98 protein-coding genes and 4 riboswitches are annotated in these 115,343 nt (G+C 71.4%); of the genes, 40 read left to right on the top strand and 58 right to left on the bottom strand.

Features of this window, described 5'->3' with window-relative positions:
* Positions 1–129: 129 nt before the first annotated feature.
* From JYA75_RS11535 to JYA75_RS11510, 6 genes are all read right to left on the bottom strand, one after another.
* Positions 130–1,932: a helix-turn-helix domain-containing protein gene (locus JYA75_RS11535; RefSeq protein ID WP_006945521.1), complete on the bottom strand. Its 1,803-nt coding sequence runs from the start codon at positions 1,930–1,932 to the stop codon at positions 130–132.
* Positions 1,933–2,040: 108 nt separating this feature from the next.
* A complete protein-coding gene (locus JYA75_RS11530; RefSeq protein ID WP_203330058.1) occupies positions 2,041–2,850 on the bottom strand; it encodes a hypothetical protein in 810 nt (269 codons plus the stop codon).
* Between the two features lie 116 nt (positions 2,851–2,966).
* On the bottom strand, positions 2,967–5,294 hold the full coding sequence (locus JYA75_RS11525) for a hydantoinase B/oxoprolinase family protein (protein WP_006945517.1): 2,328 nt from the start codon (positions 5,292–5,294) through the stop codon (positions 2,967–2,969).
* Positions 5,295–5,318: 24 nt separating this feature from the next.
* Positions 5,319–7,445, bottom strand: coding sequence for a hydantoinase/oxoprolinase family protein (locus JYA75_RS11520; RefSeq protein WP_006945516.1), 2,127 nt, complete (start codon positions 7,443–7,445; stop codon positions 5,319–5,321).
* A gap of 30 nt (positions 7,446–7,475) precedes the next feature.
* Complete coding sequence (locus tag JYA75_RS11515) at positions 7,476–7,898, bottom strand: acetone carboxylase subunit gamma (RefSeq protein WP_006945515.1); 423 nt, start codon at positions 7,896–7,898, stop codon at positions 7,476–7,478.
* 53 nt (positions 7,899–7,951) lie between these two features.
* Positions 7,952–9,871: a hydantoinase/oxoprolinase family protein gene (locus tag JYA75_RS11510; RefSeq protein WP_185712942.1), complete on the bottom strand. Its 1,920-nt coding sequence runs from the start codon at positions 9,869–9,871 to the stop codon at positions 7,952–7,954.
* A 406-nt stretch (positions 9,872–10,277) separates the two neighbouring features.
* On the opposite strand from JYA75_RS11510, the gene JYA75_RS11505 reads away from it, so the two are divergent.
* Entirely contained in the window at positions 10,278–11,048 is a 771-nt protein-coding gene (locus JYA75_RS11505; protein ID WP_006945513.1) for a sulfite exporter TauE/SafE family protein, read from the top strand.
* Between the two features lie 65 nt (positions 11,049–11,113).
* Positions 11,114–11,872, top strand: a complete 759-nt coding sequence (locus tag JYA75_RS11500) for an HAD-IIA family hydrolase (RefSeq protein ID WP_203330182.1) — start codon at positions 11,114–11,116, stop codon at positions 11,870–11,872.
* A gap of 200 nt (positions 11,873–12,072) precedes the next feature.
* Here JYA75_RS11500 and JYA75_RS11495 read toward each other — a convergent pair whose 3' ends face one another.
* From JYA75_RS11495 to JYA75_RS11450, 10 genes are all read right to left on the bottom strand, one after another.
* A complete protein-coding gene (locus JYA75_RS11495; protein WP_050035682.1) occupies positions 12,073–12,771 on the bottom strand; it encodes an MspA family porin in 699 nt (232 codons plus the stop codon).
* A 63-nt stretch (positions 12,772–12,834) separates the two neighbouring features.
* On the bottom strand, positions 12,835–13,563 hold the full coding sequence (locus JYA75_RS11490) for an MspA family porin (protein ID WP_203330057.1): 729 nt from the start codon (positions 13,561–13,563) through the stop codon (positions 12,835–12,837).
* Positions 13,564–13,916: 353 nt separating this feature from the next.
* Positions 13,917–15,263: a bifunctional adenosylcobinamide kinase/adenosylcobinamide-phosphate guanylyltransferase gene (locus JYA75_RS11485; RefSeq protein WP_203330181.1), complete on the bottom strand. Its 1,347-nt coding sequence runs from the start codon at positions 15,261–15,263 to the stop codon at positions 13,917–13,919.
* On the bottom strand, positions 15,263–16,069 hold the full coding sequence (locus tag JYA75_RS11480; RefSeq protein WP_102799912.1) for an ABC transporter ATP-binding protein: 807 nt from the start codon (positions 16,067–16,069) through the stop codon (positions 15,263–15,265). Before JYA75_RS11480 ends, JYA75_RS11485 begins: the two co-directional genes overlap by 1 nt.
* A complete protein-coding gene (locus JYA75_RS11475; RefSeq protein ID WP_006945506.1) occupies positions 16,066–17,094 on the bottom strand; it encodes an iron ABC transporter permease in 1,029 nt (342 codons plus the stop codon). Before JYA75_RS11475 ends, JYA75_RS11480 begins: the two co-directional genes overlap by 4 nt.
* Positions 17,091–18,065 carry an ABC transporter substrate-binding protein gene (locus JYA75_RS11470; RefSeq protein ID WP_168579952.1) on the bottom strand — a complete coding sequence of 325 codons (975 nt, stop codon included), beginning with the start codon at positions 18,063–18,065 and terminating at the stop codon, positions 17,091–17,093. The genes JYA75_RS11475 and JYA75_RS11470 overlap by 4 nt, the downstream gene beginning before the upstream one ends.
* Positions 18,066–18,144: 79 nt before the next feature.
* Positions 18,145–18,288, bottom strand: a riboswitch (cobalamin riboswitch).
* Between the two features lie 89 nt (positions 18,289–18,377).
* Entirely contained in the window at positions 18,378–19,328 is a 951-nt protein-coding gene (locus tag JYA75_RS11465; protein ID WP_029545373.1) for a DUF808 domain-containing protein, read from the bottom strand.
* Positions 19,329–19,540: 212 nt separating this feature from the next.
* Positions 19,541–20,764: an O-succinylhomoserine sulfhydrylase gene (locus JYA75_RS11460; protein ID WP_006945502.1), complete on the bottom strand. Its 1,224-nt coding sequence runs from the start codon at positions 20,762–20,764 to the stop codon at positions 19,541–19,543.
* A complete protein-coding gene (locus tag JYA75_RS11455; protein WP_006945501.1) occupies positions 20,761–21,171 on the bottom strand; it encodes a rhodanese-like domain-containing protein in 411 nt (136 codons plus the stop codon). Before JYA75_RS11455 ends, JYA75_RS11460 begins: the two co-directional genes overlap by 4 nt.
* 62 nt (positions 21,172–21,233) lie before the next feature.
* Entirely contained in the window at positions 21,234–21,662 is a 429-nt protein-coding gene (locus JYA75_RS11450; protein WP_029545375.1) for a membrane protein, read from the bottom strand.
* A 294-nt stretch (positions 21,663–21,956) separates the two neighbouring features.
* Between JYA75_RS11450 and JYA75_RS11445 the strand changes: the two genes are divergently transcribed.
* The gene (locus tag JYA75_RS11445) at positions 21,957–23,342 is read left to right on the top strand and encodes an FAD-dependent oxidoreductase (protein WP_203330056.1); all 1,386 of its coding nucleotides are present in this window, start codon (positions 21,957–21,959) and stop codon (positions 23,340–23,342) included.
* A 98-nt stretch (positions 23,343–23,440) separates the two neighbouring features.
* Here the strand turns inward: JYA75_RS11445 and JYA75_RS11440 are convergent, their stop codons facing one another.
* Positions 23,441–23,923 carry a DUF456 domain-containing protein gene (locus tag JYA75_RS11440; protein ID WP_006945492.1) on the bottom strand — a complete coding sequence of 161 codons (483 nt, stop codon included), beginning with the start codon at positions 23,921–23,923 and terminating at the stop codon, positions 23,441–23,443.
* Positions 23,920–25,125 carry a formate-dependent phosphoribosylglycinamide formyltransferase gene (gene purT, locus JYA75_RS11435; RefSeq protein WP_006945490.1) on the bottom strand — a complete coding sequence of 402 codons (1,206 nt, stop codon included), beginning with the start codon at positions 25,123–25,125 and terminating at the stop codon, positions 23,920–23,922. The genes JYA75_RS11440 and purT overlap by 4 nt, the downstream gene beginning before the upstream one ends.
* A 43-nt stretch (positions 25,126–25,168) precedes the next feature.
* Here purT and JYA75_RS11430 point away from each other — a divergent pair, with 43 nt between their 5' ends.
* On the top strand, positions 25,169–27,808 hold the full coding sequence (locus tag JYA75_RS11430) for a vitamin B12-dependent ribonucleotide reductase (protein WP_203330055.1): 2,640 nt from the start codon (positions 25,169–25,171) through the stop codon (positions 27,806–27,808).
* Between the two features lie 88 nt (positions 27,809–27,896).
* Here the strand turns inward: JYA75_RS11430 and JYA75_RS11425 are convergent, their stop codons facing one another.
* Positions 27,897–28,277, bottom strand: coding sequence for a VOC family protein (locus tag JYA75_RS11425; RefSeq protein ID WP_050035689.1), 381 nt, complete (start codon positions 28,275–28,277; stop codon positions 27,897–27,899).
* An 86-nt stretch (positions 28,278–28,363) separates the two neighbouring features.
* Between JYA75_RS11425 and JYA75_RS11420 the strand changes: the two genes are divergently transcribed.
* Complete coding sequence (locus tag JYA75_RS11420) at positions 28,364–28,744, top strand: nuclear transport factor 2 family protein (protein ID WP_006945477.1); 381 nt, start codon at positions 28,364–28,366, stop codon at positions 28,742–28,744.
* A 92-nt stretch (positions 28,745–28,836) separates the two neighbouring features.
* Complete coding sequence (locus JYA75_RS11415; protein WP_029545380.1) at positions 28,837–29,934, top strand: CaiB/BaiF CoA-transferase family protein; 1,098 nt, start codon at positions 28,837–28,839, stop codon at positions 29,932–29,934.
* 70 nt (positions 29,935–30,004) lie between these two features.
* Here JYA75_RS11415 and JYA75_RS11410 read toward each other — a convergent pair whose 3' ends face one another.
* Positions 30,005–33,484, bottom strand: coding sequence for a serine/threonine-protein kinase (locus tag JYA75_RS11410; protein ID WP_006945466.1), 3,480 nt, complete (start codon positions 33,482–33,484; stop codon positions 30,005–30,007).
* A 124-nt stretch (positions 33,485–33,608) separates the two neighbouring features.
* Positions 33,609–35,072, bottom strand: coding sequence for a PLP-dependent aminotransferase family protein (locus JYA75_RS11405; RefSeq protein WP_006945460.1), 1,464 nt, complete (start codon positions 35,070–35,072; stop codon positions 33,609–33,611).
* A gap of 66 nt (positions 35,073–35,138) precedes the next feature.
* Between JYA75_RS11405 and JYA75_RS11400 the strand changes: the two genes are divergently transcribed.
* Complete coding sequence (locus JYA75_RS11400) at positions 35,139–35,678, top strand: methylated-DNA--[protein]-cysteine S-methyltransferase (protein ID WP_006945458.1); 540 nt, start codon at positions 35,139–35,141, stop codon at positions 35,676–35,678.
* Between the two features lie 19 nt (positions 35,679–35,697).
* On the opposite strand, the gene JYA75_RS11395 is transcribed toward JYA75_RS11400, so the two are convergent.
* Positions 35,698–36,987, bottom strand: coding sequence for an adenylosuccinate synthase (locus tag JYA75_RS11395; RefSeq protein WP_006945457.1), 1,290 nt, complete (start codon positions 36,985–36,987; stop codon positions 35,698–35,700).
* 264 nt (positions 36,988–37,251) lie between these two features.
* Here JYA75_RS11395 and JYA75_RS11390 point away from each other — a divergent pair, with 264 nt between their 5' ends.
* Positions 37,252–37,902 carry a hypothetical protein gene (locus JYA75_RS11390; protein ID WP_029545383.1) on the top strand — a complete coding sequence of 217 codons (651 nt, stop codon included), beginning with the start codon at positions 37,252–37,254 and terminating at the stop codon, positions 37,900–37,902.
* Positions 37,903–37,970: 68 nt separating this feature from the next.
* Here the strand turns inward: JYA75_RS11390 and JYA75_RS11385 are convergent, their stop codons facing one another.
* Positions 37,971–38,921, bottom strand: coding sequence for a YafY family protein (locus JYA75_RS11385; protein ID WP_203330054.1), 951 nt, complete (start codon positions 38,919–38,921; stop codon positions 37,971–37,973).
* Between the two features lie 63 nt (positions 38,922–38,984).
* On the opposite strand from JYA75_RS11385, the gene JYA75_RS11380 reads away from it, so the two are divergent.
* The 6 genes from JYA75_RS11380 (at position 38,985) to JYA75_RS11355 (ending at position 46,092) form a co-directional block, all read left to right on the top strand.
* Entirely contained in the window at positions 38,985–39,452 is a 468-nt protein-coding gene (locus JYA75_RS11380) for a pyridoxamine 5'-phosphate oxidase family protein (RefSeq protein WP_006945450.1), read from the top strand.
* A gap of 316 nt (positions 39,453–39,768) precedes the next feature.
* Complete coding sequence (locus JYA75_RS11375; protein ID WP_203330053.1) at positions 39,769–40,827, top strand: glycosyltransferase; 1,059 nt, start codon at positions 39,769–39,771, stop codon at positions 40,825–40,827.
* Complete coding sequence (locus JYA75_RS11370) at positions 40,824–41,942, top strand: glycosyltransferase (RefSeq protein ID WP_203330052.1); 1,119 nt, start codon at positions 40,824–40,826, stop codon at positions 41,940–41,942. The genes JYA75_RS11375 and JYA75_RS11370 overlap by 4 nt, the downstream gene beginning before the upstream one ends.
* Positions 41,939–42,946 carry a glycosyltransferase gene (locus JYA75_RS11365; protein ID WP_161996373.1) on the top strand — a complete coding sequence of 336 codons (1,008 nt, stop codon included), beginning with the start codon at positions 41,939–41,941 and terminating at the stop codon, positions 42,944–42,946. Before JYA75_RS11370 ends, JYA75_RS11365 begins: the two co-directional genes overlap by 4 nt.
* A complete protein-coding gene (locus tag JYA75_RS11360) occupies positions 42,943–43,914 on the top strand; it encodes a galactosyltransferase-related protein (RefSeq protein ID WP_203330051.1) in 972 nt (323 codons plus the stop codon). The genes JYA75_RS11365 and JYA75_RS11360 overlap by 4 nt, the downstream gene beginning before the upstream one ends.
* Before the next feature lie 33 nt (positions 43,915–43,947).
* The gene (locus JYA75_RS11355; RefSeq protein WP_203330050.1) at positions 43,948–46,092 is read left to right on the top strand and encodes a catalase; all 2,145 of its coding nucleotides are present in this window, start codon (positions 43,948–43,950) and stop codon (positions 46,090–46,092) included.
* Between the two features lie 116 nt (positions 46,093–46,208).
* Here the strand turns inward: JYA75_RS11355 and JYA75_RS11350 are convergent, their stop codons facing one another.
* A complete protein-coding gene (locus JYA75_RS11350) occupies positions 46,209–47,105 on the bottom strand; it encodes a glucose 1-dehydrogenase (protein WP_072635872.1) in 897 nt (298 codons plus the stop codon).
* Between the two features lie 297 nt (positions 47,106–47,402).
* Here JYA75_RS11350 and JYA75_RS11345 point away from each other — a divergent pair, with 297 nt between their 5' ends.
* From JYA75_RS11345 to JYA75_RS11330, 4 genes are all read left to right on the top strand, one after another.
* Positions 47,403–47,651 (top strand): hypothetical protein, encoded by a 249-nt coding sequence (locus JYA75_RS11345; protein ID WP_230304583.1) that lies wholly within the window; start codon positions 47,403–47,405, stop codon positions 47,649–47,651.
* A gap of 88 nt (positions 47,652–47,739) precedes the next feature.
* On the top strand, positions 47,740–48,264 hold the full coding sequence (locus tag JYA75_RS11340; protein WP_203330049.1) for a hypothetical protein: 525 nt from the start codon (positions 47,740–47,742) through the stop codon (positions 48,262–48,264).
* 131 nt (positions 48,265–48,395) lie between these two features.
* Positions 48,396–49,838 (top strand): PepSY-associated TM helix domain-containing protein, encoded by a 1,443-nt coding sequence (locus tag JYA75_RS11335; protein ID WP_203330048.1) that lies wholly within the window; start codon positions 48,396–48,398, stop codon positions 49,836–49,838.
* Between the two features lie 34 nt (positions 49,839–49,872).
* The gene (locus tag JYA75_RS11330; protein WP_050036414.1) at positions 49,873–50,385 is read left to right on the top strand and encodes a hypothetical protein; all 513 of its coding nucleotides are present in this window, start codon (positions 49,873–49,875) and stop codon (positions 50,383–50,385) included.
* 131 nt (positions 50,386–50,516) lie between these two features.
* Here the strand turns inward: JYA75_RS11330 and cobF are convergent, their stop codons facing one another.
* On the bottom strand, positions 50,517–51,290 hold the full coding sequence (cobF, locus tag JYA75_RS11325; RefSeq protein WP_203330047.1) for a precorrin-6A synthase (deacetylating): 774 nt from the start codon (positions 51,288–51,290) through the stop codon (positions 50,517–50,519).
* On the bottom strand, positions 51,287–54,895 hold the full coding sequence (cobN, locus tag JYA75_RS11320) for a cobaltochelatase subunit CobN (RefSeq protein WP_203330046.1): 3,609 nt from the start codon (positions 54,893–54,895) through the stop codon (positions 51,287–51,289). The genes cobF and cobN overlap by 4 nt, the downstream gene beginning before the upstream one ends.
* 72 nt (positions 54,896–54,967) lie before the next feature.
* Positions 54,968–55,162, bottom strand: a riboswitch (cobalamin riboswitch).
* Between the two features lie 37 nt (positions 55,163–55,199).
* Here cobN and JYA75_RS11315 point away from each other — a divergent pair.
* Genes JYA75_RS11315 through JYA75_RS11305 form a run of 3 tightly spaced genes read left to right on the top strand, consistent with a single transcriptional unit; the run spans position 55,200 to position 58,431 of the window.
* Positions 55,200–56,258, top strand: a complete 1,059-nt coding sequence (locus tag JYA75_RS11315) for a cobalamin biosynthesis protein CobG (RefSeq protein ID WP_006945416.1) — start codon at positions 55,200–55,202, stop codon at positions 56,256–56,258.
* A complete protein-coding gene (locus JYA75_RS11310) occupies positions 56,255–56,905 on the top strand; it encodes a precorrin-8X methylmutase (RefSeq protein ID WP_006945411.1) in 651 nt (216 codons plus the stop codon). Before JYA75_RS11315 ends, JYA75_RS11310 begins: the two co-directional genes overlap by 4 nt.
* A complete protein-coding gene (locus JYA75_RS11305) occupies positions 56,902–58,431 on the top strand; it encodes a precorrin-2 C(20)-methyltransferase (RefSeq protein ID WP_203330045.1) in 1,530 nt (509 codons plus the stop codon). Before JYA75_RS11310 ends, JYA75_RS11305 begins: the two co-directional genes overlap by 4 nt.
* Positions 58,432–58,485: 54 nt before the next feature.
* On the opposite strand, the gene JYA75_RS11300 is transcribed toward JYA75_RS11305, so the two are convergent.
* Together JYA75_RS11300 and cbiE are read right to left on the bottom strand one after the other, a co-directional pair.
* Positions 58,486–59,250, bottom strand: a complete 765-nt coding sequence (locus JYA75_RS11300; RefSeq protein WP_203330044.1) for an SAM-dependent methyltransferase — start codon at positions 59,248–59,250, stop codon at positions 58,486–58,488.
* Positions 59,247–60,449, bottom strand: a complete 1,203-nt coding sequence (gene cbiE, locus JYA75_RS11295; protein WP_203330043.1) for a precorrin-6y C5,15-methyltransferase (decarboxylating) subunit CbiE — start codon at positions 60,447–60,449, stop codon at positions 59,247–59,249. The genes JYA75_RS11300 and cbiE overlap by 4 nt, the downstream gene beginning before the upstream one ends.
* A gap of 34 nt (positions 60,450–60,483) precedes the next feature.
* A riboswitch (cobalamin riboswitch) is annotated at positions 60,484–60,681 on the top strand.
* 33 nt (positions 60,682–60,714) lie between these two features.
* Between cbiE and JYA75_RS11290 the strand changes: the two genes are divergently transcribed.
* The 5 genes from JYA75_RS11290 (at position 60,715) to JYA75_RS11270 (ending at position 67,282) form a co-directional block, all read left to right on the top strand.
* Positions 60,715–62,655, top strand: coding sequence for a magnesium chelatase subunit D family protein (locus JYA75_RS11290; RefSeq protein WP_203330042.1), 1,941 nt, complete (start codon positions 60,715–60,717; stop codon positions 62,653–62,655).
* Positions 62,655–63,269, top strand: a complete 615-nt coding sequence (cobO, locus tag JYA75_RS11285; RefSeq protein ID WP_006945402.1) for a cob(I)yrinic acid a,c-diamide adenosyltransferase — start codon at positions 62,655–62,657, stop codon at positions 63,267–63,269. Before JYA75_RS11290 ends, cobO begins: the two co-directional genes overlap by 1 nt.
* A 100-nt stretch (positions 63,270–63,369) precedes the next feature.
* Positions 63,370–65,739, top strand: coding sequence for a cobyrinate a,c-diamide synthase (locus JYA75_RS11280; RefSeq protein ID WP_203330041.1), 2,370 nt, complete (start codon positions 63,370–63,372; stop codon positions 65,737–65,739).
* Positions 65,721–66,671, top strand: a complete 951-nt coding sequence (locus tag JYA75_RS11275) for a cobalamin biosynthesis protein (protein WP_203330040.1) — start codon at positions 65,721–65,723, stop codon at positions 66,669–66,671. Before JYA75_RS11280 ends, JYA75_RS11275 begins: the two co-directional genes overlap by 19 nt.
* A 53-nt stretch (positions 66,672–66,724) precedes the next feature.
* Positions 66,725–67,282, top strand: coding sequence for a hypothetical protein (locus tag JYA75_RS11270; RefSeq protein ID WP_006945398.1), 558 nt, complete (start codon positions 66,725–66,727; stop codon positions 67,280–67,282).
* 57 nt (positions 67,283–67,339) lie between these two features.
* On the opposite strand, the gene JYA75_RS11265 is transcribed toward JYA75_RS11270, so the two are convergent.
* The 4 genes from JYA75_RS11265 to JYA75_RS11250 form a co-directional block, all read right to left on the bottom strand.
* Positions 67,340–68,074: a cobalt-precorrin-6A reductase gene (locus JYA75_RS11265; RefSeq protein ID WP_203330039.1), complete on the bottom strand. Its 735-nt coding sequence runs from the start codon at positions 68,072–68,074 to the stop codon at positions 67,340–67,342.
* Complete coding sequence (locus JYA75_RS11260) at positions 68,071–69,564, bottom strand: cobyric acid synthase (RefSeq protein WP_203330038.1); 1,494 nt, start codon at positions 69,562–69,564, stop codon at positions 68,071–68,073. Before JYA75_RS11260 ends, JYA75_RS11265 begins: the two co-directional genes overlap by 4 nt.
* A gap of 5 nt (positions 69,565–69,569) precedes the next feature.
* Positions 69,570–70,361: a CbtA family protein gene (locus tag JYA75_RS11255; protein ID WP_239010572.1), complete on the bottom strand. Its 792-nt coding sequence runs from the start codon at positions 70,359–70,361 to the stop codon at positions 69,570–69,572.
* A 110-nt stretch (positions 70,362–70,471) separates the two neighbouring features.
* The gene (locus JYA75_RS11250; RefSeq protein WP_006945393.1) at positions 70,472–70,666 is read right to left on the bottom strand and encodes a CbtB domain-containing protein; all 195 of its coding nucleotides are present in this window, start codon (positions 70,664–70,666) and stop codon (positions 70,472–70,474) included.
* A gap of 51 nt (positions 70,667–70,717) precedes the next feature.
* Positions 70,718–70,782, bottom strand: a riboswitch (cobalamin riboswitch).
* Positions 70,783–70,868: 86 nt separating this feature from the next.
* On the opposite strand from JYA75_RS11250, the gene JYA75_RS11245 reads away from it, so the two are divergent.
* Positions 70,869–71,408 (top strand): histidine phosphatase family protein, encoded by a 540-nt coding sequence (locus tag JYA75_RS11245; RefSeq protein WP_203330037.1) that lies wholly within the window; start codon positions 70,869–70,871, stop codon positions 71,406–71,408.
* A 32-nt stretch (positions 71,409–71,440) separates the two neighbouring features.
* Here JYA75_RS11245 and JYA75_RS11240 read toward each other — a convergent pair whose 3' ends face one another.
* The 7 genes from JYA75_RS11240 to JYA75_RS11210 are packed head-to-tail and all read right to left on the bottom strand — an operon-like array spanning position 71,441 to position 80,276.
* Positions 71,441–72,748 carry an NtaA/DmoA family FMN-dependent monooxygenase gene (locus tag JYA75_RS11240; RefSeq protein ID WP_203330036.1) on the bottom strand — a complete coding sequence of 436 codons (1,308 nt, stop codon included), beginning with the start codon at positions 72,746–72,748 and terminating at the stop codon, positions 71,441–71,443.
* A gap of 4 nt (positions 72,749–72,752) precedes the next feature.
* Positions 72,753–74,015 carry an acyl-CoA dehydrogenase family protein gene (locus tag JYA75_RS11235; RefSeq protein ID WP_157127571.1) on the bottom strand — a complete coding sequence of 421 codons (1,263 nt, stop codon included), beginning with the start codon at positions 74,013–74,015 and terminating at the stop codon, positions 72,753–72,755.
* A gap of 28 nt (positions 74,016–74,043) precedes the next feature.
* Positions 74,044–75,090 carry an LLM class flavin-dependent oxidoreductase gene (locus JYA75_RS11230; protein WP_203330035.1) on the bottom strand — a complete coding sequence of 349 codons (1,047 nt, stop codon included), beginning with the start codon at positions 75,088–75,090 and terminating at the stop codon, positions 74,044–74,046.
* Complete coding sequence (locus JYA75_RS11225; protein WP_203330034.1) at positions 75,087–76,847, bottom strand: ABC transporter ATP-binding protein; 1,761 nt, start codon at positions 76,845–76,847, stop codon at positions 75,087–75,089. The genes JYA75_RS11230 and JYA75_RS11225 overlap by 4 nt, the downstream gene beginning before the upstream one ends.
* A complete protein-coding gene (locus tag JYA75_RS11220) occupies positions 76,844–77,737 on the bottom strand; it encodes an ABC transporter permease (protein ID WP_241009814.1) in 894 nt (297 codons plus the stop codon). The genes JYA75_RS11225 and JYA75_RS11220 overlap by 4 nt, the downstream gene beginning before the upstream one ends.
* Positions 77,734–78,687, bottom strand: coding sequence for an ABC transporter permease (locus tag JYA75_RS11215; RefSeq protein ID WP_203330032.1), 954 nt, complete (start codon positions 78,685–78,687; stop codon positions 77,734–77,736). Before JYA75_RS11215 ends, JYA75_RS11220 begins: the two co-directional genes overlap by 4 nt.
* Entirely contained in the window at positions 78,684–80,276 is a 1,593-nt protein-coding gene (locus tag JYA75_RS11210; RefSeq protein WP_203330031.1) for an ABC transporter substrate-binding protein, read from the bottom strand. The genes JYA75_RS11215 and JYA75_RS11210 overlap by 4 nt, the downstream gene beginning before the upstream one ends.
* A 320-nt stretch (positions 80,277–80,596) precedes the next feature.
* Here JYA75_RS11210 and JYA75_RS11205 point away from each other — a divergent pair, with 320 nt between their 5' ends.
* The 5 genes from JYA75_RS11205 to JYA75_RS11185 are packed head-to-tail and all read left to right on the top strand — an operon-like array spanning position 80,597 to position 87,232.
* Positions 80,597–81,856 carry a GNAT family N-acetyltransferase gene (locus JYA75_RS11205; RefSeq protein WP_203330030.1) on the top strand — a complete coding sequence of 420 codons (1,260 nt, stop codon included), beginning with the start codon at positions 80,597–80,599 and terminating at the stop codon, positions 81,854–81,856.
* 41 nt (positions 81,857–81,897) lie between these two features.
* Positions 81,898–83,697 carry an ABC transporter substrate-binding protein gene (locus tag JYA75_RS11200; RefSeq protein ID WP_203330029.1) on the top strand — a complete coding sequence of 600 codons (1,800 nt, stop codon included), beginning with the start codon at positions 81,898–81,900 and terminating at the stop codon, positions 83,695–83,697.
* Position 83,698: 1 nt separating this feature from the next.
* A complete protein-coding gene (locus tag JYA75_RS11195; protein WP_203330028.1) occupies positions 83,699–85,294 on the top strand; it encodes an ABC transporter ATP-binding protein in 1,596 nt (531 codons plus the stop codon).
* On the top strand, positions 85,287–86,237 hold the full coding sequence (locus JYA75_RS11190) for an ABC transporter permease (RefSeq protein WP_006945380.1): 951 nt from the start codon (positions 85,287–85,289) through the stop codon (positions 86,235–86,237). Before JYA75_RS11195 ends, JYA75_RS11190 begins: the two co-directional genes overlap by 8 nt.
* 5 nt (positions 86,238–86,242) lie before the next feature.
* Positions 86,243–87,232 (top strand): ABC transporter permease, encoded by a 990-nt coding sequence (locus JYA75_RS11185; RefSeq protein ID WP_044476452.1) that lies wholly within the window; start codon positions 86,243–86,245, stop codon positions 87,230–87,232.
* A 12-nt stretch (positions 87,233–87,244) separates the two neighbouring features.
* Here the strand turns inward: JYA75_RS11185 and JYA75_RS11180 are convergent, their stop codons facing one another.
* The 3 genes from JYA75_RS11180 to JYA75_RS11170 all read right to left on the bottom strand — a co-directional run bounded on the left by JYA75_RS11180 (position 87,245) and on the right by JYA75_RS11170 (position 89,795).
* Entirely contained in the window at positions 87,245–88,177 is a 933-nt protein-coding gene (locus JYA75_RS11180) for a cation diffusion facilitator family transporter (protein ID WP_006945361.1), read from the bottom strand.
* A gap of 69 nt (positions 88,178–88,246) precedes the next feature.
* Positions 88,247–89,392 (bottom strand): FUSC family protein, encoded by a 1,146-nt coding sequence (locus tag JYA75_RS11175; RefSeq protein ID WP_043802373.1) that lies wholly within the window; start codon positions 89,390–89,392, stop codon positions 88,247–88,249.
* Positions 89,379–89,795: a DUF3151 domain-containing protein gene (locus JYA75_RS11170; protein ID WP_029545418.1), complete on the bottom strand. Its 417-nt coding sequence runs from the start codon at positions 89,793–89,795 to the stop codon at positions 89,379–89,381. Before JYA75_RS11170 ends, JYA75_RS11175 begins: the two co-directional genes overlap by 14 nt.
* Before the next feature lie 80 nt (positions 89,796–89,875).
* Between JYA75_RS11170 and JYA75_RS11165 the strand changes: the two genes are divergently transcribed.
* Positions 89,876–90,847, top strand: coding sequence for a hypothetical protein (locus JYA75_RS11165; RefSeq protein WP_203330027.1), 972 nt, complete (start codon positions 89,876–89,878; stop codon positions 90,845–90,847).
* A gap of 69 nt (positions 90,848–90,916) precedes the next feature.
* On the opposite strand, the gene fbaA is transcribed toward JYA75_RS11165, so the two are convergent.
* Positions 90,917–91,954: a class II fructose-bisphosphate aldolase gene (gene fbaA / locus JYA75_RS11160; RefSeq protein WP_006945356.1), complete on the bottom strand. Its 1,038-nt coding sequence runs from the start codon at positions 91,952–91,954 to the stop codon at positions 90,917–90,919.
* A gap of 150 nt (positions 91,955–92,104) precedes the next feature.
* Between fbaA and JYA75_RS11155 the strand changes: the two genes are divergently transcribed.
* Both JYA75_RS11155 and JYA75_RS11150 read left to right on the top strand, forming a co-directional pair.
* The gene (locus JYA75_RS11155; protein ID WP_203330026.1) at positions 92,105–92,884 is read left to right on the top strand and encodes a VTT domain-containing protein; all 780 of its coding nucleotides are present in this window, start codon (positions 92,105–92,107) and stop codon (positions 92,882–92,884) included.
* A 23-nt stretch (positions 92,885–92,907) separates the two neighbouring features.
* Positions 92,908–93,573, top strand: a complete 666-nt coding sequence (locus JYA75_RS11150) for a DedA family protein (RefSeq protein WP_006945353.1) — start codon at positions 92,908–92,910, stop codon at positions 93,571–93,573.
* Here JYA75_RS11150 and JYA75_RS11145 read toward each other — a convergent pair.
* The 5 genes from JYA75_RS11145 to JYA75_RS11125 all read right to left on the bottom strand — a co-directional run bounded on the left by JYA75_RS11145 (position 93,570) and on the right by JYA75_RS11125 (position 97,992).
* Complete coding sequence (locus JYA75_RS11145) at positions 93,570–94,634, bottom strand: GTP-binding protein (RefSeq protein ID WP_050035710.1); 1,065 nt, start codon at positions 94,632–94,634, stop codon at positions 93,570–93,572. The two genes, JYA75_RS11150 and JYA75_RS11145, sit on opposite strands and share 4 nt — an antisense overlap.
* Before the next feature lie 17 nt (positions 94,635–94,651).
* The gene (locus JYA75_RS11140; RefSeq protein ID WP_203330025.1) at positions 94,652–95,812 is read right to left on the bottom strand and encodes a glycoside hydrolase family 76 protein; all 1,161 of its coding nucleotides are present in this window, start codon (positions 95,810–95,812) and stop codon (positions 94,652–94,654) included.
* Positions 95,813–95,888: 76 nt separating this feature from the next.
* Positions 95,889–96,554: a TrmH family RNA methyltransferase gene (locus tag JYA75_RS11135; RefSeq protein ID WP_006945344.1), complete on the bottom strand. Its 666-nt coding sequence runs from the start codon at positions 96,552–96,554 to the stop codon at positions 95,889–95,891.
* A 2-nt stretch (positions 96,555–96,556) separates the two neighbouring features.
* Entirely contained in the window at positions 96,557–97,177 is a 621-nt protein-coding gene (locus tag JYA75_RS11130) for a hypothetical protein (protein ID WP_203330024.1), read from the bottom strand.
* A gap of 47 nt (positions 97,178–97,224) precedes the next feature.
* Complete coding sequence (locus JYA75_RS11125; protein ID WP_050035713.1) at positions 97,225–97,992, bottom strand: SDR family oxidoreductase; 768 nt, start codon at positions 97,990–97,992, stop codon at positions 97,225–97,227.
* Between the two features lie 63 nt (positions 97,993–98,055).
* Between JYA75_RS11125 and JYA75_RS11120 the strand changes: the two genes are divergently transcribed.
* Complete coding sequence (locus tag JYA75_RS11120) at positions 98,056–98,502, top strand: hypothetical protein (RefSeq protein ID WP_006945336.1); 447 nt, start codon at positions 98,056–98,058, stop codon at positions 98,500–98,502.
* Positions 98,503–98,556: 54 nt separating this feature from the next.
* On the opposite strand, the gene JYA75_RS11115 is transcribed toward JYA75_RS11120, so the two are convergent.
* From JYA75_RS11115 to clpB, 9 genes are all read right to left on the bottom strand, one after another.
* Positions 98,557–99,306 (bottom strand): lysoplasmalogenase, encoded by a 750-nt coding sequence (locus JYA75_RS11115; protein ID WP_043796727.1) that lies wholly within the window; start codon positions 99,304–99,306, stop codon positions 98,557–98,559.
* Between the two features lie 46 nt (positions 99,307–99,352).
* Positions 99,353–100,495 carry a galactokinase gene (gene galK, locus JYA75_RS11110; protein WP_050035714.1) on the bottom strand — a complete coding sequence of 381 codons (1,143 nt, stop codon included), beginning with the start codon at positions 100,493–100,495 and terminating at the stop codon, positions 99,353–99,355.
* Entirely contained in the window at positions 100,492–101,598 is a 1,107-nt protein-coding gene (galT, locus tag JYA75_RS11105) for a galactose-1-phosphate uridylyltransferase (RefSeq protein ID WP_050036416.1), read from the bottom strand. Before galT ends, galK begins: the two co-directional genes overlap by 4 nt.
* Before the next feature lie 19 nt (positions 101,599–101,617).
* Positions 101,618–102,157 (bottom strand): orotate phosphoribosyltransferase, encoded by a 540-nt coding sequence (gene pyrE, locus JYA75_RS11100; RefSeq protein ID WP_006945331.1) that lies wholly within the window; start codon positions 102,155–102,157, stop codon positions 101,618–101,620.
* 78 nt (positions 102,158–102,235) lie between these two features.
* The gene (locus tag JYA75_RS11095) at positions 102,236–102,847 is read right to left on the bottom strand and encodes a LemA family protein (protein WP_082120270.1); all 612 of its coding nucleotides are present in this window, start codon (positions 102,845–102,847) and stop codon (positions 102,236–102,238) included.
* A 108-nt stretch (positions 102,848–102,955) separates the two neighbouring features.
* The gene (locus tag JYA75_RS11090) at positions 102,956–103,744 is read right to left on the bottom strand and encodes an SDR family oxidoreductase (RefSeq protein ID WP_006931242.1); all 789 of its coding nucleotides are present in this window, start codon (positions 103,742–103,744) and stop codon (positions 102,956–102,958) included.
* Between the two features lie 49 nt (positions 103,745–103,793).
* Positions 103,794–104,453, bottom strand: coding sequence for a hypothetical protein (locus JYA75_RS11085; protein WP_006931240.1), 660 nt, complete (start codon positions 104,451–104,453; stop codon positions 103,794–103,796).
* 30 nt (positions 104,454–104,483) lie between these two features.
* On the bottom strand, positions 104,484–105,383 hold the full coding sequence (locus tag JYA75_RS11080; protein WP_050035717.1) for a DUF5666 domain-containing protein: 900 nt from the start codon (positions 105,381–105,383) through the stop codon (positions 104,484–104,486).
* Between the two features lie 77 nt (positions 105,384–105,460).
* Positions 105,461–108,016 carry an ATP-dependent chaperone ClpB gene (clpB, locus tag JYA75_RS11075; RefSeq protein ID WP_050035718.1) on the bottom strand — a complete coding sequence of 852 codons (2,556 nt, stop codon included), beginning with the start codon at positions 108,014–108,016 and terminating at the stop codon, positions 105,461–105,463.
* Positions 108,017–108,258: 242 nt separating this feature from the next.
* On the opposite strand from clpB, the gene JYA75_RS11070 reads away from it, so the two are divergent.
* The 4 genes from JYA75_RS11070 (at position 108,259) to JYA75_RS11055 (ending at position 113,064) form a co-directional block, all read left to right on the top strand.
* The gene (locus tag JYA75_RS11070) at positions 108,259–109,419 is read left to right on the top strand and encodes an FAD-binding oxidoreductase (RefSeq protein WP_050035719.1); all 1,161 of its coding nucleotides are present in this window, start codon (positions 108,259–108,261) and stop codon (positions 109,417–109,419) included.
* Between the two features lie 248 nt (positions 109,420–109,667).
* Entirely contained in the window at positions 109,668–110,291 is a 624-nt protein-coding gene (locus tag JYA75_RS11065) for a response regulator transcription factor (protein WP_050035720.1), read from the top strand.
* Between the two features lie 5 nt (positions 110,292–110,296).
* Entirely contained in the window at positions 110,297–111,043 is a 747-nt protein-coding gene (locus tag JYA75_RS11060; RefSeq protein WP_235431088.1) for a DUF4255 domain-containing protein, read from the top strand.
* Positions 111,040–113,064: an ATP-binding protein gene (locus JYA75_RS11055; RefSeq protein WP_203330023.1), complete on the top strand. Its 2,025-nt coding sequence runs from the start codon at positions 111,040–111,042 to the stop codon at positions 113,062–113,064. The genes JYA75_RS11060 and JYA75_RS11055 overlap by 4 nt, the downstream gene beginning before the upstream one ends.
* Before the next feature lie 8 nt (positions 113,065–113,072).
* Here the strand turns inward: JYA75_RS11055 and JYA75_RS11050 are convergent, their stop codons facing one another.
* The gene (locus JYA75_RS11050; RefSeq protein ID WP_144415038.1) at positions 113,073–115,064 is read right to left on the bottom strand and encodes a hypothetical protein; all 1,992 of its coding nucleotides are present in this window, start codon (positions 115,062–115,064) and stop codon (positions 113,073–113,075) included.
* Between the last annotated feature and the right edge of the window lie 279 nt (positions 115,065–115,343).

The raw sequence follows: 115,343 nt of genomic DNA, 5'->3' as shown, positions 1-115,343 counted from the left end.
CTCCTTCACGCAGTCGACGAGATGTGCTATCTCCATCTTCGGCGGGAGGAGCGGTCGCGAACTGTCCCAGATCCGGACAGGGATCCTCGTCGCGGCAACCGGCGCGGCGCGACGATCGCCCGTAGGTGACTACTCGCCGGTGAATCCGAACAGAGTCAGCTTCCGGTACAGCGACGACCGCGAGATTCCCAGCGCGCGCGCTGCGTGTACACGGTTGCCTCCGGTTTCCCGCAGGATCTTGGCGATGAGATCCCGTTCGGCGGACTCGACCGCGTTGAGTTGCCTGCGCGGACCGTGCCGGCACCATTCGGGCAGGTCCTCGACGGTGATGGCGCCCGCAGGCCGTTGTGCGACGGCGCTCCGCAGGGCCGCCTCGACCTCGTGGATGTTGCGCGGCCACGGATAGCGCGCCAGCACCCGCATGGCGTCGGGAGCGACCGCTCGGCTCTGCGATCCGCTGATCTTGCGGAGCACCTGCGCCACGACCCCGGCGATGTCGTCGGTGCGGTGCCGCAGCGCAGGAACGTGCACGGTCCGGTCGAGCGCCGCCAGCAGCGGTGCCAGGGTCTCGGACGGCGGCTCCTCCGACTCCTCCATGGTGGCCACGACGAAGATGTGCTCGGGGACGGGTTCCGCCAGGGTCTCGGCCAAGGTCGTCGTGAGCGGGGCGGGCATGGCCTGGATGTTGCGCAGCACGTACAGGGTGGGGTTGGTGGAGGACACCGTGAGCCCGGACAGGTCGGTCTCGCTCCCGTCCACGAGGATGCTCCGGCCCCCGGCGTACAGGGAGTGGAAGATCTCCGACGCGAGAGACGCCTTCCCCGTGCCCGGTTCGCCGGTGAGGAGCAACTTCGCCCCGGCGGACAGGGCCTCCTCGATCTCGTTGCAGGCGCGCATCCACAGAGCGGAGGAACCGCTCGAGCGGAGACGATCGGTGCCGGCAGCGGCCAGACCGACCCGCCCGGAGTGCAGCCGGTGCTCGCGGACCCGGTTCGGAACGGACGGAAGCGGTGCTGCGGCCGCGGCCGCCTCGGAGACCTCGACGAGGTATCCGGCGGTGTCCTCGCCCGCCAGGATCCGGGTCGCGCGAACCCGGACGGACAGGCCGGTGCCCAGCTCGACCAGTTCGTCGATGCGCGCGCGGTGCCCGATGACGTAGTCGACGTGTTCACCGACACGGCGTTGGTCCTCCGGCGCGAGGAGGGTGTGGGCGAGCGGATTCGCGAGCGACATCGCGCTCCCGATTGCCATGAGGGCCGTGCCGCCGCGAGCGTCGGCCCGCACGAACGCGTCGAACAGCGCGTGCTGGCGGGCGCTCCGGTCCCGGAACAGATTCTGTTCGATCTCCGCCGCCGCGGTCCGCACGACGGTCGTGAGCAGCGGCGAGGAATGCTCGGTGAGGCAGCTGATGTCGATGACGCCGGCGACGCGTCCGCTGAACGGGTCCCGGATCGGCGCCCCGGAGCAGGCGAACGGCTGGAACCGTTCGTGGAAGTGCTCGGCGCCCTCGATCTGCACCGGGCGCCCGGATTCCAGCACGGTGCCGACGCCGTTGGTGCCGATCTGCCCCTCGCAGTAGTCGAATCCCGGCGCGAGGGAGACATGGTCGAGCAACCGTCCGATGGCGCGGGCCCCGTCGAGGCGCATCAGCACCTGTGCCTTGGCGTCGGTCAGGGCGATGCTCACCGGGACGTCGACGGTCTCCTCCGCGAGGCGGTCCAGGACCGGTAGCGAGCACTGGACCAGCCGAGAGGTCCGGTCCACCTCCCCCGCGAACCGGACCTCCCCACCGGACGGTCGCACGCCCGCCGCGGCGGAGCGCCGCCACGACGCGGACACGACAGAGGAGACCAGCGAATCGTCCGGTTCGCCGGAGTCGAGGAATCCGGCCCGGGCGACCGCCACCCGCAGCCGTCGGTCCGCGCTCTTCATCGGGCGCCTCGCCCCGGCACTCTCGTGATGCACGTCACGCCTCCAGGGTAGCGTCCGCCCCCGGGCCGGTGCCGCTCCCCGCGGCACCGGCGTGCAGGTCGTCCACGTTCAGTCACCGTGGCCGTCGAGCCGGGCCAGCCGGGCGAGCACCGTCTCCGGGACCGCATCCGCCGGCAGGTGCGCGAGCCGGAACGCGCCGCGGGCGTCCGGTACGGCAGCGTCGTCGGCGAGCCAGTAGCCGGAGCCGAGGACGTCACCCTCGTGCGCGCCGACCGAGACGGTGTCCTCGCCGCGCAGTCCGATCTCCCACCGGTAGTGCGCGGCCACGTTCGTCACCGGCACGTACGACTGCGGATCGACCGGCGGTAGCGCGGCGGCGGCGGCGGGCGCGATCCGCTCGTCGAGCAGGACCGCCGAGACCGGCACCTCGGCGAAGCCGCGCAGCCAGTCGGCGACGTACATCGCCGCGGCCTCGACGCGGTCCGCGTCCAGGTCCGCGACGTCTCCGGGGTGGGTCGCCGCCAGCCAGGCCCGCGGCGAGGGGATCTGCAGCACCAGCGGCAGCCGGGTCGTGCCGGCCACGGTGGCGGCGAGCGTCGCCACGGCGCGGGCGGTCGCGGCGTCCGCCAGCAGTGCCCGCAACGCGTACCCGGTCCGGGACCGTGCGGCCATCGCCTCGCGCAGGCGCGGGTCGTCCGCCGCGAGGCGGTAGTACTCGCCGAGATCGAGCAGCGTGACGTCCGGTCGCAGCAGCCCGTGGGCCTGGTTGAGGAAGTTCGACAGCGCGGTGGGATCCTCCCAGGGCACCGGGTTGCCGCGGAGCAGGACCCGGCGGCTGTAGTCGAGATGGTCGACGACGAGCGGGACCCGGCGCCCGGAGACCGGCGCGTCGAGTACGGCGGGAAACGAGATGGTCATGTTTCTGACTCCAGGGAGTGGGTGCCCGCACGGTGAGGGGAGCACACGTGCGGGCACCCGGCTTGGGTGGATCCGGTGGCCGGAGCCGGCCGGAACCGGCTCCGGCCGGACCGGTTTCAGGACTTGCGGTGGACGATCTCGCCGTGCTTGGACTCGAGTTCCTTCACCCGGGCCGTGAGCTCGGCGATCTTCAGCTCCCGCCGGTCGGGCATCATGATGATCGGCATCTTGTCGATCGTCGTGGTGACCCGCTCGGCGCCGTGCACGGTGAAGTGCGTGGCGGTCAGTTCCTCGGTGTCGCCCCAGGATCCGTAGTACAGCAGGTCCTGCGGCGGTTCGGGCGTCACGAACTTCTCGACGAACTCGCCGTAGGGCACACCGCGGGAGAGCCGGTCGCGCCGCATCGACGCGCGTAGCGTCTCCGTGGCGTCGACGTCCACGACGAACGTGTCCGGCGCGTACACGACGCCGTAGATGTCGTGCGCCACCTTCGCGGAGATCCGGTCGATCTCGAGATCCGCGACCACGTCCTCCGGGGCGCGTTCGAGCGGATCTCCGTACCCTCCGCCCGTGCCCTGCGAAATCATGTACAGCTCACCGTCCTTGGCGACGTCGAACTGCAGACCCATGTGGCTGGTGCTGTACTCGGCGCCCTCGAAGGGCTGTTCGTTCATCACCTTCTCGATGGACAGGTCGAACCGTTCCGGGTTGCGGCGCAGCTCGTCGTAGACGTTGACGCCCTTGACCGTCGCGAGCGGGTAGGTGTTGCAGCCGTACCCGCCGAACTGTCCGCTGATGGAGGAGAACTTGGCACCGGAGGTCACCGTCATGAAGCCCCACAGCGGGGTGCCCTCGGCCGCCACGATCATCTCGTAGCCCATGCCGCCGCGGTACTTGCCGAAGCCCTGGTTGTCGCGGACGATCCGCTTGCTCACCAGCTGCATGAAGGGCACCTCCTCCTCCATGACCTCCTGCTCGGCCGTGTCGGCCATCGCGCAGAAGAGCGGGGAGACCGCGTCCTCGCCGTCCCGGAACGCCTTGGCGCCGCCGCCCATGCCGTTCAGGTCGGCGCACAGGTTGCCGACCTGGTCGCCGTGCTGGGTGACCCCGCCCCACAGGAAGGTGTTGATCTGGTTGAACCAGGGCGCGATGACGTTGGAGAACTTCTCCGGGTTGGAGAATTGCAGCTTGGCCCAGGGATTCTGGAGCGCCGAGAAGCCGCGGAAGGAGGCCTGCAGCGACTGGCCCATGGGGGCGTCGTAGCCGGCGTCGGACCACGTGTGCTCGTCGGAGATGATCTCGATCGGGCTCATCGCGGAGGTGCAGCGCGGCAGGTCCGGCCACCAGAACGCGAGGATGGCCTGCATCATCATCGACTTGACCGAGCACAGCGGCGAGTTGATGGCCCGGTTCAGGATCTCCGGTCCGCTGCCCCGCAGGTCGATGGTCATCTTGTCGCCCCGGACCGTGATGGAGCAGGCGAGCTTGATGAGGATGTTCTCCTTGAGGGTGGAGTCCATGAACTGGTTGAACCGGACCGTGCCGTCGGGCAGTTCCCGGATGCGCCGGCGCACCTCGGCCTCGACGTCCTCGACGGTGATCCGCAGCGCCGCGACGAACGTCTCCACGCCGACCTCGTCGATGATCTTGTCGACGCGTTCCTGGATGCGCTGGACCGCACCGATCTTCACCTTCAGGTCGGCCAGCTGGAGCTTCGGGTCGCGGACCGAGTGCTGCAGGAAGGTGAGCAGGTCGCGGCGCAGCTCGCCGCGCTCGACGATCTTGAACGGGCTCATCCGCAGGCCGTCGTCGAACGGGGTCTCCGAGCCGGAGGGCATGCCGCCCGGTTCGCAGGCGCCGTTCTCGCCCTCGTGGATCGTGGCGGCCACCCAGGCGATGATGCGGTCGTCCCGGATGATCGGCATGATCATCGACTGGTCGGTGTTGTGGACGTTGCCGAAGCGGGCGTCGTTGTGGATGAACCCGTCGCCGGGGTGGATTCCGACGGTCGGCTCGTCCTTCCAGTACTTCATGATGTACCGGATGGGGTGGTGCAGGATCGCGGAGAAGGCGATCACGCCGTGGCAGGACAGGTAAGTGACGTCCCCGGCCGCCGTGTAGATGGCCGTGGTGAGGTCGCCCCACTTGGCGCCCGGTGCCGCGCCCATCGCCTCGCACATCTCGAAGCCCTCGTCGAGGGCGCCCGCGAGGCGCTTGCGGATGCGGTCCACCTGGAGGGGGTCGACCCCGTCGGCGAGGCATTCCTGCTCGAACTCGCTGCGGGAGGTGATGTGGTGCGAACGCATGATCTCCCGGTCCGGCCCGAGGAACAGCGTCGTCTCGTCCATGAAGTCGTCGACCCACTGCTGCTCCTGCTCGTTCAGCGAAGCGGTTGCAAGGCGCTGCTCCGCAGCGGCTGTGAGGTCGTCGTGAAGTGCGGTCATGGCTGTGTCTCCTGTGTTTCTGCGCTAGTCCTTGAGGAACCAGACGGCGCCCTGCGGTGAGGGTTCGAGGCGCCAGCCCGGCTCGACGAGGTAGGTCGTGTTCTCGGTGGTGACGATCGCCGGACCGGGAATCACGTGGTGGTGACTCAGCGCGTCGGCGTCGTAGATCGCGGTGGTGATCGCCCGGGGATGCGCGACGAAATGGACGTCGCGGTGCCCGACCGGCGTCGGCAGCGTCCGCTCCCCGTCGTGGTGCAGGGAATCGAACTCGACGGTCTCACCGTTGACGTAGGACGCGACCCTGATGGTCTGGACGCGGATGCCGGCCTCGGGTGCGGCCGACCCCTCGCCGTAGCGCTTGGAGTAGATGTCGGAGAACGTACGGATCAGGTGGAGCACGTCACCGACGCCGTGAATCCGGTTGATGTCGAAGGCCACTGCCGTCGTCACGAGCTGGTTGCCGTAGCGCAGGTCCATCTCGAGGCGGTGCTCGATCGCCCCGTCGCCGACACCCTGGCGTCGCAGATCCTCCGCGCCCCGGGCCTCGAGCGCGGCGACGATGTCGTTGAATTCGTCGTAGCTGTCGTAGAGCCCGCGGGTGGTGGCGTTGTAGAGCACCACGTGGACGCCGCGCTCGTGGATGTGCAGCTGCTTCATGTTGCCGGCGCCGCAGGCGGAGAACACCGAGGAGAACGGCGGGGCGAGGATCTTGCGGATGCCGGCCTGGTCGGCGATCCCGCACGCGTGCAGCGGGCCGTTGCCGCCGTACGCGAGCATGGTGAAGTCCTCCGGCAGATAGCCGCGCACCCGCAACTCCTTGGCGATGCCGATCGCCATCTGCTCGTCGACGGACCGCTTGATGACCTTGGCGACGTCGATGACGTCGAGGTCGAGCTCGTCGCACAGCTGTTCCTCGACGGCGAACACCGCCCGCTTGCGGTTGAGCTTGATGAAGCCGTTGGCGTAGTTGTCCGGATCGAGGTAGCCGAGCAGCAGGTCGGCGTCGGTCACCGTGGGGCGCAGCCCGCCGCGGTCGTAGCAGGCCGGACCGGGGTCCGAGCCGGCGGACTCGGGCCCGAGCCGGACCGAGTGGTGGATCCGGTCGTAGCTTGCGATGGAACCACCACCGGCGCCGAGGGTTTCGAGGTGGATCATCGGGACCGAGACCAGCCAGCGGTCGATCGTGGGCTGGAAGTCGTAGTGCTTCACGCCGCCCGCGGGTACCAGTCCGATGTCGAAGGACGTGCCGCCCATGTCGGTGGTGATGATGTTGCCGATCCCCGAGGACTCCGACAGATGCTCGGCGGCACTGACACCCGCGACGGGACCCGAGTGGATGGTCTGCAGGGCATCGGTCGAGTTCATCTGGGCCATGCCGCCGGAGTTGTGGATGATGAGCATCGGCTTGTCGTAGCCCGAGTCGCGCAGGTTGTTCGCGAGCTGGCTCATGGCATGGAACATGATGCCGTGCAGGAAGCCGTCGACGATGGTGGACGTCGCGCGGACGTACTCGCCCTTGCGCCCGGAGACCTGGTGGCCGAGCAGTACCGGGATCGCGCCGAGCTGATGCTCCGGGTACTCCTCCTGGATGATCTCCATGATCCGCAGCTCGTGGGTGGGATTCTCGGTGGCGTTCACCAGCGACACCACGAGCGCCTGCGCACCGGCGTCGACGAGTTCGCGCACCATCGTGCGCACGTTCTGCTCGACGAGCGGGACGACGATCTCGCCGGCGGAGTTGACCCGCTCCTGGACCGACCGGATCAGGCTCCGGTGGACCAGCGGTTCGGGCCGCTCCGCGGCCGGCAGGTTCTGCTGCATCGACGGATCGAGTCCCTCGCCGTATCCGCGGCCGCGGGAGAGCGGGATGGTGTCCTCGAAGCCGTGGGTGACGATGGCACCGACGCGCGGGCCCTTGCGTTCGATGAGGGCGTTGGTGCCGAGCGTGGTCGCGTAGCGGACCGAATCCACCTGGGACAGGACGTCGTCCCGGTCCAGCTCGGCTCGGCGGCAGGCGAGGTCGAGTGCCTCGTTGAATCCCTGCGCCAGGTTGTGGTGGGTGGTGAGGGCCTTGGCCTCGACGTACTTGTCGTCCCAGGCGAAGAAGCAGTCGGTGAAGGTGCCGCCGATGTCGACGGAGATTCGTTTCATGGTGACGAGGTTCCTTGCGGGTCGCGGTGACTAGTGGTGGTTGTGGCGCCGGCCTTCGAACTCGCCCTCGGCGTCCTGGCCGGGGCCGTACGTGACGACCTGTCCGGGATCGGTGCCGCGTTCGAGCCACTGGGCGCGCAAGGCGTCGACGTCCCATTCCATGTCGACGGTCGGGGGGTGTCCCGGCGGGATGTACTCGGTCTCGATCTGGGTGCCGCAGCCGGGGCAGTAGTACTCGAGGATGCGGCAGTACGCCGGGTCCGGCGAGAAGGTGAACTCGTAGCGGTCGGGATCGATGATCGGCTGGTGGATCTCGCGCGGGTCGCGGTCGTAGACCAGGGTGCCTTCCTTGTAATTGCCGCGGGCGCTGCCGAGTTCGTGCCGGCACACCCGGCACACCCACAGTTCGCTGTCGAGGTCGATGACCAGGTATTCGGTCATGGGGATCTGCATGTCGTGCATCCTTCGAACGAGCCTGCGGTCGAACAGGCTTCGGGCTCTGTCGGTCAGTGGGTGTCGGTGAGCAGCAGGTCGCCGCCGGCGGTGACGTCGAACTTCCAGCCCTCCTGCACACGGGCGGTGAAGAAGGGGCCTTCGACGATGGCCGGGCCCTCGGCGGTGGCGCCGGGCTCCTGGTCGGCCAGCGCGAACACCGGCACCGCCCGTCGGCCGCCGGCTCCGAGCACGGTGCGCTCCCCGGCCGCCCGGGGATCGCGGGCCTCGGCGAAGGAGCCGTGCGGGAGCTCGATCCGGTTCATCCGGCGGGTGGCCACCAGGGTCAGCGCGGTGGACGCGCCGGGCAGGAGCTCGACGCACTCGCCGGGTTCGTACGACGCCTCGTCGACCGTGGCCCCGTGCGCATCCTCGGTGGTCAGGGTCCAGGACAGTTCGCAGTCGGTGAGGGCGTGCCCCTCCTGGAACATGTCCCGTTCTGCCTTGGCCAGCAGGTCGGCCACGGCCGCGGCGAGCGTCGCCTCCGCCGTGTCCGCGACGTCGGCCTCGTAGCTCTGCCCGATGTCGGAGAACCCGATCCCGAAGGCGGAGAACACCGCCGCGAGCTTGGGGACGAGCACGCTGCGCACGCCCGCGACCCGCGCCGCGCCACACGCACTCATCGGGCCGGCGCCGCCGAACGCGGCGATGGTGGTCTCGTCGGCCTCCGACACCGCGGGCGCGACGGCGTTGCCCATCGCGGTGAAGTACGCCTGCTCCATCGCGAGCAGCGCCTCGTCGAGGGTGAGGCCGAGAGGTTCGGCCACCGTGGCGGTGACGACGGCGCGGGCCCGGTCCGCGTCGAGGGTGAAGTCGCCGTCGAGGTAGGTGGTGGGGTCGAGGACGCCGAGGAGGAGGTTGACGTCGGTGATGGTGGCGGACGTGCCGCCGAAGCCGAAGCAGGCCGGTCCGGGTGCCGCACCGACGCTTTCCGGTCCGACGGTGATCGCCCCGTCGGTGACGGTGATGATGGAGCTGCCGCCGATGCCGGCCGACTCGACGTTCGACATCGGGAAGGAGGTCGGGATGCCGGCGATCGAGCCGCGGCGGTCGGTGAGGATCTCCCGCCCGGCCACCGTGCCGATGTCGGTCGTGGTGCCGCCGACGTCGATCATGAGAACGTGCTTGAGGCCGTAGATCTCGGCGAGCGCCCGGGTGCCTTCGAGGCCGCCGCGCGGGCCGGACGAGTACGTCTTGAGGGCCACGGACTTCGCGACGCGCGAGGAGGCGCCGTCGTTGCGGTAGATCAGCAGCGGGTTCTTGACGCGGTGGTCACGCAGCCGGTGCTCGGCGTTGTAGAGGAACCGTTCCATCGTCGGGTGCAGGAACGTGTTGATCACGGCCGACCAGACCCGCCGGGCCGGCGTGCGGTCGGTGGTGAAGTCCCACGAGTACAGGAACGGAACCGAGCCGAGCAGGTGGCGCGGGAACTTGCGCAGCAGGATGCCGCGCAGCTTCCGCTCGCGTCCGTCGTCGGTGTCCCCGACGGCGACGACGATGCGGGCGGCACCGTCGGTGGTGAGACGGTTGACCCGGGCGACCAGCTCCCCCTCGAGGTCCGCGGCCTCGGCGTCGACGACGGCCACCCGGGCCCCGACGAGGTCGTCGAACAGCGCCTGCTGCTCGGGGGTGCGGCGCAGCTCGTCGACGAGGTCGGCCGAGTCGGTGATGATGCCGATGCGGGGGCCCTTGCGCTCGACGAGCGCGTTCGTCCCCTGCGTGGTCGAGTAACGGATGTGCGCCGTCGAGTGCAGCAGTGCAGGCAGGTCCTCGGCTCCGTAGATCTCCTTCGACACCTTCGTCAATCCGTCGAACAGGCACTGCGACAGATCGAACGGTGTGGTGAGGGTCTTGGTGAAGCTGAATTCGTGGCCGTCCCAGGCGCAGATGTCGGTGAGCGTGCCACCGTTGTCGATGTTGATGAGTCTGTCCATCGGGTGTCCCCCGTTTCGGGTTGCGGTGATGCGGTTCGAATGAGGAAGAGCATGCGGCCGGACCCGAGGATGTGAAGTGTGCCACTTTCGGACACCCGCTATGACGTGGCTCATCTCCCGCCCTCGGACGCCCCTCGACCTGCGGATTCGAGCGCGCGTCGCCGGAACGGGACCGTTCGGCCCCCGAACCGGCGGGAGGGGTGGGCGGCTCCCGCGGACGGGGAGTGTCCGGAATTGGGACGGTGCACCGGCGGGCCACGACGGCGGGACACCGGCACCCGCGGCGGCCGGTGCCGTCCGCCGGCGATCCACGCGAAAGCCTTGTCGAGACAGCGTATTCGGTGGTACCCGACGCTCCGGGGTGGCGACGACAGGCCACGGCGGCGCCTACCGTAAGGTCGGCTCGGTGACACCGCTCGAACTGTTCCTCGTCGCCCTGGCCGGGCTGGGCGCCGGCGCGATCAACGCGCTGGTCGGCTCCGGGACCCTCATCACCTTCCCGACCCTCGTCGCCTTCGGTCTGCCGCCGGTGACCGCCACGATGTCCAACGCGGTCGGGCTCGTCGCGGGTGGGGTGTCGAGCACGTGGGGGTACCGGCGGGAGCTGCGCGGACAGTGGCCCCGGCTACGGTGGCAGATCCCCGCGTCGGTCTCCGGCGCGGTCCTCGGATCGTGGCTGTTGCTGAACCTGCCCGAGTCGGCCTTCGAGACGATCGTGCCCGTCCTGCTCGTGCTGGCGTTGCTCCTCGTCGTGTTCCAGCCGAAGCTGCAGCAGTGGGTGCTGCGCCGCTCCGGCGGCCCGGAGGAGCAGATCGGCCCCGCCCGGATGACGGCGCTGATCGTCGGCACCTTCGCAGTGGGCGTGTACGGCGGCTACTTCACGGCCGCGCAGGGCATCCTGCTGATGGGCCTGTTCGGCGCGCTGCTGCACGACCACATCCAGCGGCAGAACGCCGCGAAGAATCTGCTCTCGCTGCTGGTGAACGTCGTGGCCGCCACCGCCTACACGCTGGTCGCGTTCGACCGGATCGACTGGACGGTGGCGGCGCTGATCGCCGTGGGCTCACTGATCGGCGGGGCCCTCGGCTCCCGGTACGGCCGCCGGCTCTCGCCCACGGCGCTGCGTGCCGTCATCGTCGTGGTCGGGTTGATCGGCTTGTACCGGCTGCTGGCCTGAGCGGTCGGTGACACACTCGAACGGTGAGCGACGAACCCACACCCGCGCCGGTCTGGAACTACCTGATGGACATGGACGGCGTCCTGGTCCACGAGGAACACCTGATTCCCGGTGCCGACGCGTTCCTGACCGAGCTGCGCGAGAACGACACGCCGTTCATGGTGCTCACCAACAACTCGATCCGCACTCCGCGGGATCTGCGGGCCCGGCTGCTGCGCACCGGCCTCGACGTCCCGGAGAAGTCGATCTGGACGTCGGCGCTGGCGACGGCGACGTTCCTGGCGAATCAGCGCCCCGGTGGCAGCGCATACGTGGTGGGCGAGTCGGGGCTGACCACGGCCCTGCACGACATCGGCTACGTCCTCACCGACAGCGATCCGGACTACGTCGTCCTGGGGGAAACCCGCACGTACTCGTTCGAGGCGATCACCACGGCGATCCGGCTCGTCGAGCGGGGTGCCCGGTTCATCGCGACCAATCCGGATCCGACCGGGCCGTCGCGGGAGGGCTCGCTCCCCGCCACCGGGGCCGTCGCGGCCCTGATCACCCGCGCGACGGGCCGCGAACCGTACTTCGTGGGCAAGCCGAATGCCTTGATGATGCGGTCCGCCCTGCGCGCGATCGGCGCGCACTCGGAGCACACGCTCATGATCGGCGACCGCATGGACACCGATATCGTCTGCGGCCTCGAGGCGGGCCTGCAGACACTGCTGGTCCTCACCGGCATCTCCACCCGCGAGTCCGTGGAGATGTTCCCCTACCGGCCCACCCGCGTCATCGAATCGATCGCGGAACTGGTGGGGCGCACCGCGAATCCGTTCTGAGCGGCATCGAGCGGGCGGTTTCGACGCCGAAGGGGAGGTTGTCGCGCATGCCACTCGGGCGATGCCGCAACAACCTCCCCGTCACCGTTCATCCATGACGCCACTGCCCGGCCCCCACCGGACCGGGCAGCGACGACGCCCCGCCGACGAGAGGATGAGGTTCTCGTCGGCGGGGCTGCTCACCTCTGAAGGCGCCTCGCTCAGCCGATGCTGAAGGGCTGGCCCCAGAGGGTGACCTGCTGGGTCGTGGTCGCGGTGTCGACCGTGACCTTGACGTAGCTGCGGGCCTGTGCGTAGCCGGCGCAGCCGGTCACGCCGAGCGTCGAGTCGCCCCAGGTGACGCTGCCGGTCGCACCCTTGAAGGTGTTGTAGTTGCGGTGCACCTCGGCGCCCCAGGGGTCGGACTGGGTCAGGTCCAGGACCTTGTAGTCGTAGGCCTGGTTCGGCGTCAGGGTGATTCCCGCGTTGCCCGTCACCGAGGCGCCCGCGGTCGGCGTCGAGCTGGTCGAGCTGGCACCACCGGTCAGGCCGGCCCCCGCGCCGAGGTTGGCCGTCATACCGAGCTGGCAGCCGACGATGTAGCCGGGCTGGATCCGACCGCCGAGCTTGTCGGCACCCGGACCACTGATATCCACCTTGGCGGTGCCCGAAACCCACACGTTGCGGTGCAGCGGCGTCGCACCCATCGAGGGCGAGATGTTGGCCTTCTCATCGGTCCGGGTGACGGTGACGGTGATGCCGCCGGGCAGCGTTTGGCTGATCGAGCCGTCCTCCAGCGGAACGAAGGTGTCGGCATTGGCCGCACCGACGGAGGCGAATCCGATCGCGACGGCGACGGTTGCGCCGACACCGGCGGACTTGAGCGCGCGGCGCAGGCCGGTCTTGAAGCTGGTCTTCATGGTCTCTCTCTCGAGGTTCTACGCTCGTGCGAGCGAGGGTAAGGAGGGGTGGCCTGGAGATGCTCAGCCGATGCTGAACGGCTGGCCGTACAGGGTGGTCTTTTCGTAGTTGTTACCCGTGACCTCGAGGACCGTGTACGAACGAGCCTGCGCGTAGCCGCCGCAGCCCTGAGCGTCGATCTGCGCGTCCTGGTACTGGATCGTGTACGTGCCGTCCTTCTTGATGGCCTTGCTCTCGACACGCACGAACTTGACCTGGCCGGCACTCATCGGCACCGAGATGTTGGCGGAACCGCCGGCAGTACCGCTGGCGCTCTCGGAGACCAGGTTGGCGGACAGACCCGCGTTGAGGCCCAGGGTGCCCGAGAGCTTGCTGATGTCCACCTGGCAGCCGACGATGTAGCCGGCGGTCAGGCGCGGCACCCCGTCGGTGGAGGTGCCCTGGGTGCCGTTCTGGTTGACCGAACCGTCGGGGTTCTCGGCGATACCACCGTTGGACGGACCGGCCTCCGCATTGGCGGGAACACCCTTGACGTCGGCGGTGACCGTGCCGGACACCCACGCCACCCGGCCTGCACCGTTCGCCGCGAGCGACGGCGAGATCAGGGCGCTCTCGGCAAAGCGCTTGATGACGTTCCCGCTCGGAGCGACGATCTCGCCGTCGGGCAGCGGAACGAAGGTGTCGGCGCTGGCCACACCCGCGGACAGGAACCCCAGGGTGATCGCGGCGGCAGCTGCGACACCACCGATGCGTGCGCCGCGGCGGAGGCCGGACGTGTGCTTGATACTCAATTCATTCCCCTACTCAGGTGTGCGGTTACCCGGGCGCCCCCGGGCACGGCTGATCACGGCCGCGGGCGGCCGCCGCGGTCGATTCGGATGTGCCTTCTGGTCAGGTCGGGCGAGATACCGGTCGGTTTCTCGCACAGGCGGATTCAGGTGTCGTTGGCGTGCTGCCCCGAAGGGCACTGTGGACCGACACCCCCGCTCGGACCCCAGTTCGTTTCGGAACGATAACACGCCCGATGCGAAGGGTCACTAAACAGTTACGGCTGTGTTCCAGATCACATCTGCACACAATCGTGTGCGATCGGAGGTTTATGTGTGACCGGGAATCCGACTTGCACAGAACGAAGTTCGATGCTCTAGCGCAACCGCATCGGAATGCCCGCCACGACCAACGTCACCGCCTCCGACTCGGCGGCCACCCGCGCGTTGAGCCGCCCGAGCAGGTCGCGGAACAGCCGGCCCGACGCCGTCGGCGGCACCACGCCGCTGCCGACCTCGTTGCTGACCGCCACCACCGGCACGGCACACGAACGCCACGCCTCGAGCAACTGCTCGACGTCCGCCTCGACCGCGGCGACGTCGCCGCCCGACCACACGTCGTGACGGTCCAGGCGGGCGGTGAGCCAGGTTCCCAGGCAGTCGATCAGCAACGGCTCGCGCGACCCGCGCAGTACGGATGCCACGTCGTCGGTCTCCACCGTCGTCCACGACCGCGGCCGACGGGCGCGGTGCAGCGCCACCCGCTCGGCCCACTCCGCGTCGCCGTCGCGCGTGCCGCCGGTCGCCACGTACGTCACCGCCGGGAACGATTCGAGCAACTCCTCGGCGTGCCGCGACTTGCCGGAGCGGACACCGCCGAGTACCAGGGTGCGCTGCGGCGCAGCGGCTTTGCCGGTCGTTTGTCCCACCGTCGTCACCTCACCGTCGTCGCCCGGTCGCGCCCCGCAGGCCGCCAGGCGGATCCGCAACTGCGCGACCGGCGGGTTGTGGTGCCCCAGATGCACGGCCACCACATCGGTCCGCTCGGTCACCGCCCCGCACGCACGCAGCGCCCCCACCGTCTCGCCGAACGCGGGCAGCGTGTGGTGCGCGTCCCCCAGATCGATGCGGTCACCGAACGTCTCCTCCAGGAAGACCGCGTCGTACCGCGCGCCGGCGACCCGCTCGAACCAGTCCGCGGGCAGCGGGCCGGTGTCGCACGCCCACAGCAACCGGTCGCCGCCCGGGCCCTGCACGTCGTAGAGCACCGAGTCTCCCTCGCTCAGGACCCGGTGGGCGGCGGGCAGGACCCGCACCCGGTACTCGCCCACCGTCAGCACGTCCCCCGCCGCGACGGGCACGAACCGCACCGCGTCGGTGGGACCCACCCAGTCCCGGCACTGGTCCAGCGTGTCGGGGGGTCCGATCACCTCGATCTCGAAATCCACTGTCGCCCAGGCACGGAACAGCAGCGCCTGCGGGCCGAGATGGTCGGGATGCGAATGGGTGAGCAGGATGTGCCGCACCCCGGCGAGGGTGCGGCCGTGGCGCAGGGCCGCGCGCGGCGCCTCGGGCCCGCAGTCGAGCATGAGGACGTCGTCCACCAGCGCCGCCGTCTGCCCGCGTATCTCGCCGCGGGCGGCCGCGTCCGAGCACGATGCGCACGTGCAGAACGGATTCGGCCAGCCGTCGGCCGCACCCGTGCCCAGCAGCAGGACCTCCATCACGAACCCTCCGATTCGGTTCGGCCGGAACAGCTCCCGCGAACCGGCACGATGGCCGGTCCGGAACCGGGTCGGTCCAGCACCTCGACGCGCGCGCCGTACACGTCGGCGATCCGCCGGGCCGTCAGCACCTGCCGGGGCGTGCCGTCGGCGACGACGCGGCCGTCGGCGAGCAGCACCAGCCGTCCGCCGTACAGCGCCGCCGAGGTCAGGTCGTGCATGGCCGCGAGGACGGTGAGCCCGTTCTCCGCGCGCATCGACTCCACCAGGTCCAGCACGTGCTGCTGGTGGCCGATGTCGAGGGCGCTGGTGGGCTCGTCCAGCAGCAGCACCTTCGGCTCCTGCGCGAGTGCGCGCCCGAGCACCACCCGTTGCAGCTCACCGCCGGAGAGCTCGGTCGCCGGCCGCGCGGCCAGCCCGCGCAGGTCGAGGCGGTCGAGCACCGACTCGACCACCTCGCGGTCGTGCGCCGACTCGGTCGCGAACCGCGGCATGTGCGGGGTGCGGCCGAGCCGGATCAGGTCGGCGACGGTCATGCCCTCGGGCACGACCGGCCGCTGCGGCATGAGCGCCACCGTCCGGGCCATCGCCCGGCGTCCGGCGTGGGCGGGGTCCAGGCCGCCGACGCGGATCCGGCCGGTCGCGGGCACCAGGCCCGCGAGCGCGTGCAGCAGCGTAGTCTTCCCACCGCCGTTGGGTCCGACGAGGGCGACCCACTCCCCCTGTCCGACAAGCAGGTCCACCCCGTGCAGGACGGTCTTGCCGCCGCGGGCGACGCTCAGGCCGTGGCAGTCGACGGCGTTCACGACACCCCCCGATGCCGGCGCAGCACGACGAGGAAGAACGGGGCGCCGACGGCCGCGGTCACCACGCCGATGGGCAGTTCGGCCGGGGACATCACGGTCCGGGCCAGCACGTCCGCCAGGACGAGGAAGGCGGCCCCGATCATCAGCGACAGCGGCAGCAGCAGCCGGTGCCCCGGGCCGACGATCAGCCGGATCGCGTGCGGCACCACGATTCCGACGAAGCCGATGAGCCCGCTGGCGCCGACCACGGCGGCGGTGCCGAGGGTGGCCACGCACACCAGGACCAGCCGGACCCGGGCCGGGCTCACGCCGAGGCTCGCGGCCTCCACGTCGCCGACCGCCATCACGTCGAGCATCCGGCGGTGCAGCAGGATGACCGCGGCGGACACCACGACGTACGGCAGCACGACGACCACGTCGGACCAGCCGTCGGTGCTGAGGCGGCCGAGCAGCCACGTGTACACCTGCCGCAGGGTGTCGTCGTAGAGCTGCTGGACGAACGTCTGCGCCGCATTGGCGAACGCCGCGACCGCGACGCCGGCCAGGATGATGACGACCTCCGAACGCATCCCGCCGACGCTGCGCCCGAGCGCGTACGTGGCGGCGACGGCCACCAGGCCGCCGGCGAACGCGGCGACCGGCACCCCGGCGGCACCGAGCGCCCCGCCGAGCGCGATCGCGAGGGTGGCGCCCAGGCCCGCCCCGCTCGACACACCGAGCAGGTATGGATCGGCCAGCGGGTTGCGGAACACCCCCTGGTAGGTGGCACCCGCGATGGCGAGCATCGCGCCGACCAGCGCGCCGAGCGCCACCCGCGGCATCCGGATGTTCCACAGGATGGCCTGCTGCCGCGTCGTCAGTCCGGAGTCGACGTCGACGAACGGCAGGGCGTCGATCAGCTCGAGGAACACGCCGCGCACGGTGAGCCCGGCGGGGCCGACGAGCACCCCGACGTGCAGCGCGACCACCAGGACGAGGGCTGCCGCGCCGAGCACCAGGGCCGGGTGGCGCGCGGCGCGGGTCACCGGGTGGGCTGCGCGGCGGGTTCGGACGCGGGCGCGGCGGCCACGATCGTCCCGAGGTGCCGCACGAGGTCCACGACCCGGGGTCCCCAGCGGCTGGCGACGTCCTCGTCGAGCACGTGGACCTGGCCGGACCGGACGGCCGTCAGCTCGCCCCAGCCGGCGCGGGCGGCCACGGCGTCCGGGGTGACACCGCAGCACTGCCCGTCGGCGAGGAAGATCAGGTCGGGGTCGGCGTCGAGGACGTACTCGGCGGACAGCTGCGGGTAGGCGTCGGCTCCGGCGGCGTCGCCGATCGAACGCAGGCCGAGCATCGAGTAGATGCCGCCGATGAAGGTGCCGCCGGTGACGCTGTAGTAGGTGTCGTCGAGCTCGTGGTAGTAGGTCAGCGGGGCCGGGCGCGGGGGCAGCCCGGCGACGACCTCGTCGATGTCGCTGCGCATCGAGGCGACGAGTTCGGCCGCGTCGCCGACGTGCCCGGTGGCGGCGCCGAGCTGCTCCATCTGCGTGTACGCCTCGTCGAGGGTGGTGGCGGCGGGCAGCAGCAGCGTGGGGACGCCGGCCGCCTCGAGGCCGGAGACGAGGTCGCCGACGTCGTCCATGGCGACCACGAGGTCCGGTTCGTAGCCGAGCACGGCCTCGACGTTCGGCGAGTATCCGGACAGGGCGGTGACGGGCGCCTCCGCGGGGAAATCGGACTGGTCGTCGACCGCGACGACCTGGTCGCCGGCGCCGACGGCGTAGAGCATCTCGGTGGCGGTGGGGCTGAGGGAGACGATCGATCCGGGGACCGCGTCGAGGGTGATCGCGCCGTCGCCGGAGCCCACGGTGACCGGGAAGGTGCCGTCGCCGGACGACGCGGAGGCCGGGTCGGATCCGCCGCTCGAGCCGCACGAGGCGGCGAGCAGGGCGAGCGCGGCGAGTCCGGTAGCGAACAGCCGGCGGGCGGGCGCAGTGGGGGCAGGCACAGCCATCCTCCGTGAGGCGGAGGACGAAAACAGCACGGCTGCAACGGATCACCGTTGCGGCACGACACCGTCCTTCGTCCGAGGACCAGTACGTGACCGCCGCGCCGGCCGACCTGACTCGTCCGGCAGCGCGCTGCCGGCCTCACAGTTGCGGGACAGTGCCGGATTACACCGGACTTCACCGATACGCTGCGGCACCCCGCCGGCAAGCGGGGTCACCGCAGCGTATCGCAGGACGCCGGGTCCGGGGACGGCGGCCCGACGCCGTCTTCGACCGGTTCCCCACCCCGGTGACCCCATCGGAGGACGTCGACATCGTCAGTGCGCCGCGCCGCGCTTCTTCCGTTTCGGAATCAGGTGCGCGATCAGGACGATGATCGCGCCCACGACGAGCCCGACGAGTGCGGACGCCACGGTCCCGGCAGTCCAGGACAGCACACCGCCGAAGCCGCCGTGCACGAGATCGCCGAACCAGTGTTCGAGATCGTGGAGGCGGTCGGCCGGCCAATGGAATCCTGCCTCGCCGACGTTGACGAGCAGGATGTGGCCACCGACCCACAGCATCGCGGCGATCCCGACCACGGTGAGCACCGTCATCACCTTCGGCATCGCGGCCACGAGCCCCCGCCCGAATCGTCGGCTGAACGACGATCGGCGTCGGGCGAGCGACAGGCCCACGTCGTCCATCTTCACGATCAGCGCGACCGCGCCGTACACCAGGGCGGTGATGAGGATCGCGACGACGACGAGCACCAGCAGCCGGGTGAGGAACGGTTCGTCCTCGACCGACGCCAGGGAGATCACCATGATCTCGGCCGACAGGATGAGGTCGGTGCGGATCGCGCCGCTGACCATCGACTTCTCGAACTCCGGCCCGCTCTGCCCCGCAGTCGCGTCCTCGTCGTGGTGACCACCGGTGAGTGCTTCGTAGACCTTCTCGGCCCCCTCGTAGCACAGGTACAGACCACCGGCGATCAACAGGTAGGGCAGCGCCTGGGGCAGGAACTGGCTCAGGAGCATCGCCACCGGCAGGATGATCAGGAGCTTGTTGCGGATCGACCCGGTCGCGATCTTGCGGATGATCGGCAGTTCTCGATCGGGGGTGAACCCGTGCACATAGCGCGGGGTGACGGCGGTGTCGTCGACGACGACACCGGCCGCCTTGACCCCGGCCTTGCCGGCCGCGGCGCCGATATCGTCGATGGACGCCGCGGCCGCCTTCGTCAGTGCCGCGACGTCGTCCAACAGGGCGACGAGACCACCAGCCACGGGAACCTCCCACAGTTCGGCTGTGCAGAGCCGATCGAACGACACGCAGTTGCGGGTCGACTTGTACGTTACCGAAGCACACCCGACCGCCGAGCCGGCTCTCCTTCGGTGTCCGGTACGGCCGGTGTCATCGACTCGGCAGGCCCAGGGGGTCGGAGTCCGCGATGCCGGTACGGCCTCGACGTGGCTGTCGCCTCCGACGTGGCAGCGGGCTACTTCAGCGCCTGCTCGAAGTCCTCGAGCAGGTCCTCCGGATCCTCGAGCCCCACCGACAACCGGACCACACCGTCGGACAGGCCGATCGCCGCCCGGCCCTCCGGACCCATCGCCCGGTGCGTCGTCGTCGCGGGGTGGGTGATCAGCGACTTGGCGTCGCCGAGGTTGTTGGAGATGTCGACGATGCGCAGCCCGTCGAGCAGTTCGAACGCGCGCTTCTTGCCCTCGCCCTCCGGGGCGTCCAGCTCGAAGGTCACGACCGTGCCGCCGCCGCTCATCTGGGACCGCGCCAGGTCGTACTGCGGGTGCGACTCGAGGAACGGGTACTTGACCCACTTGATCGCGGCGTGGTCCTGGAGGAAGCGGGCGATCCGCCCGGCCGACTCCACCGAGTGCCGGATCCGCAGCGGCAGTGTCTCGAGGCCCTTGAGCAGGGTGTGGGCGTTGAACGGGCTCAGCGCCGGGCCGGTGTGCCGGATGAGCTGCTGCACCGGGCCGTCGATGTAGTCCTGCGGGCCGAGGATCGCCCCGCCGAGCACGCGGCCCTGGCCGTCGATGTGCTTGGTGCCCGAGTACACGACGATGTCGGCGCCGAGATCCAGGCTGCGCTGCAGCAGCGGCGTGGCGAAGACGTTGTCGAGCACCACCTTGGCACCGGCGGCGTGGGCCATCTCGGAGACCCGGCGCACGTCGACGAGGGTCTGCATCGGGTTCGACGGCGTCTCGAAGAAGACCGCGGTCGTGGGCACGGACAGCGCCTGTTCCCACTGGTCGAGGTCCTCGCCGTCGACGAACACCGTCTCCACGCCCCAGCGGGGCAGGATCTCGTTGCACACCACGAAGCAGGAGCCGAACAGGCTCCGGGCCGCGACCAGGCGATCACCCTTGCCGAGCAGCGCGGCGAGGGAGGTGAACACCGCCGACATGCCGGAGGCGGTGGCGTAGCAGCCCTCGGCGCCCTCGAGCAGCCGCAGCCGCTCCTCGAACATCTTCACGGTCGGGTTGCCGTACCGGGAGTAGACGAAGTGGTCCACGTCGCCCGTGAACGCCTGCTCCGCGGCCTCGGCCGATTCGTAGACGAAACCGGAATTGAGGTAGATCGCCTCGGAGGTCTCCTCGAATCCGGACCGCATGGTGCCGCCGCGCACGCCGAGCGTGGCGGGACGCACCGATGCCGGCAGCGGCCGCTCGAAGGCGCCGCCCCTGGGAATTGCGCTCACGACTGCCTCCACGGCAGGCCCGCGGCCCGCCAGCCCTCGGCTCCGCGATGCCTCTCGGCATCGAGGCCGCCTTCGAATCCTTCGACGATGTTGTACGACGGGGCCAGGCCCGCCGCGGTGGCCGCTTCCGCGGCCGCGATGGAACGCTGTCCCGAGCGACACAGGAACACGACCGGCCCGCCGGTCACGCCGGCGTCCTTCAGCTGCTCGACGAACCCCGCGTTGCGGGCACCGTCCGGGTAGCGCACCCACTCGACGAAGACGGTGCGGCGCCCGATGGGAGAGGTCTCGGGAACCCCCACGTATTTCCATTCGGCGTCGGTACGCACATCGACGAGCACGGCGTCCGGGTTCTCACGCAGCAGCTCCCACGCTTGCTGCGGCGTTATATCACCTGCGTAGCTCACCGCACCAGCTTTTCACAGTTCGCGGCGAGCCGACCAGGCGGGCGGGTGGCGCCGGTCCCCGATCAGAAGGTGCAGACCCGCCAGACGTCGTCGATCCGGACGAACTGCCACGTGGCGGTCTGCTCGTTCCCGTCGAACCGGGCGCGCACGTCGGCGGTTCCCCGGTCGCCGTCCGCCTCGACGTTCTCGACGCCCTCGAGCTGCACCTCGCCGTCCACGCCGGCCAGCGGGGCCCGGTCGGCAGGGAGCCCGTCGCAGCGCAAGCGGTCCTGCGCGGGGGCGTCACCGGCGTTGTGCGCGCGGACGTAGTCGTCGACCGTTCGCACGACGAGCTCGGTCCCGGAGGTGCTGCTGTCCGACGGCGACACCAGCTGGGCGACGAACACCCCGACGACGAGCACCACGATGATCGCGAGCGCCGCGAGGAACGGCGTCGCGCTGCTGCGGTCCGTTTCGTCCGGGTCGGGTTCGGGTGCGCGTTCGGCTGCCATGGGGCGATCCTAGGCCGCGCGGGCACGGCCCTCCGCGGGCGCATTTGCCCCAATAAACCCTCTCGAGGTAGGAATTGCCCATGGCCTCTACGCACCTCGTTCGACGTCTCGCCGTCGACCTGTGTCGAGTGAGCGCCCACATGTGTTGTCGCTGAAGCGATTTCTCGTCACGCCCGGTTTCGTCGCGCAGTTCCTGCCGCTCCCGCGTGCCCATGGCAGCCACCCCTGCCGGCTCCCTTCCTCAATTAAGCTGAACCACGTCCGTCCGCACACCGAAGAGGTAGTTGACCCCTGATGACCGATCAGACTCGTCCCCTTCGCGTCGCGATCGTCGGTGCCGGCCCCGCCGGTATCTACGCCGCCGATGCGCTCATGAAGTCCGACACCGAGGTCAGCATCGACCTGTTCGAGCGGATGCCCGCCCCGTTCGGTCTCATCCGTTACGGCGTGGCCCCGGACCATCCGCGCATCAAGGGCATCATCACCGCGCTGCACAAGGTGCTCGACAAGCCCCAGGTCCGGCTGCTCGGCAACCTCGACTACGGCACCGACATCACCCTCGAGGACCTGCGCCGCTTCTACGACGCGGTGATCTTCTCCACCGGCGCCAACGCCGACCGCGCCCTGAACATCCCCGGCATCGAACTCGACGGCAGCTACGGCGCCGCCGACTTCGTCTCCTGGTACGACGGCCACCCGGACGTGCCCCGCCACTGGCCGCTCGAGGCCGAGAAGGTCGCCGTGCTCGGCGTCGGCAACGTCGCCCTCGACATCGCCCGGGTGCTGGCCAAGACCGGCGACGAGCTGCTGCCGACGGAGATCCCCGCCAACGTCTACGAGGGCCTGAAGAACAACAAGGCCGTCGAGGTGCACGTGTTCGGCCGCCGCGGTCCCGCCCAGGCCAAGTTCACCCCGCTCGAGCTGCGTGAGCTCGACCACTCGCCCACCATCGAGGTCATCGTCGATCCCGAGGACATCGACTACGACGAGGGCTCGGAGGCGGCGCGCCGCAATTCCAAGCAAGTCGACATGGTGGCCAACACCCTGCAGGACTGGGCCATCCGCGACGTCGGCGACCGCCCGCACAAGCTGTTCCTGCACTTCTTCGAGTCCCCCACCGAGATCCTCGGCCAGGACGGCAAGGTCGTGGGCCTGCGCACCGAGCGCACCGAGCTCGACGGCACCGGCAACGTCCGCGGCACCGGCAAGTTCCGTGACTGGGAGGTCCAGGCCGTGTACCGGGCCGTGGGCTACCTGTCGCAGAACATCGCCAAGCTGCCGTTCGACGAGCAGGCCGGCACCGTGCCCAACGAGGCCGGACGCGTCGTCGCGGACGACGCCGCCGAGGGCACCGCCCGCTACCTGCAGGCGACCTACGTCACCGGCTGGATCAAGCGCGGCCCCGTGGGCCTGATCGGCCACACCAAGGGCGATGCGAACGAGACCGTCGCGAACCTGCTCGCCGACCGGGCGCAGGGGCTGCTCAATACCCCCGAGGACCCGTCCGAGGACGCGATCGTCGCCTTCCTCGAGGACAAGCAGCTGCCCTACACCACCTGGCAGGGCTGGTACCGCCTCGACGCGCACGAGCGCAGCCTCGGCGAGGCCGAAGGCCGCGAGCGCGTCAAGGTCGTCGAGCGCGAGGACATGTTCCGCGCCTCGGAGCCGCACAAGGCCTGACGCCACCCGCTCCCCCGCCGTGGCCGAATGTCACATCGTGTCGTTTGGATCGACACGATGTGACATTCGGCCACAGCCGTATCCGGAGGCTGCGACGTTCAGGTGAGCAGCACCGCGCCGAGCCACACACCGGCGGCGACGAGACCGCCGAGCAGCTCGACGAGGATCGACAGCGCCACCGCCTTCGTCGCATGCACGGTCGAGAGCCAGGCGTCGCGGTGGGTGCGGTGCCGCTGCACCTCGGACAGGTACGTGCCGAGCAGAAAACCGAGCAGCAGACCGATCACCGGGACGACGAAGAAGCCGACGATGCCGAGCAGACCGCCGGCGACGATCGAGCGGGTCGGCACCCCGGCGCGGCGCATCCGTCCTCCCGGCCACGTGTACTTCACGATGCCGGTGACCAGCAGGGCCGTCGTCGCGACGGCGAAGACCGTCCACGCGACGGTGCCGCCGGTGAGGACGGCCCACACCGCGATCGCCCCGAAGATCAGCAGGGTGCCCGGCAGGATCGGCACGACGATGCCGACGAGGCCGACGAGGATCGCGAGCCCGACGAGGACCTCCGCGCCGGCGGTCACGGCGCCACCGGCCGCACGCGCGATGCCGCCTCGACCGCGCGGGCCCGCGCGGTCTCGACGTCCGGGCCGGTCGACACCGCCACACCCATGCGACGACGGACGAACGACTCGGGCTTGCCGAACAGCCGCAGGTCGGTTTCGGGCACCGACAGCGCGTCGGCGACGCCCTCGAACGCGATGCCGGCGGCGTCGATGCCGCCGTAGATCACCGCCGACGCCCCGGGGGCGAGGAGCGCGGTGTCGACCGGCAGGCCCAGGATCGCGCGGGCGTGCAGCTCGAATTCGGAGTAGCGCTGCGAGCGCAGGGTCACCAGGCCGGTGTCGTGCGGGCGGGGGCTCACCTCGGAGAAGAACACGTCGTCGCCCGCGACGAACAGTTCGACGCCGAAGACGCCGCGGCCGCCGAGCGCGCCGGTCACCGTCGCCGCGATCTCCCGGGACCGGGCCAGGGCCCGCTCGCTCATCGGCTGGGGCTGCCAGGACTCGACGTAGTCGCCGGCGCGCTGCAGGTGCCCGATCGGTTCGCAGAAGAACGTCTCGACCTCCCCGGACGGCCCAACGGCGCGGACGGTGAGCTGGGTGATCTCGTACTCGAAGTCGACGAAGCCCTCGACGATGACCCGGCCGAGGTCGACGCGCCCGCCGGCGAGCGCATAGTCCCAGGCGGCGGCGATCTCGTCGGGGGTGCGGACCGTGGACTGGCCCTTGCCGGACGAGGACATCACCGGCTTGATCACGCACGGAAAGCCGACCTCGGCCGCGGCGGCGCGGACCTCGTCGAGGGATTCGGCGAAGCGGTACGGGGAGGTGGGCAACCCGAGTTCCTCGGCGGCGAGGCGGCGGATGCCCTCCCGGTTCATGGTCAGCCGGGTGGCGCGCGCGGTCGGGATCACCTCGGCGAGACCGCGTTCCTCGACGATCGCGAGCGCGTCGGTGGCGATCGCCTCGATCTCGGGCACGACCAGGTGGGGTCGTTCGGCCTCGACGAGCGCGAGCAGGGCCTGCGGGTCGCTCATGTCGACGGTGTGCGCGCGGTGCGCCACCTGGTGCCCCGGCGCGTTCGGGTACCGGTCCACCGCGATCACCTCGACACCGAGCCGTTGCAGCGCGACGACCACCTCCTTGCCGAGCTCACCTGCGCCGAGCAGCATGACGCGCAGGGCGCCGGGAGTGAGCGGGGTGCCGATTCGGGGTGAGACCATGAGGGGACTATATGTGCCCCGCAGGTCGCACCTGGAGGACGCGATGGACGTCGCAGAACCGAACCTCGAGTCGGACACCGGACGGTTCTTCACCACGGCCGGCGTCGACCCGGCCGACGAGGTGGACTGGCAGCGGCGCGACGCCCGCATCGTCCACCACGGCACCGGCGCGGTCGTGTTCGAGCAGCGCGACGTCGAGTTTCCCGCCGCCTGGTCGCAGATCGCCACCGACATCGTCACGCAAAAGTACTTCCGCGGCACCCTCGGCACCGAGGCGCGGGAACGCTCGCTGCGCGACGTCGTCGCCCGCATCGTGGACACGATCACCGCGTGGGGCGCGGCCGACGGTCACCTCGACGACCCGGAGGCCTTCGCCGCCGAGCTGACGTACCTGATCCTCACGCAGCGGGCGTCGTTCAACAGCCCCGTGTGGTTCAACATCGGGGTGCCCGACACCCCGCAGCAGGCCAGCGCGTGCTTCATCCTGTCGGTCGAGGACAGCATCGACTCGATCCTCGAGTGGTACCGCCAGGAGGCGGTGATCTTCAAGGGCGGGTCCGGGGCGGGCGTGAACCTGTCGCGCATTCGGTCGTCGACCGAACCGCTGGCGGGCGGGGGTACCGCGTCGGGTCCGGTGAGTTTCATGCGCGGCGCGGACGCGTCGGCGGGCACCATCAAGTCCGGCGGCAAGACGCGCCGGGCCGCGAAGATGGTGATCCTCGACGTCGACCATCCCGATATCGAGGAGTTCGTCGACTGCAAGGCGATCGAGGAACGCAAGGCGCGGGTGCTGGCCGCGGCCGGCTTCGACATGGGACTCGACGGTCGCGACATCCATTCGGTGCAGTACCAGAACGCCAACAACTCGGTGCGGGTGACCGACGAGTTCATGCAGGCCGTCGCCGACGGCGCCGAGTGGCCGCTGCGCGCGGTGACCACCGGGGCGACGGTGCGCACGGTGCCGGCCCGCGAACTGCTGCACCGCATCGCGGCCGCAGCGTGGGAGTGCGCCGATCCGGGCCTGCAGTTCGACACCACCATCAACCGCTGGCACACCGCGGCCGCGACGGGCCGGATCAACGGCTCGAATCCGTGCTCGGAGTACATGCATCTGGACGACTCGGCGTGCAACCTGGCGAGCCTGAACCTGCTGACGTTCCTGCGCGACGACGGCACGTTCGACGTCGCCGGGTTCCGGCACGCCGTCGCGGTCGTGCTCACCGGCCAGGAGATCCTCGTCGGCCGCGCCGACTATCCCACCGACCGCATCGCGCGGACCTCGCGCCGGTTCCGGCAACTCGGCCTCGGCTACGCCAATCTCGGGGCGTTGCTGATGGCCCTGGGGCTGCCGTACGACAGCGACGCCGGACGGGCGTACGCCGCGGCGCTCACCGCGCTCATGACCGGGCACGCGTACGCGGTGTCGGCACGGCTCGCGCGCCGGCTCGGGCCGTTCGACGGATTCGCCGAGAACCGGGAGCACACCCTCGCGGTGCTGGCCCGTCATCGCGGTGCCGTCGACGACATCGACGAACAGGTCGCACCCGCCGACGTTCTCGCCGCGGCGCGGGAGGACTGGGACACCGCGTGCGCCCTCGCCGCCGAACACGGGGTACGCAACAGCCAGGTGACGGTCCTCGCGCCGACCGGCACGATCGGCCTGGCCATGGACTGCGACACCACCGGCATCGAACCCGATCTGGCCCTGGTGAAGACGAAGAAGCTGGTGGGCGGCGGGACGCTGTCCATCGTCAATCGCACGGTGCCCCGGGCATTGTCGCGGCTCGGTTATCCCCCGGACAAGGTGGCCGAGCTGATCACCCACATCGACACGCACCGCACCGTCGTCGGCGCGCCGCAGTTGCGGCCCGAGCATCTGCCGGTGTTCGCTACGTCGATGGGAGACAACGTGATCGAGCCGCGCGGCCACGTCCTGATGATGGCCGCGGTGCAGCCGTTCCTGTCCGGCGCGATCTCGAAGACGGTCAACCTGCCGGAGTCGGCGACGGCGTCCGACATCGAGGAACTGTTTCTCGACGCGTGGCGGCTCGGGCTCAAGGCGATCGCGGTGTACCGCGACAACTGCAAACTGGGACAACCGTTGTCGGCCACGGCGGCCCCGGCCGCGACGGCCCCGGCGCCGCGGCGGGAACGGCTGCCCCGGCTGCGCCGGTCGCGCACCTTCGAGTTCCGCGTCGCGGACTGCAAGGGCTTCGTCACCGTCGGCCAGTACGACGACGGCCGTCCGGGCGAGATGTTCCTGCGGGTGGCCAAGCAGGGCTCGACCCTGGCCGGAATCATGGACGCGTTCTCGATGGCGGTCAGTTACGGCCTGCAGTACGGGGTTCCGTTGCGCACGTTCGTCAACGCGTTCACCAGCACCCGGTTCGAGCCGGCGGGCATCACCGACGATCCGGACCTCCGGATCGCGACGTCGATCCTGGACTACATCTTCCGGCGCCTGGCGGTGGAGTACCTCGACGCGGACGAGCGGGCCGAACTCGGCATCCGCACCGGTGCCGAGCGCAGCGCGCCCGTCTTCGACGACGCGGTGGCCGACACCCGGCAGGGTCGTGCGCGCCGAAGCGACGCGCCGTATTGCATGCAGTGCGGGGTGCAGATGCAGCGCTCGGGTTCCTGCCACGCCTGTCCGTCGTGCGGCAGCACCAGCGGGTGCAGCTGACGCGGTCGCGGTTGCGCCGAGGGGAACGTTGTCGCGGCATCACGCGAGTGGCGTCGACGAGAACCGCCCCCTCGCGGCCACGTCGGCCCTAGCCGGTGGCCTCCATCAGCGACAGCACGTTTCCGTGGGGGTCGCGGAACCACGCGACCCGCATGCCCTCGGGCGACGTCCACGCGTCGTGTTCGTCCTGGGCCATGCCGTTGTACCGGATGAATTCGACGCCCTTGGCGCGCAGCGCTTCGACGGTCTCGTTCAGGTTCGGTACCCGCCACCCCAGGGCGGTGTAACCGGTATCGGCGCGGGACTGCACCAGCGTCACCCGCACGGGCGAGCCGCCGCCCGCGTCCAGAATCAGCGTGAAGTGGTCCCGGGACAGCTTCTCGAAGCCGAGGGTGTCGACGTAGAACATCTCCGAGATGTCGAGATCGGTACTGGGCAGGAAGCTCACGAGCTGACCGCGGATCGTCATGGGAACCACTGTGCGCCTCACCCCGCGGCCAGGCAAGGTTGCGGCAACCCGTGCGTGGCGGGTCCGGGGTACTAGCATCTGCTCGTATGAGCACCTCCGAGATCGCGACCGTCCTGGCCTGGCACGACGCTGTCAATTCCAACGACATCGAGACCCTGCTGGCGTTGTCGAGCGACGACATCGTGCTCCCCACCGGGGACGACGACGAGGATCAGGGCCTCGACGAGCTGCGGGAGTGGGCGACGACGGCGGGCGTGACGTTCCGGCCCGGCCGGATGTTCGTGCACGAGGGGATCGTCGTGGTCGAGGAGACCGCCACGTGGGCGGCCGATCCGGAGCACCCGCGCAGTGAGGCGATCGCATTCCGGGTGGTGGGCGACCATGTCGTCTCGGTGTACCGGCACGACACCCTCGAGGAGGCGTTCGAGGCCACCCGGCTGAACGAGGGGGATCTCTACGAGGGATAGGCGACGTGCCGTGACCCCCGGCACATTCTAGCGATCGCTAAGGTAGCCTCCTCGTGGAATGGTCCCAACGCACCCCGAGTGAGGTTCGACGAGTGTCCGCTGAAGCTGTTGAGAAGAAGGGTCCGCTCGCGGGTATCCGCGTCGTCGAGTTCGCGGGACTCGGCCCCGGCCCGCACGCCGCCACCCTGCTCGCCGATCTCGGCGCCGACGTCGTGTGCGTGCAGCGGCCGGGCCTGATCCCGCCCGCCGGTCACCGCGACCAGATCCAGCGCGGCCGCCGCGTCGTCGAGGCCAACCTGAAGGATCCCGAGCAGGTCGAGAAGGTCCTCGGGCTGATCGAGCGCGCCGACGTCCTCATCGAGGGCTTCCGCCCGGGCGTGACCGAGCGCATGGGGCTCGGCCCGGACGTCGCGCTGGCCCGCAACCCGCGCCTGGTCTACGGGCGGATGACCGGCTGGGGCCAGGAGGGCCCGCTCGCCCACGCCGCCGGCCACGACATCAACTACATCTCCCTGACGGGCGTGCTGCACGCCATCGGGCGCAAGGGTGAGCGGCCGGTGCCGCCGCTGAACATGGTCGGCGACTTCGGCGGCGGCTCGATGTTCCTGATCTTCGGCATCCTCTCCGCCCTCGTCGAGCGCCAGAGTTCCGGCAAGGGGCAGGTCGTCGACGCCGCCATGGTCGACGGCGCACTGGCGCTCTCGCACATGATGTGGGCGTTCCGCGGCCGCGGCGTGTGGTCGGACGAGCGCGGTGTGAACCTCCTCGACACCGGCGCGCCGTTCTACGACGTGTACGAGACCGCCGACGGCAGGTACATGGCCGTCGGTTCCATCGAGCCGCAGTTCTACGCGCTGCTGCTGCAGGGCCTCGAGCTCGATCCGGCCGAGCTGCCGCAGCAGCTCGACACCTCGGCGTGGCCGCAGATGAAGAAGCTGTTCACCGAGAAGTTCCTGTCCAAGACCCGCGACGAATGGGCCGCGATCTTCGACGGCACCGACGCGTGCGTCTCCCCCGTGCTCACGTTCGGCGAGGCCCCGGCCAATCCGCACATCGCGGCCCGCGGCTCGCTGATCGAGCTCGACGGCGTCACCCAGCACGCCCCCGCGCCCCGGTTCTCCCGTACCCCGGCGGGCCCGCCGGCCCCGCCGGCCGGCGAGGCCACCGACGTCGACTCCGTCTGGCGCTAGGCAGCGGAGCTGCCGGTGTGTCCTTTGGGCTGCCCTGGCGACCCGAAGGACACACCGGCGCCGCAGGCGCCTACAGGAGGTGCACGGCGCCCGTATCGACCGCGTCCAGCAGGAACGCCGGGGACACGTCCGGGCGACCGGCGCGGCCCCTGCCCGCGGTGAGTTCGTCCGCGAGCCGGCGCGCGACGTCGAGCACGAGCGGGCCGCCGTCGGGCAGGAACCGGAGCAGACCTGCCTGTTCGCACCGCGCGGCGACGGAGGCCAGCAGGGTCGCCGCTTCCTCGTCGTGCCCGGCCGCGGCCAGGCAGGCCACCTCGAGCCGCTCCGCGCGCAGCAGCCTGCGCGCCCGGCGGCTGCCGCGCAGCAGTTGCACCCACTCGCCGGCCCACCGGCACGCCAGCTCGGTGTTCTCCGGCGTCGGATCGGCGAGCAGCCCCCGGATGGCCGTGGCCTCCTCGAGCTGCGCGGTCCACGCCGCCGTGCCGTGGTCGGGGCGCGGCCGCGTCCCGTAGGCGACCGGCTGCTGCCGCGGCGCAGACGGCAGCGGCCCGAGACCGAGCCGGACGCGTTCGTTCTCGACGGCCGCCGCGAGCCGCTCCAGGTTCATGGCGGCGGCCGCACGGGCGCCGTCCGCCAGTCGCGACACCACCGCCTCGCGGTCGCCGCGCACGGCCTTGAGCCGGGCACCGACGACGTACCGCGAGATCTTGAAATCCACGACACCGCCCTCCGAGCCGAGGGCGAAGCCGTCGTCGAGCAGCCGCTCGGCCTCGTCGAGCTCGCCCCGCTCGTAGAGCAGCTCACCGAGGATCGACCCGGCCAGCACCGCGGCCGACGAGTGCCGGCCGCTGCCGCGCCGCGCCGCGCGCAGTCCCGCGCGGAAATGCTCCTCGGCCCCGGCGACGTCGAGCTGTTCGACCGCGGCCAGCCCCAGCAGGGCGCGGGCGTGCATGGTGTTGTAGGGGCCCTCGTTGAGTTCGTGGTACGGCTGCGCCACCTGCTGCAGCCGAACCACCTCGTCGTAGTCGGCCCGGTAGACCGCGGCGAACGTGGCGACGTTGAGCCCGGACGAGATCACCAGCGGCGGCAGTGTGGCGGCGCGGGCCAGGCAGTGCTCGACGAGATCGTCGGCGCGCTCCAGGCGGTCGCAGCGCAGGGCGACGATGCTGCGCACGACCTCCACCTCGACGGCGATGTCGGCCGCCTCCTCGGCGTTCACACCGTCGGCCGCGACCGCCGCCTCCACCACGTCCAGCGCGTGCAGCGCCGGCGCCGAGCGGTGCAGCAGGATGTTCCCCCAGGCGATCGACAGCTGCAGGCGGATCCGGCCCGCCACGGCGCGGCGCGGCAGCTTGGCGACGAGCCCGAGCAGCGTGGTGGCGTGCCCGTGCTCGATCATCCGGCGCCCGTTCTTCTCGACGAGGTCGACGGCGCGGTCCTCGTCGCCCGCGGCGAGGGCGTGGTCGACCGCCTCGCCGACCATCGCATGGCCCTCGTACCACTCGGACGCGGTCCGGTGCAGGGCCGGGACGCGCTCCGGGTGCTCGCGTTCGAGCCGCTGCCGGAGGAACTCGGCGAACAACGGCTGATATCCGAACCAGCGGCCGTCCTCGTCGATCCGGTGCAGGAACAGGTCCCGGTCCTCGAGGTCCTCGAGCAGGGCCTGACCACGTTCGTGCCCGGTGAGCGCGGTGGCGAGGCTGCCGCAGATGCGTTCGGTCACCGCGGTGGTGAGCAGGAACTCGACGTCGTCCGGGGGCAGCGACTCGAGCACGTTCTCGGCGAGGAAGTCGCCGATCGCCCGGTGCCGGCCGGACAGGTGGGAGATCAGTTCCCCGGGGTCCTCGCGTCCGCGCAGCGACACCGCCGCGAGCTGCAACGCGGCCGCCCACCCGTCGGTGGCGGCGGTCAGGTCGGCGACCTCGTCGTCGTCGAGGTCCAGCCCGGCGAGGTCGACGAGGAAGGTCCGCGCCTCGGACTCGTCGAATCGCAATGCCTCGTAGTCGATTTCGACGAGCTCGTCGCGCACCCGCATCCGGCTCGTCGGCAGTCCCGCGCGGGTCCGGCCGACCACCACGAGCTGCATGTGGTGGCAGCCGTTGTCGAGCAGGAAGGCCATCGCGGCGATCGTCGCGGGGTCGTCGACCCGATGCCAGTCGTCGATGATGACGACGAGTCGTTCACCGGCCCTGTGGATCTCGTCGATGAGTGAGGTGAGCACGTAACGTTCGGCCTCGTCGCCGTGTTCGTCGAGCACCTGGCCGAGCTCGCGGGCCAGCGAGGGCCGCACCTGCCGGATCGACTCGACGAGGTGGGCCAGGAACCACACCACGTTGTTGTCGTCGTGGTCGACGTTGAGCCAGGCGACGGGCACGTTCCTCTCGGTGAGCGCGTAGCGCCACTGCAGGGCCAGCATGGTCTTGCCGAATCCCGGCGGGGAGTGGATGACGGTCAGTTTCCGGCGCTGCTCCGTGTCGAGGACGGCGAGCAGGCGCCGTCGCGGCACGAGCCGGCGTGTGGTCGACGGCGGACGGAACCGGGTCGCCGGCACCGGCGGGGTGGTGGCGCGCACGCCGGACCGGTAGGTGCTCCGCCGCTCCGACACGGACGGCGACGGAGGGTGACCGGGCTCCGAGCCCGGCTCGAGTTCCCCGGCTACCGGCAGCTCGTCCACCGGCAGACCCTCGTCGGCCTGCACCTCGCGCAGCAGCTCCCCGAACTCGGCGGCGGTCGCGGGCCGGACCTGCGGGTCCACCGACATGGAACGCTCGATCGCCGAGGACAATCCGTCCGGGACGCCCTGCTCGCGCAGGTCCGGAACGGGCTGGGTGGTCACCCGCACGAACTGCGCCACGACCCGCTCGCCGCTGCGCCGTTCGAATGCCGCGTGCCCGGTCAGCGCGCAGAACAGCGTGGCGCCGAGGCTGTAGACGTCCGATGCGGGGGTGGGCACGCGGCCGCTGAGCACCTCCGGGGCCGTGAACGCCGGCGACCCGGTCACCTCACCCGTCACCGTCTCGAAGCCCCCGCTGATGCGGGCGATCCCGAAGTCCGTGAGCTGCGGCTCGCCGAACTCGGTGAGCAGGATGTTGGCCGGCTTGACGTCGCGGTGCAGGATGCCGACGCGGTGGCCGGTCTCGAGGGCGCCGGCCAGCTTGATGCCGATCCGCACCACCTCGGCCCACGGGATGGGCCCGGAGCGGCGCAGTTGCGCGTCGAGCGAGTCGCGCGGGTGGTACTGCATCACGAGGTACGGGCGCCCGGATTCGGTGGTGCCGACCTGCAGGACGTTGACGATGTTGGGATGCCCGGACAGCCGTCCCATGGCGCGCTGCTCACGCAGGAAACGCTCGAGGTTGTCTGTGTCCATGTGGGAGGTGAGGACCTTCACCGCGACCGGGCGATCGAGTGCGGTCTCGTAGCAGCGGTAGACGACACCGAATCCGCCGCGCCCGATCTCCCGCGCGTCGTCGAACCCGGCGGCGGCGAGTTCGGCAGCGAGGTCGAACCCGATGTCGCGCTGCGTCGCGTACGGATCCTTTTCGGCCACAGTCGTTCTCGCATCCGTCCGAAGTGGCGGCTCGCGGACGGCCACAACGGCGTGACCGCCCGTGCGTACCCCTCGAGCATAACGCCGCGGACCGGTTCCCGGGCCCCGTCCGGCCACCTCCGAATCAGACCACGAGGTGTGGTTCCGCGAGGTCCCGGCCGCGGGCGAGCGCGTCGTACGCCGACGCCACGGACGCCACCGCCCGGCGCACCTCGTCGACCTCCCGCGCGTACGGCAGCCGGAGGAAGCGCTCGAACGCGCCTTCCACGCCGAACCTCGGGCCGGCGGCGAGGACCACACCGTGATTCGGGGCGGTCGCCGCGAGGGCCGTCGACACCGGCGTGGGCATCCGCACCCACAGCGACATCCCGCCCGGCCCCACCGTGTACTTCCAGTCGGGCAGGTGCTCGCCGAGCGCGCCGAGCATCGCCGCCCGGCGGCGGCGCAGCTGTCCACGCCGCCGCTCGAGCAGGTCTTCGACGTCGCCGAGCAGGTGCGCCGCGGCGAGCTGCTCCATCACCGGCGTGCCGAGGTCGACGGCGGAGCGTGCCCCCACGAGCCGCGTGATCAGGGACCGGTCGGCACGGATCCAGCCCACCCGGAGCCCGCCCCACAGGGACTTCCCGGTGGATCCCACCGTCACGACGGACCGATCCGCGCCGTACGAGGCGACCGCGGGGGGTGGTGGGGTGTCCAGCCACAGGTCCACCATCGTCTCGTCCACGACGAGCGTCATGCGGGTCTCCTGGGCGATCCGGACGAGTTCGGCCCGGCCCTGTGCGCCCATGCACAGCCCGGTGGGGCTGTGGAAGTCCGGGATCAGGAACGCCATTCGCGCCGCCGTCTGCCGCGCGGCGCTGCGCAGGCCCTCGAGGTCCCAGCCGGCGTCGGCGCCGCCCTCGGGCCGCACCGGCACCACGACCGGCCGCGCCCCGTGCCGCCGGATCGCCTCGAGCGCATTGGGATACGTCGGATGGTCGACGATCACGCGGTCGCCGGCGTCGGTGAGCACGCCGAGCAGCAGGCGCAGCGCGTGCTGCGCGCCGGAGGTGACCATGATCTGGTCGGCGTCCGTGGGCAGCCCCCGCTCCCGGTAGCGCCGGGCGATGACCTCGCGCAGCGGGGCAACGCCGATCGGCTCCATGCCGTGCGAGTCGAGGTAGGCCGGCACCGAGCGCAACGCGGCCGCGTAGGCGGACTCGATCTCGGCGGCGGGCGCGGGCATGGACGCGTAGCTCAGATCCACGGTCTCGGGCGCCCGGGCGGGACCGGGACCGCCCGCCCGCGCCGGGGCGGCGGTCCGGCCCGACGGCAGCGCGACGGTGCTGCGCGCGCCCTGCCGGCTGCGCAGGTAGCCGGCCTCGCGCAGCGCCGTGTACGCGGAGGTGATAGTGGTGCGGCTCAGGGCCAGCGCGGCGGCGAGCTCGCGTTCGCTGGGCAGCGCCACCCCCAGGGGGACGCGGCCGTCGTGCACCAGCAGGCGGATTCCGTCCGCGAGGGCCCGGTACGCGGGCCGCCGATCGGCGGTGTCCTGCCAGTTGCCGAGGTCGCGGGCCAGGGAGCCGGCGCCGATCGCACGCGTGATCACCGGTCCAGTATCGCAGTCCAGTCGGTGAAGTGGTCGCCTGTCCCCGGTCCAGTCCATACTGACGACGTGACCACCCTCGGCTACACCCTCTTCGACACCGCCGTCGGCACGTGCGGGCTCGTGTGGTCTGCAGCCGGCATCGTCGGCCTGCAACTGCCCGAGACCGCACCCGAGCCGACGCGCGACGAACTGCTCGAGCGGTTCCCGGACGCGGTCGAGCGCCCGGCCCCGGCCGCGGTGCAGCCCGTGATCGAGGCCGTCACCGCGCATCTCGCCGGCGCCCCGGACGACCTGCGCTGGGTTCCGGTCGACTACCAGAACGTGTCCGAATTCGACACCGCGGTCTACGAGTTCGCGCGCACGATCGGCCCCGGGACGGTGGCGACCTACGGCGAGGTCGCCACCCGGATCGGCCGGCCGGCCGGAGCGCAGGCCGTCGGACAGGCCTTGGGACGCAACCCCGTTCCGCTCGTCGTGCCGTGCCACCGGATCCTCGCCGCGGGCGGCGGCATCGGCGGCTTCTCCGCACCCGGAAGCACCGTCACGAAGCGGGAGCTGCTCGCGCTCGAGCACGCCCCCGGCTTCGACGATCCGACCCTGTTCTGACGGGCAGCCGCAGCGGGTTTCAGCCCAGGATGTCGCGCCGCACGATCGTCTGGTCGCGGCCCGGGCCGACGCCGATGCACGACATGCGCGCGCCCGAAAGCTCCTCGAGCCGCAGCACGTAGTTCTGTGCGTTCTTCGGCAGGTCCTCGAAGGTGCGGGCGTCGGAGATGTCCTCCCACCAGCCGGGCATCTCCTCGTAGATCGGCGTGGCGTGGTGGATGTCGGTCTGCGTCATCGGCATTTCGTCGACGCGGACCCCGTCCACCTCGTAGCCGACGCAGATCGGCACGGTCTCGAGGCTCGACAGCACGTCGAGCTTGGTGAGGAAGAAGTCGGTGATGCCGTTGACGCGGGTCGCGTAGCGGGCGATCACGGCGTCGAACCAGCCGCAGCGCCGGGCCCGGCCGGTGGTGACGCCGACCTCGCCGCCGGTCTTGGCCAGGTAGGCGCCGTGCTCGTCGAACAGTTCGGTCGGGAACGGGCCCGAACCGACGCGGGTGGTGTAGGCCTTGAGAATGCCGAGCACCGTACCGATCCGGTTGGGGCCGATGCCCGACCCGACCGCCGCGCCGCCGGCCGTGGGGTTCGACGACGTCACGTACGGGTAGGTGCCGTGGTCGACGTCGAGCAGCGTGCCCTGCGAGCCTTCGAGCAGCACCGTCTCGCCGGCCTCGAGGGCCAGGTTCAGGCGCAGCCGGGTGTCGGCGATGCGATGCTTGAAGCCCTCCGCCTGACCGAGCACCTCGTCGACGACCTGCTGCGGGTCGAGGGCCTTGCGGTTGTAGATCTTCGACAGCACCTGGTTCTTGAACTCCAGGGCGGCCTCGACCTTGTGGGTGAGGATCTTCTCGTCGAGGACGTCGGCGACGCGGACGCCCACGCGGGCGATCTTGTCCTGGTAGCACGGGCCGATGCCGCGGCCGGTGGTGCCGATCTTCTTGGCGCCGAGGAAGCGTTCGGTGACCTTGTCGATGGCCACGTGGTACGGCATGATCAGGTGCGCGTCGGCGCTGAGCAGCAGGTTCGTGGTATCGACCCCGCGGTTCTCGAGACCGGCCAGCTCGTCGAGCAGCACGCCCGGGTCCACGACCACTCCGTTGCCGATCACGTTGGTGACGCCGGGAGTGAGGATGCCGGAAGGGATCAGGTGCAGCGCGAAATTCTCCCCGTTGGGGAGGACGACGGTATGGCCGGCGTTGTTGCCCCCCTGGTAGCGCACCACCCACTGCACCCGGCCACCGAGCAGATCGGTGGCCTTGCCCTTGCCCTCGTCGCCCCACTGGGCGCCGATCAGGACGATTGCCGGCATTTCGCTGTCTCCTAGGGTGTCGACGTGCGGGCGCCCTCCGCCTGCAGGGTTCTGCCGTCACAGAACAGAAGCCGGGGGGACAGTCTAGCGGACCACGTCCGCGGCGCTGCCTCCGGCGTCCGCCGGTCGCCGCCCCGCCTGTGGCGGGGACCGAGAATCCGCCCGACTCACCGTGCCACGTTCGGGCGCCCGGCGGCGGGGCCCGTCGTGACTAGAGTGAACGGAGCATCGTCGGCCGCGAGAGGAGTGCTCTTGACCCCCGTTGTGCTCAAGTGCGGTGACGCCCCGCTGCCGTTGACATTGACGTCCCTGACCACGTTGACCGCCCCCGTGCTTCCCGGCAAGGACGACTTCGAGGACGTGTTCGCGCATCTCGAGTCGGTCGAGGATCCCCGGCTCGTGGTGGTGGGCGGGGATGCCGCCTTCGCCGCGGCGCTGACCCGGATGATGCGCACGGAGCGGCTCGGCATCGAACTGGCCTACGTGCCCGAGCGGCGCACCCCGGCCGCCGAGGCCTACGGGCTGCGGTTCGGGTCCAAGGCCGCGACCGTCGCCCTGCAGGGCGTGGCCCGGCCGGTGCCGCTCATCCGCGACGACGCCGGCATCGCCCTCGTCGGGCGTGCCCTCGTCGAGGGTGAGGTCGGCGAGCTCGTCGGCGAGGCGTATGTGGACGACACCCGCCTGTTCAGCGGGGTCGCCCCGGGCGTGCGGATCGAGCCGATCCCCGACATGCCGGGACTGCGGGCCGCGATCGACCGGCCGCGCTGGTTCGGCGGCTACCGCTGGGTGACCGGACGCGCCGTCCAGCTCGGCTCGCCCGGCGCCCTGCTCACCCGCGACGGGGTGGCCAATCCCCGGGCGGTGAAGCGGTCCACGTTCTACCGGCACGAGCACAAGTGGAAGCTGGTGCGCTGAGCCGTCCGCTCACACCGCTGCACCACGAGAGCCGTTCGCGCAGAACGACTGTCGCTTTCGATCCGACGTCACGAGTTGCACCGGGCCAGCGTCTCGCCGGCGCCGCGGAGGGCGGCCCGCAACGACCGCGGGGCCACGACCTCGACCCCGCCGCCGAGGGCGAGGAGCTGGTCGAGCGCCACCTCCTCGGCCTCGAGCAGCAGGTCCACCCGAACCCGCCCGTCCGCGTCCGGCGGGCCCGGCTCGACGGCGGCGGCGTCGGCGCCCACCACGCGGGGCAGGCGCCGCCACGCGGCCGGGGTGAGGCGGACCGTGCAGGCGAACGTGCGCAGGGCCCGGTCGAACTCCGCCGCGGACGCCGCCCAGTAGGCGGGCAGGTCGAATCCGCCGGGGCGGTGCGCGGGAGCGTCGAGCACGTCGGCGGACGCGATGCGCCCGACGCGGTAGGTGCGGACGTGACCGGTGTGGGCGGCGACGAGGTACCAGACCCCGGCCTTGGCGACGAGCCCGAGCGGGTCGAGGGTGCGGGCCACGGTCCGGCCGCCGCGCCGGTAGCGGATGTGCAGGCGACGCTCGTCGAACACGGCGGACGCGACCCCCGGCAGGTGCGTGTTGTCGCCCGGTGCGGCGAACCAGCCTGGGACGTCGACGTGTACCCGGTCGCGCCACGCCTGGGCGGCGCTGCGCAGGGTGACCGGCATGGACCCGAGCAGCTTGCCGCGTGCCGCCTCGAGCTCCACCCCGAGGTCGGCGGCGAGGGTGGGCACCCCCAGCAGCATCAGCGCGGCGCTCTCGTCGCTGGTGAGCCCGCTCAGCCGGGACTGCCACCCGTCGAGCAGGCGGATGCCGCCACCCGGTCCGCTCTCGGTCCACACCGGGACCCCCGCGGCGGACAGGGCACCGACGTCGCGGTACACGGTGCGCACCGACACGCCGAGGTCGTCCGCGAGTTGCCGCGCGGTCAGGCCCGCGCTGCCCTGGAGCCGGAGCATCATCGCGAGCAGACGTGCCGATCGCATGTCCGCAGCCTACGCGGAAATCGCTGACATCGGATGTCAGTGATACGGGGGCATGCTGGGTCCATGACCACATGGGACGAGTTCTCCGAGCAGGCACCGGATCTGGCGAAGGCGATCGCCGCACGACTGCAGGCGCACAAGCATCACGTCCTGGCGACGGTGCGACGGGACGGGTCGCCCCGTGTCAGCGGGACGGAGGTCGAGATCGTCGGCGGCCGGCTGGTGCTCGGCTCGATGCCCGGCGCGCGGAAAGCGCGCGATCTGCAGCGCGATCCGCGCTACGCCCTGCATTCGAATCCCGGGCACCACTCGATGACAGGGGGCGACGCGAAGGTCGCCGGCCGGGCCCGGGAGTTGCACGACGAGGAGAAGGCAGCCGTGCTCGCCGCCTACCCGGAGGAGGTGCCGCCGGGACCGATGCACGTGTTCGAACTCGGCCTGGCCGAGGCGGTGCTCACGTCGGTGGACGGGGAGCACCTGTACGTGGACCTGTGGCGGCCCGGTGCCGCGGTCGAACGCTTCACCCGCTGACCGGCCGGAGCTGCCGTTTCGACCCGCCGGTCGGCCCGGCATGCCGAGGGAGTTCGGCGCCCCGGGCTGTCGAGTTCAACCCGGGGCACCTTGACCGGCCCGCATCCGGACTACGAGACGGCCCTGAACCGTTGTGCCCGCTGACGTGCGGTCGAAACCTCCGGCCCCGAATACGTCCGTCCGCCGCACGCCGGGCCTCCGCCCTCGTCGCCTCCTCGGGCGAGGTGTGGGATGCCCGCCGAACGGGTAGCCGCCGGTCGTGGCCTGCCACCCGCGCGTGGCCGGCCGTGAAGGTCGTCACGGGGAGGTTGGGAGCATGATTCGAGTGGCCTCGGTGCCCGCGTCGCACGTCTACGTCCGGCACCTCGCCGGACCGAACGGGGACGACGAGGTGGTCCGGCTTCCCGATCCGGTGCCCGCAGACGGACGTAAGGTGCCGGGCGGATGGTGGCCTCCGCTCATGCTCGAGCCGGGATGGATCGCCGCCAACCACACCGAGTTCGACGTGTTCCACGTCCACTTCGGTTTCGACGCGATCGAACCGGAGGCCCTGCAGGATGTGGTCGCGGAACTTGCCGACCACGACATCCCGCTCGTCTACACCGTGCACGACCTGCGCAACCCGCATCATCCCACGCCGGGCACCCACCACAAGCAGCTCGACGTCCTGATCCCCGCTGCCACCGAACTGATCACGCTCACCGAGGGCGCCGCCGAACGCGTCGAGGCGACGTGGGGCCGCGCCCCCACCGTCCTGCCCCATCCGCACGTGGTCGAACGACCCTGGTTCGCGCGCGCGTCCCGGTCGCCGGACGAGCCGTTCGTCGTCGGGGTGCACGCGAAGAGCCTGCGCGCCAACATGGACGTCTTCCCCGTCCTCGACACCCTGGCCCGCACCGTGCGGGATCTGCCCGGCGCGCAGCTGCGGATCAACGTCCACGACGAGGTCTTCGATCCGGACAACCACTGGTACGCCCCCGAGGCCGGGGCGAAGATCCTCGCCTTCGGCGACCGGCCGGGGGTCGACGTGCGCGTGCACAGGTACTTCTCCGACGACGAGTTGTGGGAGTATCTGTCCTCGCTGTCGGTGTCCGTCCTGCCGTACCGGTTCGGCACCCATTCCGGCTGGCTCGAGGCCTGTCACGATCTCGGCACGGCGGTGATCGCCCCGAGTTGCGGCTTCTACCACCAGCAACGGCCATGTCAGGTGTTCACCTACGACGAGCAGTCCTTCGACCCGGATTCCCTGGCCGATTCGGTACGCGCCCTGTATCACAGCGGCCGGCGGCCCCACAGCGACTGGACGCAGCGAATGTTCGAGCGCCGTTTCCTGGCCCAGGCGCACCGCACGATCTACGAACGGGCACTGTCGTGATCGACCGTCCGCTGCGCATCGCCCTCATCGCGTCCCACCGTTTCCCCGTCGCACAGCCCTTCGCCGGGGGACTCGAGGCCCACGTATGGCACCTGACCCGGGCGCTCGGCGCCGAGGGGCACCGGGTGACGCTGTTCGCTGCCGCCGGCTCCGACGTCACGCTGCCCGCCTCGTTCCTCGAGGTGCGCACCTTCACCCCCAGCCCCGCGGCCCGCAGCGACGTGTCGATGCCGCCGGAAACGTTCCTCGACGCCCATCACGCCTACCTGTCCCTGCTGCTGGAACTGGCCGGCCCGCTCGCCGGTTCGTTCGACGTGATCCACAACCACAGCCTTCACTACCTGCCGCCGGCGATGGCCGCGACGCTGCGCACCCCGATGCTGACCACCCTGCACACCCCGCCGACGCCGTGGCTCGAGTCGGCGCTCGCCGTCCCCGGCGGCGGCCCGGCCCACTTCGCGGCCGTCAGCAGGCACACCGCGGCGGCCTGGGCGCACGCGGTCACCGCGCCGATCACCGTCGTGCCGAACGGTGTCGACCTCGGGACGTGGCCACCGGGCCCGGGTGGGCCGTCGCTGATCTGGTTCGGCCGCTTGGTCCCCGAGAAGGGCGCCCACCTGGCGATCAAGGCGGCCCGGCGCGCGGGAATGCACCTGCGGCTCGCCGGTCCGGTCAGCGACGAGGACTACTTCACCCGGCACATCGCCCCGCACCTCGACGACGGCGTCACCTATCTCGGCCACCTGCCGCAGCAGGAACTCGCGGCCGCGGTGGGCCGGTCGGCCGCCACCCTGGTCACTCCGCAGTGGGACGAGCCGTACGGACTCGTCGTGGCCGAGTCCCTCGCGTGCGGCACACCCGTCGTCGCCTTCGCGCGCGGCGGCATCCCCGAGGTGCTCGACCGGCGCAGCGGCTGCCTCGTCGCTCCCGACGACGTGGCCGCGCTGGCGGCGGTCGTACCTCAAGCGGTCCGGCTGTCCCGGCGCGACGCCCGTCGGCGCGCCGAGACGTTCTGTTCGGAACGCACCATGGTGGACTCCTATCTCGGTCTGTACCGCCGCCTGTGCACGGCGCCCGCCCGCACCGGCCCGATCGTCCGGCGGTGCCCGGCGTGATCGGCTACTACATCCACCACCACGGGCACGGGCACCGCACCCGCGCGGCCTCGATCTGTGCCCGCACGCGCGAACCCGTGACCGCCCTGTGCTCGGCCCCACTGGGCCGCTTCGCGGACGTCTTCGCCGACATCGTGGAACTGCCCCGCGACGACGAGGCCAGCGACACCGCCGAGGATCCCACCGCCGGCGGGCTGCTGCACTGGGTCCCCCGGCACGACCGCGGCCTGCGCGAGCGGATGGCGGCACTGGCGCACTGGGTTGCCACGGCCCGGCCCCGGCTGCTGGTGGTCGACGTGTCGGTCGAAGTCGCGGTGTTCGCCCGGCTGTTGGGCGTTCCCGTCGTGGTCGTGGCGATGCCGGGCGAGCGCACCGACACGCCGCACCGGCTGGGATACCGCGCGGCCGAGCACATCGTCGCCGCGTGGCCGCGGGAGGTGTACGACCCGGCGTACCTGCGTCCGTACGCGGACAAGGCCACGTACGTCGGCGGCATCAGCCGCTTCGACGGCCGTCCCGTCGCGGACTCCGGGCCCGGCGACCGGCCCCGGGTCCTGGTCCTGAGCGGAAGCGGCGGCTCCTCCCTTCCGGCCCGGCACCTGCGCGACCTCGCCGACCGTCATCCCGGCTACGAGTGGGACGGCCTCGGCATGCCGGACGGACCGTGGACGGACGATCCGTGGCCTGCCCTGAGCCGCGCCGACGTCGTCGTCGGCCACGCCGGGCAGAACACCGTCGCCGACATCGCCGCCGCGCGCCGCCCGGCGATCATCGTCGCCGAGCCCCGGCCGTACGACGAGCAGTGCGCCACCGCCGACGCGCTCGGCCGGGCCGGGCTGGCGGTAACCCTGCCGGCCTGGCCGCACCCCGACGACTGGCCGAAGTTGCTGCGCCGGGCGCGGCGGCTCGACCCTGCGCAGTGGTCCCGGTGGCGCACCGAGGGGTCCGCGGCGCGCGCCGCCGCGGCGCTCGAGGAGGTCGCCGCGAAGGTCGCGCCGCGATGAAGACGACCGTGATCACCCTCGTCGCCGGCCGGCACGCGCACCTTCGGCTGCAGCTGCGCGGCCTGGCCCGCAGCGAGCGGGCCCCGGACGACCACGTGGTGGTCTCGATGGGTGACCCGGGCGTCGCGCCCCTGATCGAGTCGGAGGGCTATTCCGCTCACACGGAATGGCTGCCCACCGCCGGTGGGCCGTTGCCCCCACCCGCCAGCGGGCCGTTGCCCCCTCCCGCCCGCGGGCCGTTGCCCCCTCCCGCCCGCGGGCCGTTGCCACTGTCCGCCGCCCGCAATCTCGGCGCCGAACGCGCCCTGGCCCGCGGCGCCGACCTGCTGGTGTTCCTCGATGTCGATTGCATCCCCTCCGCCGGCCTGCTGGGACTGTACGAGCGGGCCGCGAGCAATCCCCGGCACCGCGACGCGCTGCTGTGCGGCCCGGTGACCTACCTGCCGCCGCCGGGGCCCGGCGGATACGACCTCACCCGCCTCGGCCGGAACGTGCACCCGCACCCCGCGCGGCCGGACCCGCCCGCCGGCACGATCCACGTCGGTGACGAATACGACCTGTTCTGGTCCCTGTCGTTCGCGACGACCCGCGAGACATGGACGGCCGTCGGTGGCTTCTGCACGGACTACATCGGATACGGCGGTGAGGACACCGACTTCGCCCAGCGCGCCGCGCGGGCCGGGGTGGGTCTGCGCTGGATCGGCGGCGCGCACGCCTTCCATCAGCACCATCCGGTCTCCGACCCGCCCGTCGAGCATATGCACGAAATCCTTTACAACGCAGCCGTTTTCCACCGACACTGGGGGCGCTGGCCGATGACCGGGTGGCTTGCGCGGTTCGCCGAGGCGGGCCTGGCCCGATACGACGCCGCCACGGACCGGTGGGTGGCCACCCGCGCACGCCGAGACCTGACGCGTCCCGGCCGATGTTTGGGAACGGACGTGCGCGGCAACTCGGTCGAGACGTGAACGTCACCCGTCTCGACCGAACGGAGCATCGCAGTGTTCGAGAAGAATCCGCCGGTTCCCGGCTCGCCCGCCGGTTTCGAGGTCCCAGTCGAGGAACCCACCACCCCGACGGACCCGCCACCGGCCAAGCCCGACCAGCGTGAACCCATCCCGGTCACTGCCACCGGCACCCCCGAAGACCTGCCCGACGGCGCGCGCGGGCCCCAGGGCCGGTACCTCACCACCGCGCAGGGCGCGCGGCTGACGGACACCGACCATTCCCTCAAGGCCGGTCGTCGCGGCCCCACCCTGCTGCAGGACCACCACTTCCGCGAGAAGATCACCCACTTCGACCATGAGCGCATCCCCGAGCGGGCGGTGCACGCCCGCGGCGCCGCGGCCCACGGCGTCTTCCAGGCCAACGGCGCCGCCTCGAAGATCACCCGTGCCGGGTTCCTGCAGAAGGGCGCCGAGACGCCCGTGTTCGTCCGCTTCTCGACCGTGCTCGGCTCGCGCGGCTCCGCCGACACCGTCCGCGACACGCGCGGCTTCGCGACGAAGTTCTACAGCGAGGAGGGCACGTTCGACCTGGTCGGGAACAACATCCCGGTGTTCTTCATCCAGGACGCGATCAAGTTCCCCGACGTCGTCCACGCGGCCAAACCGCACCCGGACCGGGAGATCCCGCAGGCGCAGAGCGCACACGACACGTTCTGGGACTTCGTCTCGCTCCACACCGAGGCCACCGCCCACACCCTGTGGAACATGTCCGACCGCGGCATCCCCCGCTCCTACCGGATGATGGAGGGCTTCGGCGTCCACACCTTCCGCATGGTCAACGCCGACGGTGAGACGTCGCTGGTGAAGTTCCACTGGAAGCCGCGCCTGGGGGTGCACTCGCTGGTGTGGGAGGAGGCGCAGCTGCTCGGCGGCATCGACCCGGACTTCCACCGCCGCGACCTCGCCGACGCGATCGAGGCCGGGGCCTATCCGGAGTGGGATCTGGGCGTGCAGGTCTTCCCCGACACCCCGGAGCAGACGTTCGAGGGCATCGACCTGCTCGATCCCACCAAGATCGTCCCCGAGGAGCTCGCGCCGGTCCAGCTGATCGGGACGATGCAGCTCAACGCCAACCCGACCAACTTCTTCGCCGAGACCGAACAGGTGGCCTTCCACCCCGGGCACCTCGTGCCGGGTATCGACGTCACCGACGACCCGCTGCTGCAGGGCCGGCTGTTCTCCTACCTCGACACCCAGATCAGCCGGCTCGGCGGGCCCAACTTCGGTCAGCTGCCCATCAACCGGCCGCATGCGCCCGTCAACGACATGCTGCGCGACGGCATGCACCAGACCGGTATTCATCCCGGGGCGGCCCCGTACCGGCCCAACTCGCTCGGGGCCGGCTGCCCGTTCCTGGCCGGCGCCGAGGAGGCCGCGTTCATCGACGTGCCGGCACCTATCGCCGCCGGGGTCAAGGAACGCGCACAGCCGAGTTCGTACGACGACCACTTCTCGCAGGCGCGACTGTTCTACACCAGCCTGTCCGAGGTCGAGAAGCAGCACGTGGCCGACGCCTACAGCTTCGAACTCGGCAAGTGCTTCGAGCAGGCGATCAAGGAGCGGGCCCTGCGCGTGCTCGCGAACATCGATGCCGGACTGTGCGCCACCGTCGCGGCCGGCCTGGGGCTGCCGGCACCGGAGCCGACGGTGGCCCTCGCTGGTGAGCCGCTGCGCAGCGAGGCGCTGTCCCAGGTCGGTGCGACCTGGCCGATCGAGGGCCGGATGGTCGGCATCGTCGCGGACGACAGCGCCGACGTCGCCGAGGTCGCCAAGGCCGTCGCCGCGGTGGCCGCCGCGAAGGCCGTGCCGCTGGTGATCGGCCCGCACGGCGGCAAGCTCGACGGCGGCCGCAAGGAGGTGCCGATCTCGCGGACCTTCGCCACGGCCCGGTCCGTCGAGTACGACGCGCTGCTGCTCGCGAGCGCCCCGGCCGATCCGCGCGTGCGCGTCCTGGTCGACGAGACGTTCCGGCACTGCAAGGCGATCGGCACGTGGGGCGCCGGCACCGAGGCGCTCGAGCACGCGGCCGTCCACCCCGAGGCCCCGGGTGTGGTCACCGCCGACGATCCGGAAGCGGTGGTCACCGGGATCGTCGACCTGCTCGGCGCCCACCGCGTGTGGGAGCGGGCCCAGGCCTGACCCCCCGCGCGTCCCCCGCCTGGGATGGTGGCCGAATGTCACACCGCTTCGATTGGATTGAGCGCGTGTGACATTCGGCCGCCACCCGCGTGTGACATTCGGCCACCACAGGTGTGTCAGGAGAAGGGCTTGCCGCCGGTGACGGCGATGACCTCGCCGGTGATGTAGCTCGACTCCTGCGAGGCGAGGAAGACGTACGCCGGCGCCAGTTCGGCCGGTTGCCCGGGGCGGCCGAGCGGGACGTCGTCACCGAAGGACTCGAACTTCTCCCGCGGCATGGTGGCCGGGATCAGCGGCGTCCAGATCGGGCCCGGGGCAACGGCATTGACCCGGATTCCCCGCTTCGCGACGTCCGCCGCCAGCCCCTTGGTGAAGTCGACGATGCCGGCCTTGGTCGTGGCATAGTCGAGCAGTTCCGGCGACGGGCTCGTCCCCTGGATCGACGACGTGTTGATGATCGTCGAGCCCGGCTCCATCACCCCGACCCCGAACTTGCACAACCAGAACAACGCGTACAGGTTCGTCTTCAGCACGCGATCGAACTGCTCCGTCGTGATGTCGGCGATCCCGTTCATCTGCACCATCTGGAACGCCGCGTTGTTCACCAGGATGTCCAGGCCGCCGAGTTCGCGCACCGCCGTGTCGACCAGGTGCCGGCAGTGTTCCTCGACGCGGATGTCACCCGGCACCGCGACGGCGCGCCGGCCCGCGTCCTCGATCCACCGCACGGTGTCGCGGGCGTCGTCCTCCTCGGACTCGAGATAGCTGAGGACGACGTCGGCGCCCTCGCGGGCGAAGGCGATCGCGACGGCCCGGCCGATCCCGGAGTCGGCACCGGTGATCAGCGCCCGCCGTCCCTCGAGCCTGCCGCTGCCGCGATAGGTCTGCTCGCCGTGGTCGGGTGCCGACACCATGTCGGACGTGAGGCCCGGATATTCGAGCTCGGGTTGCCGCTCGCGATCCGGTGCCGGGTACTGCTCGACCGGATTGCGGGGCCGGTGCTGGTCGGTCATGGTTCCTCCCTCGAGGTCTGCGGGCGAGTGCCGGCGCCCCCGGACGGGGACCGCCGGGTCCGGCCGGTGCATACCCGGACCCGGGAGCGGGTACACGGGGGACACGGTCGGCGAATCCGAGCGCCGCAGCGCTCTCCCGGCCCGACTTCTGGAAAGGATGCGGCTGTGACGGAACACGAGAACGAGTTTCGGAGAAGCGACGAGACCCGGGCGGGTGCCGATCCGGTGCACGGCAGGCAGACGTACAACAGGGATCTGACGACCGACAGCGACTTCCCGGCCGACGACGCCCGCACGATGCGCAGCCACGCCGGCGAGGCCCTGACCGACTCCAAGGGCTGGCCCGGCTACTTCTTCCTGGGCCTCGGGCTGCTCCTGCTCGGGCTGACGCTGGTGGCCGCCGGGTACGGATTCGAGGGCTGGGCGTGGATCGCCGGCCCGGCATGCATCGTGTCCTTCGCGGTGGGCGCCGTGCTGGTCATGCTGGAGCGCAAGCGGGTCCGCGACGTCGAGGGAACGAGCCTGCGCGAGCCGCGCGGTCACTGACGCCCACCGGCCCGCCCGGCCCGGGGTGCTGCGGCTGCGCACCCCGGGCCGGCCCGGTCCGTCGTCACGACGGGTAGTGTGCCCAACCGTGAATCCACGCCCGCAGACGTCCGCGCCGATGCGTGGCGCGTTCGTGGGTTCGACCTCCGCCGCGGTCTCCGTCGCGGCCCACGGCCTGGCGGGCGGCGAAATTCCGTCCCAGCCGTCGGTGGTGCTGCTGATCGCCGCCTGCGCCGCGTTCGGCGCCGCGGTGTCCGCCATCCGGTCGTCCCGGCTGCTGCCCGCCCTGGTGCTCACCCTGGGGGCGGGACAGATCGTCGGTCACACCGTCCTCACCCTCACCGCCGAGCACGCCCACGGCCTCGGGCTCTCGCCCGCGATGGTCGGCGCCCACGCCGCGGCCCTCGTCGTCTCCGCCGCCCTGATCCGGGCGGCCGAGCAGGGCTGTGCCGCGGCGCTCGGCGTGTTGCGGCGCATCGTCGCCGCGGTGCTCACCCCGCCCCCGGCGCATGCGCCGCTGTGGGTGGCCACGCCGTCGCACCGGGCACGTCTCGTGCTGCGGGTGCTCGTTTCCGCGCAGGCCGGCACCCGGGGTCCGCCCCGCACCGCCTGACCCGATCCCGTTCCGCCGTGGCCCGTACGCCGCGGCGGCCTTCCCCGTGTGCCGACGCCCGGCGCGGTGCGCCGCCCTCGATACGGCGCTGCGCGCTGCCGTCGCCACCGACGATCGAAACGAGCATTCGCATGTCCACGACCGACCTCGGGACGGGTCGTCCCGTCCCACCCCGTTCCCGCCCGGACCGATCCGCGACGCCCGCGCTGCACCCGCTGATGCTGCGGCTGCACTTCTACGCCGGCATCCTCGTCGCCCCGTTCATCCTGGTCGCCGCGGTCAGCGGCGGCCTCTACGCCCTGGCCCCGACGATCGAGCAGCTCGTCTACCGCGACCAGCTGCACACCGACGCCACCGGTCCGGCCGTGCCGGTGGCGGAGCAAATCCGGGTGGCCGCCGGGCAGCGCCCCGATCTCACCGTCACCGCGGTGCGGCCGGCCGCGGCCCCCGGCGAGACCACCCGGGTCCTGTTCGCCGACCCGAGCCTCGGCGAGTCGCAGCGGCTCGCCGTCTTCGTCGACCCGGTCACCGCGCGGCCGCTCGGTGAACTGGCCGTCTACGGCAGCAGCAGCGCGCTGCCGGTCCGGACCTGGATCTCGCAGCTGCACCGGCACCTGCATCTCGGCGAGCCCGGCCGCCTCTACAGCGAGCTGGCCGCGTCCTGGATGTGGGTGATCGCGCTCGGCGGCGTGTACCTGTGGGTGCGCCGCTACCGCACGGTGCGTGCCCGCCACGCCCAGGCACGCCTGCTCACCGTCGACCGCACCGCCACCGGCCGGTCCCGCACCCTCGGCTGGCACGGCGTGGTGGGCGTGTGGATCGCGGTGGGCCTGGTGTTCCTGTCCGCGACCGGCCTGACCTGGTCCCGGTTCGCCGGCGACAACATCGCCGAGCTGCGGGCCGCGCTGCACTGGAAGACGCCGACCGTCGACGCGACCCTGACCGGGGGCGGCGCCGCGGCCGCGACGGGCCACGAGGGGCACGGCGGCCACGCCGGGCACGCCGCCGACCCGGGACTGCTCGACGCGAACATCGCCCGGATCGACTCGGTGCTGGACACGGCCGCCGCCGCGGGACTGACCGGGGTCGTCGAGGCCTCGATCCCGGCGCGCCCCGGCACCGCGTTCACCGTCGCCGAAACCCGCCAGCCCTGGGTGTACGGCATCGACTCGGTCGCCGTCGACGGCGCGACCGGCGAGGTCGTCGACGTGTCGCGGTTCGCGGACTGGCCGCTCGCCGCGCAGCTGACGTGGTGGTCGATCACTCTCCACATGGGCATCATGTTCGGGCTCGTCACGCAGGTCGCCCTGGCGCTGCTGGCGGTGGCGTTGATCACGGTCGTGCTGCGCGGCTACGTGATGTGGTGGCGGCGACGGCCCACGCGAGGGTCGGCGTGGGCCGTCGGCCGGGCCCCGGCACGCGGCGCGCTGCGCCGCATCGGCGCAGGTCCGGCGGTCGCGATCGGCGTCGCGGCCGCGGTCGTGGGCTGGTTCGCCCCGGTGCTCGGGCTGAGCCTGCTGGCGTTCCTCGTCGTCGACACCGCCGTCGGGTGGCGCATGCGGGGGCGCGCATAATGGTCCCTCGTGTGCCGATCGACGAGGAGTGCCGGTGAGCGACGATCTGTCCGCGTACCGTAAGGAGTTCGCCCGCATCGAACGAAAGGTCGCCGGCGAGTTCGACGCCGGCCGGCGGCACCGTGTCCTCGTCGCCTGCATCGTCGCGGTGGTGCTGGGTCTGCTTCTGCCGCAGTCGGATACGGAATGGTCGTGGACGGTGCTCGGCACGTGGTTCGGGCACGACGCCACGACGACGGTGCCGATGCGGATCTTCGTGAGCCTCGCCCTGGTGTTCGGCGTGGTGTCGTCCACCGCGGCGCTGTGCACGCACCGCTGGCGGCTCGCGTCGGCGTCGATGCTCGGCTCCGGACTGGCGTCCCTGTTCGGGCTGCTCGGCTACTGGTCGCAGAACGGCATGCCGGTCGAGACCCCGCACGCCCCCGGCGCCGGGATGGTGCTGTCCTGGCTCGGCATGGTGGCGCTGACCTCGCAGTGGCTGCCCGTCGTGCTCAGCCGCTCCCCCACGGACCGGCACCTGCATCCGGTGACCACGCCCGTGCTCTGACGGGGCATCCGCGCGCCGTTCCTCGGCGCGCGGATGTCCCGTGTGCACGGATCCACTGCGCGCCGGGGGACGCGGCGTACATTTCCCCGGCGAATCGGCCGCACCGGGTCGGCGCATTCCTCGGCGTGCGGTCAGGAGACGACGCCGTCGCCGTCCGCGCGACGTAGCAGGTAGGTGTCCATCACCCAGCCGCGCGCGGCCTTCGCGCGGGCGCGGGCCCGCTCGATGTCCGGCAGCACCTCCCGCAGCGGGCCGGCGACGAGTTCCTCGTCGGACGTGCCGAGGTCGGTGCCCCACCAGATGCGCCAATCACCTTCGAGCCGGGCGCATTCCAGCGCACCGTCGAGCATGACGACGAGGTTGTCACCGCCGGCCGCCACCTCCTGCGCGAGGCGGCGGCCCGTGGTGACGACGATCGGGCCGCCGATCCGGTTGAGCACCAGCCGGTGCCGCGCCGCGAGCAGCGACACGCTGCTCACACCGGGGATCACGTCGTAGTCGACGTCGAGCACGCCCCGGTCACGGATGCGCTCGACGACGCGAATCGTGCTGTCGTACAGGCTCGGATCGCCCCACACGAGGAATCCGGCGGTCTCGTGCTCGGCGACCTGCTCGCGCAGCACCGTCTCGTACGCGGCGGCCCGGGCGGCGTGCCAGTCCCGCACCTCGGTGCCGTAGGCGGACGGCGCGCGGTCCCGCGGCGGGTCCGGCACCGGGATCGTCCGGTAGTCGCCGGCGATGTGGCGACGGCAGATCTCCTCCCGCACGGCGACGAGGTCGTCGACGCCGCGCTGCTTGTCGGCGACGAGGAAGACGTCGACGTCGTTCAGCGCCCGGACCGCGGCCACGGTGAGGTCGTCGGGCCCGCCCGGCCCGATCCCGATCAGCCGCAGCCGCCTCCTCACGCGCGGTCCTCGAGGTCGCCCTCCACATCGAGGTAGGCCTGCTGCAGTTCCGCGAGCGTCGCCGGATCCGGTTCGGCCCACAGGCCGCGGTCGGCGGCCTCGGTGAGCCGTTCGACGATGCCGCGCAGCGCCCACGGGTTGGCCTCGCGCAGAAACCGTTGGTTCTCGGAGTCGAGGGCGTAGGTGCGGGCGAGGGTTTCGTACATCCAGTCGGCGACGACCCCGGCGGTGGCGTCGTAGCCGAACAGGTAGTCGACGGTGGCGGCGAGCTCGAACGCGCCCTTGTAGCCGTGCCGGCGCATCGCCGCGAGCCAGCGCGGGTTGACGACCCGGGCCCGGAACACACGGGCGGTCTCCTCCGCCAGCGAGCGGGTGCGGACCTGGTCGGGGGTGGTCGAGTCGCCGATGTAGGCCTTCGGATCCGCACCGGTGAGCGCCCGGACGGTGGCGACCATGCCGCCGTGGTACTGGAAGTAGTCGTCCGAGTCGGCGATGTCGTGCTCGCGGGTGTCGGTGTTCTTCGCCGCCACCGCGATCCGCCGGTAGTTGGCGCGCATGTCGTCCGCGGCCGGGACGCCGTGCAGGTGCCGCCCGTACGCGAACCCGCCCCACGCGGTGTACACCTCGGCGAGATCCGCGTCGCTGCGCCAGTTTCCGGAGTCGATGAGCGGCAGGATGCCGGCGCCGTAGGAGCCGGGCCTGGACCCGAAGATGCGGCGCACCGCGCGCTCGGGGTCGCCGTGCTCGGCCTCGTCGCGGCGGGCGTGCGCGCGCACGTAGTTCAGCTCGTCAGGTTCGTCGAGGGCCGCGACGGTGCGGATCGCATCGTCGAGCATCGCGACGACGTGCGGGAAGGCGTCGCGGAAGAACCCGGAGATGCGGACGGTGACGTCGATCCGCGGCCGGCCGAGCTCGTCGAGCGGGATCACGGTCAGCTCGCGCACCCGCCGGGACTCGGCGTCCCATTCCGGGCGCATGCCGATCAGGGCGAGGACCTCGGCGATGTCGTCACCGGAGGTGCGCATCGCGGAGGTCCCCCACACCGACAGGCCGACCGAGGGCGGATAGCCGCCGGTGTCGGCGCGGTACCGGTCGAGCAGGTTGTTCGCGAGCGCCACGCCCGTGTCGTAGGCGAGCCGGCTCGGCACCGCCTTCGGATCGACGGTGTAGAAGTTGCGGCCGGTGGGCAGCACGTTGACCAGGCCGCGCAGCGGCGATCCGGACGGGCCGGCGGGCACGTAGCCGCCGTCGAGGGCGTGCAGCACCGCGTCGAGCTCGTCGGTGGTGCGTGCCAGGCGCGGCACGACCTGCTCGGCGGCGAAGGCGAGCACCCGCTCGACCTCCGGGTCCGCCCCGCCCAGCGCGGACTGCACGACCGTGGCGGCGCTGCCGGCCTGCCAGCCGGCGTCCTCCATGCCCTGCACCAGTGCCCGGGCCTGCGCCTCGACCGCGTCGGTCTCGGTGAGCGGCGCGTCCGCCTTCAGGCCAAGGGCGGTGCGCAGACCGGGCACGGCGTGGGCCCGCCCGCCCCACACCTGGGCGGCCCGCAGCACCGACAGCACCAGGTTCACGCGGGCCTCGCCGACGGGTGCCGTGCCGAGCACGTGCAGGCCGTCGCGGATCTGCGCGTCCTTCACCTCGCACAGCCAGCCGTCGACGTGCAGCAGGAAGTCGTCGAACTCGGCGTCGTGCGGGCGGTCCTCGAGCCCGAGGTCGTGGTCGAGCTTGGCGGCCTGGATCAGCGTCCAGATCTGGGCGCGGATCGCCGGCAGCTTGGCCGGGTCCATCGCCGCGATGTTCGAGTACTCGTCGAGCAACTGCTCGAGACGGGCGATGTCGCCGTACGACTCGGCGCGCGCCATCGGCGGGATGAGGTGGTCGACGATGGTGGCGTGGGCGCGGCGCTTCGCCTGGGCCCCCTCCCCCGGGTCGTTGACCAGGAACGGGTAGATCAGCGGGAGGTTGCCGATGGCGGCGTCGGTCGCGCAGGCCGCGGACAGGCCGGCGTTCTTGCCGGGCAGCCACTCCATCGAGCCGTGCTTGCCGAGGTGGACGACGGCGTCGGCACCGAAGCCGTTCTCCACCCACCGGTACGCGGCGAGGTAGTGGTGCGACGGCGCCATGTCCGGATCGTGGTAGATCGCCACGGGGTTCTCCCCGAACCCCCGGGGCGGCTGGATCATCAGCACCACGTTGCCGGCCTGCAGGGTGGCCAGGACGATCTCGCCCTCGGGAGCGGACTGCCGGTCCACGAACAGCTCGCCGGGAGCCGCGCCCCACGCCTCGGTCATCGCGTCGGTCAGTTCCGCGGGCAGGTCCGCCGTCCACTCGCGGTACTGCGCCGCGCTCACGCGGACCGGGTTGCCCGCCATCTGCTCGGCGCTGAGCCATTCCTCGTCCTGCCCGCCCGCGGCGATCAGGGCATGGATCAGCGCGTTGCCCGCCTCGGCGTCGTCCGCGGTGTCGAGGCCCGGGAAGCCGTCGCCGAGGTCGTAGCCGCGCTCCCGCAGCGCGCGCAGCAGCCGGATCGCGGACACCGGGGTGTCCAGGCCGACGGCGTTGCCGACCCGGGAGTGCTTCGTCGGATACGCCGACAGCATGATCGCCAGGCGCCGCCGTGCGGGCGGGATGCGCCGCAGGCGGGCGTGCGCGACGGCGATGCCGGCGACGCGGCGGCAGCGTTCGGGGTCGGTGACGTAGCGGGGCAGGCCGTCGGCGCCGAATTCCTTGAACGAGAACGGCACGGTGATGATGCGGCCGTCGAACTCGGGGACGGCGATCTGCGTCGCGGAATCGAGCGGGGAGACACCCTCGTCGGAGTCGGCCCACGCGTCGCGTCCCCAGGTCAGGCACAGCGCCTGCAGGATCGGGACATCCAGGGCGGCGAGCGCTTCGACGTCCCAGGCATCGTCGTCGCCGCCGGCGGAGACGGTGGCGGGGCGGGTGCCGCCGGCGGCGAGGACCGTGACGATCAGGGCGTCGAGGGTGCCGAGCTCGGCCAGCAGGTCCGCGGGGGCACCGCGCAGCGTGGAGCAGAAGATCGGCACGGCCACGGCGCGGCCGGTGGCGTCGACCGCCTGCGCGAGATCGCGGACGAAACGGGTGTTTCCGCTGGTCTCGTGGGCGCGGTAGTAGAGGATGCCCACCCGCGGCAGGCCGGGATCGGTCGCGGCGGGCGCGTGGCAGCCCCACGCGGGCAGCGCGGCCGGCGGCTCGAAGCCCTCGCCGGTGAGCAGGACGGTGTCGGACAGGAAGGCATGCAGCTGGGCGAGGTTCGCGGGCCCGCCCTGCGCGAGGTAGGCGTGCGCCTCGGTGGCGATGCCGACGGGGACGGTCGAGTGGCTCATCAGCTCGGCGTCGGGCAGCTGCTCGCCGCCGAGCACGACGACGGGTGCGCCGTGCGCCAGGACCGCGTCGATACCGTTCTGCCAGGACCGGACGGAGCCCAGGATGCGGACGATCACCAGGTCGGCGCCGTCGAGGAGGCGGGGAAGCTCGGTCCCGACGTCGAGGCGCGACGGGTTGCCCAGCGCGTACTCGGCGTCCGAGCTCAGCGCCGACAGCAGGTCGGTGTCCGACGTGGACAGCAGCGCGAGCCGCGTCACGACCGGGCCCCGCGCAGTTCCCGATCGCCCCTGCGCAGCACGAAATCAGCCATGTTCAGTCTCCAAACCCTCGTGGACTTCCCGCGCCGTGGCCGGTCTCCTGGCTGACGGATCATCGCTGCCGCGCCGACCTTCCCGGACTTCCGTCCAGTGGTCTCCGGACCGGCGGACCGGTCCGGACGAGGGCGAGCACCTACCCGCTCACAGTGGCGAGGGCCGCGCCGGTCTCACACCGGCTTCCCGAGCACCACGGCAGGTGGAGCGTAACGCACCGCTTCCTCGTCGTGTGCAACCATGTGCCCCCATGGCCGACCTTCCCCCGGACCGGTGCCCCGGTCTGCTGCGCCCCCACCTCGCCGCCGACGGCGCGCTGGTGCGGCTGCGCGCGCCCGGCGGCAGGCTCCCGGACGGTGGACTGCGGGCGCTGTCGGCGGCGTCGACCGCCTTCGCGGACGGCGATATCCACCTCACCTCGCGCGGAAACCTGCAGCTCAGGGGCGTCACGGTGGACGAGTGCGGCGGTGTGCCGGCCGGTCTCGTCGACGCGGTGGCGGCGGCCGGGTTCCTGCCGGCACCGTCGCACGAACGGGTCCGCAACGTCGTCGCCTCGCCGCTGTCCGGGATCGTCGGAGGACGCGCCGACCTCCGTCCGCTCATCGGCGCGCTCGACGCCGCCCTGTGCGCCGAACCCGTACTCGCGCAACTGCCGGGCCGGTTCCTGTTCGGCCTCGACGACGGTCGCGGCGACGTCGCGGCCCTGCGCTGCGACCTCGCCGCGGTGGCCGCCGACTCGGGGCTGTTCGAGATCGCGATCGGCCGGCTCTGCGGTCCGGTGGTCCCGGCCGACCGGGTCGTCGACACGCTGATCGACCTGGCGCGGCGGTTCGCGGCGGTGCGCGGCACCCGCTGGCACGTGCACCAGCTGCCCGAGGCGGGGGCCGAGCTCGGGGGCGGCGCGCCGCTACCGCCGGCCGCCCGGTACACGATGCCGTACGGCCCCCTGCCGGGAGCGGTCTCGGCGCTGGTCCCGCTGGGCATCCTCTCGCCGGCGATGGTGGCGGCGCTGCCCGAGTCGGAGGTGATCGTCACGCCGTGGCGCGGCCTCGTCCTCGCCGGCGAACCCGATCCGCAGCCGCTGCGCGACGCCGGGTTCGTGCTCGACGGTGCGTCGCCGTGGACCCGCACCACCGCGTGCGCCGGCGCGCCGGGGTGTAGCCTCGCCGAGGGCGACACCCGTTCCGCGGCCCGGCGTGCCGTCGCCGGCGCGCCCCCGGCCGGGCACCTCCACGTCGTGGGATGCGAACGATCCTGTGGCGCCCCGAATTTCCCACATACCCTCCTGTTCGCGAGGACCCGCCCATGACGCCCACTCCCCCACCCCGGCGCTACGACTACGTCACCGACGGCGCCGACATCTACGTCCGGTCGTTCGCGACGATCCGTGCCGAGACGGACCTGTCCGCGATCCCCGCCGACGCCGAGAAGGTGGCGGTGCGGATGGTGCACGCGTGCGGCCAGACCGACCTGACCCGCGACCTCGCGATCCATCCGGACCTGGTGTCGGCGGCGCGCGGGGCGCTGCGGGCGGGCGCGCCGATCCTCACCGACGCCCACATGGTCGCGTCCGGGGTGACGCGCACGCGGCTACCCGCGGACAACGAGGTGCTGTGCCTTCTGCGCGATCCGCGGGTGCCGGACCTCGCGGCGGCGTGGGGCACCACCCGCTCGGCCGCGGCGGTCTCGCTGTGGGAGGACCGGCTCGACGGCGCGGTCGTCGCGATCGGCAACGCCCCCACCGCGCTGTTCCACCTGCTCGAGCTGATCGACGCCGGCGGCCCCCGGCCCGCCGCGATCGTCGGGGTGCCGGTCGGGTTCATCGGCGCCGCCGAGTCCAAGGAGGCGCTCGCCGCGCATCCGCTGCAGCTCCCCTACCTGGTGGTGCGGGGACGCCGCGGGGGTTCGGCAATGGCGTCGTCCGCGATCAATGCCCTGGCCCAGGAGGCGGAGTGAACGACACCGGACGGTTCTACGGCGTGGGGCTCGGCCCCGGCGATCCCGAGCTGATCACCCGCAAGGCGGCGCGGCTGATCGAGCAGGCCGACGTGATCGCCTACCACTCGGGCACCCACGGCCGCTCCATCGCGAGGGGCATTGCGGCCGAGCTGATCCGGGAGGGGGTGATCGAGGAGGCGTTGATCTACCCGGTCACCACCGGCACCACCGACCATCCCGGCGGCTACGACGGCGCCATCGCCGACTTCTACGACGAGTGCGCGGCGCGCCTGGCCGCCCACCTCGACGCCGGCCGCACCGTCGTCGTGCTGTGCGAGGGCGATCCGCTGTTCTACGGCTCCTACATGTATCTGCACGACCGGCTCGCGGATCGCTATGCGACCGAGGTGGTTCCGGGCGTTACGTCGGTGTCCGCGGCCGCCGCGGCCGCGGCGGAACCGCTGGTGCGGCGCACCGACGTGCTCACGGTGCTGCCCGGCACGCTGCCCGAGCCGGAGCTGGCGCGCCGTCTCGCCGACACGGACGGCGCCGCGATCATGAAGCTGGGCCGTACCTTCCCCGCGGTCCGCAGCGCGCTCGCCCAGGCGGGCCGGCTCGACGACGCGGTGTACGTCGAGCGCGCGTCGATGGGCGGGCAGCGCATCGTTCCCGTCGCCGAGGTCGACGCCGACGCGGTGCCGTACTTCTCGGTGATCCTCACCCCCGGCGACCGGGCGCCGCGCAACCGGGACATCACCGACCGGTCCCGGCCCGTCGTCGCCGACGCTCCCGAGGCGGTCGCTGCCCGGGAGCTCCTCGTCGTCGGTCTCGGCCCCGCGGACGAGAAGTGGCTCACCCCCGAGGCCGCCGCCGCGCTGGCGTCCGCCGACCACATCGTCGGCTACGGGCCCTACGTCGACCGCGTGCCGGTCCGCCCGGGCCAGCGGCGGCACGCGAGCGGGAACACCGTCGAGGTGGACCGGGCCCGGTTCGCGCTCGAGCTGGCGCTGTCCGGGCAGCGGGTGGCCGTCGTCTCGGGCGGCGACGCCGGGGTGTTCGGGATGGCGTCGGCCGTGTTCGAGGCCGCGCAGGATCCGCGGTTCGCCGAGCTGCCGGTGCGCGTGCTACCCGGGGTGTCGGCGATCCAGGCGGTGGCCGCGCGGGCGGGCGCCCCGATCGGCGGGGACTTCGCCGTGATGAGCCTGTCCGACCGGCTCAAGCCGTGGGAGGTGATCGAGCAGCGGCTCGCGGCCGTCGCGCAGGCGGACCTGGTGCTGGGTCTGTACAACCCGGCGTCGCGGTCGCGGACCACGCAGGTCGCGCAGGCCCAGGCCGTGCTGCTGCGGCACCGGCCGGCCGACACCGTCGTCGTGGTCGGCCGCGACGTCGGCCGCCCCGGCGAGTCGCTCGAGGTGACCACGCTCGAGAAGCTCGACCCGGCCACGATCGACATGAAGTGCCTGCTCATCGTGGGATCGTCCGGGACCACGGTCACCGACGCCGGCGCGGTGTGGACGGCGCGGTCGGTGCGCTCCGACTCCTGACATCCGTGCGGTACACCGGAATCCGCGCCCACCGCGGCGGGCGCGGATTCCGGGTCAGCGCGTGAATTCCGTGCGATCCCGCGCCGGGTCGTAGAGATGCGAGCACGCGACGTCCGGCTGTGCCCGCACGCCCAGGGCCCGGCCGACGACGATCACCGCGGTGTGCTTCAGTCCCGCCGCCTCGGCCCGGTCTGCGATGTCGGCGAGGGTGCCGCGCAGCACCAGCTCGTTCGGGCGGGACGCGAACGCCACCACCGCGGCCGGGCAGTCGGCGCCGTACTCGCCGCTCAGTTCCTCGGCGAGGGCGCGGATGCGGGTGATCGCCAGGTGCAGCACCAGGCTGGCGCGCAGTCCCGCGACGTGCGCCAGGGACTCGGTGTCGGGCATCGCCGTGGATCGTGCCCGGGTACGGGTGAGGACCACGGTCTGCACCAGTTCGGGCACGGTCAGCTCCGCGCCGAGGGTCGCGGCGGCGGCCGCGTAGGCCGGCACGCCGGGGGTCACGTCCCAGGGCACCCCGGCCGCGTCGAGCCGGCGCGCCTGCTCGGTCAGGGCCGAATACAGCGACGGGTCACCGGAACACAACCGGACGACGTCGAGGCCGCGCCGGTGCGCGTCCACCAGGTGCGCGGTGATCTCGTCGAGGTCCAGGTGCTGAGTGTCGACGAGTTCCGTGTCGGGCCGGCAGTGCGCGAGCACCTCGGCGTCGAGGTAGGTGCCGGCATAGAGCACCACCGGTGCCTCGCTCAGCAGCCGCGCCGCCCGCAGCGTCAGCAGGTCGGCCGCACCCGGCCCGGATCCCACGAAGTGCACTGTCATTTCTCGCCTTTCGTCACCTGCCACTGCACCACCGGGCGCAGCGCCTGCCAGCCGCTGAACCCGCCGAGGGGTGCGGCCTGCTCCACGGTCAGCCGGGTCAGCTCCCCGCCGTGGGTCTTCCACCACTGCACCAGCGTCGCCTCGGTCTCGAGCGTCACCGCGTGCGCGACCAGCCGCCCTCCCGGACGCAGTTCCTCCCAGCACTTTTCGAGCACACCGGGAATCGATCCGCCGCCGCCGACGAAGACGGCGTCGGGGGTGTCGAGGCCGTCGAGCGCCGCCGGGGCGGGGCCGCGCACCACCGCGACCGACGGGACGCCGAGCCGCGCGGCGTTGCGGCCTATCCGTGCGGCGCGCGCCTCGTCGCGTTCGATCGCCACCGTGCGGCAGCGCGGATCGGTGCGGGCCCATTCGATCCCCACCGAACCGGCGCCGGCGCCGACGTCCCACAGCAACTGCCCCGGCCGGGGCGCGAGCGCGCACACCGCGGCGAGCCGGATCGGGCGCTTGGAGATCTGCCCGTCGTGCTCGAACGCGTCGTCGGGCAGGCCCGGCGCGGTGGAATAGCCCTCCGCGCCCCGGCATTCGACGCAGACCACGTTGAGGGCGGGGGCGTCGCCGGACCACTCGTCGGCGGTGGCGCTGCGGCGGGCCTCGGCGGGGGCACCGAGGTCGGAGAGCACCGTCAGCACACTCGCCCCGAAGCCGTCGCGGCGCAGCAGGTCCGCGACCTGCGCGGGCGTGCCGCCGTCGGAGGAGAGCACGATCAGCCGCCGGCCCCGCCCGAATGCGCGGCGGACGGCGTGCACGTCGCGGCCCACCAGCGTCACCACGTCCACCGACTCGGCGCTCCACCCCATCCGCGCGCGGGCCAGGGCCACCGACGACACCGCGGGCAGCACCGTCACCGCGGCAGCGCCGAGGTGGGCGATCAGCGTGGAGCCGATGCCGGAGACGAGGGGGTCGCCCGAGGCGACCGCGACGATCCGCCGGTCACGATGGCGCTCGAGCAGCGCGCCGAGCCCGTCGCGCAGCGGGGAGGGCCACGGCTCCCGGACGGCGCCGGTCTCGGGCAGCAGCGCCAGGTGACGGCGCCCGCCCAGCAGGACCTGCGCGCCGAGCACCGCGTCGCGGGCGGGCGGCGGCAGGCCGTCCCAGCCGTCGGCGCCCATGCCGACGACGGTGATCTGTGAACCCATGGCGTCGAACCCTAGCCGGTGCGGTTAGACTCGGCGGCGGCAAGACAATCGAGGTGCCCCTCACGGGGATAATCGGGAAGCCGGTGCGAATCCGGCACAGGCCCGCTGCGGTGACCCGGGAGCCGTCGATCACGCGCAACACGCGCAGCCACTGGACCGGCCGGTCCGGGAAGGCGATCGCACGGCGTTCGACCGGGAAGTCCGAATACCGGCCTCGATTTCAGCTGCCGAGAAGACATCCCAGCGGGAGCCTGTGGAGGTTCGAGTGCACGTGTATCCGTTCAGTGCCGTCGTCGGCTCCGACGACCTGGCGCTGGCCCTGTCCCTGTGCGCGGTCTCGCCGTCGATCGGCGGGGTGCTCGTGCGCGGCGAGAAGGGCACCGCCAAGTCGACCACCGTACGCGCCCAGGCCGCGCTGTTGCCGCAGGTCACCGAGGTCACCGGCTGCCGCTTCGCGTGCGATCCCGCCGCCCCCGACCCGGCGTGCCCCGACGGGCCGCACCCGGGCGGTGCGGCGGCGCAGACCCGTCCGGCGCGGCTGGTGGAACTGCCGGTCGGTGCCACCGAGGACCGCGTCACCGGCTCCCTGCACCTGCAGAAGGCGCTGTCGGCGGGCACCGCCGAGTACGAGCCCGGCCTGCTCGCCCGGGCGCACCGCGGGGTGCTCTACGTCGACGAGGTCAATCTGCTGCACGACCACCTGGTGGACCTGTTGCTCGACGCCGCCGCGATGGGCCGCTGCTCCGTCGAGCGCGACGGGGTGTCGGTCTCGCACGCCGCCCGGTTCGTGCTGGTCGGCACGATGAACCCGGAGGAGGGTGAGCTGCGGCCGCAGCTGCTCGACCGCTTCGGCCTCACCGTCGAGGTGGCCGCGCCCCGCGATCCGCAGGTGCGGGCGGAGATCGTGCGGCGGCGCCTGGCGTTCGACGCCGACCCGGACGTGTTCGTCGCGCGGTGGGCCGACGCCGAGGCGGCGCTGACGCGGCGGTTGGCGCAGGCCCGCGACCGGCTGCCGCAGGTGCGGCTCGACGACGACGCGCTCGTCGCGATCGCGGAGGTGTGCGCGGCGTTCGACGTCGACGGGATGCGCGCCGACCTGGTCACCGCGAAGACCGCCGTCGCGCATGCGGCGTGGGTGGGCCGCGACGAGGTGACGCGGGCGGACATCGCGGTGGCGGCGCGGCTGGCGTTGCCGCACCGTCGTCGCCGCAACCCGTTCGACGAGCCCGGCATGGACGAGTCGCTGCTCGACGAGCTGCTCGGCGAGCAGCCGCCCGAGCCCGATCCGGACGGCCCCGACGATTCCGGTCCCGACGATTCCGGTCCGGACGGCCCCGGCGCCGGCGAGGCGACGCCGGGCCGGGACGACCGGGGGCAGGGCTCCGGTGCGGCGACGTCCGTCGCGGCCCCCGCCGAGCCCTACCGGACCCGCCTGTTCACGGCCGACCGCACCGGCCGCGGTGCCGCGGGCCGCCGCTCCCGCGCCCGCACCACGGTCGGCCGGACCGTCGGCGAGCGTCGCGGCGACACCGGCCCGATCCATCTGCCCGCCACCATCCGCGCCACCGCCACCCACCCGTGCGTGGTTCCGGTAGCGGGGACTACCGAAACCACGCACGGGTGGCAGGTGCGGCGGAAGGTCGTCGAGGGCCGCGAGGCCAACCTGGTGCTGCTGTGCGTCGACGCCTCCGGCTCGATGGCGGCGCGGCAGCGGATGACGCAGGTGAAGACGGCGATCCTGTCGCTGCTGCTCGACGCCTACCGGCGTCGCGACACGGTGGGCCTGGTGACCTTCCGCGGGGATCGCGCCACGCTCGTGCTGCCGCCGACCAATTCGGTGGACGTGGCCGCGACGCGGCTGCGGGAGCTGCCGGCGGGCGGGCGCACCCCGCTCGCCGAGGGACTGCTCGAGGCGGCCGAGACGATCCGGCGGCACCGGCTGCGCGAACCCGACCGGCGGGCCCTGCTCGTCGTCGTCACCGACGGCCGCGCCACCGCCGGGCCGGACGCGGTGGCCCGGTCCCTCGCTGCCGCCGACCGGCTCGCCGCCGCCGGGATCGACGCGGTCGTCGTGGACTCCGAGACCGGCCGGTTCCGCATGGGCCTCGCGGCCCGGCTCGCCGAGCGGCTCGGCGCCGAACACGTCCCCGTCGGTGAGGTCCACGCCGACGCGCTCACCACCGTCGTGCGAGGAAGGGCCGCCTGATGCCGAAGGGACAACCGACCGCCGTGCCGGACGACGGCCTCACCACCCGCCAGCGCCGCAACCGGCCGCTGCTGATGGTCCACACCGGCGACGGCAAGGGCAAGTCGACCGCCGCGTTCGGTCTCGCGCTGCGCGGCTGGAACCAGGGCTGGTCCGTCGCGGTGTTCCAATTCGTCAAGTCCGCCAAGTGGCGCCTCGGCGAGCAGACCGCCTTCGAGACCCTCGGCGACCTGCACACCGAACGCGGCACCGGGGGCCCGATCGAGTGGCACAAGATGGGCTCCGGGTGGTCGTGGTCGCGCAAGGACGGCACCGAGGAGGACCATGCCGCCGCGGCGCTCGCCGGGTGGCGGGAGATCCAGCGCCGGCTCGCCGCCGAGCAGCACGGGCTGTACGTGCTCGACGAGTTCACCTACCCCATCGGCTGGGGATGGATCGACGCCGACGAGGTGGTGCAGACCCTGCGGACGCGCCCCGGCCACCAGCACGTCGTGATCACCGGCCGCCGGGCGCATCCGGCGCTGATCGAGGCCGCGGATCTCGTCACCGAGATGACGAAGATCAAGCACCCGATGGATGCGGGCCAGAAGGGCCAGAGGGGCATCGAGTGGTGACACTCGCGGGTGACGGCGTGGTGACACTCGCGGGTGACGGCATGGTGACACTCGCGGGTGACGGCGTGGTGACACTCGCGGGTGACGGCGTGGTGACCGCATGACACCGCTGCCCCGGCTGGTGGTGGCCGCGCCGGCTTCCGGACACGGGAAGACCACGGTCGCGACGGGCCTCATGGCGGCCCTGCGGGCGGCCGGGCACACCGTGTCGGGACACAAGGTCGGCCCGGACTACATCGACCCGGGCTACCACGCCCTCGCGACGGGCCGGCCCGGCCGCAACCTGGACGCCCATCTCGTCGGCACCGACCTGCTCGCACCGCTGCTCGCGCACGGCGCCCGCGGTGCCGACGTCGCGATCGTCGAGGGCGTGATGGGCCTGTACGACGGGATGCTCGGCACCGACGGGTTCGCCTCCACCGCCCACACGGCCGCCGTCCTCGGTGCCCCGGCGATCCTCGTCGTGGACGTCTCCCACGCCTCCCGCTCCGTCGCGGCCGTGGTGCACGGGATGGCCACGTTCGACCGCAGCGTCCGCATCGCCGGGGTGATCCTGAACAAGGCCGGCTCGGTGCGGCATTCCGACGAGGTGGTCGAGGCCCTGGCCGCGACGGGCGTCCCGGTGCTCGGCGTCCTGCAGCGCGACGACGGGATCTCGGCGCCGTCGCGGCATCTCGGGCTGGTGCCGGCGCAGGAGCGGGCCGAGGCCGCCGCCCAGCTCGATCGCCTGGCCGCACAGATCGCCGCGCGGGTCGATCTCGCCGAGGTGATGCGGATCGCGTGCGCCGCACCGGATCTTCCTGCGAGCCCGTGGGATCCGGGGGCACCGGCCGACGACGGCCCGGTCGTCGCGATCGCCGGCGGCCGCGCCTTCACGTTCCGTTACGCCGAGACCGAGGAGATGCTGCGCGCCGCCGGGTGCCGCACCGTGGTGTTCGATCCGCTGCGCGACGAACGACTGCCCGACGGCACGGCCGGGATCTATCTCGGCGGCGGCTTCCCCGAGGTGCACGCGGCAGATCTGGCCGCGAACACCGCTCTGCGCGAACATCTCCGGGCCGCAATCATGGCCGGCACACCCACCGTCGCCGAGTGCGCCGGGCTGTTGTACCTGTGCCGCGAGGTGGACGGGGCGCCGATGATCGGCGCGATCGACGCGGCCGCCCGGATGACGCCGCGCCTGACCCTCGGCTACCGCACGGCCGTCGCGCCGCGCGAGACCCTGCTCGCACCGGCGGGCACGCGGGTGACCGGACACGAATTCCACCGCACCACGGTCGATTCCACCGACGAGCCGGCGTGGCTGCTGGGCGGACGGCCCGACGGCTTCGCGTCCGCCACCGTGCACGCCTCCTACCTGCACACCCACTGGGCCGGGCATCCGGCGCTGGCGCAGCGGTTCGCCGACGCGGTGCGGGCCGCGACGCCGGTCCCCCCGCCGCCGCGCACGACCCGGGCCGCCGCACCGGACCTGCAGCACCACGGCGACCGGGAGGCCACGCCGGGACTGGTGGATCTGGCCGTCAACGTCTCGCGCCGGCCGCGCCCGGAGTGGCTCGACGCCGCGCTGGCCGGGTCGCTGGCCGAGCTGGATCGGTATCCGGACCCGCGCGCGGCGCGCGCCGCCCTGGCCGCCCGGCACGGCCGCGACCCGCTCGAGGTGCTGCCCACCGCCGGCGGCGCGGAGGCGTTCACCCTCGTCGCCCGTGCCCGTCGCTGGGCGCGACCGGCGGTGGTGCACCCGCAGTTCACCGAGCCGGAGGCGGCGCTGTGCGCCGCCGGGCACGAGGTGACCCGGGTGCTGCTGCGCCGCGAGGACGGCTTCGTCCTCGACCCGGCGCTGGTGCCCGACGACGCCGACCTCGTGATCGTCGGCAACCCCACGAACCCGACCGGCGTGCTGCACCCGGGTGCCGCGCTGCGGGCCCTGGCGCGGCCCGGCCGGGTGCTGATGGTGGACGAGGCGTTCATGGATGCGGTACCGGGGGAACCGGAATCGCTTGCCGGCGTGTCGCTTCCGGGTGTCGTGGTGGTCCGCTCGCTCACCAAGACGTGGGCGATACCCGGTATCCGCGCCGGGTACGTGCTCGGCGACGAGTCGATCGTCGCCGAGCTCGCCGCGCACCAGCCACCGTGGTCGGTGTCCACACCGGCGGCGGCGGCGATGATCGCGTGCGCGTCGCCGGCGGCCACGCTCGAGGCGGAGCGCATCGCCGTGCAGGTCGCGGCCGACCGCGCCGTCCTCGTCGACGGCCTGACCGCGCTCGGCATCGAGGTGACCGGCCCGTCGGCGGCACCGTTCGTGCTGGCGCACGTCCCCGTGGGGACGCGGGAGCGCCTGCGGGGCAAGGGCTTCGCGGTGCGTCGCGGGGACAGCTTCCCCGGCCTCGGCGCCGACTGGGTGCGCATCGCGGTGCGCGATGCGCAGACCACCGAGGCGTTGCTCGGGGCATGGCGGGACCTGACGTGAACCCGCGCGCCGCCGGCCTCGTCCTCGGCTACCTCGCCGATCAGGCGTTCGGCGATCCCCGTCGCGGCCACCCGGTGAGCGGCTTCGGCCGGATCGCCCGGACCACCGAGCGCGCGCTGTACGCGGACCACCGGGCGGCCGGGACGCTGTTCACCGCGGTGCTGGTCGGCGGCGCGGCCGGCCTCGGCTACGGCGTGGACCGGCTCACCCGGCGTCGTCCGCTGGTGCGCACGGCGGTGACCGCGGCCGCGACGTGGACCGTGCTCGGCGGCCGGTCGCTGGCGCGGGAGGCGACGACGATCGACGGCCAGCTGCGCCGCGCGGATCTGCCCGCCGCGCGCCGTCAGGTCACCCACCTCGTCGGGCGCGACCCGTCGCGCCTCGACGCCGCCGGCGTCGCCCGCGCCACCCTCGAGTCCCTCGCGGAGAACACCTCCGACGCCGTCGTCGCCCCACTGCTGTGGGGTGCGGTGGCGGGGCCGGCGGGCCTGCTCGGCTACCGGGCCGCGAACACCCTCGACGCCCGCGTCGGCCACCGCACGCCGCGGCACGAGCGGTTCGGCTGGGCGTCCGCCCGGTTCGACGACCTGCTCAACCTGGCGCCGGCGCGGCTGTCCGCGCTGCTCGCGGCGGGCCTGGGCGAGCGGCCCGGCGCGGCCCTGACGGCCTGGCGCCGCGACGCCCACCGGCATCCGAGCCCGAACGCCGGGCCGGTCGAGGCGGCGTTCGCGGGCGCGCTCGGGGTCACTCTGGGCGGGGTGAACGTCTACCACGGCGTGGTGGAGGACCGCGGCACCCTCGGCGACGGCCCGGCCCCGGAACCCGGGGACATCGCGCGGGGCGTGCGGCTCGCGGCCCGGGTCGGCGCGGGCGCGCTCGCGGTGTCCGCGGTCGTCGCGTCCGCGAGCACCGTTGTGGCGCGAATCACGTAAGCGGTGTAACACTGTAATCAGTGATATTGGCACTTCGTCCCGAGGAGGACGACATGCGACACCATCCGCACATGCACGGACCCCGCTTCGGACGCCCGGGCGGCTGGCAACAGGCCGACGTCCCCGATGCGAGCGACGCCGCCGAGTGGTTCGCCGGACGCCTGCCCGACGACTGGTTCACCGGCCCCGCCGACATCGAGGTCGACCGCGAGGAGATCGTGGTCGTCGGGGAACTGCCCCCGCCCGAGGACACCGGCCCGGCGTCCGTCGACGGGCGCATCGCCCGGTTCCGGGAGACCACCCGGCCGGACCGCATGCGCATCGCCGACGAGGCCGAGGCCCGCTACGGCCGGAAGGTCGCGTGGGGTGTCACGCTCGGCGAGCGTCGAGTGCTGTTCACCCACTTGGCCGTTCCGGTGATGACCCGGTTGCGCCAGCCCGAGCGCAAGGTCCTCGACACCCTCGTCGACGCCGGCGTCGCCCGCTCGCGCTCCGACGCGCTCGCCTGGTGCGTCCAGCTCGTGGGGCAGCACAGCGAGCAGTGGCTCGCCGAGCTCCGCGAGGCGATGCGCAAGGTCGACGACCTGCGCACCGAGGGCCCGCAGGTCTGAGATCGCGGACCCGCGCGGTTCCCGGTCGTCTGCACACGACATTGCGTGCACGGACGACTAATTCGCGCAGGAATCCGTCGCCCACGCGACGGCGTCCGCGACCGTCGCCACCGTCGGCACGCCCGCCGGCGAGGGCGGGCGGCGCACGACGACCACCCGCACCCCGAGTTCGGCCGCCGCGTCGAGCTTGGCGCGCGTGAGGTCCCCGCCGGAGTCCTTGGTGACGAGCACGTCCACCCCGTGGCCGGCGAGCAGCGCACGCTCGCCGTCGACGGTGTAGGGGCCGCGGGCCAGCAGCACCGTCCAGGAGTCCGGCACGTCGAGGTCCAGCGGCTCGACCACCCGCACCAGGACGCGGTGCCGCGCGAGCGGCCCGAGGAAGCGATCGAGGGTCTGGCGGCCCGTGCTCAGGAACACGCTCGCCCCCCGGGCGGCCACCGCGGCGGCCGCATCGTGGTCGTCGACCCACGTCCAGTCGCCGGTGCCGGTCCAGCCCGGCCGCGCCAGACGCAGCAGCGGCACCCCGGCCGCCGCGCAGGCGGCCGCGGCGTTACCGCTGATCCGCGCGGCGAACGGGTGCGTGGCGTCGACCACCCTGCGGATACCGTTGCCGCGCAGATACTCCCGCAGTCCGTCGATGCCGCCGAAACCGCCGATCCGCACGTCGCCGGCCGGCAGGCGCGGGTTGCGCACCCGTCCCGCGAGCGACGACACGTACGCCACCCCCGCGGTGTCCAGGCCGGCGGCGAGCGCCCGCGCCTCGCCGGTGCCGCCGAGGATGAGGACGGTCACGCCAGGCCGCCCGTCAGTGTGGGCAGCACCGGCCGAGCCCCGAGCATCCCGAGCAGGGCGTCGACGTCGAGGTGCTCCTCGATCATGTCCGCGAGCACCTCGAGGCGCGCCTCGCGGGCGGCGTGGAAGCCGACGGTGCCGGTGGCGAGGTCGCGCCCGGTGAGGGCGGCCGCCTCGCGGAGCCACGCCGTGCGCAGGGCGTCGCCCTCGAGGCTGCCGTGCCACATGGTGCCGAACACCGTTCCCGCCCGGGCGCCGCCGAGGAACTCCTCGTCGCCGCCGCGGGAGATGCGGCCGTGGTGGATCTCGTACCCGGAGGCAGGCACCCCGAGCGCCGACCCGGCCGGCAGCCGCAGCACCTTCTCCGGTTCGAAACGGGTGTGCACGTCCAGCAGTCCGAGCCCGTCCACGCACGCCCCGGGGGTGCCCTCGACGCCGTGCGGATCGGAGATCCGCCGGCCGAGCATCTGGAAGCCGCCGCAGATCCCGAGCACCACGCCCCCGCGACGGGCGTGGTCGGCGACGGCGGTGTCGAGGCCGCGGCCGCGCAGCCACGCGAGGTCCGCGAGGGTGGCGCGGGTGCCGGGCAGGATCACCACGTCGGCGCCGGCGAGGGCGCGCGGATCGTCGACGAACCGCAGCCGCACGTCCGGTTCGAGGCACAGCGCGTCGACGTCGGTGAAGTTGCTGATCCGCGGCAGCATCACCACCGCGACGGTGAGCGACCCGGCGCCGTCGTGGGCCGGGCGCGACGACAGGGCGAGCGAGTCCTCCGAGTCGAGCCACAGGCCGCGCTGCCAGGGCAGGACGCCGAGCACGGGTCGGCCCGTGAGCTTTTCGAGCGACTCGAGACCGGGACGCAACAGCCCGAGATCTCCACGGAACTTGTTGATCACGAAGCCGCGGACGAGGGCCTGATCGGACGCATCCAGCAGGGCGAGCGTGCCGTACATGGCGGCGAACACCCCGCCGCGATCGATGTCGCCGACGAGCACGGTCGGCAGGTCGCCGTGCCGGGCCAGGCCCATGTTCACGTAGTCGTGGGCCCGCAGGTTGATCTCGGCGGCGCTGCCGGCACCCTCGCAGACCACCACGTCGAACCGGTCCCGCAGGTCGTCGAGCGCACCGAAGGCGGCCTCGGCGAGGTGCTTTCGGCCGCCGGCGAACTCGCCGGCCTCGAGGTGACCGGCGGGCCGGCCGAGCACGACGACGTGACTGCGGCGGTCGCTGCCGGGTTTGAGCAGCACCGGATTCATCGCGGCCTCGGGTACGGCGCGCGCCGCCACCGCCTGGATCCACTGCGCGCGGCCGATTTCCACGCCGTCGCCGGTGACCGGGTCGACGGCCACCATGGAGTTGTTGGACATGTTCTGCGCCTTGAACGGCGCGACCGACAACCCACGGCGGGCCAGGGCCCGGCAGATCCCGGTGGTCACCACGGATTTCCCGGCGTCCGAGGTGGTTCCGGCGACGAGCAGGCCCTGTCCCACGACGGCTACGCCACGCGGACGGGCACGCGACGATCGGCGCGTTCGGTGAGGAACGCGAACGCCACGCCCAGGGCGAACCACAGGGTGGTCTGAACGATCACCGACGCAACGCGGAAGTCCCACAGCAGCGTGGGCGGAAAGTCCGTGCCGACCTCGTCGATCGTCGGCAGCACCGCATACCCGAGACCGACCACGACGAGGAACGCCAGGACCGGTCCGGCGAGCCGGACGGTACGCAGCTCCTGACGGGCGAGCGCCTTCGCGGCGGCCACCGCCACCGCGAGCGCGACGAGGCCGAGCACGACCGCCGCGACCCACAGGAGGGTGCGCTGGTCGATGGTGTCCGGGTCCCCCACCGCCGGCGGGTTGGCCGGGTACTTCAGGAACGGCACCGCTTCGATCGCGAGCCATCCCGCTCCGGCGCCGAGCAGTCCGAGAGCGGGACCCGACAGCGTGGTGTGGCGCCGGGCGAAGTGCAGCACCGACGCGAACAGCGCGCCGAGCGCCAGACCGGCGAGGGTGGTGGCGAGGATCAGGCCCACCTTCTGCCCGGTGCGGCTGACGAGGGCGTCCTCGCCGTGGCTGTGACCGGCGGACGCGGCCTCGTGCGTGTGGGAGTGCGCCTCGGTGGCCGCGTGCGTCGCGGCGGCCTCCTCCAGCGCGATCGCGGCCTCGATGTGCGGCTCGCCGACCACGAAGGCGACGGCGCCGGCGAGCAGGCCGGCAATCAGGCCGGCCAGCAGGCCGCGCAGCAGGATCCGGGTGTAGGGGCCGGTCAGCGGGACGCCTGCCGACACGGCAGCGTCCGGGTGCGACGAGACGCCGGCCCCCGGCCTCGGTGACACGCCGGCCCCCGGCCTCAGTGGCATGCCGGCCCCCGGCCTCAGTGACACGCCGGCCCCCGGCCTCAGTGGCACGGCAGGCCGAGCAGGTGCCGGCCGTCGTGCATCAGCTCATGCATGAACATGCCGGTGCGCGAGATCGCGCCCTGATCGAAGCCGACCAGGTAGAGGGTGACGAAGGCGAGCAGCACGACGGCGGTGATCGCGGCGGCCAGCGCCGCGGAGCCCATCGTGGACTCGGGGGTGTGGACAGTAGCCATGGCATCCTCCTGGGATAACGCGTCCCGTCGAAAATCCATGCGCCGAGACAGTTTTCTGACTCCCGGGCGGGTCGCCCGGTCACAGTGGCGCGACCGCTCCGGACTTGCACCGGATTGCCTGCACCTCGGCACGTGTGACGCAGGAACAGTCGCACCGTGAGCCCGCCCCTGTCAAGGCGACACACCCGGCGGTTGTGATTCGATGACCGCCGTGGTTCGCCTCGTCCTTCTGGCCCATGCCTCGACGGAGGCGCAGCGCGCCGTCCGGTTCCCCGCCGACGAGCCGCTGTCGCAACGCGGCCGACGAGAACTGGAGCGGGCGGTCGCGCCGGTGGCCGACCGCGTCGTCGCGGCGCCGGAGCGACGGGCCGTCGAGACCGCGGCCGCGCTGGGCACGACGGCCGCGGTCGATCGGGCGCTGCGGGACCTGGACTACGGCGACTGGGCGGGGCGGGCGATGGACGAGGTGCCGGCCGAGAGCCTGCAGCAGTGGCTCACCGACCCGCACGCGGCGCCGCACGGCGGCGAGTCGATCGCGGAGCTGACCGAACGGGTGGCGCGGTGGCTCGACGGGCTGGCGCCGGGCCGGATCGTCGCGGTGACCCACCCGGCCGTGATCCGCGCCGCGACGGTGTACGCCCTCGGCGCGCCCCCGGCAGGATTCTGGCGGATCGACGTGCGCCCGCTCGCACAGGTCCGGCTGCACGGACGCGGGGGCCGGTGGTCGCTGCGGCTGGGTTGAGCCGCAGCGACCACCGGAGGCGCCCCGCCGTGTCAGATCGCCGCGTGCAAGGCGGCACCGTGGGCCGGTTCCGCCGCCTCGAAGTGCCCGCGCAGCGTTTCCGTCTCGTACTCGGTGCGGTACAGACCGCGCGACCGAAGCCGTGGCACCACCTCGTCCGCGATGACCTCCAACCCGTCCGTCAGGATGTCCGGCTGCAGGTTGAACCCGTCACACGCACCGCCGAGATACCACTCCTCGATGCGGTCGACGAGCTGCTCCGGAGTCCCGACGAACCCGCCGTGCCCGGAGCCGGTGTATCGAGTTTCGCGCAGGTACTCACGGACCGTCGGCTGGGTCTGCCGGATCTGTTCGAGGATGGACTCCCGGAATCCGATACTTCCCTGGAAGAGGTCGGTGTCCACCGGTCCCCGCAGGACGTCGTCGGGGAACTTCTCGTCCAGCTCGAGCTTGGCGACGTCGACACCGATCGCGTGCGACAGCCACGCCGCGGAGTACCAGCCCGGGCTGGTCTCGTACAACTCGTCGACCCGCCGGCGCGCTTCCTCCTCCGTCGAACCGAGAGTCAGCAGCAGACCGGGCAGAATCTTCACGCCGCCCGGCGCGCGCCCGTGCCTGACCGCATCGGCCTTGACCTGCCGATAGTGCTCCCGTGCCGTCTCCTGGGTGATCTCCGCCGCGAACACGCCGTCGGCGAAGCGCGAGGCGATGTCACGGCCGCCGGGCGAGCCGCCGGCCTGGAAGAGCACCGGCCGGCCCTGCGGCGAGGCGGGGGCGACGAAATCGCCGTCGTATCCGAAGTACCTCCCGTCGTACCGCACCGTTTCGCCGGTTCCCGCAGCGGACCACAGTCGCTGCACCAGCTCCGCGAACTCCGCACCGCGGTCGTACCGTTCGGAGCGCGGCACGACCCGTGACAGTCCGAAGTTCGCGGCCGAGCGGTCGTCCCGGGTGGTCACCAGGTTCCAGCCGGCTCTGCCCCGGGACACGTGATCGAGCGTGAGAATGCGACTCGCGAGCTCGACTGGATCGTTGAACGTGGTGGACGCGGTGGCGATGAGACCGACCCGTTCGGTGGCCTGCGCGACGTGCGCCCACAGGACGGTCGGATCGAGCCGGATCGGGTTGGCGTCGTACGCGGGATCCCCCAGCCCCAGCGCGTCGGCCAGGAACACGGCGTCCAGTGTGGCGCGTTCGGCGAGCCGACCGATGCGCTCCCAGTACGCCGGCTCGAGGAAGTCCCGCGCTCCCAGCAGGGGCGAGCGCCAGGCCGACGGAATGTACCCGTAGACGAGGACATTCACGCCGAGGATCACATGACCGTCTCGTCGGTTCCCCATCGAGCTAGACCCCCTGTCCCTGCGGGCGGGCGTACGGGTTCGAACCGCCCGCCGGCACCGTGCCGTTGACGTAGAAGTCACCGAGCACGCGCTCCTTGAACACCCGCGGGTTGTGGGAGGCGAGCGTCCGGGCGTTGCGCCAGTGCCGGTCCAGCGCCAGCGGAACCGCCGTCGCAGAGGCACCCAGCGCATCGAAGACGGTCGTCGTCACCTCGAGCGCCGAGTCGACGACGACCGACTGGGCCTCGTGCGTGCGGACGGTCGCCTGCACCAGCGCGGCCTTCTCCGTCTCGTCGTCGCCGAGCGCGTGGGCCCGTGCCACCGCGTCGAGCGTGGCGGCCTGCTTTTCCAGGGCCGCGTCGGCCTGGAACACACGCGTCGCGAGGAAACCGATGCGCTGCTGCAGTAGCGGGTCCTGCGGAGGCGCCTGGTCCACGCCGAGAGGGTAATTGCGCGTGCGGCGCCGCAACGCCGCAGTGCCGTCTCGGAAGGCTGCTCGGGCAATACCGACGAGCACCGACAGCAGCGCCGTCTGGTAGAAGAGCCCCTGGTAGGCGAAGCGGTCCTGGGCGGGGAAGATGCCGTGCTCGTCGACCTCGGCGTCCTGGTAGCGGGCCGATCCGCTCGCGGTGGTCTGCTGGCCGAAGCCCTCCCAGTCGTCGACCAGAGTGACGCCGGGTTGAGTGCGGGGCACGAGGACCGTGACGAGTTCGTCGTTGTCGTCGCGGCCGATGACGTCGAGCCAGTCCGCGTAGAGACTGCCGGTCGCGTAGAACTTGTTGCCGGTGATGCGGGTGACGCCGTCGGAGGTGGTGATGCGGGTGGCGATCTCGCCGAAGCTCGCGTTGCTCGCCTCCGTCCACCCGCCGCCGACGAACTCGCCCCGGCGGAATCGCTCGAGCCAGACCTCGGTGGCGGGATGGTCCGGCGCATTCAACCGATCCTCGACGAACGCAAGATGGTTGCGGAAGACATGGGAGACGTTGGGGTCTGCTTCGGCGAGTTCGGCGAGCAGCAGGAAGACCTGCTGCAGCGATGCCCCGTCACCGCCGAGCTCACGCGGGATCCGCAGCCGCGAGAATCCCGCGTCGATCAGCCAGCGCACCTGTTCGTGCGGGAACTCACGGGCGCGTTCCCGTGCGAGGTTTCCTTCCGCGATCCGTGCGAAGACGGGCCGGTAGGTCGCGGCGAGCGTGCCGAACTCCGCAGCGGGGCGGGCAAGCAGCGACCGGATGTCGGGGGAGGTGGGTGCGGCCATGATGTTCACTTTCTGGATTGGTCTGGGGCGACGCGCGTCAGCGGTAGACGCTCGTCGTCGGCGCCGCGAACGCCGGCTGGGCTTGCGCGAGGAGCTGGGCGGGTGGCGCGAGGCCGAGGGTGGTGCGCAGCGTCACGTCGCGATCTCCGCGGCCGGTGCCGTCCACCGCGGTCAGCACGGCGAGTGCTCGGTCCAGCAGGTGCAGCACGCTCTCGGCAGCTTCGGCGGGCTCGGCCGACCGGAGCAGCACCCCGTCGGCGCCGGCGGCGATCGACTCTTCAACCGCGGTGATCACCTCGTCGTGCCGCGGCACTCCCGCGACAGGGACCTCCACCAGCAGGCCCGTGCGGCCGGACGCGGCAGCGGCCACGCTCGCGGCGTCCGGGAATCCGCCGAGAACGACGAGATCGGCCGCGGCGGGAGCCGCCGCGACCACTTCCGGATCGTCGGCATACCACGCGAGGACGGGCGCACCCTGTGGCGAGCTGGGCACGCTCAACGGTCCTGCGATGTCGACGACGCCGTGGTGGTCGATGCGCACGATCCGATCGGAGCGGACGAGGACGCCCGAGTCCTTGTCGGCGATCACGCTGTCGAGTGGCCAGCTCTGCCACAGTTCGGCGATCGCGAGAGCCGTGTCGGCCGCGGTGGCCGCACCCAGCTCGGCACCGTCGTTCAGCCCCACAGCACCCCAGGCGCTGTGCCCGTGACCACGTGCATCTCGGTGCCCGAGGAGCAGTCCAGCCCGCCCGTGCGTGAGGTGATCGAGCGAAAGTACCCTTCGCGCAAGGTTGTAGGGCAGGTCGTGGTGCGCGGCGCCGGCGACCACCAGCGGCGGGCCACCCCCGGTGGCCAGCGCTGTCGCGACGATGCTCGGGTCGAGGTCCGTCGGGCGCGGAGTCTCGGCCGTTCGGTCCGCGGGTGGTGTCCGGGTGATCCGATCGATCCCTACCACCCCGAATGCCGCACCGCTCGTGGACCATCGATCGAGAGATTCGCGATCGTCGAGAAGGCGACTCGCCTCGTCACCGGTGAGGCCCACTGCAACGACCGGCGCCCGGCCCGGTGCATCACGTCCTGTCATGAAATTCGTACCTTTCGTGCGCCGAGATCGGCGTTCAGCAGCTCACGGACGGCCGGCGATCTGTCGGCGTCGTGCAGGTCTTCGGTCGGGAAGGTGTCGACGAGGCGTCCGTGGGACATCACGCCGATGCGGTCACAAGTCCATTCGACGAGCCCCAGACCGTGTCCGATGAAGACACAGGTCAGGTCGAGCCGTTCGCGTAGTTCCAGGATCAGGTCGACGACGCCAGCCTGCGTGGACACGTCCAGGGCGGACGTCGGCTCGTCGAGGATCAGCAGTTCCGGGGCCGGAGCGAGCGCTCGCGCGATGCACACCCGTTGTGCCTGCCCGCCGGACAGGGAATGCGGATACCGGTCGGCGAACTCGGCGGGCAGACCGACCAGTTCGAGTGCTTCGACGACGAGGTCCGTTGCTCGGCCCCCGTCGGGAATGGAGCCGAATCGCCGCAACGGCCGGGCGATCTGCTCGCCGACCCGAATGCTCGGATTGAGCGAGCCGAGCGGGTCCTGGAACACATATTGCAGCCGTGGACGGATGTCGCGCAGGGTGTGCCGATCTGCACCCGCGATCCGACGACCCTGGAACTCCACCGAGCCGCCGGTCACGTCGAGCAGGCCGCCCATCAGGCGGGCGAGGGTGGACTTGCCCGAGCCGGAGGAGCCGATGAGACCGTAGATCTCTCCCGACCGGATCTCGAGCGACACGTCCTCGACCGCGACGAACCGGCGGCGGGGGGTACCGGTCCCCCAGCCACCGGCGGTGAACGTCCTCGTGACGTGGTCGAGCTTCAGGACGGCAGGCCCGGAACCGGGATCCGTGCCCTCCACGACAGGTACGGGACCGGAGCCGCCGGGCGAGGTCAACGAGCGTGGTCCGTGCCAGCGGGGCAGAGCACGGCGCTTGCCGAGCCGGGGCACCGCCGCGAGCAGTTCTCGGGTGTAGGGGTCGCGGGGTGACGAGAGCACCGTGTCCCGCGGACCGGACTCCACCACTGCGCCGCCCCGCAGCACCACCACGGTGTCGGCGAGATACTCGACCACGTCGAAGTCGTGCGTGATGAGCAGCAGGGACGCTCCGGTCGTGCGCGCCACATCCCGGAGCAGGTCCAAGACCTGCCGCTGCACGACGGTGTCGAGCGCGGTGGTCGGTTCGTCCGCGATCAGCAGCGCGGGCCCGGCGAGGCCGGCCAGCGCGATCATGACTCGCTGTCGCATGCCGCCGCTGAGCTCGTGCGGATAGGCGTCGAGTACACGGTCCGGGTCGTCGAACCCGACGCGACGCAGCCACTCCGCGCTCAGCTTCCGCCGCTCCGCTCGCCGCGTGCGCGGTCGATGACGGGCGAGAACCACGTCGAGCTGACTGCCGACCCGGAAGGACGGGTCCAGCGAGCTCAGCGGATTCTGGAACACCATTCCGATGCCGGACCCGCGGAAGGCGTTGAGGCGCCGGTCGGGCAGGCCGGCGAGGTCCACGGGGGCGTCGGTGCCGCCGCGGAACCGGATCGAGCCTCCGGCGAGGTGTGCCCCCGGTGGAAGGAGACCGAGAAGTGCCGCGGCTGTCAGACTCTTGCCCGAGCCGGATTCGCCGACGAGGGCGAGCACCTGTCCCTCTCCGATGGCGAATGACACGTCGCCGACCGTGGGGGCGTCGGCGGGATCGCCGGGGAAGCGGATGTTCAGGCCCCGGACCTGGAGGACCGCAGCGGGCGCGGCGGGCGTCGGCGGTGTGCGCAGGTCGGTTCCGTACAGGCTGGTCATCGCCGGGTTCCTCTCCGCACTCGCGGGCTGAACACGTCGTGCAGGCCGTCACCGAGCCAGTTGAAGGCCAGGGCGACCACGAGGACCGTCACGCCGGGGATCAGTGCGACGTACAGGTGCCCCGAGATGATCACCTTCGCTCCGGAGGCAATCATCTGGCCCCAGTCCGGTTCGGGTGGCTGCACGCCGATTCCGACCGCGCTGAGGCTCGCGGAAAACACCACCATCGCGCCCACGAGGCCCGTGGCGTACACGACGATCGGGCCCGCGACGTTCGGCAGGACCTCTCGCAACATCAGCGACCAACGCCCGGCGCCGAGTGAGATCGCGGCCTCGACGTACTCCTTGCCATGCTGCTGCTTGACCTCCGCGAACACCACACGCGTGACGTAGGGCACGACCGCGAACACGATCGCGAGCACCACCACGCCCGGACCCGGGCTGAGCAACGCGGCCAGGGCGATCGCGACGAGAATGACGGGGAACGCGAACAACACGTCGACGATCCGCATGATCACCCCCGACGCGCGCGGGCCCGCAAAGCCCGCCGCGAGCCCCGCCGCGGAGCCCACCACCGCCGCCAGCACGACCGCCAGCACGGCGAGCACCAGGGACGTGCGACCGCCCCACAGCAGCCGGCTCAGCAGATCCCGTCCGAGTTCGTCGGTGCCCAGCAGATGGCCGGGGCTTCCCGGCGGCAGGAACTTCGCGGCGGAGTCGGTGAGGACGGGATCGTACGGCGCCAGGATCGGTGCCAGCAGCGAGCACACCACGACGAGTCCGATCAGGATCACCGCGACGATGAACTGGATGCGATGACGTCGGCGACCGACGCGGGCGGGGTCCGGAAGATCGGTGGCGTCTCGCTCCTCGAGCAATGTTGCCATCATGCGCCTTTCAGGCGGGGGTTCAAGCCGTCCACGATCAGGTCCGTGATCAGGTTGACGAGGAGGTAGCACAGTGCGACGAGCACGATCCCGCCCTGGATCACCGGGTAGTCCTTACCGTTGACCGCATTGACCAGCTGCGTACCGATGCCGGGCCAATTGAAGACGATCTCGACGAAGAACACACCGGTGATCAGGGTGCCGATCTCGAGTCCCGTGATATTCACGACGCTCGGCAGAATATTCCGGAAAACGTTCTTCCCATACATCTTTCGCGCAGGAATACCTTGGGAACGAAACGTCCGGAACCAATCCGACGACCTCTCCCGGATCACCCCGATACGCACGAACCGGGCAAGCACCAGCATCGAGATCAACGCTGCCGACACCGCCGGCAGCACCAGGTGCTGCAGAAGATCGGCAAGTCCGCCGCCACCGCGCGACTCCATTCCACCCACCGGCAGCCAGCGCAGCTGCAGCGCGAACACGCTGATCAGGACGAGACCGAACCAGTACACCGACAGGTTGCTGCCGATCTGCACGAGCAGCATGACCGTGCGGTCGATCCAGGTTCCGTGAAATATGCCCGCGAGCAACCCGATCGAGGTCCCCACCACCACGCAGACGACCGCCCCCGCCGCGGTGAGGATCAGGGTGTTCACGAAATTGGGGACCAGAATGTCGAACACGGGGGTGCCCAGGGTGAGGGACAGCCCGCCGCCGTCGACGAACAGGTTCTTCAACCACACGAAGTACTGCTCCCACAACGGCCGGTCGAGGCCGTAGGTGGCCCGGATCTCCGCGAGCTGTTCCGCCGGGAATCTCGACGCGAACTGCGCTTCGACGGGGTCTCCGGGCGTCAGCGCGCCCAGCAGGAAGGCTAGCAGCGACACGATCAGCAGAATCGGGACGATGTTGGCGACTCGGAATCCGATCCGTCGGAACCGGCTCATCGGATGTCCGTGAGCCAGACGTTCGACAGGTCGTACCAGTTGGTGGACGCGAACGTGAACCCTTCGACGTTCGGACCCGTCGCGTAGTACCGGTTCAGATTGACGGCCGGGATGACCAGCGCGCGCCGGCGCAGCTCCTCCTCCGCCCTCTGCCACAGGGCGATTCGCCGGTCGGGCTCGGCGGTGTAGAGCGCGGTCTCGATCGCCTGCGTGACCTCCGGGTACTGCTCCGGCTTCAGGCCGCGGTTGACGAGGCCGTTGAAGCCGTTGTACAGCCACTCCGCGTCGGTCTCGCCGAACTCGTCGATGTTCAGTCCGTCGCCCGGTTGCGGATTGTAGACGCGGGCAGAGTAGTTCACTCGGTCCAGGCTCACCACGTCGGCCTCGACACCGATCTCTTTCAGGTGCGCCTGCAGCCACTGGCCGACGTTCTCGTTGGCGACGTCGATGACGAGGTTGAACCGCAGCTGGCCGGGCCCGTAACCGGCTTCGGCGAGGAGCTGCCGAGCCCTATCCGGGTCGTACTCGAAGTCCTTCACGTCGGCGCGGTACGCCTCGTTACCGGGCGGGAGGAAGGAGTACTGAGGCGCGGCATAGCCGTTGTACACCTCGTCCGCGAGCGCCTGACGGTCGAGCCCGTGGACGAGTGCCTGCCGCACGCGGTCGTCGTCGAAAACCGGGTTGCGCCGGTTGAACGAGAAGTAGATCAGTTCCGCCCCAGTGCCTTCCGGTACGTGGAGGCCGGCGTTCTCGAGCGTCTCCACGTCGTCGGGCTGGACATAACTGATGAGGTCGACCTCGCCGCCCAGGAGGGACGCCACCCGGGTCTGGTTGTTCGGGATGATGCGGAAGGTGAGCGAGTCGAGATGCGGTCGCTCGCCCCAGTAGCCGTCGTTGCGCTCGAGGACGATGCGATCGCCGATGGCGCGGGAGACGAAGCGGTACGGCCCGGTGCCTTCCGGATGTTCCGCGAAGCCGTCGTTTCCGTACCGTTCCCAGATCGCCGGGTTGCCGACGGGAAGGGTGTACATCGACTGCGCAAGGATGCGCGGGAAGCCCAGGAAGGGGCGCTCGAATTCGAAGGTGTACGTGTGCTCGCCGGTGGGAGCCGCCTTCAGCAGGCCGCCGAACCACACCTTGACCCGGCCCGCGCTCTCCTCGTCGAAGAACTCGTAGGAGCGGTCCCAGACCCGGCGGACGTTCTTGTGCAACGCCTCGGCGTCGAACGAGGTGCCGTCGTGGAAGGTGACGCCGTCGCGCAACCGGAAGGTCCAGGTTCGTCCGTCCCCGCTGTGCTCCCAGCTCGTGGCGAGCACCGGCACGAGGTCGGGCGTACCCTCGGCCCGGGTGAGATCCTCGCCGACGAGCGGCTCGAAGATGTTGCGGGAGACCCGATACGTCTCCCAGAACACCTGCCGGTGCGGATCCAGGCCCCGCGGTTCGAGATACAGCCCGGTGACGAAATCACCACCATCGCTCGGACTTTCGCTCGAGTCGCCGCCCGCCGCACCACCGGATGCGCAGCCCGCGACGAGCCACACCACAGTCAATCCCGCCGCCACGGCGGCGAGACGGTTCCTTTTGCGCACTGGCACACACTTTCGTTTCAACAAACAAGCAACGACCGGTCCACCGTATCCGGGCAAATCCCCGGTCGGCACCGATTGCACTCACCGTGATTTTTTGTGCGCTCCACCCCGTGTTCGCCGCAGTCGCGAGGGTAAAAATCAGTGACGCACATAAAGGTTGATCGTTCATCGCACACCGGGCACCGTGAATCGAGGTGTGTCGGTGGCGACGACCGTCGTACGGTGTGCGACGGGTGTGACGCATCCGGAGACGCCGACACCCAATCCTGCAGGCGCACCGCTTCCTGGTACGCCTGCCGCCCGTACGACAGGAATACGCCATGCCCCCGCAGCCAACCGATCACTCCGGTCTCGAGGTCGACATTCGAGTCCTGGTCGATGAACAGGATCTGACCGGTGCCTTCGACGTCTTCCGAACCGCCATGGTGGGCCTGCCGTCGTTCGGTCCGCTGCCGCCCGGCACCGTCGGAAAGATCTTCGAGCCCGGCCGGACCCTCGGTGCTTACGTGGCGGGACAGCTCGTCGGCACCGTGGACTCCGCGGCGAGTTCGTTGACGTTGCCGGGCGGGCGGACGGTCGCCCACGCGGCAGTCACCCACGTCGGCGTGCTCCCCACCCACACCCGACGCGGGATCGTCTCGCGACTACTGCAGCGCCAGCTGGGGGACGCCCGTGCCGGCGGCGAGGTCGTCGCGACGCTCCGCGCGTCCGAGGCGACGATCTACGGCCGGTACGGCTACGGGATCGCCAGCCGGGCGGCCGCCGTCGAGGTGGACACCCGCCGCGGTGCCCTACGCTCCGATGCCCCGGCCGGTGATCGGGTACGTCTCGTCGACCCGGCCGGCGCGTGGGACGTTCTGCCCGGTATCCATGCACGCAACGCGGACCCGCGCCCAGGAGCGATCACCAGACCACCGGTGTGGTGGGCGGCCCAGGAGATGAGGGCGGCCACCGCGCAGGGGCCCGCCTACGTCGCTCTCGCCGGATCCGAGGGCTCCAAGACCGGCTTCGTCCGCTACCACCCGATCGGTACGGAGGCCTGGTTCGGCGGCACCGAGCGCACAGTCGTCGTCGACGACCTTCACGCTCCGTCGCGAGACACGTTCGTCGGCATCGTCCGGTTCCTCTGGAACCTCGATCTCGTCGACCGGATCATCTTCCCGACCCTTCCGGTCGACTCGTCGCTGCCGTGGCTGCTCACCGATCCGAGAGGGGCCCGGACAACCGGGCTCAGGGACGAGACCTGGCTGAGGATTCTCGATGTCGGGACGGCGCTCGGCGCTCGTGCGTATGCCGGCGGCGAGACCCTCGTCATCGGCGTCCACGACCACCTCCTCCCCGCAAACACCGGGACATATCGCGTCTCCGGAGGGGACGTGGAGACAGTCGCGCACCGCATCGAACCGGACGTCGATCTCGAAACCGATGTCGCGACGTTGAGCGGCGCGCTCCTCGGTGGCGTGCGATGGCACCAGCTCGCCGCATCCGGAACAGTCCGGGCCCGTTCCGCCGGCGCGATTGCCTCGGCCGACCGGAGCTTCGGAACCGACCTGGCGGCGTTCGCCGGGACGAATTTCTGAGATCCCCACCGTACTCCCGCCCGCTACACCGAAGGACACCTGTGAGAACACCCCGCCGACCGGCGTCACGCACCCTGCGTGGCGCTGGCATCGCCGTCACCGCGCTCGCAGCAGTGCTTGTCGCTGCCTGCACCGGCACCGCCCCGGCGAACCGCGCCGCCGACGGCGACATCGTCGCCGGCGGAACGCTGCGGATCGCGTCGCTGGCCTCCGACATGGACTCGCTCGATCCCCTGACCGGGTACGACACGAACGCCTGGGCCGTGCAGCGCGCCATCACCCGGCAGCTCGTGACGTTCCCCGGCTCGGCGAACGAACTGAAGGACGACACCGAACTCACCCCCGACCTCGCCGAGTCCTGGGACGTGAGCGAGGACGGCCGGACCTACACCTTCCACCTGCGCGACGGCATCACCTACTCGGGGTCTTCGACCCGCGAGATCGTCGCCGGCGACTTCGTCTACGCGATCGAGAGGTTCTGCGACCCGAACAAGCAGGTGGCGGCCGTCAACTACTTCCACCTGATCTTCGAGGGCTTCACGCAGTTCTGCAGCGAGTTCGCGAAGGAGCCCACCGGGGACCTCGCCGCGTCCCAGCGGTTCATCGACACGCACGACATCTCGGGCGTGCGTGCCCTCGACGACAAGACACTGGTCATCACCGCGCCGGCCAAGTCGTACGACTTCCTCGACATCCTCACCATGAACTTCGTAACTCCGCTACCGCCGGAGGTCGCGTCGAAGTACTTCGGCGACTCGCTCGAGTTCCGGCAGAACTTCCCGTCGTCCGGCCCGTACCGGATCGACACGTACCAGCCGGGCCAGCAGTTGATCCTGAAGAAGGTCGAGGGGTACAACCACGACGCCGATCCGGCCCGCAAAGCCTACGTCGACGAGATCGCGATCGACTTCACGGCCAACAGCGAGGACAGCGTGGTGCAGAAGGTGCAGTCGGGCGAGGCGGACCTCACCCTGTACATGGACGTCCCGCCACGCGCCGTGCTGAACCAGTACGCATCGACGAACAATCCCAACCTGCACACCTCCGACAGCGGCGCGGCCAACTTCATCGTGCTCAACGCCAAGCCCGAGGCGACGTTCCCCGGCGCCACCGCGCTGCGAGACCCACGAGTGCGGCAGGCCCTGGCCTATGCCGTCGACAAGGCGAATCTCGTTCAGGGACAGGGTGGCCCGATCGCCGCGAAGCCGAACGGTCAGATCGTCACCTCCACCCTGCTCGGACACGAGCCGTTCGACCCGTATGCGACGCCGGGGAGCAAGGGTGACCCGGCCAAGGCGCGGCAACTGCTGGCCGAGGCCGGATATCCCGACGGCCTCACCCTCGACGCGGTCTACCGGTCTACCGTGCAGTTCGAGAGCATCGCGGTCACCCTGAAGGAAGACCTGGCAGCGGCCGGCATCACCCTGAACCTCACCGCACTTCCCGGCACCGAGTACTCGGCCTACCTGCAGGACCCCGGCAGCCGCTACGACGTGGCCCTGAGCGGTTCGTTCACCCCAGACTGGCAGGGCCGCTCGACCCGGATGCTGCTCGGCGGCTGGCTGAACTCCGAGGCGTCGCCGTGCGGCAAGGGCAACGTCAACGCCATCTGCTACAGCAACGATCGGCTCAACGAACTCGCCCGGCAGGCCTTCCCGTCCGTCGACCCCGGGCCGATCTGGGCGGAGGCCGATCGGGTCGTCTCCACCGACCTGCCGTGGATTCCGCTGTTCGAAAAGCGCAAGAACCTCATCTCGTCCGATCGCGTGACCAACTGGACGTGGGCGTCGCTCCCGGCCCAGGCGGACTTCACCAACATCGCGATCCGGCCCGGAGCCTGACATGTCCGTGTTGAGCGTCGAGAACCTCACCGTGTCGTTCCGGTCCGGAACCGCGGTGCGGAACGTGTCGTTCGCGGTCGAGGCGGGCCGGACGCTCGGGATCGTGGGTGAGTCCGGATCGGGCAAGAGCGTGTCACTGCTCGCAGCCACCGGGCTGCTCGGGTCCGGTGCCGTGGTGCAGGGCCGCGCCCTGCACCACGGCACTGATCTGGTGACCGCGACGCCGAAGCAGTTGCGCGCGCTCCGTGGCCGCGACATCGGGTTCGTATTCCAGGATCCGCTGAGCAACCTGCATCCACTCATGCCGGTCGGCCGACAGATCGGCGAGGCCATCACCGCGCACAGGCGCGTCGACCGCGCGACGCTGCGACGCCGCGTCGTCGAACTCCTCGACGAGGTGGGCATCGCCCGCGCGCGGGACCGGATCGACGACTACCCCGTGCACTTCTCCGGCGGCATGCGCCAACGGGTGATGATTGCGATCGCGATCGCGAACGATCCGCAGCTCGTCATCGCCGACGAACCGACCACAGCCCTGGACGCGACGGTACAGTCCGCGATTCTTGTTCTGCTGCAACGCCTTCGGCAGGACCATCACATGGCGCTCGTGCTGGTCAGTCACGACCTCGCTCTGGTGTCGGACGTCGCGGACGACGTGGTGGTCATGCACCGCGGGCAGGTCGTCGAAGCCGGCCCGGCGGATCGGGTGTACACCGCACCCGCGCACCGCTACACCGAGGCCCTGCTCGCGGCCCGGCACCGGCCGGTGGCCCCACCCGTCGGTGCGCGGCCGCACCGCGCCGAACTACTGCGGGCCGAGAATGTCTCGAAGAGTTTCCGCACCGGAGGCCGCAGACGCCATCAGGTGCTCGCCGACGTCGACCTGTGCATCGGTGAAGGCGAAATCGTGGGCCTGGTAGGCGAATCCGGTTCCGGCAAGTCCACGCTCAGCCGCATCGTCGCGGGGCTCGAGACCGCAGACTCGGGCATCCTGCATTTTCGCGGCTCTCCGTATGTGCGTCCGGGACGGCAGCGCGTCGCGGTGGAGCCGCACGTGCGTCGGTCGATCCAGATGGTGTTCCAGGATCCGTACGGCAGCCTGAACCCGCGGCGCAGCATCAGCGAGATCCTCACCGCACCGTTCGAGCTGGCGGGGGAGTTCACCCCGGTCGAGATCCGGCGAAGAATCGGCGAATTACTCGCGCGCGTGGGCCTTCCCGGCGGATTCACAGCCCGATATCCGGCACAGCTGTCCGGTGGTCAGCGCCAGCGTGTCGCGCTCGCCCGGGCTCTCGCGCTGGATCCGGCCCTGATCGTCGCCGACGAACCGGTCTCGGCGCTGGATATGTCGACCGCTCGGCAGATCGTCGACCTGCTCCGCGCCTTGCGCGACGAGCAGGGAACCTCACTGCTGTTCGTCTCGCACGACCTCGGCGTCGTGTCCGCGCTGTGCGATCGGGTCGCCGTCCTGCGCGACGGCATGATCGTCGAGCAGGGGTACACCGACGAGATCTTCGCCGCGCCCCGGCACGAGTACACCCGCACCCTGTTGAGTGCCGTCCCCGGCCACGCTCGAAGGGACACCGTCGATGCCTGAACCGTGGACGAAGCTCGTCGGCCTCGGCGCCGTGGACGCCGAAGCCCCACCGGTGTCCCGCGGCGAGGCGATCCGCGCACTGATGCAGGACCACTCCGCTCGGTTCGGAGCATGGACGGTGCTGCTGGTGATCGTGGCCGCTGCGGCGGCACCGCTCGTCGCTGCGGTCGTGGGGCACGGACCCACGGAACAGTTCCGGCAGGAGGCCCTGGACGCATCCGGCATACCGGTCGGACCGTCCTTCGGGTTCTGGCTCGGTGCCGACGGGGAAGGGCGCGACGTGCTGGTGCGCACGCTGTACGGCGCGCAGATCTCGTTGCTCGTAGGGATTCCCGCCACCACGTTGGCGATGGTGATCGGGACGGTCGTCGGTCTCACGTCGGGGTTCATGGGAGGCGCCTTCGATCGGGTGACAGGTCAGGTCATCGACGTGGTGTTGTCGTTTCCGTTCGTCGTGACCGCGCTGAGCCTGCTGGCACTCAACCGGGGCGGGGACGGCAGACCGGTCATCAGCCCGGTCCTGGTGGTGATCGCGATCATCTCCGCGTTCTCGTGGACGTTCTTCGCGCGCCTGAGCCGGGGCATGGCGGTGGCGCTGCGGTCGCAGCCGTTCGTCGACGCAGCGGTGACCCTCGCGGCGGGCCGGCGGTACATCCTGTTCCGGGAGATCCTCCCGAACGTCGTGCCGGTGATCGCGGTGTACTGGGCCGTGCAGTTGCCCACCAACATCGTCGCCGAGGCCACGCTGTCGTTCCTCGGGGTCGGTATCCAAGCCCCGACGCCGAGTCTGGGAAACATGATCGCCGACGCCCAACGCACCTCGATCTATCAGGTACAGCCCTGGTATCTCCTCGGTCCCGCCGTGGCCCTGTTCGTCGTCGTGCTCGGCTTCAACACGTTCAGCAGCGGCCTGCGCAACGTCCTCGACCCCGGGAAGCGGTGAGATCGATGTTCCGGCAATTTCTCGCTCTCGTCACCCGATCGGCGACCACGCTCCTGCTCGTGCTGCTCGCCGCCTTCGCGATCACACGCGTCGCCTATCGGGATCCCGCGACGATGCTCGCGCCGCGCAACGCCACTCAGGAGAGCATCGACGCGGTGGCCCGCGCCTTGCGCCTGCACGAACCGTGGTACGTGCAGTTGAAGAACTACCTGCTCCGCGGCCCGGACATCCAGGGCGCGCCGATGGGACTCGCCCATTGGCCACCCGCCCTCGGGTACTCGTTCCGGCAGCAGACACCGGTGACGGACCTGATCCTGTCGAAGGTGCCGGTGACCGTCTCCCTGGCCTTGGGCGCCCTGGTGATCTGGATGACGCTCTCGATCGTGCTGGGCGTCGAAGCCGCCCGCCGGCCGGGCTCGGCAGTCGATCACGGCCTGTCTGCCCTGTCCTACGTCGCATTGTCGCTGCCGACGTTTCTCACCGGCATGTTGCTGTCGTATTTTCTGTTCTTCACGCTGTCGACCCACGGGCTGTATCTCTTTCCCAGCAGCGGGTACGTGCCGTTCGCGGAGAACCCGTTCGAGTGGGCACGGCACCTGCTGCTGCCCTGGCTGACACTGACCATCGCGGAGATCGGCATCTTCCAGCGGGTGGTGCGTGGGTCGATGCTCGAAGTCCTCGACGCCGACTACATCCGGACTGCGCGGGCGAAAGGACTGTCGGAGAACGCCGTCCACTACCGGCACGGGTTGGATGCGGCGTTGAACCCGGTGATCACCCTGGGCGGTCTCGAGCTTGCGGCGATCATGGGTGGGGCGATCGTGACCGAGACGATCTTCGGCCTGGACGGCGTGGGCCGACTGGCGATCACGGCGGCGCTCGAGGGGGATTTCCCCGTGGTGATCGGCACCACCGTGTTCGCCGCAGCCGTGTTCGTCCTGTGTTCGCTGGTGGTCGACGGCGTCACCCGCCTACGGGAGCCCTCCCTGGCGTGAGCAGCCTCGGCCCTACCAGGTGACGTTCTCCTCGCAGCGCCGCCCGTTGACGGTCGTCTCCACCTGGACGGTGGCGTGCTCGAGCCCGTGGGAGGTGAGGACGGCGCGGGCCGACTCGAGCACCCACTGCCCGTCGTGGTCGCTGATCAGGTGCACGGTGGCGACGTCCATGCCGGTGGTAAGGGTCCACACGTGCAGGTCGTGGACGCCGGTGACGCCGGGCAGGGCGGACAGGTCGGCGCGCACCCCCTCGACGTCGAGGTGGGCGGGCGAAGCCTGGGTGAGGATGCGCAGAGACGCCGCGGCCAGGCGCACCGCCCGCGGCACCACCCACAGGGAGATGAGGACGCCGACGACGACGTCGGCGAGGCTCCAGTCGAACAGCAGCACGAGGGCACCGGCGACGAGCACCCCGACGCTGCCGACCGCGTCGGCGAGCACCTCGAGGTAGGCGCCGCGCACGGCGAGGCTGTCCTTGGCGTCGGCCCGCAGGAGCAGCATGACGACGAGGTTGGCGGCCAGGCCGGCCGCCGCGGTGACCACCAGCGCCGTCCCGGGGATCTCCGGGGCGTCACCGATGCGGCGGATCGCCTCGTAGAACACCCACACCGCCACCGCTAGCAGCAGCGCGGCGTTCGCCATGGCGGCGAGTACCTCGGCGCGGTGCCACCCGAAGGTGCGCGCGGCCGCCGTGCTGCCCCGCCGGGCCAGGATCAACGCGACCATGCCCATGGACATGCCCACCACGTCGGTGAGCATGTGGCCGGCGTCGGCGAGCAGGGCCAGCGAGTCGATCCACAGGGCGACGCCCGTCTCGAGGATCAGGAACGCGACCAGGACGACGAGGGCGATCGCCATCCGCCACAGCCGTCCCTTCGACGGGCCGGCCCCGCCGGGAGTGCTCGTCCCGGAATGGCCGTGCGAGTGGCCGTGTCCGACGCCCATGGTCCTCCCTCCGAAGTTTCGGCAATCATATGCAGACATACGCATATGTTCAACGGAGAGGGGAGCCGCTCAGGACTCGGGGGGATACGCCGGATGCTCCACCGTCGGGGGCAGCGTGGCGATCGCCGAGACCCGCTCGAGGCCGGCCACCTGCAGCAGGTCCACGATCAGCGAACGAATCTGCGCGAACACCACCGTCGAGGACAGGCCCGCCCCCGCCACGAGGTCCGGCTTCATCTCCCGGGCCACGCTGCGCAGCACCCGGGCCGCCTCCGCCTGATCGGGCTGCTCCCCCGGCTCGGCGAGGACCATCAGCCGCAGCACGTCCACCGCCCCGGCCAGCTCCTCGATGCGCCGCACCAGCCGCGGGTCGAGGATCTCGTCGTCGCGCACGAGCGAGAGCGACCGGCGCGCCAGCACCCGCGTGTTGCGCATGGCGTTGTCGATCGGGTCCGCCGCGGCCATGAGGCGCTCGAGCCGGGGCCGGCTGTTCCAGTACAGCGGCGAGATGCGGCTCACCTCCTTGCCGCCGGAGATGTTGGCGCGCATCGCGTCGATCGCCGACTGCGTGGCCCGGGCCTCCCTGAGGGCCGCCTCGATGGGTTTCGGGTTGTTCTCGACCAGGCCGGCCTCGACCTTGCGCAGCACGTCCGCCGTGGTGGACAGCACGTTCGCCGCCTCCCGCCGCGCCCGGCGCACCGGGTGGGTGGGGATGACGGCGACGACGGCGATGCCGACCAGCCCGCCGATGAGGGCGTCGACCATTCGGTCGATACCCCCGGACCCGCCGGGTGGGATCAGGGTCGCCACCAGCACCGCCGAGTTCCCGGCCTGCATGGAGAAGATCGGGCCGCTGTTGAGCGCGACCGCCGTGCCCATCGCCATCGCGACGACGAGCGCGATCTGCCACGGGCCGCTGCCGATGAACGAGATGATCAGGTCGCCGACACCGATGCCCACGGTGACACCGCAGACGAGTTCGACCGACCGTCGCATCCGCGCACCCAGTGACAGCCCGAGCGACACCACCGCCGCGATGGGCGCGAAGAACGGCTGCTCGTGCCCGACCGGCCCCGTGGCGACCCACCAGGCGATGCCCGCTGCCAGCGCGCACTGCAGGATCGGCAGCGCCGAGGAACGCAGGCGGAGCCCCGACGTGCGCAGCCGCCGGCGCGTGCCCACCCTGGTGGGTAACCGGGGACTAATCGACGCCAAGTGCTTCGGCGGCGCGCGGGTCGCAGTCCTCGAGCAGGTCGAGGCAGCGGGCATGCTCGTCGGCCTCGCCGATCTCCTTCGCCGCACGGGCCAGCGTCGCGACGCACCGCAGGAAGCCCCGGTTCGGTTCGTGGTCGAACGGCACGGGACCGAAGCCCTTCCAGCCGTTGCGGCGCAACTGGTCGAGACCGCGGTGGTAGCCGGTGCGGGCGTAGGCGTAGGCCGCGATCGTCTCGCCGCGCCCGAGGGCGGCTTCGGCCAGGTAGGCCCAGGCGATCGACGCGGTCGGGTGGTCGGCGGCCACCTTCGCCGGGTCCTCGTGGTTCAGCAGCGCCGACTCCGCCTCGTCGTCGCCGGGCAGCAGGGTGGGTTGGGGTCCGAGAAGGTCACCGAAAGACGTCATGGCCACCATTGTGCCCACCGCCCGAAGACGGTCGATAGGCTGCCCGGGAGAACAGCCGTCCGTCCAGCAAGGGGGATCGCGTGCCGGATCCGAAGAACGAAGACACCACCACGTCTCCCCGTCCGGCGACGGACACCCCCGGGTCCTCCGCGGAGCACGACGACGCCGAGGACCCGGCGCCGCGCGCGGGCTCGGAGCGCGACACCCCCGGCGACGACGCGCCGGCCCCCGCCGGTGCCGCGGATCCCGCCGCCGCCCCGGACACGCCGGCCGCACAGGCCGGGCCGGCCGCGGCGAGCGAGGCGGAGACCGTGGCCATCCCGGCCACGCGCCGCGCCGAGCCCGCGCCCTCCCCCGCCGACGCACCCACCGCACGTATCCCCGTCACCACGCACACCCCCAAGCAGGCGCCGCAGCGGATCGAGCCCGATCGGGCGGCCGGACGCGCGGAGCCGCAGCGGGTCGCCCCCCAGCGCGCCGAACCGCCGCGCATCCAGCCGACGCGGGTCCCGCCGCCCCGGCCGGAGGCGCGGCGTGTCGAACCCCAGCGCATCGAACCCCAGCGCGTCCAGCCGGTCCCGGGGCCGCAGCGCATCGACCCGGTCGCACCCGCCCGGCGCAGCCGCCGGGGCTGGGCGATCGCGGCCCTCGTCGCGGGCCTGCTCGTCGTCGCCGCGGTGGCGGCCGCGGCCGTGAAGGTCTACCTGGACGACCGGGCGGCGAACTCGCCGGAGGCTCGGATCCGGACCACCGTCGAGACCTTCGTCCGGGCGCTCGCCGCCGGCGACCTGACGACGCTGCGCACCACGACGTGCGGCGGCCTGCAGGAGTTCTACGCCTCGGTGCCGCCCGAGCAGTTCGCCGACATCCACCGCACCGCCGTCGACCAGGGCACCGTGCCCGTCGTCACGGGCATCGACAAGGTGCAGATCACCGACGGCCAGGCCATCGCGCAGGTGACGGCGCACCCGGCCGGCACCCCGACCGACGTCACCCAGCGCACCTTCGACCTGGCCCAGGAGGGCGAGGACTGGAAGGTCTGCGGGGAGTGAAACGACGCGAGCGGTGACGCGGGCCGGGCCCGCGTCACCGCTCGTGTGGGATGACCGCGCAGGGACGGATCAGCCGGCGGACACCGAGCGGCCCGCGGACTTGAGGTCGTTGCAGGCCTCGACGACCCGAGCGGTCATCGACGCCTCGGCCTTCTTCAGGTAGCTGCGCGGGTCGTAGGTCTTCTTGTTGCCGACCTCGCCGTCGATCTTCAGCACACCGTCGTAGTTGGCGAACATGTGGCCGGCGATCGGGCGGGTGAACGCGTACTGGGTGTCGGTGTCGACGTTCATCTTCACCACGCCGTAGCTCAGCGCCTCGTCGATCTCCGACTTCAGCGAGCCGGAACCGCCGTGGAAGACCAGGTCGAACGGCTTCGAGCCGGCGGGCAGGCCCAGCTTCTTCGAAGCGGCGGCCTGGCCGTCGGCCAGCACGGACGGCTCGAGCTTGACGTTGCCCGGCTTGTAGACGCCGTGGACGTTGCCGAACGTCGCGGCGAGCAGGTATTTGCCCTTCTCACCGGCGCCGAGCGCGTCGACCGTCTTCTCGAAGTCCTCGATCGAGGTGTAGAGCTTCTCGTTGATGGCGTTCTCGACGCCGTCCTCTTCACCGCCGACGACGCCGATCTCGACCTCGAGGATGATGTTCGCGTCCTTCGACAGGGCCAGCAGCTCCTGGGCGATCTGCAGGTTCTCGTCGATCGGGATGGCCGAGCCGTCCCACATGTGCGACTGGAACAGCGGGTTCTCGCCGTTCTTCACCCGCTCCTGCGAGATGGCGAGCAGCGGGCGCACGAAGCCGTCCAGCTTGTCCTTCGGGCAGTGGTCGGTGTGCAGCGCGATGGTGACGTCGTACTTCGCGGCGATGACGTGCGCGAACTCGGCGAGCGCGACGGCGCCGGTCACCATGTCCTTGACACCGAGGCCGGAGCCGAACTCGGCGCCACCCGTCGAGAACTGGATGATGCCGTCGCTGCCGGCGTCCGCGAAGCCCTTGATGGCGGCGTTGATGGTTTCGGACGAGGTGCAGTTGATGGCCGGGAACGCGAAGGAGTGATCCTTGGCGCGGGCGATCATCTCGGCGTAGACCTCGGGAGTCGCGATTGGCACGGCGGCTGTCCTCCAGATGAGAGTCGATGGGTGCCTCCCCGGGGGTGCGGGAGGCGCCAGGGTTGTCCCTGCAGTATGTCAACTGCCGGCGCGGGGACACAGTCGGGTGCCCGCCGTGATTCGGGCCACCGGCATCCCACCGGTACTCTGGTGGCCGTGAGTGTGCTCGGAGGCCTGGAGTCCGTGACCGTCGTCCCGGAGAGCGTGACGAATCTGGCGTTGCTGCCGGGATTCCTGGACCCGGTGAACCTGCTCAACTCCTTCGGCACCTGGGTGCTCATCGGCCTGCTGCTCGTGGTGTTCATCGAGTCGGGTCTGCTGTTCCCCCTGCTGCCGGGCGACTCGCTGCTCTTCACGGCGGGCCTGATCGCCGCCTCGAAGTCCGAGGAGATCCCGCCGTTCGCGCCGCTGTGGGTGCTGATGGTGACGATCCCGATCGCGGCGATCCTGGGCGACCAGGTGGGCTACTGGATCGGCGCCAAGGGCGGCACCCGCCTGTTCAAGAGCTACGACGCGAAGATCCTCAACAAGCAGTACATCGACCAGTCCGAGGACTTCTTCCAGCGGCACGGTCCGATCACGATCGTCCTCGCCCGGTTCGTGCCCATCGTGCGCACCTTCGCGCCGGTCGTCGCGGGCGCCTCCCGCATGCGGTATCCGGTGTTCCTCACCTACAACGTCGTCGGTGGTGTGCTGTGGGGCGCCGGCGTGACGCTGCTGGGCTACCTGCTCGGTCAGATCGCCTTCATCCGCGACAACATCGACATCATCTTCCTGCTCATCGTGTTCGTCTCCGTCGTCCCGATCCTGCTCGAGATCGGCAAGCACCTGATCGCCAAGCGCAGGGCCGCGGCCGTCACGGAGGCCGAGGCCGAGGCCACGGCCGACACGGTGCCGGTGCCGACGACCCGTCGCGACACCACGCCCTGAGCACGCGCGCGAACGCGTCCTCCATGATTCTCGCCGCGGAAACCTTCGGTCCTCTCGAAACCGCCGGGCCCGCCCTGGTGTGGCTCGTCGTCGTGACGTTCGTGTTCGTCGAGTGCGCGATCATCCTCGGACTGTTCCTGCCCGGGGACTCCATGCTGCTGACCGCCGGCGTCGTGCTGGCCGCCCACCATTCCGGTGCGGCGCAGGTGTGGGCCCTGGCGGTCGGCGCGATGGTGGCCGCGATCGCCGGGAACCAGGTGGGGTACGTGATCGGCCACCGTCGCGGCCACCACCTCATCGCCCGCCGCAACGGCCGATACCTCAACGCGGCCAACCTGCGGAAGGTCAATGTTCTGCTCGACCGGTACGGGTTCTGGGCGGTGCTGATCGCCCGCTGGATCCCGTGGGTGCGCACGCTGTCGCCGCTGGTGGCCGGGGCCGCCCGGATGAACCACACCCGGTACACGATCGCGTCCACGATCGGCGCGATCCTGTGGGCGCCCGTCCTGCTGCTCGTCGGGTTCTACTTCGGCGAATACCTCGAGCGGGTCTCGTGGCTGCTGCCGACGGTCCTCGCCGTGATGGCCGCCGTCCTCGTGGTGGGCACCGTGCTCGGCGTCCGGCAGTACCGGATCGAGATGGCGCGGCCCGCGGTGGACGTGGAGATCGCGGACGTCGACCCCGACTAGGAGGGCCCGGCCACGAGAGCCGGATCCAGGAGGCGGCGCGGGGTGTCCGGGTCCAGGCGCACCCCGATGAAGACGATCTCCTGGCCCGGCGTCTCGCCGGTCAGAGACCACGGCTGCGCCGGTTCGAGCATCAGGTTGGGGCCGGCCTGCGACCAGATCGCCGCGGTGTCCGGGTCGTCGGCGAACCAGCAGAAGCCCTTGCTGCGCAGCACCCCGTGCAGGTTCTCCACCGCCGCCTCGAGCCGGGCCCGGTCGAAGGGGCGGTCGGCGCGGTAGACGACGCTGCGGATGCCGTACTCCTCGGTCTCCGGGGTGTGACCGCCGGCGAGTTCCTCGGCCCAGCCCGGGGCGAGCGCGGCCGCCTCCGGGTCGTAGCGGCCGGTGCCGAGGACCTCGTCGATCGGGACGGCGCCGTGGACGGTGCGCAGCAGCCGCGCCGTCGGGTTGAGCCGGCGCAGCGTGGCCTCGACGGCCCCGGCGACGGCGTCGCTCACCAGATCGGTCTTGTTGACCAGCAGCACGTCGGCGAACTCGACCTGCTCGACGAGCAGGTCGGAGATGCTGCGCTCGTCGCCTGCGCCGGCCTCGAGCGCACGGTCGTCGAGGCGGTCGCCGCGCGCGAGCTCGGCGAGGAATGTGGCGGCGTCGACGACGGTGACCATCGTGTCGAGGCGCGCGAGCCGGCTGAGGCGGAAGCCGTCGTCGAACTCCCAGTCGAACGTCGCGGCGACGGGCATCGGCTCGGAGATGCCGGTCGACTCGATGACGAGATGGTCGAACCGGTTCTCCCGGGCGAGCCGCGCGACCGTCTCGATCAGGTCCTCGCGCAGCGTGCAGCAGATGCAGCCGTTGGTGAGCTCGACGAGCTTCTCGGTGGTGCGGTCGAGGCTGCCCTGGCCGGCGACGAGCGCGGCGTCGATGTTGATCTCGCTCATGTCGTTGACGACGACCGCGACGCGCGCACCGTCGCGGTTGGCGAGGATGTGGTTGAGCAGTGTGGTCTTGCCCGCGCCGAGGAAGCCGGAGAGCACGGTGACGGGCAGGGGCGTCGCGACGGTCATGCCGTCGACGATAGCCGTTATCGATAACCGTTTTCAAAACGGGTGCCGTCGGGCCGCGCGGCGCTCGGCCCGGGCGCCCGCTCGGCGGCCACGGCGTAGGCCGACTCCATCAGCATCCACCCGCTCAGCTGCACCGACAGATCCCGCTCGGCCACCCCCGAGCTGCGCACCGTGCCGCCGGAGAAGCGCGCGATCCCGGGGGCCGTTCCCGGGAGCCGCGCCTGCACGGACCAGTCCCGCCCGAACAGGGGCAGCCCCTCGATCTGCAGGCGGTTCGCCCACGCGGCCTGCGCGGACGCGAGCACGATCCGCGCCGCGACCCGGCGCGCCCGTTCGTCCTCGGGATCGACCACCGGCAGCGTCGTCGCGACCATCGCCAGGTACCGGACGAGGATGCCGTTGAACAACCCACCGTCCCCACCGCCGCCGCCGGTGATCACCCCCCGTTCGGTCAGCTGGTTGTCGACGGCCTCGACGAGGGCGTGCACCCGCTCCCGGTGCCGCGGATCGCCCATCTGCACCGCCAGCTCCGCCTCCAGGCCGAGCACGACGCCCTGGCAGTACGTGTAGACGGCGCGCTCGACCCGGTCGCGCCGGATCCCGTCGAAGATCAGGCCGGTCTCCGCGTCGTGCAGCGTCTCGTGGATCCAGTCCGCCATCTCCTGGGCCCGCAGCAGCTTTCCGGTGCGGGCGAGCAGCAGGCCCGCCGGGCCGTTGGCCGGGGTGTTGTAGAAGTCGTCGCGGCGCCGCCAGGGGATGCCGCCGCCCCGCTCGGGCGCCCACGCCGCGAACAACTCGTTCTCGAGGACGGCGATGGCGTCGCGGCGGTCGACGTAGAGGTGCCGCTGCGCCCGCTCGAGCGCCAGGCCGAGCCAGGCCATGTCGTCGAAGTAGTTGTTGGTCCAGCCGGCGAGGTTGCGGATCCGGTGCGAGCGCGTCAGCCGCAGCACCCGGCGCCGGCGCCGCGGCGTCGCCTCCCGCTCGGCGGCGTCGACCGCGAGATCGATCAGGTGGGCCTGCCACCAGTAGTGCCAGGTGAGGAAGAGCCGTTCGCGGCGCACCGCCGGCCAGCCGACGACCCCGAGCGCGGTGCCGGGCAGCGCCCACAGCCGCCGCACGTGCCGCGACATGACTGCAGCCTCCGCGAGATCCGCCCGCTCGGCCCACACATCCGACATGTCGTCGCCAACCTCGTCTCACCGTCGCTACCGATACCAGCTTTCCCCTATCGGCCGCTCCCCGTCGAACGTTTCTTCACCAGGCCCGGTCGAGATCGGCGTGCTGCCGGATCCAGGCGTGCATCGCGATCCCGGCGGCGACGCCGGCGTTGATGCTGCGGGTCGAGCCGAACTGGGCGATGGACACGGTCGTCGCCGCGACCTCCCGCGCCCGCGCCGTGACACCGGGCCCTTCCTGGCCGAACAGCAGCATGCACGCGCGGGGCAGCTGCGCGGTCTCGAGCGGCACCGATCCGGGTGTGTTGTCCACCGCGACGATCGTCAGTCCCCGTCCGGCTGCCCAGTCGATCAGGGAGTCGACGTCGGGGTGGTGCACGAGATGCTGGTACCGGTCGGTCACCATGGCCCCGCGACGGTTCCAGCGCCGGCGGCCGACGATGTGCACGGCGGCCGCCGCGAACGCGTTGGCGGTGCGCACCACCGTGCCGATGTTCGCGTCGTGCCCGAAGTTCTCGATCGCCACGTGCAGCGGATGACGGCGGGTGTCGATGTCGGCGACGATCGCCTCGCGCGTCCAGTAGCGGTAGGCGTCGACGACGTTGCGGCGGTCGCCGCGGGCGAGCAGCTCCGGATCGTAGCGCGGATCCTGCGGCGGTTCGGTGCCGAACTCCTCGGCCCACGGGCCGCACCCGTGCGGGTGCTCGCCCCACTCGGTGGGGCCGGGAGCGTCGTCGAGTTGCACGGTCAGAAGGTCGTGTTGGAGCCGGCGGCGATCGTGAAGCCGTGACCGGTGGCGTCGTTGGCGCAGGTGACGTCGGCGTCGGTGGTCTCGCACGTGTAGCCGAGCTTGCTCAGCCGCGATCCGCTCGGCAGCACCGGGTCGTCGCCGCCGGAGGTGTAGACCGAGCCGCCCGAGCACATGAACTCCGCCGGGCCCGCGTCCTGTACGCGAATACCGTTGCCCCAGTTGACCATACAATTCTCGGGACGCGGGGGGACCGGATCGGTGGCGCCCTCGCAGCCGGCCTCGGTGCGCGAGGGGAGTTTGACGATGCCGCAGCGGAACCCGCCGTCGGGGCTGGTGAAGTAGTACGACTCGTTGCGCTCGTACTGCACGTCCGCCAGCGTCGTCGGCGCGCTGTCGGGGGCCGGTGCCGGCGGCGTGGTCGTCGTGGTCCCGGTGGCCGTCGTGGTCCCGGGGGCCGTCGGCGCGGGTGCCGCGGTCGTGGTGGTGGTCGTGGCGGCCACGCTCGCCGACGACGCGGCGGCCGGCTGCCCCACGCCGTCCGCGGTCCCTCCGCACCCGGCCAGTGCCAGCACCGCCACCGCGGCCGCACCGATCGACGACATCCGACGCACGTTCACCCGACTCCTTCCGTCGCTGATCCGTCCGCCACTCTAGCGAGACCGCGTCAGCTGCCGGTCACCCACCGGTTGACCAGGCGATTGAGCCGGGTGGGCGTAACCTGCGCGAGGGCGGCGAACGCCTTGGCCTGCCAGCCCACCGCGTGGTGCACACCCGACGGCCGCCGCCCGGGGCGGGTCAGGTCGTAGAGATCCCGGGCGACGTCGTCGGCAGTGAGCCGGATCCCCAGCCGCCGCGCGGCGCCGACGTTCAGGTCCCGGGTCATCGCCGTCTCGACGAACAGCGGCCACAACGCGATCACCCGGACCCCGTGCGGGGCCCATTCCAGATCGAGCGCCTCGGTCAGCCCGCGCACGGCGAACTTGGTGGCGCTGTAGGTCGCGAGCTCCGGCTGGCCGTAGAGCGCCGACGCCGAGCAGAGGTTGACCACCTGGGCGCCGGGCGTGCGGCGCAGGTACTCGAACGCGCTGTGGCAGCCCGTGATCGTGCCGGTGACGTTGACGTCGACCATCTGCCGGTGCCGTTCGAGCGCGGTCGTCTCGAACGGTCCCGACGCCAGGAGGCCGGCGTTGTTGACGAGCAGGTCGAGGGTGCCGTCGGTGCAGAACCCCTTCAGCGCCCGCTCCCAGCCCGGCGCGTCGGTGACGTCGAGAACGCCGGTGACGATGCCGGGCTGCTCCGCGGCGAGCACCTCGAGGCCCGCCGCGTCGACGTCGACGGCCGCGACCCGGTAACCGCGGCGGGCGAAGAGCAGTGCGGTGGCGCGGCCGATCCCCGAGGCGGCGCCGGTGACGAACACACTGGGTGAATTCATGGATGCAGCGTAGCGACGACGGACGTGGCGCAGGTCACGGACTATCCTGGCATCGGAGGAGCAATGAACCACGTTCGAGTCGTTCGTGCCGTCGCATTCGTCACCGCCGGGTACATCGTCGTCCTGGCGCTGTGGCTGGGCCTGTTCGTCGCCAACTCCCCCGAGGGCACCGTCCCCTACCAGATCATGTTCCTGCTGGCCGCGTACGGCTCGGCGCTGGGCATCGCCATGATCCTCGCCGGGCGGCCGCCGCGCGCCGACCGCCGCCTCGCCCGCCGCGGCCTCGAGGGCTGGGCCACCATCACCTCGGCCCGGCAACTCGGCCACACCGTCGACAACGGCGAGCTGACCGAACTGGACCTCGACCTGACGGTGCCGGGCTCCGAGCCGTACCACGGACGGGTGCTCTACGAGGTTGCCCGCGAGGATCTCGCCCGGTTCGAGCCCGGCCGGGTCGTCGGCATCCGGGTCGACCCCCGCGACCGCGACCGGATCGTCCTCTGCCCGTAGGCGACGTGCGCACGAAAGTGGACGCACGCACGAAAGTGCCTGTCGCGCCCGTCGTTACCCGCGCAGATAGCCCCGGCGCGCGCGAGTGCCGTCCCGGCCGAGGGCGAGCTTGCCCTCGACGAGGAGCAACTGCGCGAGGGCGTACGTCGCGAGCACGAATCCCTCTGCCGCGGCCCGGGTCCGCTGCGACCGCAGCAGCACCCGCCGCACGACGATGGTGCCGTCGGACAGGGTGAAGACCAGGCCGCCGGCGCCCAGCCAGCTGCGCCGGTCCTCGTTCGGGATCGGCAGTCCGGCCACCCGCCGGGCCCCGGGCGCGAGCGCCGGATCGGCGGCGAGGGTCGCGGTGGTGCCCAGCAGGGCGCCGTACCCGGTCAGCGGCGCCGCCACCTCCGGGGACCGTGCGCCGAGCAGACCGGCGGCCCCGAGCGCTGCGACCGCCCGCGGCACCGCCGCCGACCGCGTCGGACGGGCACCGCGACGCACCAGCAGGGCCGAGTAGCAGGCCTGCATCACGGCGAACGACGACGCACCGCGCAGCAGCCGGGCGTCGTCGTCCGGGTCGATCATGAACACGTCGCCGACGGTCGCGCCGGTCAGCCCGAGCAGCAACAGGGCGGTGTCGAGCCGGTCGGTGTGCGGGGCGTGCCGCAGCACCCGCACCGCCAGCGACGGGCCGATCAGCGGCTTGGCCACCCGCTGCAACCGCTCGTTGCCGAGCACCCCGCCCACGACCGTCGCCGCCGCGGCCGCGGCGAACACCGCATGCTCGGCGTTCCACTTGTCCCGGCTGAACCATCCCATGGCCGGCAGCGTACCGACCCGCACGACGTCACCCGGCCGCCTTCCCTCAGGAGCAGCGCCGGGCGCCCGCCGCCGCCACCGCACGCAGGAACTTCGGCCGCGGCAGGTCCCGCTCGCGGGCGGCCGCCGTCACGGCCTCCGCCACCGCGGCGACGTCCGTCGCCCGGCACAGCGCGATCGCGGATCCGCCGAATCCGCCGCCGACCATCCGGGCCCCGAGCGCCCCGGCGGCGCGGGCGGCGTCGACGGCGCTGTCGAGTTCGACGGAGCTGACCTCGAAGTCGTCGCGCAGCGACCGGTGCGCGGCGTCGAGCAGCGGCCCGAGCCGGTCCGGGGCGTCGTCCCGCAGCGCGGCGACGGCGGCGCGCACCCGGGCGATCTCCGTGACGACGTGCCCGGCCCGGCGCCGCAGCACCGGATCGGTCAGCGCGTCGAGCGCAGCCACGGTGTCGACCTCGCGCAGACTCGTCACGCCGAGCCGGCGCGCGGCCTCCTCGACGTCGCGGCGCCGCTGCCCGTACGGCCCGTCGACGAGGCGGTGCGGCGCGTCCGTGTCGACGACGAGCAGCGCCAGGCCGTGCGATTCCAGGTCGATCGGGATGTGCTCGACCGCTCCGGTCGCGCAGTCCAGCAGCAGTGCACGACCGGCCCGGCCGCGCAGCGCGATCTGCTGGTCCATGCCGCCGGTGGGGGCGCCGACACAGTCGTTCTCGGCCCGCGTGCAGGCGGCGGCGAGGGCGGCCCGGCCGGCATCGTCGACCGGCAGCCCGTACAGCTCGGCCAGGGCGAGGGCGACGGCCGCCTCGAGTGCCGCCGAGCTGGACAGGCCCGCCCCCACCGGCACGTCGGAGGCGATCGCGACGTCGACGCCCGCGAACCCGGGCGGGTCGAGCGTGTGAATCACCCCGGCGACGTAGGCGGCCCAGCCGCCGGTGCGTCCTTTGGGCGGCTGGAGCAGCCCAAAGGACGCACCGGCGAAGCCCTCGCTGACGAGCCGCACCGCCCCGTCGTCGCGGCGACGCACCGCCGCCGCCGTAACCTGCGGCAGCGCCAGGGGCAGGCACAGCCCGCCGGCGTAGTCGACGTGCTCACCGATCAGGTTGACCCGGCCCGGCGCGCACCACACCCCCTCCGGTACCCCACCGAACTCCCGGGCGAACTCGGCCGCCGCGGCCGCGCACACCTTCATCCGGCGAGCTCCTGCAGTCGCGCCGCGATGCGTTCGGCGGAGGTGTCGCTGATCCATACACCCATCGCGGACTCCGAGCCGGCCAGGTACTTGAGCTTGTCGGCGGCGCGGCGCAGCGAGAAGATCTGGCAGAACAGACGACCGTACGGTCGCTCGTCGCCGACCGGCGCCTGGTGCCAGGCCGCGATGTAGGGGACGCGGTCCACGCCGTCGAAGAACAGGTCCACGCGGCGCAGCAACTCCCGGTAGGCCACCGCCAGCTCGTCGCGCTCGGCGTCGTCGAGGGCGGCGAGGTCCGGCACGTCGCGATGCGGGGCGAGGTGCACCTCGATCGGCCACCGCGCCGCGGCCGGCACGTAGGCGGTCCACCGCCGCCCGGACCACACGATGCGCGTGCCCGCCCGGCGTTCGGCCTCGAGCACGTCGCGTTGCAGCAGCCGGCCCGTCGCGGCGTGGTGCGCGCGGGCCCGCTGCACCAGCACCTGCGAGCGCGCCGGCAGGAACGGGTAAGCATAGATCTGCCCGTGCGGATGTTGAAGCGTCACACCGATTTCCGCACCACGGTTCTCGAAGCAGAACACCTGCCGCACGTCGGGGGCGGCCGAGAGCTCGGCGGTGCGGTCGGCGAGCGCATCGAACACCGTGCGGGCCCGCGCGACGCTCAGGTCGGCGAACCGGGCGTCGTGGTCGGCGGTGAACGCGACCACCTCGCAGCGGCCCGTCGCGGGTCGTCGCGGCCACAGCGGGTCGCCGTCCACCGGACCGGCGACGGCGCCACCCGGCCCGAGGGCCGGGAAGCGGTTCTCGAACACCACCACGTCGTAGTCGTCGGCGGGGATCTCGGTGGCGGCCCGGCCCGGACGGGTGGGGCACAGCGGGCAGTCCGCGGGGTCCGGCAGGAAGGTGCGGTCCATGCGGTGCGCCGCGGAGACCACCCACTCCCCCGTCAGCGGGTCGAAGCGGAGTTCGGACGCGGCCCCGGCCGACGGTAGCCGCCGCGTGTCGTGCCGCTCCCGCACCGCGCCACCACCGACGTACGGCTCGGTGTCGTCGAAATAGAACAGTTCCCGGCCGTCCGCGAGGCGCGTCGCGGTCCGTCGCACCCGCCCGGCCACGGAAAACCTAGGCGTCCTGCAGTCCCAGGTCCTGCAGGCCCAGCAGGTAGCGGTACTCGACGCCCTCCGCGGCGATCACCTCGCCGGCACCGGTGGCCCGGTCGACGACGGTGGCGACACCCACGACCGTCGCGCCGGCGTCGCGCAGGGCCTTGACCGCGGTGAGCGGAGAGTTGCCCGTGGTGGTCGTGTCCTCGACTACCAGGACGCGCTTGCCGAGCACGTCGGGCCCCTCGATCTGCCGCTGCATGCCGTGCGCCTTGGCGGCCTTGCGGACGACGAACGCGTCGATCGGGCGGCCGGCGGCGTGCATGACCGCGAGCGCCACCGGATCGGCACCCATGGTGAGGCCGCCCACGGCGTCGAAGTCCCAGTCGGCGACCAGTTCCCGGATGAGCTTGCCGATCAGCGGGCCGGCCCGGTGGTGCAGGGTGGCGCGGCGGAGATCCACGTAGTAGTCGGCCTCTTTGCCGGACGACAAGGTCACCTTGCCGTGCACCACCGCCAGTTCGCGAACCAGCGCAGCCAACTCCTCGCGATCACTCATCGCAACCCCTCACCGTCTCTCGTTCCACGCCGCGCCCCGAGAGCGCCGGCGACGACGAGCCTAGTCGGGGTCCGACGGTCAGGCCGCGACGGTGTCCGATCCGCCGGTCGGCGCGTCGCGTCCGGGGGCGGAGGCGGGAGCCGTCGCGGCGGGCTCCGGCGGGGCCACGGCGGTGGGGGCGGGCGGGGCGGCGACCTCGAACAGCGGGACGGGTCCGACCGCGGCGAGGCGCGCGAACACCGAGGCCGGGAAGGTGATGGTCGCGGTGTTGATGGCGCGGCCGAGGTCGTTGTGGACGCGGGCGGCCCCGGCGATGCGCTGCTCGCGGGTCTGCAACTCGCGGGCGACGCGGATGAACGGCCAGTGGTTGACGCCGTCGAGGACGCCGATCAGGTCGTGCAGGGCCGCCGACAGGGTGTTCTCGGCCGCGGCCCGCTCGCCCAGGGGCAGCCGCTGGTCGCGCATGGCGATTGCCAGGGAGCGGGCTCCGACGACGGGGCTGAGCCGGCTGCGGTCCATGCCGGCGCCGGCGGAGGCCGCGACGAGGGCGGGCACCTGGTCGTAGCGGTCGTCGAGTTCGTTGGTCAGCAGGCGCAGGCTGTCGCGGTGGCGCAACTTCAGCACCCGGAGGCGGCGGACGGCGGCGCGCGTCCACAACAGCAGTACCACCACGACCGCAACGACAATCACAAGAGCCACAGACGTCACAGGGCGGAATCTACCGCGGGGCCGAGGGGACGCCCGAGTCGCGACGCGCCGTGTCGGCGCGCCGTGTCCGGACCGTTACCTGCGCTGGGCCTACGTCCGTCCCCGGCCGCGGCCGACCAGGTTGGTCGCCCTGCGCACCAGGTTCTTCGGGACGAGCCGGCCCACCGTCGTGAGCACCTTGTACTGCAGGCCCGGAATGCTGATCACCTTGCCGGCCTCGAGGTCGGCGAGGGACGTGCGCACCACCGTGTCCACGTCGAGCCACATCAGTTCCGGGATCGAGCTCATCTCGATCCCGGCCCGCTCGTGGAACTCGGTGTGCACGAAGCCGGGGCACAGCGCCTGCACCCGCACCCCGGTGCCGGCGAGGCCGCCGGCCAGTCCCTCGGTGAACGAGACGACGTAGGCCTTGCTCGCCGAGTACGTCGAACCACGCCCGGAGAGCAATCCGGCGACGCTGGCGACGTTGACGATGCTGCCCCTGCCTGCCGCGATCATCGGCGGCAGCGCGGCCCGGGTCAGCTGCATCACGGCGGTGACGTTGACGTCGAGCTGCGACTGCAGCAGAGCGGGGTCGGCGGTCCAGAATTCGCCGGACGTACCGAACCCGGCGTTGTTGACGAGCATCTCCACGCCCTCGGCGAGGCGCCGCGCGACGGAGGCGCGGCCGTCCTCGGTGGCCAGGTCTGCGGCGAGGATCTCCGAGGTGGTGCCGAAACGCGACGTCAGTTCGTCGGCGAGGGACCGCAGGCTCTCCTCGCGACGGGCGACGAGCACGAGGTCGTACCCCTTGCCGGCGAGCGCGCGCGCGAAGCCTGCGCCGATGCCGGACGTGGGGCCGGTGATCAGGGCGACGGGCCGGGTGGCAGCGGAAGTCATGGGCTAAAGCTAGCGCAGCGCGCCGGCCGCTTCCGGTGACGCGGTGGGCTCAGCGCCGCGCGGAGGGGCGGCCGGGGTCGTGCGCGACCCGGTCGAGTTCCTGCGGCTCCACGATCGGGGGCAGCACGTGCAGGATCCCGGAGAGCCGGGCGACGGTCTCGATGGCCGAGTCCCATTCCCGGCCGGTGCTGCCCACGGGGATCGAGCCGAGGGTCCATTCGCCCTCGCTCCACAGCATCTGCACGTGCGGCGGGATCGACTCGGTGTAGGCGACCATGCGCTGGTCACAGATGCGGCGGGCGATCTCGAGGTCGGTGGCGAACACGATGCGCGGACCGATGGCGCCGAGCAGGTTCATGTCCGAGTCCTTCGGCGGCGGCGTCGACTTCAGGCGCAGGTCGATGTCGACGTCGGAGCCGACCTTGCGGCGCACCGCGACGATCGTCGCGGTCTCCTCGATGTCGAAGAGGATGAACTCCTCGCCGCGGCGGATGCCGTGGACCACGTCCACCGCGCCGAGATACTCCTGCTTGGCCAGGGCCGCCCGGTGCCAGTGCCCGGGCAGGGTGTCGTCGGCGGCGCTGTACTTGTAGCCCTGGGCGCGCGCCCAGATCTCGCGCACGCGGCCAGACTGTTCGCGGCGCGTGCGGTCGATGTAGAGCAGCACCAGCGCACCCGCGAGTGCGATCGCCGCCAGTCCGAACCACATAACCGTCATCGAGGGTCAGCCTATCGCGTTCTAGTTGCCCGGACCGCCGAAGGACGGCAGGGACGCGCTGACCACAGTGTCGGCGATCATCTCCCCGTTCCGCAACGGCGAGCCCTGCGCGACGACCGAGTCGCCGACCCGCAGCGCCGACGGATCGGAGCCCGCGAGCGACATGATCTGCGTCTCGGGCGTGAGCCGCACGGTGACGCTCGAGCCGCCCATGCCGCTGAGCGTGAGGGAGGTGCCGTCGTTGGCGGTGATCGTGCCGACGACGGTGCCGGCCGCGCCGATGACGTCGCCGAGCCCGCCGGGCAGCTGCTCGAACGGCAGGCCGGGCACGGCCGGGTCGGTGGTGGGCGCGGGCGTCGTGGGCGCGGGCCGGGGCACCGTGGTCGTGGTGGTCGGGGCCGCCGCGCTGCGCTGCTGCGGGTCGTCGCCGCTGCCGCCGCTGAGCAGATAGCCGCCGAAGCCGGCCAGCACGATCAGCGCCACCGCGGCGAGCAGGATCAGGCCCCAACGGCGCCGCCGGGGCGGCTTCGCGTCGAGAGCCGGGTACTCGCCGGTGTGCGGCGGGGTGGGTGGCGCCGCCCCGTACTGCTGGGTGTGCGGGTACTGCTGGGTCGGCGCGTACTGCTGGGTCGGCGCGTACGGCGGCTGGGGCCCGTAGGAGCCGGGCTGCTCGAACGCCTGCGTCGGGTTGGGCGGCGCCCCCGTCGGATCGAACCGGGGGTCGTACGCCGGGTAGACCAGGGTGGGGTTGGCGGGCGGACGGCCGTACGCCTCGGTCGGGTCGGCGGTGTGCAGGACACGGGTGTCGTCGGCGTCCGGGTCGGTGCGGCCGCTGCCCGTCGCGCGCGCGTCGTCCGCACGCCCCTCGTCGAGCGAGTAGGCGCGCTCCTGGGGGGTGCGCGGATCGTGCGGGTTCGTCATGGTCCCTCCAGGTTAGGCGCTGCGCGCCGGTGCGTCCTTTGGGCTGTCACAGCAGCCCAAAGGACGCACCGGCGCCGTCAGGCGCCTATCACGAGGTGGTCGCCGTCGTCGCTGACGCCCACCGAGACGGTGTCGCCGTCCTTGATGTCCCCGGCCAGCAGCTTCTTGGCGAGCTGGTCGCCGATCGACTGCTGGATGAGCCGGCGCAGCGGACGCGCACCGTACTGCGGGTCGTAGCCCCGCACGGCGAGCCAGAACCGGGCCGAGGACGACACGTCGAGGGCGAGCCGCCGGGCCGCCAGACGCCCGGCCAGCTGCTCGAGCTGGATGTCGACGATCTGCTCGAGCTGCTCCTCGGTCAGCGAGTGGAAGATCACCACGTCGTCGAGCCGGTTGATGAACTCCGGCTTGAACGCCGCCCGCACCGCCGCCATGATGTGCTCCCGGTCGCCACCCGCACCGAGGTTCGAGGTGAGGATCAGGATCGTGTTGCGGAAGTCGACGGTGCGGCCCTGCCCGTCGGTGAGCCGACCGTCGTCGAGCACCTGCAGCAGCGTGTCGAACACGTCCGGGTGGGCCTTTTCGACCTCGTCGAACAGCACCACCGAGTAGGGGCGGCGACGCACCGCCTCGGTGAGCTGGCCACCCGACTCGTAACCGACGTAGCCCGGAGGGGCACCGACGAGCCGCGCGACGGAGTGCTTCTCGCTGTACTCGGACATGTCGATCCGCACCATGGCGCGTTCGTCGTCGAACAGGAAGTCCGCCAGCGCCTTCGCCAGCTCGGTCTTGCCGACGCCGGTGGGGCCGAGGAACAGGAACGAGCCGGTGGGCCGGTTCGGGTCGGCGACGCCCGCCCGGGAGCGGCGCACCGCGTCCGACACGGCCTGTACGGCCTCGTCCTGGCCGACGACCCGCTTGCCGAGCTCGGACTCCATGCGCAGCAGCTTGGCGGTCTCGCCCTCCATCATGCGGCCGGCGGGGATGCCGGTCCAGGCGGCGACGACGTCGGCGACGTCGTCCGGGCCGACCTCCTCCTTGAGCATGACGTCGCCGTCGGAGGCGGCTCCGGACGCGGCGGCGGCCTTCTCCAGTTCCTTCTCCAGCTGCGGGATGCGGCCGTAGCGCAGCTCCGCGGCCTTGCCGAGGTCACCGTCGCGTTCGGCGCGTTCCTCCTCGCCGCGCAGCGCCTCGAGCTGCTCCTTGATCCCCCGCACCGAATCGATGGCGGTCTTTTCGTTCTGCCAGCGGGTGGTGAGCTGGTTCAGCTTCTCGCGTTCGTCGGCGAGTTCGGCGCGCAGCTTCTCGAGCCGGTCCTTGGAGGCCTCGTCGGTCTCCTTCTGCAGCGCCATCTCCTCGATCTCGAGGCGACGGACGATGCGCTCGACCGAGTCGATCTCCTCGGGGCGCGAGTCGATCTCCATGCGCAGCCGGGACGCGGCCTCGTCGACGAGGTCGATGGCCTTGTCCGGCAGGAACCGGGAGGTGATGTACCGGTCGGAGAGGGTGGCGGCGGCGACGAGCGCGGAGTCGGTGATGCGCACGCCGTGGTGCACCTCGTAGCGCTCCTTGAGCCCGCGCAGGATGCCGACGGTGTCCTCCACGCTCGGCTCGCCGACGAGAACCTGCTGGAAGCGGCGTTCGAGGGCGGCGTCCTTCTCGATGTACTTGCGGTACTCGTCGAGGGTGGTGGCGCCGACGAGGCGCAGCTCGCCGCGGGCGAGCATGGGCTTGATCATGTTGCCGGCGTCCATCGCCGATTCGCCGGTCGCGCCGGCGCCGACGATGGTGTGCAGCTCGTCGATGAAGGTGATGATCTGCCCGGCCGATTCCTTGATCTCGTCGAGCACGGCCTTGAGGCGTTCCTCGAACTCGCCGCGGTACTTGGCGCCGGCGACCATCGACCCGAGGTCGAGCGCGATGACGGTCTTGCCGCGCAGCGACTCGGGGACGTCGCCGGCGACGATGCGCTGGGCGAGGCCCTCGACGATGGCGGTCTTGCCGACGCCGGGCTCGCCGATGAGCACGGGGTTGTTCTTGGTGCGCCGGCTCAGCACCTGGACGACGCGGCGGATCTCGTTGTCGCGGCCGATGACCGGGTCGAGCTTGCCCTCCCGGGCGCGGGCGGTGAGGTCGGTCGAGTACTTCTCGAGCGCCTGGTAGGTGCCCTCGGGGTCCGGGCTGGTCACGCGGGCGCTGCCGCGGACTGTGGTGAACGCGTCGCGCAGCGCGGCGGGGGTGGCGCCGTGCCCGACGAGGAGCTTGGCGACGTCGGAATCGCCGCCGGCCAGGCCGACGAGCACGTGCTCGGTCGAGACGTACTCGTCGTCGAGTTCGGTGGCGAGGTGCTGCGCGGCGGTCAGGGCGGCGACGGCCTCCCGGCCGAGTTGCGGCGTGGTGGTGGCGCCGGTGGCGCTGGGCAGCCGGTCGACGAGTGTCTGCGCCTCCCGGTGCACGACGGTCGGGTCCACGCCGACGGCCTTGAGCAGCGGCGCGGCGATGCCGTCGGTCTGGTCGAGCAGCGCGACGAGCAGGTGGGCCGGACGGATCTCCGGATTGCCCGCAGCGGACGCGGACTGCATGGCAGCCGTCATCGCCGCCTGGGTCTTGGTGGTGGGATTGAACGAGTCCACTGCGAACCCCTTCCCTTCATTTAGCGAGCCGGTATCAATTCTGCACCCGCCAGCCTCCCGCCGCGGGCGTTCGCATGCTTCAACGGCCCCAAAGTTGAGTTTGTTCCGCTCAACTTTATCGAGTCGTGTGACCTGCGGCACATCGCGGGGGTCATCGAGCCGCTCGACGTCGATTGTGGCCGAAACACCGCCGCGGGACTACAGTGGCGGCCGACCAGCAGAGACGGCGAGCGGGAGGGTGCGTGGAGGCCTTCGCCGTCGCCCGTGTCCAGCTCAGCTTCGCGTCGATCGTCGCGACCCCCGGCGGCGCCGAGCGCTTCGCCACGGCCTTCTACACCGCCCTGTGGAGCGACACCGTCGGCATCCGCGAGCTGTTCCCCGCGGGAATGGAGACGATGCGGCAGCGGTTCGCGACCGCCGTCGGCTGGGCGATCAACCGGCTCGGCGACCCCGACACCGTCACCGCCTTCCTCACCCAGCTCGGCCGCGACCACCGCAAGTACGGCGTCCGGCCCGACCACTTCCATGCCGCCGGCCGGGCCCTGCACACCGCCGTGCGCGAGTGCACCCCGCCCATCCTGTGGACCGACGCCCTCGACCGCACGTGGTCCGGGGTCATCACCCACGTCGTCGACACCATGGCCGCCGCCGCCGCCGAGGACGACCTGCCCGCCGCGTGGGGCGCCACCGTCGTCGGCCACGAACGGGTGCTGCCCGACCTGGCGATCATCCGGCTCGAGACGGACTCGCCCATCCCGTACCACGCCGGGCAGTACATGAGCGTGCAGATCCCGCAGCGGCCGCACATGTGGCGGTACCTGTCGGCGGCAATCCCCCCGAACCCGTACGGCCAGATCGAGTTCCACGTCCGTCGCGTGTCCGGCGGCTGGGTCAGCCCGGCACTGGTCGGCGACACCTCCGTCGGGGACCGCTGGGTGATCGGGCCGCCGCTCGGCGGCCTGCACGTCGACCGCGACAGCGGTGAGGACGTGCTGATGATCGCCTCCGGCACAGGCCTCGCGCCGCTGCGGGCGCAACTGATGGAGATGGGCATGCGGGGCGACAACCCGCGCGTGCACCTGTTCTTCGGCGGCAAGTACCCCTGCGACCTCTACGACCTGCAGACGCTGTGGCAGCTGGCCACCACCAATCCGTGGCTCACGGTCGTGCCCGTCGTGGAGGAGACCGAGAACCCGTGGTGGCACCCGGTTCCCGTGGAAGATCCGCCGCCGGGCCTGCACCGGACCCTGCACGGCAAGCTGGGAAAGGTGGTCTCACAGTTCGGCTCCTGGGCCGATCGGCAGATCCAGATCGCCGGGTCCCCGTCGATGATCCGCACGACGCTCTACGCGCTGTCCGCCGGCGGCACCCCGCGGCAGAACATCAGCTTCGACCCGCTGTAGATCCGCATCTGCCGCACATAGTGTGCCGGTGACCCTACGCACTGCACCGGCGGTGACCGCAATTCGTTCCCCTTCGAGCCACCCCACGGGTAATTCGACCTCCGAAGCGATTCCTGGGGATCTCGTTCGGCCCCGGCAATGGACCTACCGTCCACCGTGTTGAGCGTTCCGATTCGCCCGTTGAGCCGTTGTTGAGCGCCGTCCGGACACTTGTTGTTGCCCATTCACACCTCCCCCGGGAGCAAGAGATGCAACCCCGAGTGCCTGTTTACGTATACGCCGACGACTCGATACTCCGGGCCGGAGTAGTCAGTCAGCTGCGCATGCGGAGCGAGGTGGCCGTCGTCGACACCGATCCGGAATCCGCGGAGGTCGCCATCCTCGCCGCTGACGTTCTCGACGACGCCGCCATGCGGACCCTCCACGCCCTCCAGCGCGGCTTCTCGCCGCGAGTGATCCTCGTCCTGCGTGTCATCGACGACTCCACGCTCGTCGCCGCGGCAGAGGGCGGTATCAGCGGCCTGCTCCGCCGTAGTGACGCGACACCCGACCTGCTGGTCCGCACCGTCCAGCGCGTCATCGCCGGGGACGGGGTCGTTCCTCCTGACCTTCTCGGCCGCCTGCTCGGCCAGGTCGGTGCCCTGCAGCGACAGGTACTGACGCCGCGCGGATTGCGATTCTCGGGACTCTCCGAACGCGAGGTCCAGGTTCTGCGTCTGGTGGCCGACGGACACGACACCTCTGAGATCGCGCAGAAGCTCTGCTACAGCCAGCGCACGGTCAAGAACGTCCTGCACGACATCACCACCCGGCTGCAGCTCCGCAACAGATCGCACGCCGTGGCATATGCCGTCCGCGAGGGACTGATCTGAGGCCGGTGGTCGCCGTGATATCCGATGTCGATGCAGCTCTCCGCCAGCTGATCGAGCACGAGGCGATCGATGACGCAGAGGTCGACGTCGTCTTCGACGCACCAACGAAGGATTGGGCGGCCCGCCGCACCGGTCCGACAATCGACGTCTACCTGTACGACATCAGGGAAGACCTACGCCGGCGCCAACGCGGCCTCGTGAACGAGTACGACAACGGGCTCGTTCGCGCCAGGCATCTACCTCCGCGCTACTTCAAGCTCTCCTATCTCGTGGCCGCATGGACTCAACGCCCCGAGGACGAACATCATCTCCTCGGCAGGTTGCTGACGTGCTTTCTGCGTCACGACGCACTGCCGGGCAGTCTGTTGTCCGGTTCGCTGGCCGACCTCGGCCTGCCCGTCCCGGTCGCCGTCGCGCTGCCACCGCCCGAGGACCGATCGTTCGCGGACGTCTGGACAGCGCTCGGCGGTGAACTCAAACCGTCCCTCGACCTCGTCGTCAGTATGCCCACCCCTACCGGTCGCGTGCACCCGGCCGCTCCACCTGCCCTTCGCACTCCGCGCCTGTCCACCGAAGGGAAACACGGCTCGGTTTCTGGTGAGCAGAAGCGCAGACGCGCGCCGGCGCCGGACGGCTCCGATCCCGTCCCATCCGGCCTCGAGACCTTGCCGGAGGACGCACCTCCGGCGGACGGCGAGAGTCCGTCGATCACCATGCGCAAGGCTCGCCGCAAGCAGGGACGCAACGAATGAACTCGGACGCCAACCTGCGGGATCTGCTCGACCGGTGCGCCCTGATCGAGGCACGCGTCCGCATGGTCGTGACCCATCGGCGCAGTTACGATCCCACCCCCGACGACCCCTTCCGAGGCCTGTATCTGAGCGACGAATCCGCAGTGGCGTTGCTCGACGTGGTTCCACCCCCGCCGGAGTCCGACCGCGTGGCTCGCATCGCACTGGATCGCCGGGCCGACGCGGCAGAAGCGGCGGGCGGCGACCTGCGGCTGCGTCGGCTTGCCCGGTCCGCCGGGCTGTCCGACATCGATGTCGACGCGTTGCTGATGTGCATGCTGCCGGACTTGAATTCGCGGTTCGAACGTCTCTACGGCTACCTCAACGACGACGTCACGCGGCGGAGGGCGACGATCGGCCTGGTCCTCGAACTACTCGAGCTGTCCCCCGTGACGGCCGAGCACCGCGCACGATTGGCGGCAGGGGCGCCGCTGATCGAAACCGGCCTCGTACTGGTGGAGGACGAGGAGCGCCCGTTTCTCACCCGGGGCCTGCGAGTTCCGGATCATGTGACCCAGCATCTGCTCGGCGACGATCGCTGCGACCCGGAGATCGCCGATCTGCCTTTCGATGCAGGGCATTTCGAGTCTCCCGTGTCCGGCCGGATCGCGCGGACGATACGAACAGGCCAGCACTGCACCTACATCCGGGAGTCCATCGGGTCCGGCGCTCCTGCTGTTGCCGTTGCAGCCCTGGAGGCAGCAGGTCGCTCCGCCCTGTGTGTGGACGCCAACCGGCTGCTCGAGCACCCCGACCCGGCCCGCGCGGTGGTTGGGCTGGGCCGAGAAGCGATGCTACGCGGAGCCGGGATAGTCGTGACACCCATGGACGCGCTGGCCACAGACACGGCGATCATCCGGGCGTTGTGCGAACTGACAGCACCCGTCGTTGCGATCGGAACCGTCACCTGGGATCCGCGCTGGTCGGACAGCGTGCCGCTCCAGGTCGATGCGGAGCGCCTGTCGACGGAGGACCGAGCACACCTCTGGGCCGTCGCAGCCGGGGACAGCGTCGTCGACGGCTCCCTCACCGAGGTCGCGAACCAGTTCGTGCTGGGTCCGGCACAGATCGAACGTGCGGTTCGTTCGGCGCGTATATCGGCGAGCCTGACCGGCAGCACCCTCACCGGACGAGACCTGTGCCAGGGAGCGCGGGCGCAGAACGCGGCTGGGCTGGAGCGACTCGCCCGGCGCATCGAACCCTCGGTCGGCTGGGATGATCTCGTACTCCCCCACCGCGTCGTCGACCAGTTGCACGAGCTCACCGCTCGTGCTCGCTATCGGGAACGAGTCCTCACCGACTGGCGGATGCGGCCCGGTGGCGGACGAGGGCGTGGAGTCACCGCCCTCCTCGCAGGTGAATCGGGCACCGGCAAGACCATGGCCGCCGAGGTCATAGCCGGGGATCTCGGTCTCGACCTGTACTCGGTGGACCTGGCCGCGGTGGTGGACAAGTATGTCGGCGAAACGGAGAAGAACCTCGAACGCATCTTCGCGGAAGCGAGTGGCGTCAATGCCGTGCTGCTGTTCGACGAGGCCGATGCCGTCTTCGGCAAGAGGAGCGAAGTACGCGACGCGCACGATCGCTACGCGAACATCGAGAGTGCTTATCTGCTGCAACGCATGGAGAACTTCGACGGACTCGCCGTTCTCGCAACCAATCTGCGCGCCAACCTCGACGAGGCATTCGTCCGCCGGCTCGACGCCATCGTGGACTTTCCGACGCCCGACGAGGACGCACGGCGGGCGTTGTGGCGGCATTGTTTCGACTCACCGGTACCGTGCAGCGACGATCTCGATATGGACTACTTGGCCCGATCGTTCACGTTGTCGGGCGGCAACATTCGTTCCGCAGCCATCACCGCCGCCTACCTGGCGGCGGCGAGCAACAGCGCGATCGGCATGGAACATGTCATACCCGCGGTGCGTCAGGAATACCGCAAGCTCGGCCGACTCGTGCCGGAATCCGTCGCCGCCGGGTGATCCGATCGTCACGATTCGCTACTTCGGATGCACAATCCGCCGACGCATCCGAGGAGGCACCCCACCACCACGAGCGGCAAACCGGTTCCTCCGGGCGCCGCAGAGAACTGCGCATCCGCGTAGACCGCGAATCCGATCGTGACAGCGATGGCAGCGAGGCCGGCAATGATGGTCATGCCACCCTTCGGACGCAGGATGCCGATCAGCATGAGCGCGATGAGCACGATCACGACCGCCCGAGCGATGGGTTGAGTCACGTAGGTGTAGTCGTCTCCGGTAGCGACGCTCATGATGTCGCCGATACCGGGGAACCGCCGCACGGTCAGCAGCGGAACCTGCTGTGCATCACCCGTCCACGGGAGAAACGCGCCGATCAGCGCGATCAGGCCTCCGAGGAGGGTCGCGGCGATCCGGATCAGCGGAAGCAGGTCGTCCGAGGTCTGGGTGAGCACGGCGCCGGCATCCACGACGATTCCGCCGTCCTCGGCACCCACCTCGAGGTTTCGGACCTTGGCATGCCCCATTCGCGGACGCGGCGCCCGGACGGTGACCTTCGCCCAACCGGCTTGCCCCGGGGGAATGTTCAACGTCGGCGGGTCGAAGGAGAACTGGACGGCGTTTTCGGGGTCGCGGCCCACCAGTCGCGCCCGGAGAGGCAAGGCCCTACTCCTGTTGTCGACCACGACACGCAGCTGTCCACGCGAACTATTGTGCACGGTGAACTGTTCCGGCTCGAGCCGTATCCGAGCGAGGGTGATCGGCGCCGGGGACGCTGTCTGCACGAAGGCGCCCTGGGTCTTGACGGAACCGTCCTCGTTGCTTGCCACGACCCGGATCTCCCGGGAGACCGTCTCTCCGCCCGGCGGTGGTGGAGCGGAGACCGTCATCGCGACCCGCGACACCTCGCCCGGCGGCACTTCGAGTGCCCACGCCTCGAATTCGAATCCGACGGCGCGTTCCGGATCGGAACCGTTCAGCCGCACTTTCAGTGGTTGCGATCCACGGGTGTTGTCCACCGCTACACGGCAGCGACCGTGTGTGCGGTCCTTGACCGTGATCTGCTCGGGTTCGAGTCGGATTTCGGCTGTGGCGATCGGATTCGGCGAGGTCGTGTGTATCAGGGTTCCGTCTACGGTTGCCTCACTGGTGCCGTCGGTCGCGACGACCGTGAAGGGTTTGCTGGTTTCGGCTTCCTTCCGGGGAGCAACGAGTTGGGCGCGGATGCCGACCCGGCTCTCGGATCCGGCGCGGACATCGATCTTTGCTACATAGAACAAAACCCGGACCGATCCTTCCGGGTCTCGACCGGAGAGCCGGACATGTCGGTCGACGCTACCTTTGCGGTTGTCGATGATCAGCCATCCCTGCCCGTAGGGCGCGTCGGCGGCCTTGAGGGTGCTCGGTTCGAGCCGCAGCTGCAGTGCCGACACCTCTTGTTCGATCGTCAGATGCGTCTCGATCTCGGCCTGATCGTTCGCACCGCGGATCGTGGCGCGATACGACCGTGCCGAACCGGCCTCCGGTGGTGGCACGAGGACGGCGAGTCCGATCGGAACCGTCTCCCCCGGAGGAACTTCGATGACGTCGGCGGAGAACTCGAATTCGAGGAGATCCTCGGCGTCCGAACCGCTCAACTCGAAACGTTGAGGATAGTTGCTGCTTCGATTGTCGACCTTCAGCTCGACCTTCGCCGATGTCCCGTCCCGGAGCCTGACCCGCTCCGGTTCGACGTGGAGCTGAGCGGGGTCGCCGATCGGTGGCACCGTCAACGCCAGAGCGACGTCGATGGCGGCGTCAGGATCCTCGTCCGAATGTACTCGGATCGGCAGCGTGAATCTCTGAGCGGCAGGCCATCTGGGTGCATCGATCACGACGCTGATCGTGGCCGGCTTCTCCTCGTCGGGATAGAGGGCGATCGCGGGATGCGTCAGCTTCAACCAGCCCGGAGCATCGAGCGGCACCGCCCGGAAGCGATCGACGATCGTGGAGGTGTTGTGCACCCGCAGATCGAACGTGCCACCCCCTTCCGGATCGATCGTCAGCTCCGGAGTGACGATCTCGACGCGGGGAGGACGCGCCTCACCGTGACCGCCGGCGGAGCTCCGGCTCGGGGCGGAGGGGGCAGCACTTCGAACGTCCGAACCGGTAGCCCGATCCGGTGGACTCCAGGACGTCACCACCGGGATCTGGGACGTAAGTGTGCGCCCCTCATGGGTGCCCGATCCCGACTCGAACCCGACGAACCGTCCGCAGCGAACACAGAATTCGGCATTCGCCGC

Source organism: Rhodococcus sp. PSBB066 (assembly GCF_017068255.1).
Lineage (GTDB): Bacteria > Actinomycetota > Actinomycetes > Mycobacteriales > Mycobacteriaceae > Rhodococcus > Rhodococcus aetherivorans.
This window is presented reverse-complemented; position numbering and strand designations above follow the sequence as displayed.

What these genes read in the sequence shown, in the direction of transcription:
- JYA75_RS11535 (WP_006945521.1), bottom strand. Translation starts at nt 1,932, where the DNA reads ATGAAGAGCGCGGACCGACGGCTGCGGGTGGCGGTCGCCCGGGCCGGA.
- JYA75_RS11530 (WP_203330058.1), bottom strand. Translation starts at nt 2,850, where the DNA reads ATGACCATCTCGTTTCCCGCCGTACTCGACGCGCCGGTCTCCGGGCGC.
- JYA75_RS11525 (WP_006945517.1), bottom strand. Translation starts at nt 5,294, where the DNA reads ATGACCGCACTTCACGACGACCTCACAGCCGCTGCGGAGCAGCGCCTT.
- JYA75_RS11520 (WP_006945516.1), bottom strand. Translation starts at nt 7,445, where the DNA reads ATGAAACGAATCTCCGTCGACATCGGCGGCACCTTCACCGACTGCTTC.
- JYA75_RS11515 (WP_006945515.1), bottom strand. Translation starts at nt 7,898, where the DNA reads ATGCAGATCCCCATGACCGAATACCTGGTCATCGACCTCGACAGCGAA.
- JYA75_RS11510 (WP_185712942.1), bottom strand. Translation starts at nt 9,871, where the DNA reads ATGGACAGACTCATCAACATCGACAACGGTGGCACGCTCACCGACATC.
- JYA75_RS11500 (WP_203330182.1), top strand. Translation starts at nt 11,114, where the DNA reads ATGGACATGGACGGCGTCCTGGTCCACGAGGAACACCTGATTCCCGGT.
- JYA75_RS11495 (WP_050035682.1), bottom strand. Translation starts at nt 12,771, where the DNA reads ATGAAGACCAGCTTCAAGACCGGCCTGCGCCGCGCGCTCAAGTCCGCC.
- JYA75_RS11485 (WP_203330181.1), bottom strand. Translation starts at nt 15,263, where the DNA reads ATGGAGGTCCTGCTGCTGGGCACGGGTGCGGCCGACGGCTGGCCGAAT.
- JYA75_RS11470 (WP_168579952.1), bottom strand. Translation starts at nt 18,065, where the DNA reads ATGGCTGTGCCTGCCCCCACTGCGCCCGCCCGCCGGCTGTTCGCTACC.
- JYA75_RS11450 (WP_029545375.1), bottom strand. Translation starts at nt 21,662, where the DNA reads ATGGCAGCCGAACGCGCACCCGAACCCGACCCGGACGAAACGGACCGC.
- JYA75_RS11445 (WP_203330056.1), top strand. Translation starts at nt 21,957, where the DNA reads ATGACCGATCAGACTCGTCCCCTTCGCGTCGCGATCGTCGGTGCCGGC.
- purT (WP_006945490.1), bottom strand. Translation starts at nt 25,125, where the DNA reads ATGGTCTCACCCCGAATCGGCACCCCGCTCACTCCCGGCGCCCTGCGC.
- JYA75_RS11430 (WP_203330055.1), top strand. Translation starts at nt 25,169, where the DNA reads ATGGACGTCGCAGAACCGAACCTCGAGTCGGACACCGGACGGTTCTTC.
- JYA75_RS11425 (WP_050035689.1), bottom strand. Translation starts at nt 28,277, where the DNA reads ATGACGATCCGCGGTCAGCTCGTGAGCTTCCTGCCCAGTACCGATCTC.
- JYA75_RS11420 (WP_006945477.1), top strand. Translation starts at nt 28,364, where the DNA reads ATGAGCACCTCCGAGATCGCGACCGTCCTGGCCTGGCACGACGCTGTC.
- JYA75_RS11395 (WP_006945457.1), bottom strand. Translation starts at nt 36,987, where the DNA reads ATGCCGGCAATCGTCCTGATCGGCGCCCAGTGGGGCGACGAGGGCAAG.
- JYA75_RS11385 (WP_203330054.1), bottom strand. Translation starts at nt 38,921, where the DNA reads ATGCGATCGGCACGTCTGCTCGCGATGATGCTCCGGCTCCAGGGCAGC.
- JYA75_RS11380 (WP_006945450.1), top strand. Translation starts at nt 38,985, where the DNA reads ATGACCACATGGGACGAGTTCTCCGAGCAGGCACCGGATCTGGCGAAG.
- JYA75_RS11375 (WP_203330053.1), top strand. Translation starts at nt 39,769, where the DNA reads ATGATTCGAGTGGCCTCGGTGCCCGCGTCGCACGTCTACGTCCGGCAC.
- JYA75_RS11360 (WP_203330051.1), top strand. Translation starts at nt 42,943, where the DNA reads ATGAAGACGACCGTGATCACCCTCGTCGCCGGCCGGCACGCGCACCTT.
- JYA75_RS11350 (WP_072635872.1), bottom strand. Translation starts at nt 47,105, where the DNA reads ATGACCGACCAGCACCGGCCCCGCAATCCGGTCGAGCAGTACCCGGCA.
- JYA75_RS11345 (WP_230304583.1), top strand. Translation starts at nt 47,403, where the DNA reads ATGCGCAGCCACGCCGGCGAGGCCCTGACCGACTCCAAGGGCTGGCCC.
- JYA75_RS11335 (WP_203330048.1), top strand. Translation starts at nt 48,396, where the DNA reads ATGTCCACGACCGACCTCGGGACGGGTCGTCCCGTCCCACCCCGTTCC.
- JYA75_RS11315 (WP_006945416.1), top strand. Translation starts at nt 55,200, where the DNA reads ATGGCCGACCTTCCCCCGGACCGGTGCCCCGGTCTGCTGCGCCCCCAC.
- JYA75_RS11310 (WP_006945411.1), top strand. Translation starts at nt 56,255, where the DNA reads ATGACGCCCACTCCCCCACCCCGGCGCTACGACTACGTCACCGACGGC.
- JYA75_RS11300 (WP_203330044.1), bottom strand. Translation starts at nt 59,250, where the DNA reads ATGACAGTGCACTTCGTGGGATCCGGGCCGGGTGCGGCCGACCTGCTG.
- cbiE (WP_203330043.1), bottom strand. Translation starts at nt 60,449, where the DNA reads ATGGGTTCACAGATCACCGTCGTCGGCATGGGCGCCGACGGCTGGGAC.
- cobO (WP_006945402.1), top strand. Translation starts at nt 62,655, where the DNA reads ATGCCGAAGGGACAACCGACCGCCGTGCCGGACGACGGCCTCACCACC.
- JYA75_RS11280 (WP_203330041.1), top strand. Translation starts at nt 63,370, where the DNA reads ATGACACCGCTGCCCCGGCTGGTGGTGGCCGCGCCGGCTTCCGGACAC.
- JYA75_RS11275 (WP_203330040.1), top strand. Translation starts at nt 65,721, where the DNA reads ATGGCGGGACCTGACGTGAACCCGCGCGCCGCCGGCCTCGTCCTCGGC.
- JYA75_RS11270 (WP_006945398.1), top strand. Translation starts at nt 66,725, where the DNA reads ATGCGACACCATCCGCACATGCACGGACCCCGCTTCGGACGCCCGGGC.
- JYA75_RS11250 (WP_006945393.1), bottom strand. Translation starts at nt 70,666, where the DNA reads ATGGCTACTGTCCACACCCCCGAGTCCACGATGGGCTCCGCGGCGCTG.
- JYA75_RS11245 (WP_203330037.1), top strand. Translation starts at nt 70,869, where the DNA reads ATGACCGCCGTGGTTCGCCTCGTCCTTCTGGCCCATGCCTCGACGGAG.
- JYA75_RS11240 (WP_203330036.1), bottom strand. Translation starts at nt 72,748, where the DNA reads ATGGGGAACCGACGAGACGGTCATGTGATCCTCGGCGTGAATGTCCTC.
- JYA75_RS11230 (WP_203330035.1), bottom strand. Translation starts at nt 75,090, where the DNA reads ATGACAGGACGTGATGCACCGGGCCGGGCGCCGGTCGTTGCAGTGGGC.
- JYA75_RS11225 (WP_203330034.1), bottom strand. Translation starts at nt 76,847, where the DNA reads ATGACCAGCCTGTACGGAACCGACCTGCGCACACCGCCGACGCCCGCC.
- JYA75_RS11220 (WP_241009814.1), bottom strand. Translation starts at nt 77,737, where the DNA reads ATGATGGCAACATTGCTCGAGGAGCGAGACGCCACCGATCTTCCGGAC.
- JYA75_RS11215 (WP_203330032.1), bottom strand. Translation starts at nt 78,687, where the DNA reads ATGAGCCGGTTCCGACGGATCGGATTCCGAGTCGCCAACATCGTCCCG.
- JYA75_RS11205 (WP_203330030.1), top strand. Translation starts at nt 80,597, where the DNA reads ATGCCCCCGCAGCCAACCGATCACTCCGGTCTCGAGGTCGACATTCGA.
- JYA75_RS11195 (WP_203330028.1), top strand. Translation starts at nt 83,699, where the DNA reads ATGTCCGTGTTGAGCGTCGAGAACCTCACCGTGTCGTTCCGGTCCGGA.
- JYA75_RS11190 (WP_006945380.1), top strand. Translation starts at nt 85,287, where the DNA reads ATGCCTGAACCGTGGACGAAGCTCGTCGGCCTCGGCGCCGTGGACGCC.
- JYA75_RS11185 (WP_044476452.1), top strand. Translation starts at nt 86,243, where the DNA reads ATGTTCCGGCAATTTCTCGCTCTCGTCACCCGATCGGCGACCACGCTC.
- JYA75_RS11180 (WP_006945361.1), bottom strand. Translation starts at nt 88,177, where the DNA reads ATGGGCGTCGGACACGGCCACTCGCACGGCCATTCCGGGACGAGCACT.
- JYA75_RS11170 (WP_029545418.1), bottom strand. Translation starts at nt 89,795, where the DNA reads ATGACGTCTTTCGGTGACCTTCTCGGACCCCAACCCACCCTGCTGCCC.
- JYA75_RS11150 (WP_006945353.1), top strand. Translation starts at nt 92,908, where the DNA reads ATGATTCTCGCCGCGGAAACCTTCGGTCCTCTCGAAACCGCCGGGCCC.
- JYA75_RS11145 (WP_050035710.1), bottom strand. Translation starts at nt 94,634, where the DNA reads ATGACCGTCGCGACGCCCCTGCCCGTCACCGTGCTCTCCGGCTTCCTC.
- JYA75_RS11140 (WP_203330025.1), bottom strand. Translation starts at nt 95,812, where the DNA reads ATGTCGGATGTGTGGGCCGAGCGGGCGGATCTCGCGGAGGCTGCAGTC.
- JYA75_RS11125 (WP_050035713.1), bottom strand. Translation starts at nt 97,992, where the DNA reads ATGAATTCACCCAGTGTGTTCGTCACCGGCGCCGCCTCGGGGATCGGC.
- JYA75_RS11120 (WP_006945336.1), top strand. Translation starts at nt 98,056, where the DNA reads ATGAACCACGTTCGAGTCGTTCGTGCCGTCGCATTCGTCACCGCCGGG.
- JYA75_RS11115 (WP_043796727.1), bottom strand. Translation starts at nt 99,306, where the DNA reads ATGGGATGGTTCAGCCGGGACAAGTGGAACGCCGAGCATGCGGTGTTC.
- galK (WP_050035714.1), bottom strand. Translation starts at nt 100,495, where the DNA reads ATGAAGGTGTGCGCGGCCGCGGCGGCCGAGTTCGCCCGGGAGTTCGGT.
- pyrE (WP_006945331.1), bottom strand. Translation starts at nt 102,157, where the DNA reads ATGAGTGATCGCGAGGAGTTGGCTGCGCTGGTTCGCGAACTGGCGGTG.
- JYA75_RS11090 (WP_006931242.1), bottom strand. Translation starts at nt 103,744, where the DNA reads ATGACTTCCGCTGCCACCCGGCCCGTCGCCCTGATCACCGGCCCCACG.
- JYA75_RS11085 (WP_006931240.1), bottom strand. Translation starts at nt 104,453, where the DNA reads ATGTGGTTCGGACTGGCGGCGATCGCACTCGCGGGTGCGCTGGTGCTG.
- JYA75_RS11080 (WP_050035717.1), bottom strand. Translation starts at nt 105,383, where the DNA reads ATGACGAACCCGCACGATCCGCGCACCCCCCAGGAGCGCGCCTACTCG.
- JYA75_RS11065 (WP_050035720.1), top strand. Translation starts at nt 109,668, where the DNA reads ATGCAACCCCGAGTGCCTGTTTACGTATACGCCGACGACTCGATACTC.
- JYA75_RS11055 (WP_203330023.1), top strand. Translation starts at nt 111,040, where the DNA reads ATGAACTCGGACGCCAACCTGCGGGATCTGCTCGACCGGTGCGCCCTG.